At 68.7% G+C, this 114,516-nt stretch carries 98 protein-coding genes and 2 tRNA genes (2 of these 100 only partly in view); 40 read left to right on the forward strand and 60 right to left on the reverse strand.

Annotated features, from left to right (window positions below):
• Both V5F59_RS12055 and hspQ read left to right on the forward strand, forming a co-directional pair.
• On the forward strand, nucleotides 1-248 hold the 3' portion of the coding sequence (locus tag V5F59_RS12055; RefSeq protein WP_393977669.1) for an HpcH/HpaI aldolase/citrate lyase family protein. It extends 793 nt beyond the left edge of the window; 248 of the gene's 1,041 nt are visible here — the last part of the coding sequence; its start codon lies beyond the left edge, outside the window; its stop codon occupies nucleotides 246-248.
• Nucleotides 249-430: 182 nt separating this feature from the next.
• Complete coding sequence (hspQ, locus tag V5F59_RS12060) at nucleotides 431-754, forward strand: heat shock protein HspQ (RefSeq protein ID WP_393978580.1); 324 nt, start codon at nucleotides 431-433, stop codon at nucleotides 752-754.
• 117 nt (nucleotides 755-871) lie between these two features.
• On the opposite strand, the gene V5F59_RS12065 is transcribed toward hspQ, so the two are convergent.
• Nucleotides 872-1,687, reverse strand: coding sequence for an invasion associated locus B family protein (locus tag V5F59_RS12065; protein ID WP_393977671.1), 816 nt, complete (start codon nucleotides 1,685-1,687; stop codon nucleotides 872-874).
• A gap of 366 nt (nucleotides 1,688-2,053) precedes the next feature.
• Here V5F59_RS12065 and V5F59_RS12070 point away from each other — a divergent pair, with 366 nt between their 5' ends.
• A complete protein-coding gene (locus V5F59_RS12070; RefSeq protein WP_393977673.1) occupies nucleotides 2,054-3,886 on the forward strand; it encodes an extracellular solute-binding protein in 1,833 nt (610 codons plus the stop codon).
• 46 nt (nucleotides 3,887-3,932) lie between these two features.
• Here the strand turns inward: V5F59_RS12070 and V5F59_RS12075 are convergent, their stop codons facing one another.
• The gene (locus V5F59_RS12075; protein WP_393977675.1) at nucleotides 3,933-4,406 is read right to left on the reverse strand and encodes a hypothetical protein; all 474 of its coding nucleotides are present in this window, start codon (nucleotides 4,404-4,406) and stop codon (nucleotides 3,933-3,935) included.
• Between the two features lie 344 nt (nucleotides 4,407-4,750).
• Here V5F59_RS12075 and V5F59_RS12080 point away from each other — a divergent pair, with 344 nt between their 5' ends.
• The 6 genes from V5F59_RS12080 to rpmG all read left to right on the forward strand — a co-directional run bounded on the left by V5F59_RS12080 (nucleotide 4,751) and on the right by rpmG (nucleotide 11,217).
• Complete coding sequence (locus V5F59_RS12080) at nucleotides 4,751-5,656, forward strand: SH3 domain-containing protein (protein ID WP_393977677.1); 906 nt, start codon at nucleotides 4,751-4,753, stop codon at nucleotides 5,654-5,656.
• Between the two features lie 362 nt (nucleotides 5,657-6,018).
• Entirely contained in the window at nucleotides 6,019-8,385 is a 2,367-nt protein-coding gene (rnr, locus tag V5F59_RS12085) for a ribonuclease R (protein WP_393978582.1), read from the forward strand.
• 158 nt (nucleotides 8,386-8,543) lie between these two features.
• Entirely contained in the window at nucleotides 8,544-8,945 is a 402-nt protein-coding gene (locus V5F59_RS12090) for a DUF983 domain-containing protein (RefSeq protein ID WP_393978584.1), read from the forward strand.
• A 20-nt stretch (nucleotides 8,946-8,965) separates the two neighbouring features.
• Nucleotides 8,966-9,715, forward strand: a complete 750-nt coding sequence (locus tag V5F59_RS12095) for an NUDIX hydrolase (RefSeq protein WP_393977679.1) — start codon at nucleotides 8,966-8,968, stop codon at nucleotides 9,713-9,715.
• Nucleotides 9,716-9,724: 9 nt separating this feature from the next.
• A complete protein-coding gene (locus V5F59_RS12100; protein ID WP_393977681.1) occupies nucleotides 9,725-10,900 on the forward strand; it encodes an MFS transporter in 1,176 nt (391 codons plus the stop codon).
• A 149-nt stretch (nucleotides 10,901-11,049) separates the two neighbouring features.
• Nucleotides 11,050-11,217 (forward strand): 50S ribosomal protein L33, encoded by a 168-nt coding sequence (gene rpmG / locus V5F59_RS12105; RefSeq protein ID WP_203192095.1) that lies wholly within the window; start codon nucleotides 11,050-11,052, stop codon nucleotides 11,215-11,217.
• A gap of 281 nt (nucleotides 11,218-11,498) precedes the next feature.
• On the opposite strand, the gene V5F59_RS12110 is transcribed toward rpmG, so the two are convergent.
• Both V5F59_RS12110 and V5F59_RS12115 read right to left on the reverse strand, forming a co-directional pair.
• A complete protein-coding gene (locus V5F59_RS12110; protein WP_393977683.1) occupies nucleotides 11,499-11,726 on the reverse strand; it encodes a hypothetical protein in 228 nt (75 codons plus the stop codon).
• Between the two features lie 428 nt (nucleotides 11,727-12,154).
• Nucleotides 12,155-12,523, reverse strand: coding sequence for a response regulator (locus V5F59_RS12115; protein WP_393977685.1), 369 nt, complete (start codon nucleotides 12,521-12,523; stop codon nucleotides 12,155-12,157).
• Nucleotides 12,524-12,765: 242 nt separating this feature from the next.
• Between V5F59_RS12115 and V5F59_RS12120 the strand changes: the two genes are divergently transcribed.
• The 4 genes from V5F59_RS12120 (at nucleotide 12,766) to purB (ending at nucleotide 16,992) form a co-directional block, all read left to right on the forward strand.
• Nucleotides 12,766-13,092: a DUF3572 domain-containing protein gene (locus V5F59_RS12120; RefSeq protein WP_393977687.1), complete on the forward strand. Its 327-nt coding sequence runs from the start codon at nucleotides 12,766-12,768 to the stop codon at nucleotides 13,090-13,092.
• Nucleotides 13,093-13,116: 24 nt separating this feature from the next.
• Entirely contained in the window at nucleotides 13,117-14,412 is a 1,296-nt protein-coding gene (locus V5F59_RS12125) for a DNA polymerase IV (protein ID WP_393977689.1), read from the forward strand.
• Between the two features lie 228 nt (nucleotides 14,413-14,640).
• Nucleotides 14,641-15,588 carry a phosphatidylglycerol lysyltransferase domain-containing protein gene (locus tag V5F59_RS12130; protein ID WP_393977691.1) on the forward strand — a complete coding sequence of 316 codons (948 nt, stop codon included), beginning with the start codon at nucleotides 14,641-14,643 and terminating at the stop codon, nucleotides 15,586-15,588.
• Between the two features lie 96 nt (nucleotides 15,589-15,684).
• Nucleotides 15,685-16,992: an adenylosuccinate lyase gene (gene purB, locus V5F59_RS12135; RefSeq protein WP_393977692.1), complete on the forward strand. Its 1,308-nt coding sequence runs from the start codon at nucleotides 15,685-15,687 to the stop codon at nucleotides 16,990-16,992.
• Nucleotides 16,993-17,182: 190 nt separating this feature from the next.
• Here the strand turns inward: purB and V5F59_RS12140 are convergent, their stop codons facing one another.
• From V5F59_RS12140 to purC, 7 genes are all read right to left on the reverse strand, one after another.
• Nucleotides 17,183-17,509, reverse strand: coding sequence for a hypothetical protein (locus V5F59_RS12140; RefSeq protein WP_393977693.1), 327 nt, complete (start codon nucleotides 17,507-17,509; stop codon nucleotides 17,183-17,185).
• A 19-nt stretch (nucleotides 17,510-17,528) separates the two neighbouring features.
• The gene (gene grxD / locus V5F59_RS12145; protein ID WP_393977695.1) at nucleotides 17,529-17,867 is read right to left on the reverse strand and encodes a Grx4 family monothiol glutaredoxin; all 339 of its coding nucleotides are present in this window, start codon (nucleotides 17,865-17,867) and stop codon (nucleotides 17,529-17,531) included.
• 296 nt (nucleotides 17,868-18,163) lie between these two features.
• Nucleotides 18,164-18,403, reverse strand: coding sequence for a BolA family protein (locus tag V5F59_RS12150; RefSeq protein WP_393977697.1), 240 nt, complete (start codon nucleotides 18,401-18,403; stop codon nucleotides 18,164-18,166).
• A 40-nt stretch (nucleotides 18,404-18,443) separates the two neighbouring features.
• On the reverse strand, nucleotides 18,444-20,651 hold the full coding sequence (gene purL, locus V5F59_RS12155; protein WP_393978586.1) for a phosphoribosylformylglycinamidine synthase subunit PurL: 2,208 nt from the start codon (nucleotides 20,649-20,651) through the stop codon (nucleotides 18,444-18,446).
• A 37-nt stretch (nucleotides 20,652-20,688) separates the two neighbouring features.
• Nucleotides 20,689-21,387, reverse strand: coding sequence for a phosphoribosylformylglycinamidine synthase subunit PurQ (gene purQ, locus V5F59_RS12160; RefSeq protein ID WP_393977699.1), 699 nt, complete (start codon nucleotides 21,385-21,387; stop codon nucleotides 20,689-20,691).
• Between the two features lie 87 nt (nucleotides 21,388-21,474).
• Nucleotides 21,475-21,717 carry a phosphoribosylformylglycinamidine synthase subunit PurS gene (gene purS / locus V5F59_RS12165; protein WP_024278813.1) on the reverse strand — a complete coding sequence of 81 codons (243 nt, stop codon included), beginning with the start codon at nucleotides 21,715-21,717 and terminating at the stop codon, nucleotides 21,475-21,477.
• A 187-nt stretch (nucleotides 21,718-21,904) separates the two neighbouring features.
• Nucleotides 21,905-22,699, reverse strand: coding sequence for a phosphoribosylaminoimidazolesuccinocarboxamide synthase (purC, locus tag V5F59_RS12170; RefSeq protein ID WP_393977701.1), 795 nt, complete (start codon nucleotides 22,697-22,699; stop codon nucleotides 21,905-21,907).
• 323 nt (nucleotides 22,700-23,022) lie between these two features.
• Here purC and V5F59_RS12175 point away from each other — a divergent pair, with 323 nt between their 5' ends.
• On the forward strand, nucleotides 23,023-23,343 hold the full coding sequence (locus tag V5F59_RS12175; RefSeq protein WP_393977703.1) for a DUF1476 domain-containing protein: 321 nt from the start codon (nucleotides 23,023-23,025) through the stop codon (nucleotides 23,341-23,343).
• A 103-nt stretch (nucleotides 23,344-23,446) separates the two neighbouring features.
• Here V5F59_RS12175 and rpsD read toward each other — a convergent pair whose 3' ends face one another.
• A complete protein-coding gene (gene rpsD / locus V5F59_RS12180) occupies nucleotides 23,447-24,064 on the reverse strand; it encodes a 30S ribosomal protein S4 (RefSeq protein ID WP_393977705.1) in 618 nt (205 codons plus the stop codon).
• Between the two features lie 230 nt (nucleotides 24,065-24,294).
• On the reverse strand, nucleotides 24,295-24,867 hold the full coding sequence (locus tag V5F59_RS12185) for a manganese efflux pump MntP (RefSeq protein WP_393977707.1): 573 nt from the start codon (nucleotides 24,865-24,867) through the stop codon (nucleotides 24,295-24,297).
• A gap of 324 nt (nucleotides 24,868-25,191) precedes the next feature.
• Here V5F59_RS12185 and V5F59_RS12190 point away from each other — a divergent pair, with 324 nt between their 5' ends.
• From V5F59_RS12190 to V5F59_RS12200, 3 genes are all read left to right on the forward strand, one after another.
• On the forward strand, nucleotides 25,192-25,902 hold the full coding sequence (locus V5F59_RS12190) for a type 1 glutamine amidotransferase (RefSeq protein ID WP_393977709.1): 711 nt from the start codon (nucleotides 25,192-25,194) through the stop codon (nucleotides 25,900-25,902).
• 307 nt (nucleotides 25,903-26,209) lie between these two features.
• A complete protein-coding gene (locus V5F59_RS12195; protein ID WP_393977711.1) occupies nucleotides 26,210-27,721 on the forward strand; it encodes an MFS transporter in 1,512 nt (503 codons plus the stop codon).
• 101 nt (nucleotides 27,722-27,822) lie between these two features.
• Nucleotides 27,823-28,368, forward strand: coding sequence for a hypothetical protein (locus V5F59_RS12200; protein WP_393977713.1), 546 nt, complete (start codon nucleotides 27,823-27,825; stop codon nucleotides 28,366-28,368).
• A gap of 125 nt (nucleotides 28,369-28,493) precedes the next feature.
• Here V5F59_RS12200 and V5F59_RS12205 read toward each other — a convergent pair whose 3' ends face one another.
• From V5F59_RS12205 to V5F59_RS12230, 6 genes are all read right to left on the reverse strand, one after another.
• Nucleotides 28,494-29,747 carry a lytic murein transglycosylase gene (locus V5F59_RS12205; RefSeq protein WP_393977715.1) on the reverse strand — a complete coding sequence of 418 codons (1,254 nt, stop codon included), beginning with the start codon at nucleotides 29,745-29,747 and terminating at the stop codon, nucleotides 28,494-28,496.
• Nucleotides 29,748-29,770: 23 nt separating this feature from the next.
• Nucleotides 29,771-30,661, reverse strand: coding sequence for a glutamate racemase (murI, locus tag V5F59_RS12210; protein WP_393977717.1), 891 nt, complete (start codon nucleotides 30,659-30,661; stop codon nucleotides 29,771-29,773).
• A 109-nt stretch (nucleotides 30,662-30,770) separates the two neighbouring features.
• On the reverse strand, nucleotides 30,771-31,442 hold the full coding sequence (locus V5F59_RS12215; protein ID WP_393977719.1) for a helix-hairpin-helix domain-containing protein: 672 nt from the start codon (nucleotides 31,440-31,442) through the stop codon (nucleotides 30,771-30,773).
• Nucleotides 31,443-31,542: 100 nt separating this feature from the next.
• Entirely contained in the window at nucleotides 31,543-33,738 is a 2,196-nt protein-coding gene (locus tag V5F59_RS12220) for an OmpA family protein (protein WP_393977721.1), read from the reverse strand.
• Nucleotides 33,739-34,082: 344 nt separating this feature from the next.
• Nucleotides 34,083-35,414 carry a porin gene (locus V5F59_RS12225; protein ID WP_393977723.1) on the reverse strand — a complete coding sequence of 444 codons (1,332 nt, stop codon included), beginning with the start codon at nucleotides 35,412-35,414 and terminating at the stop codon, nucleotides 34,083-34,085.
• Between the two features lie 385 nt (nucleotides 35,415-35,799).
• The gene (locus tag V5F59_RS12230) at nucleotides 35,800-37,263 is read right to left on the reverse strand and encodes a porin (RefSeq protein ID WP_393977725.1); all 1,464 of its coding nucleotides are present in this window, start codon (nucleotides 37,261-37,263) and stop codon (nucleotides 35,800-35,802) included.
• Between the two features lie 1,528 nt (nucleotides 37,264-38,791).
• Here V5F59_RS12230 and V5F59_RS12235 point away from each other — a divergent pair.
• From V5F59_RS12235 to V5F59_RS12245, 3 genes are all read left to right on the forward strand, one after another.
• A complete protein-coding gene (locus tag V5F59_RS12235; RefSeq protein WP_393977727.1) occupies nucleotides 38,792-39,733 on the forward strand; it encodes a cation diffusion facilitator family transporter in 942 nt (313 codons plus the stop codon).
• 184 nt (nucleotides 39,734-39,917) lie between these two features.
• A complete protein-coding gene (locus V5F59_RS12240) occupies nucleotides 39,918-40,658 on the forward strand; it encodes an alpha/beta hydrolase (protein ID WP_393977729.1) in 741 nt (246 codons plus the stop codon).
• 21 nt (nucleotides 40,659-40,679) lie between these two features.
• Nucleotides 40,680-41,291, forward strand: a complete 612-nt coding sequence (locus tag V5F59_RS12245) for a cysteine dioxygenase family protein (RefSeq protein WP_393977731.1) — start codon at nucleotides 40,680-40,682, stop codon at nucleotides 41,289-41,291.
• Between the two features lie 68 nt (nucleotides 41,292-41,359).
• Here V5F59_RS12245 and proA read toward each other — a convergent pair whose 3' ends face one another.
• The 8 genes from proA to V5F59_RS12285 all read right to left on the reverse strand — a co-directional run bounded on the left by proA (nucleotide 41,360) and on the right by V5F59_RS12285 (nucleotide 54,662).
• A complete protein-coding gene (gene proA / locus V5F59_RS12250) occupies nucleotides 41,360-47,236 on the reverse strand; it encodes an anti-phage protein ProA (protein WP_393977733.1) in 5,877 nt (1,958 codons plus the stop codon).
• Nucleotides 47,237-47,825: 589 nt separating this feature from the next.
• Nucleotides 47,826-47,917, reverse strand: a tRNA-Ser gene (locus V5F59_RS12255).
• Between the two features lie 167 nt (nucleotides 47,918-48,084).
• Nucleotides 48,085-50,064: a tetratricopeptide repeat protein gene (locus V5F59_RS12260; RefSeq protein ID WP_393977735.1), complete on the reverse strand. Its 1,980-nt coding sequence runs from the start codon at nucleotides 50,062-50,064 to the stop codon at nucleotides 48,085-48,087.
• Nucleotides 50,065-50,472: 408 nt separating this feature from the next.
• A complete protein-coding gene (locus V5F59_RS12265) occupies nucleotides 50,473-51,186 on the reverse strand; it encodes a glutathione S-transferase family protein (protein WP_393977737.1) in 714 nt (237 codons plus the stop codon).
• Between the two features lie 235 nt (nucleotides 51,187-51,421).
• A complete protein-coding gene (locus tag V5F59_RS12270; RefSeq protein WP_393977739.1) occupies nucleotides 51,422-51,901 on the reverse strand; it encodes a GNAT family N-acetyltransferase in 480 nt (159 codons plus the stop codon).
• Nucleotides 51,892-53,421 (reverse strand): glycosyltransferase family 39 protein, encoded by a 1,530-nt coding sequence (locus V5F59_RS12275; RefSeq protein ID WP_393977741.1) that lies wholly within the window; start codon nucleotides 53,419-53,421, stop codon nucleotides 51,892-51,894. The genes V5F59_RS12270 and V5F59_RS12275 overlap by 10 nt, the downstream gene beginning before the upstream one ends.
• A gap of 92 nt (nucleotides 53,422-53,513) precedes the next feature.
• Nucleotides 53,514-53,804 carry an acylphosphatase gene (locus tag V5F59_RS12280; protein WP_393977743.1) on the reverse strand — a complete coding sequence of 97 codons (291 nt, stop codon included), beginning with the start codon at nucleotides 53,802-53,804 and terminating at the stop codon, nucleotides 53,514-53,516.
• Between the two features lie 9 nt (nucleotides 53,805-53,813).
• Nucleotides 53,814-54,662 carry a cell envelope integrity EipB family protein gene (locus tag V5F59_RS12285; RefSeq protein ID WP_393977745.1) on the reverse strand — a complete coding sequence of 283 codons (849 nt, stop codon included), beginning with the start codon at nucleotides 54,660-54,662 and terminating at the stop codon, nucleotides 53,814-53,816.
• A gap of 128 nt (nucleotides 54,663-54,790) precedes the next feature.
• On the opposite strand from V5F59_RS12285, the gene V5F59_RS12290 reads away from it, so the two are divergent.
• From V5F59_RS12290 to V5F59_RS12305, 4 genes are all read left to right on the forward strand, one after another.
• A complete protein-coding gene (locus V5F59_RS12290; protein WP_393977747.1) occupies nucleotides 54,791-55,255 on the forward strand; it encodes a RidA family protein in 465 nt (154 codons plus the stop codon).
• A gap of 15 nt (nucleotides 55,256-55,270) precedes the next feature.
• Nucleotides 55,271-56,014: a glycerophosphodiester phosphodiesterase family protein gene (locus tag V5F59_RS12295; RefSeq protein ID WP_393977749.1), complete on the forward strand. Its 744-nt coding sequence runs from the start codon at nucleotides 55,271-55,273 to the stop codon at nucleotides 56,012-56,014.
• A gap of 90 nt (nucleotides 56,015-56,104) precedes the next feature.
• Nucleotides 56,105-57,277, forward strand: coding sequence for a GNAT family N-acetyltransferase (locus V5F59_RS12300; protein ID WP_393977751.1), 1,173 nt, complete (start codon nucleotides 56,105-56,107; stop codon nucleotides 57,275-57,277).
• 96 nt (nucleotides 57,278-57,373) lie between these two features.
• Nucleotides 57,374-58,144 (forward strand): proteasome-type protease, encoded by a 771-nt coding sequence (locus tag V5F59_RS12305; protein WP_393977753.1) that lies wholly within the window; start codon nucleotides 57,374-57,376, stop codon nucleotides 58,142-58,144.
• A gap of 83 nt (nucleotides 58,145-58,227) precedes the next feature.
• On the opposite strand, the gene V5F59_RS12310 is transcribed toward V5F59_RS12305, so the two are convergent.
• The 6 genes from V5F59_RS12310 to dusB form a co-directional block, all read right to left on the reverse strand.
• Complete coding sequence (locus tag V5F59_RS12310) at nucleotides 58,228-58,686, reverse strand: peptidylprolyl isomerase (RefSeq protein WP_393977755.1); 459 nt, start codon at nucleotides 58,684-58,686, stop codon at nucleotides 58,228-58,230.
• Between the two features lie 150 nt (nucleotides 58,687-58,836).
• Nucleotides 58,837-59,400, reverse strand: a complete 564-nt coding sequence (locus V5F59_RS12315; RefSeq protein ID WP_393977757.1) for a peptidylprolyl isomerase — start codon at nucleotides 59,398-59,400, stop codon at nucleotides 58,837-58,839.
• 100 nt (nucleotides 59,401-59,500) lie between these two features.
• Nucleotides 59,501-60,019, reverse strand: a complete 519-nt coding sequence (gene coaD / locus V5F59_RS12320; protein WP_393977759.1) for a pantetheine-phosphate adenylyltransferase — start codon at nucleotides 60,017-60,019, stop codon at nucleotides 59,501-59,503.
• A 107-nt stretch (nucleotides 60,020-60,126) separates the two neighbouring features.
• A complete protein-coding gene (ntrC, locus tag V5F59_RS12325; protein ID WP_393977761.1) occupies nucleotides 60,127-61,569 on the reverse strand; it encodes a nitrogen regulation protein NR(I) in 1,443 nt (480 codons plus the stop codon).
• Nucleotides 61,570-61,576: 7 nt separating this feature from the next.
• A complete protein-coding gene (locus tag V5F59_RS12330) occupies nucleotides 61,577-62,698 on the reverse strand; it encodes a two-component system sensor histidine kinase NtrB (protein WP_393977763.1) in 1,122 nt (373 codons plus the stop codon).
• A gap of 32 nt (nucleotides 62,699-62,730) precedes the next feature.
• Nucleotides 62,731-63,702, reverse strand: a complete 972-nt coding sequence (gene dusB / locus V5F59_RS12335) for a tRNA dihydrouridine synthase DusB (RefSeq protein ID WP_509211223.1) — start codon at nucleotides 63,700-63,702, stop codon at nucleotides 62,731-62,733.
• Nucleotides 63,703-63,933: 231 nt separating this feature from the next.
• Here dusB and V5F59_RS12340 point away from each other — a divergent pair, with 231 nt between their 5' ends.
• From V5F59_RS12340 to V5F59_RS12355, 4 genes are all read left to right on the forward strand, one after another.
• Complete coding sequence (locus tag V5F59_RS12340; protein WP_393977765.1) at nucleotides 63,934-65,139, forward strand: bifunctional 2-C-methyl-D-erythritol 4-phosphate cytidylyltransferase/2-C-methyl-D-erythritol 2,4-cyclodiphosphate synthase; 1,206 nt, start codon at nucleotides 63,934-63,936, stop codon at nucleotides 65,137-65,139.
• Nucleotides 65,136-65,627 carry a CinA family protein gene (locus V5F59_RS12345; protein ID WP_393977767.1) on the forward strand — a complete coding sequence of 164 codons (492 nt, stop codon included), beginning with the start codon at nucleotides 65,136-65,138 and terminating at the stop codon, nucleotides 65,625-65,627. The genes V5F59_RS12340 and V5F59_RS12345 overlap by 4 nt, the downstream gene beginning before the upstream one ends.
• Nucleotides 65,628-65,680: 53 nt before the next feature.
• The gene (ruvX, locus tag V5F59_RS12350; protein ID WP_393977769.1) at nucleotides 65,681-66,208 is read left to right on the forward strand and encodes a Holliday junction resolvase RuvX; all 528 of its coding nucleotides are present in this window, start codon (nucleotides 65,681-65,683) and stop codon (nucleotides 66,206-66,208) included.
• A gap of 308 nt (nucleotides 66,209-66,516) precedes the next feature.
• Nucleotides 66,517-67,455, forward strand: coding sequence for an AEC family transporter (locus V5F59_RS12355; RefSeq protein WP_393977771.1), 939 nt, complete (start codon nucleotides 66,517-66,519; stop codon nucleotides 67,453-67,455).
• Between the two features lie 188 nt (nucleotides 67,456-67,643).
• On the opposite strand, the gene V5F59_RS12360 is transcribed toward V5F59_RS12355, so the two are convergent.
• Nucleotides 67,644-68,081, reverse strand: a complete 438-nt coding sequence (locus V5F59_RS12360) for a hypothetical protein (RefSeq protein ID WP_393977773.1) — start codon at nucleotides 68,079-68,081, stop codon at nucleotides 67,644-67,646.
• Nucleotides 68,082-68,481: 400 nt separating this feature from the next.
• Between V5F59_RS12360 and V5F59_RS12365 the strand changes: the two genes are divergently transcribed.
• From V5F59_RS12365 to topA, 5 genes are all read left to right on the forward strand, one after another.
• Nucleotides 68,482-69,429, forward strand: a complete 948-nt coding sequence (locus V5F59_RS12365) for an aspartate carbamoyltransferase catalytic subunit (protein WP_393977775.1) — start codon at nucleotides 68,482-68,484, stop codon at nucleotides 69,427-69,429.
• Nucleotides 69,422-70,738 (forward strand): dihydroorotase, encoded by a 1,317-nt coding sequence (locus tag V5F59_RS12370; protein WP_393977777.1) that lies wholly within the window; start codon nucleotides 69,422-69,424, stop codon nucleotides 70,736-70,738. Before V5F59_RS12365 ends, V5F59_RS12370 begins: the two co-directional genes overlap by 8 nt.
• 37 nt (nucleotides 70,739-70,775) lie before the next feature.
• A complete protein-coding gene (plsY, locus tag V5F59_RS12375) occupies nucleotides 70,776-71,384 on the forward strand; it encodes a glycerol-3-phosphate 1-O-acyltransferase PlsY (RefSeq protein WP_393977779.1) in 609 nt (202 codons plus the stop codon).
• A 66-nt stretch (nucleotides 71,385-71,450) separates the two neighbouring features.
• Entirely contained in the window at nucleotides 71,451-72,542 is a 1,092-nt protein-coding gene (gene dprA / locus V5F59_RS12380) for a DNA-processing protein DprA (protein ID WP_393977781.1), read from the forward strand.
• 580 nt (nucleotides 72,543-73,122) lie between these two features.
• A complete protein-coding gene (gene topA / locus V5F59_RS12385) occupies nucleotides 73,123-75,807 on the forward strand; it encodes a type I DNA topoisomerase (protein WP_393977783.1) in 2,685 nt (894 codons plus the stop codon).
• Between the two features lie 18 nt (nucleotides 75,808-75,825).
• On the opposite strand, the gene V5F59_RS12390 is transcribed toward topA, so the two are convergent.
• Nucleotides 75,826-77,415: an MFS transporter gene (locus V5F59_RS12390; protein WP_509211224.1), complete on the reverse strand. Its 1,590-nt coding sequence runs from the start codon at nucleotides 77,413-77,415 to the stop codon at nucleotides 75,826-75,828.
• An 85-nt stretch (nucleotides 77,416-77,500) separates the two neighbouring features.
• Nucleotides 77,501-78,634, reverse strand: a complete 1,134-nt coding sequence (locus V5F59_RS12395; protein ID WP_393977787.1) for a zinc-binding metallopeptidase family protein — start codon at nucleotides 78,632-78,634, stop codon at nucleotides 77,501-77,503.
• Between the two features lie 168 nt (nucleotides 78,635-78,802).
• Between V5F59_RS12395 and V5F59_RS12400 the strand changes: the two genes are divergently transcribed.
• A complete protein-coding gene (locus V5F59_RS12400; RefSeq protein WP_393977789.1) occupies nucleotides 78,803-79,261 on the forward strand; it encodes a DUF488 domain-containing protein in 459 nt (152 codons plus the stop codon).
• On the opposite strand, the gene V5F59_RS12405 is transcribed toward V5F59_RS12400, so the two are convergent.
• The 3 genes from V5F59_RS12405 to V5F59_RS12415 form a co-directional block, all read right to left on the reverse strand.
• The gene (locus tag V5F59_RS12405; protein WP_393977791.1) at nucleotides 79,242-80,882 is read right to left on the reverse strand and encodes an NTP transferase domain-containing protein; all 1,641 of its coding nucleotides are present in this window, start codon (nucleotides 80,880-80,882) and stop codon (nucleotides 79,242-79,244) included. The genes V5F59_RS12400 and V5F59_RS12405 overlap by 20 nt on opposite strands.
• The gene (locus V5F59_RS12410; protein ID WP_393977793.1) at nucleotides 80,879-81,583 is read right to left on the reverse strand and encodes an XdhC family protein; all 705 of its coding nucleotides are present in this window, start codon (nucleotides 81,581-81,583) and stop codon (nucleotides 80,879-80,881) included. Before V5F59_RS12410 ends, V5F59_RS12405 begins: the two co-directional genes overlap by 4 nt.
• Before the next feature lie 99 nt (nucleotides 81,584-81,682).
• Nucleotides 81,683-82,006: an XdhC family protein gene (locus tag V5F59_RS12415; protein WP_393977795.1), complete on the reverse strand. Its 324-nt coding sequence runs from the start codon at nucleotides 82,004-82,006 to the stop codon at nucleotides 81,683-81,685.
• Between the two features lie 125 nt (nucleotides 82,007-82,131).
• Here V5F59_RS12415 and V5F59_RS12420 point away from each other — a divergent pair, with 125 nt between their 5' ends.
• Nucleotides 82,132-83,205 (forward strand): lysine-2,3-aminomutase-like protein, encoded by a 1,074-nt coding sequence (locus V5F59_RS12420; RefSeq protein WP_393977797.1) that lies wholly within the window; start codon nucleotides 82,132-82,134, stop codon nucleotides 83,203-83,205.
• A gap of 51 nt (nucleotides 83,206-83,256) precedes the next feature.
• Nucleotides 83,257-84,123, forward strand: coding sequence for a PPC domain-containing DNA-binding protein (locus tag V5F59_RS12425; protein ID WP_393977799.1), 867 nt, complete (start codon nucleotides 83,257-83,259; stop codon nucleotides 84,121-84,123).
• 19 nt (nucleotides 84,124-84,142) lie between these two features.
• Here V5F59_RS12425 and V5F59_RS12430 read toward each other — a convergent pair whose 3' ends face one another.
• The 10 genes from V5F59_RS12430 to V5F59_RS12475 form a co-directional block, all read right to left on the reverse strand.
• Nucleotides 84,143-85,549: a TRAP transporter large permease gene (locus tag V5F59_RS12430; protein WP_393977801.1), complete on the reverse strand. Its 1,407-nt coding sequence runs from the start codon at nucleotides 85,547-85,549 to the stop codon at nucleotides 84,143-84,145.
• A 3-nt stretch (nucleotides 85,550-85,552) separates the two neighbouring features.
• Nucleotides 85,553-86,134, reverse strand: coding sequence for a TRAP transporter small permease (locus V5F59_RS12435; RefSeq protein ID WP_393977803.1), 582 nt, complete (start codon nucleotides 86,132-86,134; stop codon nucleotides 85,553-85,555).
• A gap of 160 nt (nucleotides 86,135-86,294) precedes the next feature.
• Nucleotides 86,295-87,284 carry a sialic acid TRAP transporter substrate-binding protein SiaP gene (locus V5F59_RS12440; protein ID WP_393977805.1) on the reverse strand — a complete coding sequence of 330 codons (990 nt, stop codon included), beginning with the start codon at nucleotides 87,282-87,284 and terminating at the stop codon, nucleotides 86,295-86,297.
• A 213-nt stretch (nucleotides 87,285-87,497) separates the two neighbouring features.
• Nucleotides 87,498-88,562, reverse strand: a complete 1,065-nt coding sequence (locus V5F59_RS12445) for an aminotransferase class III-fold pyridoxal phosphate-dependent enzyme (RefSeq protein WP_393977807.1) — start codon at nucleotides 88,560-88,562, stop codon at nucleotides 87,498-87,500.
• A gap of 43 nt (nucleotides 88,563-88,605) precedes the next feature.
• The gene (locus V5F59_RS12450) at nucleotides 88,606-89,073 is read right to left on the reverse strand and encodes a hypothetical protein (RefSeq protein ID WP_393977809.1); all 468 of its coding nucleotides are present in this window, start codon (nucleotides 89,071-89,073) and stop codon (nucleotides 88,606-88,608) included.
• Between the two features lie 27 nt (nucleotides 89,074-89,100).
• Complete coding sequence (locus V5F59_RS12455) at nucleotides 89,101-89,481, reverse strand: 4a-hydroxytetrahydrobiopterin dehydratase (protein ID WP_393977811.1); 381 nt, start codon at nucleotides 89,479-89,481, stop codon at nucleotides 89,101-89,103.
• Nucleotides 89,482-89,640: 159 nt separating this feature from the next.
• On the reverse strand, nucleotides 89,641-90,513 hold the full coding sequence (folD, locus tag V5F59_RS12460) for a bifunctional methylenetetrahydrofolate dehydrogenase/methenyltetrahydrofolate cyclohydrolase FolD (RefSeq protein ID WP_393978590.1): 873 nt from the start codon (nucleotides 90,511-90,513) through the stop codon (nucleotides 89,641-89,643).
• Between the two features lie 346 nt (nucleotides 90,514-90,859).
• Nucleotides 90,860-93,028, reverse strand: coding sequence for a putative bifunctional diguanylate cyclase/phosphodiesterase (locus V5F59_RS12465; RefSeq protein ID WP_393977813.1), 2,169 nt, complete (start codon nucleotides 93,026-93,028; stop codon nucleotides 90,860-90,862).
• A gap of 187 nt (nucleotides 93,029-93,215) precedes the next feature.
• Complete coding sequence (mgtE, locus tag V5F59_RS12470) at nucleotides 93,216-94,631, reverse strand: magnesium transporter (protein ID WP_393977815.1); 1,416 nt, start codon at nucleotides 94,629-94,631, stop codon at nucleotides 93,216-93,218.
• A gap of 300 nt (nucleotides 94,632-94,931) precedes the next feature.
• Entirely contained in the window at nucleotides 94,932-95,666 is a 735-nt protein-coding gene (locus tag V5F59_RS12475; protein ID WP_393977817.1) for a pentapeptide repeat-containing protein, read from the reverse strand.
• Nucleotides 95,667-95,949: 283 nt separating this feature from the next.
• Here V5F59_RS12475 and V5F59_RS12480 point away from each other — a divergent pair, with 283 nt between their 5' ends.
• Nucleotides 95,950-96,744 carry a polysaccharide deacetylase family protein gene (locus V5F59_RS12480; RefSeq protein ID WP_393977819.1) on the forward strand — a complete coding sequence of 265 codons (795 nt, stop codon included), beginning with the start codon at nucleotides 95,950-95,952 and terminating at the stop codon, nucleotides 96,742-96,744.
• Nucleotides 96,745-96,835: 91 nt separating this feature from the next.
• Here V5F59_RS12480 and V5F59_RS12485 read toward each other — a convergent pair.
• Nucleotides 96,836-96,920: transfer RNA gene (locus V5F59_RS12485), tRNA-Leu, on the reverse strand.
• Nucleotides 96,921-97,097: 177 nt separating this feature from the next.
• On the opposite strand from V5F59_RS12485, the gene lipB reads away from it, so the two are divergent.
• Complete coding sequence (lipB, locus tag V5F59_RS12490) at nucleotides 97,098-97,823, forward strand: lipoyl(octanoyl) transferase LipB (RefSeq protein WP_393977821.1); 726 nt, start codon at nucleotides 97,098-97,100, stop codon at nucleotides 97,821-97,823.
• 104 nt (nucleotides 97,824-97,927) lie between these two features.
• Here the strand turns inward: lipB and gatB are convergent, their stop codons facing one another.
• Nucleotides 97,928-99,418 (reverse strand): Asp-tRNA(Asn)/Glu-tRNA(Gln) amidotransferase subunit GatB, encoded by a 1,491-nt coding sequence (gene gatB / locus V5F59_RS12495; protein ID WP_393977823.1) that lies wholly within the window; start codon nucleotides 99,416-99,418, stop codon nucleotides 97,928-97,930.
• Nucleotides 99,419-99,687: 269 nt separating this feature from the next.
• On the opposite strand from gatB, the gene V5F59_RS12500 reads away from it, so the two are divergent.
• Nucleotides 99,688-100,746: a glycosyltransferase family 2 protein gene (locus V5F59_RS12500; RefSeq protein ID WP_393977825.1), complete on the forward strand. Its 1,059-nt coding sequence runs from the start codon at nucleotides 99,688-99,690 to the stop codon at nucleotides 100,744-100,746.
• A 210-nt stretch (nucleotides 100,747-100,956) separates the two neighbouring features.
• Here V5F59_RS12500 and V5F59_RS12505 read toward each other — a convergent pair whose 3' ends face one another.
• The 8 genes from V5F59_RS12505 to ssb form a co-directional block, all read right to left on the reverse strand.
• Nucleotides 100,957-101,478: a hypothetical protein gene (locus V5F59_RS12505; RefSeq protein ID WP_509211094.1), complete on the reverse strand. Its 522-nt coding sequence runs from the start codon at nucleotides 101,476-101,478 to the stop codon at nucleotides 100,957-100,959.
• A 194-nt stretch (nucleotides 101,479-101,672) separates the two neighbouring features.
• Nucleotides 101,673-103,157, reverse strand: a complete 1,485-nt coding sequence (gatA, locus tag V5F59_RS12510) for an Asp-tRNA(Asn)/Glu-tRNA(Gln) amidotransferase subunit GatA (RefSeq protein WP_393977829.1) — start codon at nucleotides 103,155-103,157, stop codon at nucleotides 101,673-101,675.
• Entirely contained in the window at nucleotides 103,154-103,441 is a 288-nt protein-coding gene (gatC, locus tag V5F59_RS12515) for an Asp-tRNA(Asn)/Glu-tRNA(Gln) amidotransferase subunit GatC (RefSeq protein ID WP_393977831.1), read from the reverse strand. The genes gatA and gatC overlap by 4 nt, the downstream gene beginning before the upstream one ends.
• A 79-nt stretch (nucleotides 103,442-103,520) precedes the next feature.
• Nucleotides 103,521-105,344, reverse strand: coding sequence for a DNA helicase RecQ (recQ, locus tag V5F59_RS12520; protein ID WP_393977833.1), 1,824 nt, complete (start codon nucleotides 105,342-105,344; stop codon nucleotides 103,521-103,523).
• 92 nt (nucleotides 105,345-105,436) lie between these two features.
• Nucleotides 105,437-105,805, reverse strand: a complete 369-nt coding sequence (locus tag V5F59_RS12525) for a SpoIIAA family protein (RefSeq protein ID WP_393977835.1) — start codon at nucleotides 105,803-105,805, stop codon at nucleotides 105,437-105,439.
• A gap of 192 nt (nucleotides 105,806-105,997) precedes the next feature.
• Nucleotides 105,998-106,609 (reverse strand): LysE family translocator, encoded by a 612-nt coding sequence (locus V5F59_RS12530; RefSeq protein WP_393977837.1) that lies wholly within the window; start codon nucleotides 106,607-106,609, stop codon nucleotides 105,998-106,000.
• Nucleotides 106,610-106,712: 103 nt separating this feature from the next.
• Nucleotides 106,713-109,457 carry a DNA gyrase subunit A gene (gene gyrA / locus V5F59_RS12535; protein ID WP_393977839.1) on the reverse strand — a complete coding sequence of 915 codons (2,745 nt, stop codon included), beginning with the start codon at nucleotides 109,455-109,457 and terminating at the stop codon, nucleotides 106,713-106,715.
• A 272-nt stretch (nucleotides 109,458-109,729) separates the two neighbouring features.
• Entirely contained in the window at nucleotides 109,730-110,278 is a 549-nt protein-coding gene (gene ssb, locus V5F59_RS12540; protein WP_393977841.1) for a single-stranded DNA-binding protein, read from the reverse strand.
• A gap of 587 nt (nucleotides 110,279-110,865) precedes the next feature.
• Here ssb and uvrA point away from each other — a divergent pair.
• Entirely contained in the window at nucleotides 110,866-113,973 is a 3,108-nt protein-coding gene (uvrA, locus tag V5F59_RS12545; protein ID WP_393977843.1) for an excinuclease ABC subunit UvrA, read from the forward strand.
• A 317-nt stretch (nucleotides 113,974-114,290) separates the two neighbouring features.
• Here the strand turns inward: uvrA and V5F59_RS12550 are convergent, their stop codons facing one another.
• On the reverse strand, nucleotides 114,291-114,516 hold the 3' portion of the coding sequence (locus tag V5F59_RS12550; protein ID WP_393977845.1) for an FkbM family methyltransferase. 473 nt of this gene lie beyond the right edge of the window; 226 of the gene's 699 nt are visible here — the last part of the coding sequence; the start codon falls outside the window, past its right edge — the gene reads right to left on this strand; the stop codon is at nucleotides 114,291-114,293.

The raw sequence follows: 114,516 nt of genomic DNA on the forward strand, positions 1-114,516 counted from the left end.
GCTGCGTGGGCGCCTGGTCGCTGCACCCCACCCAGATCGAGATCGCCAAGCGCGTGTTCTCCCCCGATCCGGGCGAGGTGGCCTTCGCCCTCAAGATTCTGGAAGCCATGCCGGACGGCGCCGGCGCGGTGATGATCGACGGCAAGATGCAGGACGATGCCACCTGGAAGCAGGCCAAGGTCATCGTGGATCTTGCCCGGATTGTCGCAGCCAAGGACCCGGAAATGGGCAAAGCCTACGGATTGTGAGACAATTCGTTAACGATGCGCTCCGGCACCATGCCGGAGCGCCGGCGTGACAGACAGTACAGACGAGGCGGGACATGGGCACACAGGACAAGGCGCGCGTGAAACCCGCCACCGGCGCGCCGGCGCACGAGAGCGCAGGAACCGCGCTGCTTCCCGGCGAGATCGCGGCTTTCGACGCCAGCATGCGGCAGGCGAAGTTCCGCATCGGCGAGGTGGTGCGCCACAAGCACTTCCCCTTCCGCGGCGTGGTGTTCGACGTGGACCCGGTGTTCGACAACACCGAGGAATGGTGGCTCTCCATCCCGGAGGAGATCCGGCCCCACAAGGACCAGCCGTTCTATCACCTGCTGGCGGAGAATGCAGACAGCGAATACGTGGCCTATGTCTCCGAGCAGAACCTGGAGCGGGACACCTCCGACGAGCCGGTGCGCCACCCCAAGGTGAACGAGGCCCTCTCCGCCGACGGCTCCGGCGGCTGGCGGGTGCGGCCCGATCTGGTCAACTGACGGCGCGCGTTTCCCAACGTCCACGCCCCCGCTTGAGGACATAAAAAAGGGCCGGCTCAGCGCCGGCCCTTTTCATTTCCAGGAATGCGCCCCCCACGCCGGGAGGGCCGCCTGATGTCACTGGCCGTTCTGCTTGGCCTTCTCGAGCTCCTGGCCCTTCTTGAGCAGCGCCGCGGTGGCCTCCTGCTCCTTCTTCTGCTGGGCGGCCTTGGCCTCCTCCACGCGCTTGCGCTGCATTTCGGCCGCCACGGCCGCGTCCATGCCGGGGCCATCGAAGGTCTTGGCGAAGTCGGCGTTGCCGACCGGGATCTTCACCTCGCGCTGCGGGTTCCGCATCTCCAGGCTGACCGACTTGGAGGTCTTCAGCTTGTTGATGAAGTCCGCATTGACCACGGTCTGGGCCACGCAGATGGGGCCGAGGTTCGGGGCAACGGTGCAGACCGAGAACGGCAGGGCAACCGGCGAGGTGTCGAAATTGATGCGCATGCCCGGCTGCAGCAGGAAGCCCTGCGGCACGAAGATCTCAAGGCCCTTGTTGGGCTCGCCCTCGATGCCGCTCAGCTGCATCTGCGCAAACGGCTGGCCGTTGACGGTGATGATGGTGGCGGTGAAGCAGGCCTTCTTCTTCGGCTTGCCGGGATCCTTCTCGTCGGCGATCTCCTGGCACACCTTCTGCCAGGGCGAGGACGCGAAGGTGAGCTGCTCACCCTGGCCCTGCGGCAGGGCGCCGGGGGCGGCCTGGGCGGCGGGAGCCGCGGCCGGAGCGGCGGGCTTGGCAGCCGGAGCGGCGGCGGGCTTTGCAGGCGCAGGCTTCGCGGCGGGGGCAGTGGTGGCCGGCGGGGTCTGGGAGAGCGCCGGTCCGGCGAATGCCACAGCGAGCAGCGCGGCAGCGACACCGGCCGAGAGCTGCGCGATGGAACGGGTCTTGGTCATTGTGGCCTTTCCTGTGGTCTCAACCGCCGGGGCGCAGGCCGCGCCTCAAGGCACGTGGGGGAGCCCTCGCATCCCGCCTCGGGCATCGGCTCTCTCCGGCCCAATTAAGGCGAGAAGGTGACGAAGCCCACCGCTGCCGGTCGCACGGCATGGCCCGGTACATTCCCCATGAATACGGCCAACGCGAGGCCGCAGAACGCCCCCGGGGAATGGCGGTTGCAAGCCGCCTCTCTTTAGGGGGCATCGGGCAATTTCGTCCACATAAATCGTGAACCGCGCTGCGCTATCATGGTCTCTGGCGGCTCATGCCTTGCGGTCCCTTCCGACCCGCGAGGGGAGCACACCTTCATGGGGACACGGTTCGCGATGAGGAAGCACCGTCCGGGAGCATCTGCGCGGCGCAGGGCGGGGCCCCTCGCGGCCGTTGTGCTCGCCTTGCTTTTCCTGGCACCGGCGGCCGCGGAGGAGGGGGCGGTCACCTCCCCGGCCATCGCCATGCGGGGCGCCCCTGCCCTGCCGCCGGACTTTCCGGCCCTGCCCTATGCCAATCCGGAGGCGCCGCGCGGGGGGCGGCTGGACTTGTCGATGATCGGCACCTTCGACAGCCTCAACCCCTTCATCGTCAAGGGGTCCGCGCCGGTCTTCTTGCGCGGCTACGTGGTCGAAAGCCTGATGGCCCGGTCCCTTGACGAGCCTTTCACCCTCTACCCGCTCCTCGCCCGTGCGGTGACCACCGATGCCGCCCGGAGCTTCGTGACCTTCAGCCTCGACCCCCGCGCCCGCTTCGCCAATGGCGATCCGGTAACGAGCGCCGATGTGCTGTTCTCCTTCGCCCTGATGCGGGACATGGGCCGGCCGAATCACCGCCTTTATTATGCGAAGGTTGCAAAAGCCGAGGCGCCGGACACCCTCACCGTGCGCTTCACCTTCACCGAGCCGGACCGGGAGCTGCCCCTCATCATGGGGCTGATGCCGGTGTTCGATGCCAGCACCATCGACACCTCCCACTTCGAGGAGACGAACCTTTCCCCCCTCGTCGGCTCGGGCCCCTACCGCATCGGCGCGGTGGACGCCGGGTCCTCCATCACCCTGGAAAAGCGAGCGGATTACTGGGGTCGCGACCTGCCGGTGAACCGCGGCCTCTATAATTTCGATGCCGTTCGCTTCAGCTACTTCCGCGATGTCAACACGGAGTTCGAGGCCTTCAAGAAAGGCCTCGTCGACGCCCGCTTCGAGAACGACCCGGGCCGCTGGGAAACGGGGTATGATTTTCCCGCCGCCCGGACCGGCCAGGTGGTGCGGGAGACCATCCCCACAGGAACACCGAAGCCCTATTCCGCCTTCGTATTCAACACGCGCCGCTCGTTGTTTTCGGATATTCGCGTGCGACGGGCGATGATCGAGCTGTTCGACTTCGAGTGGCTGGACCGCAGCTTCTACCACGGCCTCTATCGACGTACCGCCAGCTTCTTCGAGGGCTCTGACCTCGCCGCCCCCGGCCACAAGGCGGATGCGCGGGAGCTGGCCATTCTCGCTCCCTATCCGGATGCGGTGGTGCCGGACGTGCTGGCGGGCACCTATCGGCCGCCTGCCTCGGACGGCTCCGGCCGGGACCGCGCCCGGCTGCGCGCGGCCATCGACCTCCTGGCGGAGGCCGGGTGGGAGCTACGGAAGGGGGTGATGGTGAAGGCGGAGACGGGCGCGCCTTTGGCCTTCGAGATCATGGTGGCGACGCGGGAGCAGGAGCGCCTCGCCGTCGCCTATGCCGGCCAGCTGAAGCGGGCGGGCATCAACGCCCTGGTGCGGTTCGTGGACGCGGTGCAGTTCGACGCCCGCCGCTCGGCCTATGAGTTCGACATGGTGCCGAACGTGTGGGCCCAGTCCCTTTCGCCGGGCAACGAGCAGGCCTTCTATTTCGGCGCGGCGGCGGCGGACACGCCCGGCACGCGCAACTACATGGGCGCGAAGGCCCCGGCCATCGATGCGGCCATCGCCGCACTGCTCGCCGCCGGGGAGCTCGACGATTATGTCGCCGCCGCCCGGGCGCTCGATCGCGTGCTCATCTCCGGCGCCTATGGCGTGCCTTTGTTCCACACGCCGGGCCAATGGCTCGCCCGCTGGACGCGGATCGCCCGGCCGGAGCGCGCCTCCCTCTACGGCACGCTGCCGGAAACCTGGTGGCGCGTGCCGGGACACTAGCGCGCCGGAGCCGCCCGCAGCTTGTCGAAGATGAGCCGACCCGGCTCTAGGCACGGCGGGCGCGGACCGCCGCGACCCCCAGGGCGATGAACAGCAGCAGCACCGCGCCCTGCGCCACCGCGAAAGGCGGCTCGCTCTGGGTTGGCGCGGCCGCCTTCAGGGCGGGAACCTTGGCGAAGGCCTGGGCGACGCCCACGAACATGAGAAAATAGAGGCTCGCCACCGCCATGCCGGCATAGATGCCGCGCCATCGCCCCATCTGGCCCGCGCCGTAGACGGCATAGGCCGCGACGGCAACGACGACGAGGGCGATCGCGCCAACCGTGTGCGACGGCAGGAGACCATTGAATGGAAAGAGGAACCCGCTCGCGCTGGTGAGAAACGCCGTGGCCAGGAATATGCCGGACAGCGTGCCGCGGGCCTCCCCCCGCAGCAGGGCCGGCAACAGCAGAAGGCCGGCGGCGATGGCGACGAGGCTGACCCAGGTGTGGGCGCCGGTGAGCGTTGTGGGATCGAACATGGCCGGGGCAGGCTCCGCGAGCGACAGCCGCCAGCCTACCTCAAGGGCAAGAGGTGTGCCTGCCGCGATTTTCGGCGGCCTACGCGTCCGGAACATCGGCCCCGCGCGGGCGGGCGGAAGCGACGCTTCGTCCCACTGGAGGGCAAGCGCGCCAACGGATACCTCTTCGGGCAAATAACGGCCGCAATCTTCTTTAAACCTTCGGCAAGATGCCGGACAATTTTGCTGGCAAATCATAGGGTGAAGAGGGGGCGGGGATCAGGGCACTCCCGCCGGCTTCATGGATCTGCAACCGTTTCGTCTGCATCTGTAAAGGGTGGACGAGTTGGCGGGGAGGTGAATTCATGGCTGGCCTCCAGCGCGCGCTCCGGCGTGGGAATGAATTTGCGGACGTATTCGAAGACGAATTCGATGACGACTTTGCCGATACCCTTCCGGCGCCCCGGCGGGCGCCCGAGCAGGACAATTCGCCCGGGACCGCGCCCGTGAGCGCGGTGCGGCCGCGCATCGGCACCGGTCCCCGCGGCCGCACCAAGATCCGGCGGCGCCCGACGGATCGCGCGACCTTCTGGCGGGTGCTGGCGGTGTCCGCCGCCGTGCTGGTGGTGGGCACCGGCGGGCTCCTGGCCATCCATGCGATGCGGCCCGGCACCAGCGCCGACATCCCCCCGCAGGCGGCGACCGACGACAGCGCGCCGGCCCAGCTGGCCGCGACCGCGCCGGCCGATGCGCCCCGCACGGTTACTGCTGCCGCCATCCCGCAGGCGGGCGACCTGCAGCACAGTGCCCGGGTGGCGAAGGTGGCCTCCATCCTCACCGCGCCGGCAGTGCCCGCGCCACCCGCCGAAGCGCCGCCTCAGAAGGCCCTCGCGCTCACCGCAGCTCCGGCGGTCCCGCCGGCCGCGACCGAGGCCGGCCCCACCGCCGCCGACCTCGCCCGCCCCGCCTTCATCGAGCCGGTGACGGAGGACGATGAGGCGGACATGCCGGACGCCGCGACGGCCCCCCTGCCCCAGCCCCGGCCCACCCAGCTTGCCTCTGCCGAAGACGCCACGCCCAGGGATGCCGACGCCCGCAGCGCCCGCATCACCATGGACGTGACCCTGCGCTCCGGCCCGCGCCGCTCGGCTTCCGCCATCGGCACGCTGAACGAGGGCACCAAGGTGGCGCTCTATTCCTGCAAGTCATGGTGCGAGGTCTCCTCGGGCGACAAGCGCGGCTTCGTCTACCGCAACGCCGTGGGGCGGTAGAACAGCGTCGGGCCGCCCGCCCGGAAGGCCGCACGCGGTGGCGCTCCGCCTGCGACGCGGACGCGGCGGATCCCTCTGCCTTCAAGATGTTGGAGCGCGTTTCGCCCCCGGCAGGGAAACGGAGGCTGTTGCCATCCGGTCGGATCGCGCTCTAGCACCGGGCGCCCGTTCCGGGTAGCGTCGCAGCAAACCGGAACAGCCCATTGCCCAAACGTCCTTCCAAGCCGTCCCGTCCGTCCGCAGGCGCCGCCAGTTCCGGCGCCAAGGGCCGCGCGCCCAAATCCCGCGCCGCCCGCAAGCAGGCCGCGGCCGAGCATGCGCGGGCGGAGGCCCTCGTCATCGCCCGCCACGCCACCGGCCAGATGCCCACCAAGGAGCAGGTGCTCGCCTTCATCGCCTCCCAGAATGGCGAGGTGGGCAAGCGCGAGATCGCCCGCGCCTTCGGCCTCGACGCGGCCCAGAAGGTGGAGCTGAAGACGCTGCTGCGCGACCTGTCCGAGGAAGGCACGATCAGCCGCGAGCGCAAGCGGCTGCATATTCCCGGCGCCTTGCCCGGCGTGGTGCTGGCGGACATCGTCTCCCGCGACGCCGACGGGGAGCTCGTCGCCGTCCCGGTGGAATGGGACAGCGAGGCCCAGGGCGAGGCGCCTCCCATCCTCGTGCAGGTGCCGCGCCGCGCCCGCGCCGCCGGCCCCGCGCCGGGCCTGTCGGACCGGGTGCTGCTGCGCATCGTGGAAGGCTCCATCGAGCACGCCGTCCCCCATGTGGGCCGCGTGATCAAGGTGCTGGAGAAAGCCCGCAAGCAGACCATGGGCATCTTCCGCGCCGCCCCGCACGGGGGCGGGCGCATCATCCCCATCGACAAGAAGCAGCTCGGCCGCGAGCTTCAGGTGCCCCCCGGCGCCGAGCACGAGGCGGAGGACGGCGACCTCGTTACCGTCGAGCTGATGCGCCAGCGCGTGTTCGGGCTGCCCACCGCGCGGGTGAAGGAGCGCCTCGGCTCGCTGAAGTCGGAGAAGGCGGTGAGCCTCATCGCCCTCCACGCCCACGGCATCCCCAACGTCTTCCCCGAAGGCGTGCTGAAGGAAGCCGAGGCGGCGAAGAAGATCACCGTGCGCGGCCGCGAGGACTGGCGCGACGTGCCCCTCGTCACCATCGACCCGCCCGACGCCAAGGACCATGACGACGCCGTCCACGCCAAGCCCGACGACGACGGCGACAATGCCGGCGGCTTCATCGTCACGGTGGCCATCGCCGACGTGTCCGCCTATGTGCGCCCCGGCTCGGCGCTCGACCGCGAGGCGCTCATCCGCGGCAACTCGGTCTATTTCCCGGACCGGGTGGTGCCCATGCTGCCGGAGCGCATCTCCAACGATTTGTGCTCCCTGCGCCCGCAGGAGGACCGCCCGGCGCTGGCGGTGCGCATGGTCATCGGCAAGGACGGGCGCAAGCGCAGCCACTCCTTCCACCGCATCCTCATGCGCTCTTCGGCCAAGCTCGCCTATGCCCAGGCGCAGAACGCCATAGAGGGACGCACGGACGACACCACCGACCCGCTGCTCCACGGCGTGCTGAAGCCGCTCTACGCCGCCTATGCCTGCGTGAGGGTCGCCCGCGACCACCGGCAGCCCCTCGACCTCGACCTGCCCGAGCGCAAGATCCTGCTGAAGGAAGACGGCACGGTGGACCGGGTGGTGGTGCCCGAGCGTCTCGACGCCCACCGGCTGATCGAGGAGTTCATGATCCTCGCCAACGTCGCCGCCGCCGAGACGCTGGAGGAGAGGCGCACGCCGCTCATCTACCGCGTCCATGACGGCCCGACCCTGGCCAAGCTCTCATCCCTGCGGGACTTCCTGAAGACCCTCGACATCGGCTTGCCGAAGACCGACCAGGTGCGCCCCTCCCACTTCAACCGCATCCTCGCCGACGTGAAGGACACGGACGCCGCCCCGCTGGTGAACCAGGTGATCCTGCGCAGCCAGTCCCAGGCGGAATATGCGGCGGAGAATTACGGCCACTTCGGCCTCAACCTGCGCCGCTACGCCCATTTCACCTCCCCCATCCGCCGCTATGCCGACCTCGTGGTGCATCGCGGGCTGGTGCGGGCCCTGGGGGTCGGCAAGGACGGCCTGCCGGACGAGGCCACCGTGGAGAGCCTCGGCGAGGTGGCGGCCGCCATCTCCGTCACCGAGCGGCGGGCCATGGCGGCGGAGCGGGAGACGGTGGACCGCCTCATCGCCCACCACCTCGCGGACCAGATCGGCGCGGTCTTCAACGGCCGCGTCACCGGGGCCACCAAGGCGGGACTCTTCGTCGCGCTCGACATCACCGGGGCGGACGGCTTCATTCCTGCCGCGACGCTGGGCCAGGACTACTACCGCTATGACGAGACGCGGCAGGCGCTGGTGGGCGAGCGGACGGGGGAAATGCACCGCATCGGCGACCGGGTGGAGGTACGCCTGGTGGAGGCGGCGCCCGTCGCCGGCGCGCTCAGGTTTGAGCTTCTCACCGAAGGCACCTATGTAAAGGGACCGCGTGGCCGTCCGGGGCCTCTCCGGCGCAGCGCCAAGGGCGCCGGGAACAAGGGCCTCGGAAACAAGGGCCCCGGCACATCATCCGGCGCCTTCAGGGGCCCGGGCGGGAGGAGCGCCGGCAAGGGCCCCGAGGGACGTCCGCAGGGCGGTTCCAAGGGGAAGGGCCGGCCCGGGCCGGGACGTTCGCGTCCCTGACCGGAGCGTCGATTGAGAGAACGAGCGTGACCACACCGACCACCATGACGGTGACACACCAGCTGGGCTCGCCCGCCCCCGCCGTTGCCGAGGGCGCGGACACGGGCGACGAGACCGCCACCACCCCGGCCCCGGCCCGCCCGGTGCCGGCCGCGCTGATGCGCGGCGCCCGCTGCCTGTGCCCCGCCTGCGGCGCCGGCGCGCTGTTCTCCAGCTACCTCAAGGTCTCCCCCTACTGCCCCACCTGCGGAGAGGAGCTCTACCACCACCGGGCCGACGATGCCCCGCCCTATGCGGTCATCTTCGTGGTCGGCCATATCGTGGTGCCGCTGATGGTGCTGGTGGAGGAGCTGTTCCGCCCGGACCTGTGGGTGCATGCGGCGCTCTGGCTGCCGCTGACGCTGATTCTCAGCGTGGTGCTGCTGCCGCCGCTGAAGGGCATGCTGATCAATCTCCAATGGGCCCTGCGCATGCACGGGTTCGATCCCGACAGCGAGGAGCGGGAGGCGCCGCCCGCCGACGTCCGGCCCGTCGTCCGGGCCGTCAGGCCGGTGCGCTGACCGCCATGAGCCACTGACACATGAGCCAATCTTCCGCTTCCGATTTCGCGACCCGCCTCACCAATGCGGAGCGCCGCCAGGACTGGCCGAACGTGCGCCCCGCCGACGCCGCGACGCTGGTCCTCATCGACCGCAAGGGCAAGAAGCCCCGCGTGCTGATGGGCCGGCGCCATCCCAAGCTCAAGTTCCTGCCCGGCGTCTTCGTCTTCCCCGGCGGCCGGCTGGAGAAGACCGACCGGAGCATGCCCGTCTACGGCGTGCTCGACGCCGACAGCGAGCGGCGCCTCATGGCCCGGGTGCAGCGCCCCACCCTCTCGCGCTGCCGCGGCCTCGCCGCCGCCGCCATCCGCGAGATGTACGAGGAAACCGGGCTGCTGGTGGGCACCAAGGAGCTCGGCGCGCCGCAGGCGCCCAGCGAGCACTGGAAGGTCTTCCAGGACCGGGGCGTGTTCCCGGATCTGGCGGCCCTCACCTACGTGGCCCGCGCCATCACCCCGCCGCGCCGCCCCAAGCGCTTCGACACCCGCTTCTTCGCCGCCGATGCCGGTGCCGTCTGCGACGAGGTGAAGGGCCTGGTGGGCGAGGATTCGGAGCTGATCGAGCTGGCCTGGCTCACCTTCGAGGAAACCCAGAAGCAGGACCTCCCCACCGTCACCCGCGTGGTTCTGGAGGAACTCGCGGGCCGCCTCGACGCCGGCTTCGGCACCCGCCTGCCGGTGCCCTTCTATTCCATGCACCACGGGCGCTTCGTCCGCACGCTTCTCGACTGACCGGACCTGATGCACGCACCCAACGGGCCTCTCGGCCACATGAGCCGCACGGCCTCCATCACCGCCGCCATTTCCGCCATCACCGTGGTGGGCGTCGGCATCAGCCTTTCCATCCCGCTGCTGGCCCTGGAACTGGAGGTGCGCGGCATCTCCGGCAAGTGGATCGGCATCAACACCGCCGTGGCGGGCATCGCCACCATCTTCACGGCGCCGTTCGTGCCGCTGCTGGTGCGCAAGCTGGGCCTGCGGGCGCTGCTGGTGGGTGCCATCATCCTCGCCGCGGCCAGCCTCGTGGGGTTCAAGGCGGCCCCCTCCTTCCCCATGTGGTTCCCGTTGCGCTTCGCCTTCGGCGCGGCCCTGTGCATCCTGTTCGCGGTCTCGGAATTCTGGATCAACGCCCTCGCCCCACCCAACCGGCGCGGGCTCATCATGGGCATCTATGCCACCGCCCTCTCGCTGGGGGCAGCGCTGGGCCCGGCCATCCTGAGCCTGCTCGGCGCCTCCGGCTGGGCGCCGTACCTGGCCGGCTCGGCCGTGCTGCTGCTGGGGGCCATCCCCATCCTGCTCGCCCGGGGAATCACTCCGCGCATCCATGACGACGACCACCACGGGGTGCTCACCTTCGTGCGCCGCTCGCCCTCGGCGGTGCTGGCGGCGCTGGTGTTCGGCGCCATCGAGACGGCGGTGATGACCTTCCTGCCCCTCTACGGCCTGCGCCTCGGCCTCACCGAGACCAGCGCCTCCCTGCTGCTGACCGCGGCAGTGCTGGGCAACGTGGCCTTCCAGATCCCGCTCGGGCTCATGAGCGACAAGATCGACCGGCGGGTGCTGCTGTTCGCCTGCTCCTGCGCCGGCGCGCTCGGCGCCTTCGCCTTGCCGTTCGTGCCGGTGTCCAGCCCCTGGTTCCTGGGCATGATCTTCCTCGCCACGGGCGTGGTGGGCTCGCTCTACACGGTGGGCCTCGCCCATCTGGGCGAGCGCTTCCACGGGGCGGACCTCGCGGCGGCGAACGCGGCGTTCGTGATGCTCTATTCGGTGGGCCTCATCGCCGGCCCGCCGCTGGCCGGCTTCGGCATGGACGTTTACAACCCTTACGGGTTCGCCTTCGTGATCTCCACCATTCTGACCTTCTACGCGGCCATCGTCGCGGTGCGGCTGGCCATGCGGGGCCGGCGGGAAACATGACCCCGCCCTTGACATTCCGGGCGCATTAAGAGAGTTTCCGCGCCCACGAGCCGCCGGTATCGGCTGCGCGTCCGTTCTTCTTTTCGCAACCTCACGGTTTTCGCAAACCAGACGGTCGCGCGCCGCACGCGGCACCCAGGGATCAAGACATGGCCAAGGCTGCAACCATCAAGATCAAGCTCCTGTCCTCGGCGGACACGGGCGTGTTCTACGTCACCAAGAAGAATTCCCGCACCAAGACCGACAAGCTGGTGCTGAAGAAGTACGACCCGGTGGCGCGCAAGCACGTCGAGTTCCGCGAGACCAAGATCAAGTGAGTCGCGCCGGCGCGTTCGCGCCGCGGGCTCACTGTCATGCATCGTGACTGACCAGGGCGCCGTATGGCGCCCTTTTCTTTTGGGCGGGATCTGGCCTAAGAGCCGTCCCTGTCCGTTCGCCTGGGTTTCCGGGCCAGGGGGCGAGCCCCGTTGCATCGGGGCCGGCCGTCACTCGCCGGGATGCAGGCGGTGCGTCTCGTGCTCGTTGAGTCGCATGGCGGCGTACCCCATCGCGACCACGACGATGGGAAGCACCACATAAGCGAAGATCCAAAGCCCGGTCATCGTAGGCTCCTGAGGGTTCTCCTCGCCATATAGTGTAGCAGGCCCGCCGCCGCGAGCCAAAGCAGGGCGCCGAAGGCGATCCACCCGCCCGCAGCCGCGCTTGCGCCGAGGCCATACAGGGCGGCGGCGCTCGGCCCCAGGACGCCGACGGTCAGGCAGGCCGTGGAGGCGCGATCCAGCGCATTGGCGGTGAGCTTGGTCTGCTCGTTATGGACGAGGCTCATGAGGCGTGGACGGACGATGCTGGGGATTGTTCCGCCGGGCAGACGGTTCGGGCAAGTGGCTTCGGGCAAATGGTTTCGCCGAGCAGGGGGCAGGATGGCCGGCGGGGAGGAAGCGGGGAGGCCTCCCGCAACGCTCACCCACCGGCCAAACCCCACGGACCCAGGAGATGCGGCGGACCTGAGCACTCCGTAGGGTTGTTCGGAAGCGGAAGACACCCATGCCTGCCCTTGGCAGCACCGATGGCGCGGCCGTTCCACGGTCGCGCCCCCTCCACTTCACATCTGCAAGGCTTGAAGAGTAGCACAACGGGACAAAAGGAAAAGCGGCTGATTCGGTGGCACCCCCGCCGGCCCCCGGCCCTGCGCTCCCCTCCCCCTCCAACTTCAAGAGCGGGAAGGCGGCATCCGATCCGCGCGCGGCGCGGGTTCTAGCCGCCCGCGAACTGCTTCACCGTCTGGAGGAACTTCGCCACCGAGATGGGCTTGGAAAGATAGGCCTCGCAACCGCCGGCGCGGATGCGCTCCTCGTCGCCCTTCATGGCGAAGGCGGTCACTGCCACCACGGGAATCACCCGCAGCTCCGGGTCGGCCTTCAGCTTGCGCGTCACGTCGAGGCCGGAGATCTCCGGCAGCTGGATGTCCATGATGATCAGGTCCGGCCGGTGGGCGCGGGCGAGCTCCACGGCCTCCACACCGGATCGTGTCTCCACCGTGCGGTAGCCGTGGGCTTCGAGCAAATCGTGGAAGAGCTTCATGTTCAGCTCATTGTCCTCCACGATCATCACCGTCTTGGCCATCGCGTCTCCCCCTGGGACCGGCACCATACCGCCGCCCCGCTTCGCAGCCCACCGATAACGTGCTGGAATGGACGCACAGCACGAGCGCGGTCCCATCGGATGAACCGGAAACTGTTTCACCAAATGGGTGAATCGCCCTCTCATTTTTGAATAGAGTCGGATTCCCCCCTCGCATCAAATCGCCCCCGGCGGCTTGATGCGAGGGGATCCGGCTCTAGACCCCATTCCTTGCGGAAGCGCAAATGCCTATCCAGGACAAACCGAGAGGCCTCAAGGCCCAGCGCGACGCGGCGCAGGAGGTGGCGGTCTCTGCCCTCGCCTTCATCGCCGCCGACGGCGAGCGCCTCGTGCGATTCCTCGCCGAGACCGGGCTCTCCCCCGCCACCCTGCGCGATGCGGCGGGGCGGCGCGATTTCGGCGCCGGCGTGCTCGCCTTCATCCTCTCCGACGAGCAGATGCTCGTCGCCTTCGCCGCCGAGAAGGGGCTCGACCCCCGCCATGTGGCCGGCGCCCACGAGATCCTCTCCCCGCCGGTGGACCCCGATGCCACGGTGCGCCGGCCCATGTGAGCGACAGCAGGCGGAGCCGTGAGCATGGCGGCCGAGCCCGCGCCCGGCTTCTGCCGGGACTGCCTGAGCGAGGCGCCCCACGGCGGGCGCTGCCCCGCCTGCGGCAGCCCGCGCGTGCTGCGGCATCCGGAGATCCACACCCTTTCCGTCGCCCATGTGGATTGCGACGCCTTCTTCGCCGCGGTGGAGAAGCGCGACGACCCCAGCCTTGCGGATGTGCCGGTGATCATCGGCGGCGGCAAGCGGGGGGTGGTGTCCACCGCCTGCTACATCGCCCGCATCAAGGGCGTGCGCTCGGCCATGCCCATGTTCAAGGCGCTGGCCCTGTGCCCCGAGGCGGTGGTGGTGAAGCCCAACATGGAGAAGTACCGCAAGGTGGGCCGCGAGGTGCGCGCCCGCATGCAGGCGCTGACCCCGCTGGTGGAGCCCCTCTCCATCGACGAGGCCTTCCTCGACCTGTCCGGCACCGAGGCGCTGCACGGCGCGAGCCCGGCGCAGACCCTTGCGCGCTTCGCCCGCGACGTAGAGCGGCAGGTGGGCATCACCGTCTCGGTGGGGCTCGCGGCCAACAAGTTCCTCGCCAAGATCGCCTCCGACCTCGACAAGCCCCGCGGTTTCTCCGTGCTGGGGCAGGCGGAGGCCGCGGACTTCCTGGCGCCGCGGCCCGTCACCTTCATCTGGGGCGTGGGCGCGGCCTTCGGGGCGAAGCTGGCGAAGGACGGCTTCCACCGCATCGCCGACCTGCAGAAGGCGCCCCCCGCCGACCTCGCCCGCCGCTATGGCGCCGAGGGCCTGCGCCTCTCCCGCCTCGCCTTCGGCCTCGACAGCCGCAAGGTGGAGCCCGAGCGCGAGGCCAAGAGCGTCTCCGCCGAAACCACCTTCGAGAAGGACATGGGCGCCCTGCGCCCGCTGGAGCAGACGCTCTATGCCCTCTCCGAGGAGGTGAGCGAGCGGCTGAAGCATGCCGGCATCGCCGGCCGCGCGGTGACGCTGAAGCTGAAGACCGCCGATTTCCGCCTGCGCACCCGCTCCCGCACGCTGGAGGCGCCCACCTGCCTCGCCGGCCGCATCAACGCCGCCGCCCGCGACCTGCTGGTGAAGGAGGCGGACGGCACCCCCTTCCGCCTCATCGGCGTCGGCGTCTCCGACCTCTGCCCCATCACCGAGGCGGACCCGGCTGACCTGGTGGACACCACCACCGCGCGGCTGAAGGCCGCCGAGGGCGCCATGGACGAGTTGCGCGCCAAGTTCGGCCGCGGGGCGGTCTCCCGCGGCATCCTGATGGATGCGACCACCGACCGGCGCAACAGGCGGCGCTGAGCCTTCCAACTCCCCTGGCCGGCCTTGTCCCTGCCACGGCCGGCATGGCCGGCCACCCGCCTGCGCGGGGACGGAACGCGGCATCGTCCGTCTTCGGGTGAGAGGAAATGCGGCACAGGGCGATTCAATCCGATCGGATCCGGCTCTAGAGTCCGGGAGCGGATTCGCCCGCCGGCGCAATTCGGTCCGATCGTCTCCGGCTCAAGCTAGGGCGCCTCAGAAGCCTCCATGCCCCTCATCACCGTCTTCTCCGATGCCCTCGCCTGGCTCGGACGCAGGAGCGCCCGCGCGGTGGCGCTGAGCATGGTGCTCGCCCTGGCCATCCCGCCCCTCGGACCGCTGGCCAAGCAGGCCATGGTGCCGCTCATCCTCGCGCTGCTCATCCTGTCGTTCGTGCGCACCGACATCCGCAGCGCCTTCGGCGGAGGCCGTGCCGCCGTCGCCGTCGCGGCAGTGGCGTGGATCATCCTTGCCTTGCCGGGGGTGCTCGGGCTCGTCACCGCGCAGCTGGGCGAGCCCGGCGCGCTGACGCTGGCGGTGCTGATGCAGGCCTGCGCCCCGCCGGTGATGAGCGCGCCCGCCTTCGCGCTGCTGCTGGGCCTCGACGCCCGCCTGGTGCTGGCGGTGATGGTGGGCGCCATGGCTGCGGTGCCATTTACGGCGCCCGCGCTCATCGCGCACTTTTCCCACGGCGCCCTCGCCCTCGATCCGCTCGCCCTCGGCCTGCGGCTGGCTGCGGTGGTGGGGGGCACGGCGCTCGCCGGAACGGTGCTGCGCCGGGCCGCCGGCCCCGCGCGGATCGCCCGCTGGAGCACCCACCTCGACGGGGTGAACGTGCTGCTGCTGGGAGGCATGGCCTTCGGCCTGCTCGACGGCGTCACCTTCGCCTTCATCGACCAGCCCCTGTTCATGGCCCGCCTCGTGGCGCTCGCCTGCGCCCTCTCGGTGGTGGGCATCGGCGCCACCATGCTGGTGTTCCGCACCATCGACCCGGGCGACGCGCTGACGCTGGGCTTCGCATCGGGCCACCGCAACATGTCGGTGATGATCGCCGCCACCGGGGCGGTCCTGCCGCCCGAGACGTGGCTTTATGTGGGCGCGGCCCAATTCCCCATCTACCTCCTGCCCATGCTCCTGAGGCCGGTCGCCCGGCGCCTGAGGCGAACACCGGCGTGAGCCGGGCGCAGGCGGCCGATGCGCGGGGCGGCTACCCGGCGGCGCGCCTTTCTGCTAATCCGCTCGCCTGCCCTGAGATTTCACGAGCGACCGCACATGATCCCGCGTTACAGCCGGCCGGAAATGGCCTCCATCTGGTCCCCCGAGGCCCGCTTCCGCATCTGGTTCGAGATCGAGGCCCACGCGGCTGACGCCATGGCCGAGCTCGGCATCGTGCCGAAGGAGGCCGCGTCCAAGATCTGGGAGCTGGGCGGCAAGGCCGAGTTCAACGTGGAGCGCATCGACGAGATCGAGCGCGAGGTGAAGCACGACGTCATCGCCTTCCTCACCCACCTCGCCGAGTTCGTGGGGCCGGAGGCGCGCTTCGTCCACCAGGGCATGACCTCGTCCGACGTGCTGGACACCTGCCTCGCCGTGCAGCTGAAGCGCTCCGCCGACCTGCTCATCGCCGATGTGGACAAGCTGCTCGCCGTGCTGGAGCGCCGGGCGTTCGAGTTCAAGCTGACGCCGACCGTCGGCCGCTCCCACGGCATCCATGCGGAGCCCACCACCTTCGGCGTGAAGCTCGCCATCGCCGCGGCCGAGTTCCAGCGCGCCCGCGCCCGCCTCGTCGCCGCGCGGGAGGAGATCGCCACCTGCGCCATCTCCGGCGCGGTGGGCACCTTCGCCCATATCGACCCGGCGGTTGAGGCGCACGTGGCCGAGAAGCTCGGCCTCAAGGTGGAGACGGTCTCCACCCAGGTGATCCCGCGCGACCGGCACGCCATGTTCTTCGCCGTGCTCGGCGTGGTGGCTTCCTCGGTGGAGCGGCTCGCCACCGAGGTGCGGCATCTCCAGCGCACCGAGGTGCTGGAGGCGGAGGAGTATTTCTCGCCCGAGCAGAAGGGCTCCTCGGCCATGCCGCACAAGCGCAACCCTGTGCTCACCGAGAACCTCACGGGCCTCGCCCGCATGGTGCGCGCCTATGTGACCCCGGCGCTGGAGAACGTGGCGCTCTGGCACGAGCGGGACATCTCCCACTCCTCCGTGGAACGCATGATCGGCCCCGATGCCACGGTGACGCTGGACTTCGCCCTCTCGCGCCTCACCGGCGTGATGGACAAGCTGGTGGTCCACACCGAGAACATGCAGAAGAACATGGACAAGCTGGGGGGTCTCATCCACTCCCAGCGCGTCCTCCTCGCCCTCACCCAGAAGGGCGCGAGCCGCGAGGACAGCTACCGCCTCGTGCAGCGCAACGCCATGAGGGTCTGGCGCGGCGAAGGCGACTTCCGCACCTTCCTGCTGAACGATGCGGACGTGCGCAAATACCTCTCGGAAGAGGACATCAACGAAAAGTTCGACCTCGGCTACCACTTCAAGAATGTGGACAACATCTTCAAGCGGGTGTTCGGCCGAGCGTGAGCTCCACTTTGCCCCGGCACTGCCGGGGCAAATCCCCTCGGGTCCCGGCCACGCCGGGCTCCCCTGCCACCCTGCCCCGGAACGATCGGGGCAAGGCGCCTCTGCCAGCGCCGAGTCGCCGACCGCGCGCGATATCGGTCGGCCAAGCCGAAACCGGTGGCTGGACTGAGCTTTCAGGAGAGGGGGGAATTCAGAAGACGGCGACGACGCCGATGAAGAAGGCGAGTGGCGGCAGCCACGTCATTGCGAGCGCCAGGCCCCGCAGCCCGCGCCGCCAGAGGAACAGGCCCAGGACGGGCCCGACCACGCAGATGCCGAGGGTGATGCTCCACTCCAGCACCGCATAAAACTCGCCCCGTGCCCCCTCCGGCCCACCGAAGACGAAGCCGGAAATGCCGATGAGCAGCGCGGCCAATCCCGCATTCACCAGCAGGCCGAGGGTGAGGAAAAGCTTGCCGGCCAAAGACGGTCCGGACGGCAACGCCTGAGGCTGGGCTTCAGGCGCGCCTTGGTTCATGTGCCGATCCGCTCTGCGCTCAGGCGATGGAGCGGTCGCGCAGGGCGATGCCCTTCTCTTCCATGAGCGGGATGAGCTCGCCGGACTGGAACATCTCACGCACGATGTCGCAGCCGCCGACGAACTCGCCCTTCACGTAGAGCTGGGGAATGGTCGGCCAGTTGGCGTATTCCTTGATGCCCTGGCGGACCATGTCGTTCTCGAGCACGTTGACGCCCTTGAAGGGGATGCCCACGTGATCGAGGATCTGCACCACCTGGCCGGAAAAGCCACACTGCGGGAACTGCGGCGTGCCCTTCATGAAGAGGACCACGTCGCCCGACTTAACGATTGCATCGATTTCTTCGCGAATGCCCATGGGTCAAATCCAAGCTGGCGGGCCGGAAAAAGGTGGCCCTCTCGGTGAAAGATCGGCCTTCGCAGCGCAAAGCGCAAGATCGAGCGGCAACAAGAGGATGCGAGGCCTGTAGCCGGGTCAGCTCTCATCGGGCCACCCGGGCCGCCCTGGCAGGAGCCGCAAACCCCGTCTGGCTCAATGGCTTATACGACCGTTGGCCAATCCGGCAGAAGCCGGAGGCGTCTCCGCCGGATCGGATCGCGCCCTAAGGCCGCGCCCTGTCGCCTCGGGCCCCCTGCTCGGGCCCCTTGCCGGCCTCAGGCCTTGTCTGGCGCCGAAGTCTGCAAAGCGAGGGCGTGCAGCACGCCGCCCATGTTGCCCTGCAGGGCCGCATAGACCATCTGGTGCTGCTGCACGCGGCTCTTGCCGCGAAACGCCTCGGAGACGATGCGCGCGGCATAGTGGTCGCCGTCGCCCGCCAGGTCCTCGATCACGACGGTGGCGTCGGGCAGCGCCGTCTTGATGAGCCGCTCGATATCCTGTGCATTCATGGGCATGGGGCAGTCCTCGGGGCCGATCCTCGAACGGCAGCGCCGGTCAGGAAGAGGCGCCCATGTAGATGGGCAGCCACGTCTCGTGCCTGTCGCGCAGCGATTCGACAACTATCGGGCGGTCGTCGGGGACGATCAAGCGATCGCCGCCGGTCTTGCCGATCTTCATCACCGGCACGCCGGCCATCTCCGCCTTGTGGATCACATCGGCGCTATGGCCCGAGGGGACGGTCACGATATACCGCGCCTGGTCCTCGCCGAACCACCACGCATACGGATCCATGCCGGCGGGCGGATCCTCCAGCGAAGCACCCACGCGGCCGGCCATGGCCATCTCCGCCAGCGCCACGAGCAGGCCGCCGTCCGAGATGTCGTGCACCGCTGTGGCCGAACCTTCGCGGATGAGGCCGCGCACGAAGTCGCCGTTGCGCTTCTCGGCGATGAGGTCCACCGGCGGGGGGGCGCCCTCCTCCCGCTCGCACACGGTGGCGAGGAAGGCCGAAGCGCCGAGCCAGCCCTCGGTCTTGCCGATGAGCAGGATGGGCTCGCCCGCGGCCTTGAAGCTCAACGTCATGGTGTCATCGAGATTTTCGATGAGGCCGACGCCGCCGATGGTCGGGGTGGGCAGGATGCCCTTGCCGTTGGTCTCGTTGTAGAGGCTGACGTTGCCCGACACGACCGGGAAGTCCAGCGCCTCGCAGGCCGCGCCGATGCCTTTCACGCAGGCGACGAACTGGCCCATGATCTCCGGCTTCTCGGGATTGCCGAAGTTCAGATTGTCGGTCACGGCGATGGGCAGCGCCCCCACGGCCGTGAGGTTGCGCCAGGCTTCCGCCACCGCCTGCTTGCCGCCCTCGAACGGGCCGGCCTCGCAATAGCGCGGCGTCACGTCGGTGGTCATGGCGAGGGCCTTCGGCCCGTCCTCCACGCGCACCACCGCGGCATCGCCGCCGGGGCGCTGCACGGTGTTGCCGAGGATCAGGTGGTCGTACTGCTCCCACACCCAGCGCTTGGAGCACAGATCCGGAGAGGCGATCAGCCGTTCCAGCGCATCCGACACGGAGGCTGCGGTGCGCACGTCGGACGGCTCGATCTTCGGGCGCGCCACCGGCTCCTCATAGGGCCGGCGGTATTCGGGGGCCTCGTCGCCCAGTTCCTTGATGGGCAGGTCCGCTTCCACCAGCCCCTTGTGCTTCACCACGAAGCGCAGGGTATCGGTGGTGTGGCCGACGATGGCGAAGTCGAGGCCCCATTTCTGGAAGATGGCCTCCGCCTCCGCCTCCTTGCCGTCGGCGATCACCATGAGCATGCGCTCCTGGCTTTCGGACAGCATCATCTCGTAGGCGGTCATGCCGGTCTCGCGGCAGGGCACCGCGTCGAGGTCGAGCTCCACGCCGAGGTCGCCCTTGGCGCCCATCTCCACGGCCGAGCAGGTGAGGCCGGCGGCGCCCATGTCCTGGATGGCCACCACGCAGCCCGCCTGCATGATCTCGAGGCAGGCCTCCAGCAGCAGCTTCTCGGCGAAGGGGTCGCCCACCTGCACGGTGGGGCGCTTCTCCTCGGCATCGGCGCCGAACTCGGCCGAGGCCATGGTGGCGCCGTGAATGCCGTCGCGGCCGGTCTTGGAGCCGAGATAGACGATGGCGCGGCCGACGCCGGTGGCCGCCGCATAGAAGATCTCGTCGGTCTTGGCGAGGCCCACCGCCATGGCGTTGACGAGGATGTTGCCGTTGTAGCGCTTGTGGAAGCCCACCGAGCCGCCCACCGTGGGCACGCCGAAGGAGTTGCCGTAGCCGCCGATGCCGGCCACCACGCCGGCCAGCAGGCGGCGGGTCTTGAGGTTGTGGCAGTCGCCGAAGCGCAGGGCGTTCAGCGCCGCGATGGGCCGCGCGCCCATGGTGAACACGTCGCGCAGAATGCCGCCCACGCCCGTCGCCGCGCCCTGGTAGGGCTCGATGAAGGAGGGGTGGTTGTGGCTCTCCATCTTGAAGACCACGGCCTGGCCGTCGCCGATGTCCACCACGCCCGCATTCTCGCCCGGCCCCTGGATCACGCGCTTGCCGGTGGTGGGCAGGGTGCGCAGCCAGACCTTGGACGACTTGTAGGAGCAGTGCTCGTTCCACATGGCGGAGACGATGCCGAGCTCCGTGATGGTCGGCTCGCGGCCGATCAGCTTCACGAAGTGATCATACTCCTCCGGCTTCAGGCCGTGCTCGGCCACGAGCTCCGGAGTGATGCGGGGCGTGTTGGGAATTGAGGTCACGGGCGTCGATCCGAATTGAGGCCGCGGCTCACGCCGCCTTGAGGGCTCCGGCGAGGCTCTCGAAGAGGCCGCGGCCGTCGGTGGGGCCGATCTCCGGCTCGATGTAGTTTTCCGGGTGGGGCATCATGCCGAGCACGTTGAACTTCTCGGAATAGATGCCGGCAATGCCGTTGATGGCCCCGTTCGGGCCGTCGGTCTCGTCGATCTGGCCGTCGCGGCGGGCATAGCGGAATGCCACGCGGCCGTCGTGCTCCAGGCGGGCGATGGTGGCCTCGTCCGCCGTGTAGTTGCCCTCGCCATGGGCGACGGGAATGCGGATGAGGTCGTTCTTGCGATAGGCCTTGGTGAAGGGCGTGTCCGCCCGCTCCACGCGCAGCAGCACCTCGCGGCAGACGAAGCGCAGGCGCGCGTTGCGCACCAGCACGCCCGGCAGCAGCCCCGCCTCGCACAGGATCTGGAAGCCGTTGCAGATGCCCAGCACCAGCCCGCCCTTCGCCGCATGGGCGCGCACGGCGGTCATGATGTTGGCGCGGGCGGCGATGGCGCCGCAGCGCAGGTAGTCGCCATAGGAGAAGCCGCCGGGCAGCACCACGAGGTCGGTGCCGGCGGGCAGCTCGTGCTCCGCGTGCCAGACCACCTGGGGCTTTGCGCCCGCCACGAGGCGCAGCGCACGCACGGCGTCCTGCTCACGGTTGGAGCCGGGGAAGAGGATGACGGCTGGTTTCATGATCTCTCAATGGCCGCGGGCGGGATCGAGCCGGCGTTCAGAAAGGCGATGCCGCGCGGCGGATGCTAGCACATCGCCCAAGGCGCATCACTCCGCGAACTCGACCTTGTAGGTCTCGATCACGGTGTTGGCGAGAAGCTTGTCGCAGGCCTCCTTCAGGGCGCCCTCGGCGGCGGCGCGGTCGTTGCCGGCCAGCTCCACGTCGAACACCTTGCCCTGCCGCACGCTCTGCACCCCCGCAACCCCGAGGGACCGCAGCGCGCCCTCGATGGCCTTGCCCTGCGGATCGAGCACCGCCGACTTCAGTGTGACGATCACACGGGCCTTCATGCGAACCTCGCCTTCATGACACAGCTTCTCTCTTCAGCGGCCGCGCGCCCCTGCCCTCACCCCACGCGGAGCGGAAAGCCAGGGGCCTGCTGCAACGCAAACGGGGGCCCGTTCCGGCCCCCGTCCCGAACATTTCGCGGGCCGTTCCGGCCCTCGCCTACACGTTTCGGCCACAAGGCTCAACGCCTCACTTGACCAGAACCGGCCCCTTCCCCTGGGTGGGGTCGTTGTCCATGAGGATGCCGAGCCGGCGCGCGACCTCGCTGTAGGCCTCCACCAGCCCGCCCATGTCGCGGCGGAAGCGGTCCTTGTCCATCTTGTCGTTGGACTTGATGTCCCACAGGCGGCACGAATCGGGGCTGATCTCGTCAGCGACCACGATCCGCATCATGTCGTTCTCCCACAGGCGGCCGCATTCCATCTTGAAGTCGATGAGGCGGATGCCCGCGCCGAGGAACAGGCCGGACAGGAAGTCGTTGACGCGGATCGCGAGCGCGATGATGTCGTCGATCTCCTGGGTGGTGGCCCAGCCGAACGCGGTGATGTGCTCTTCCGACACCATCGGGTCGTTGAGCGCATCGTTCTTGTAATAGAACTCGATGATGGAGCGCGGCAGCTGCGTGCCCTCCTCGATCCCGAGGCGGGTCGAGATGGAGCCGGCGGCGACGTTGCGCACCACGATTTCGAGCGGGATGATCTCCACTTCCCGGATGAGCTGCTCGCGCATGTTCAGCCGGCGGATGAAGTGAGTCGGCACACCGATGTCGTTCAACCGGGAGAAGATGTACTCCGAGATCCGGTTGTTCAGCACGCCCTTGCCGTCGATGACTTCGTGCTTCTTGGCGTTGAAAGCGGTGGCGTCGTCCTTGAAGTGCTGGATCAGCGTACCCGGTTCGGGACCTTCATAGAGGACCTTCGCCTTGCCTTCGTAGATTCGGCGGCGGCGGCTCATGGGAATATACCGTCGATTGAGGAAATCCATAGGTTTGCCAAGGCTCCGTTCGTGTGACGCTCCTCGGCGGGGCGGGGGATGGCTGTTTCCAGGTCATACCATGCCCGCCCGGACACTAGCCGATCAGGCGGCGCAATACAACGCAAGTGCGTCTCCTGCCTGCTTGTCGTATCCTCTTGCCGGCCACATGCCCGACCCCGGATAGCCAGACGCGACACGGAGCAGCGGCTCGCTGACGTTGATCTAGGGAGAGGCGAAGGATATTCAAGGCGCGCGTGCGGTCGTGTCCCAGCGGCCGCCCAACCGATCCGGGCCGGCATGCCGGCTGCCCATTCGCCAGGAAGAGGGGTGCCATGACCACGTTCGACAAGCGCGAGGAAGGGTTCGAAAAAGCTTTCGCGCTCGACGAGGAGAGCCGGTTCAAGGCGCTCGCCCGCCGCAACAAGAAGCTCGGCCTGTGGGCCGCGGAGAAGCTCGGCCTCTCCGGGGACGAGGCCCAGGCTTACGCGAAGTCCGTCATCGTCGCCGACCTCGAGGAAGCCGGTGACGAGGATGTGTTCCGCAAGCTGCGCGGCGATTTCGATGCCAAGGGCGTCGACGTCTCCGACCACCAGATCCGCCGCAACATGGACGAGTTCCTCGCCGCCGCCGCCGCCGAGATGAAGGCGGGCTGAGGCGCGTCTCGCGGATCGGCCGCCCGGCCGGTTCGCTCGTCGTCCCCCAAAGCAAAAAGGCCGCCCGGTGGGCGGCCTTTCGTTTGCCTGGGTCCCGCCGGGATCAGCGCGAATAGAACTCGACCACGAGGTTCGGTTCCATCTGGACCGGATAGGGCACCTCGTTGAGCTCCGGGATGCGCGCGAAGCGAGCGGAGAGCTTGTTGGCGTCGAGCTCGATGTAATCGGGCACGTCGCGCTCGGCGAGCTGCTGGGCCTCGAGCACCAGGAGCATCTGGCGGGAGGCTTCCTTCACCTCGATCACGTCGCCGACCTTCACCAGGTAGGACGGGATGTTCACGCGCTTGCCGTTCACCTTCACGTGGCCGTGGGAGACGAACTGGCGGGCGGCGAAGATGGTGGGCACGAACTTGGCGCGGTAGACCACCGCGTCGAGGCGGCGCTCCAGCAGGCCGATCAGGTTGGCGCCGGTGTCACCCTTCAGGCGGGAGGCCTCGACATACACCTTGTGGAACTGCTTCTCGCCGATGGAGCCGTAATAGCCCTTCAGCTTCTGCTTGGCGCGCAGCTGCACGCCGAAGTCGGACAGCTTGCCCTTGCGGCGCTGGCCGTGCTGGCCGGGACCGTACTCGCGACGGTTGACCGGGCTCTTGGGGCGGCCCCAGATGTTCTCGCCCATACGGCGATCGATCTTGTGCTTGGCCGCAATGCGCTTGCTCATGTAACGCGGATCCTTTTTGGTTTTGAACGGTTTCGGATCGCGCCCCTCCTCTGCGGACCAGTTCCGGAGGAACCTCCTCCGGACCCTTCCGCCGACAGGCTTCCCAGGCAGCGCGCCTTGGGAAAACCACGGGTGCGTGAAACGCCAAACGGGCCGTCTCCGGCCCGCAAGGTGGCGGGTTCTTAGTCGCGAAACGGTGCCAAGTCAAGAATGACCGGCCTTTTCCGGCCTCACGCGCTCAGGTGCTCGATCAGGATGCCGAGGCCGAGGGCGAACAAGGCGATGCCGGCGAACACCTCCGCCGCCCGCCCGAACCGCGCGCCGATGAGCCGGCCCACCAGCATGCCGCCGGACGACATGAGGAAGGTCGCCAGCCCGATGGCCGCGGCCACGGCCCAGATGTTCACGCTCAGGAATGCCAGCGACACCCCCACCGCCATGGCATCGATGCTGGTGCCGCAGGCGGTGGCGATGAGCACCGGCAGCGAGCGGCCGCGCGCAGCCCCGCCCGGGAGCTCCTCCTCATCCCGCGCGGAGAAGGCGCACAGCAGCATGTGCAGCCCCACGCCGCCCAGAAGGATAAAGGCGATCCAGTGGTCGATGGCCTCCACATAGCTGCTGGCGGCAAGGCCCGCGGTCCAGCCGATGACAGGCGTGGCCGCCTCCACCAGGCCGAACACCGCGCCGGTGCGCAGCGCCTCGGCGATCCGCGGCCGGCCCAGCGCGGCGCCGCGGCCGACGCTGACGGCGAATGCATCGACGGACATGCTCACTGCGAGCACGAAGATCGTGGCAGGGGACATCATTGTTTCCGGCGGACGAGGAGGCGTGAAACCTGGGGCACGCCGCCCGTCCGCTTGGAGACTGGTGTGCCACGGTCTCGCCTGGCCGATGGTCCGGCTGGCCGCGCCATGCGCATCCCGCGCAAGTCTGTTGGCACGACCCCGCCTCGCGGCGGTGGCTACTCCCCGATGGGTGGCGAATAGCGGCTGCCCCCGCCCGCGTCAAACCCGGCGGCAAACAATGGAATGCGATTAACTCGCGGGAAATGACCTTGCCGTGCGGCCCGATGGTGCGCGAGTATTCGCGCCGCATCCTCCCGCCCCTCCCCACCGTGGAGAAACCCCTTGCGTGTCCTCGTCTTCCAGCACGTCCCCGAGGAGCATCCCGGCAGCTTCCGCGACCTGATGCAGGCGGATGGCGTCACCTGGGACCCCATCGAGCTCGACGCAGGGGAAGCCATACCCGCGCTCGAGGGCTACGACGCCCTCATGGTGTTTGGCGGCCCCATGGACGTGTGGCAGGAGGAGGAGCACCCCTGGCTCGTCGCCGAGAAGGCCGCCATCCGCGCCTGGATCGGCGCGGGCAAGCCTTATCTCGGCATCTGCCTTGGCCACCAGCTGCTCGCGGATGCGCTGGGCGGCAGGGTGGGCCTCATGCCCGGGCCGGAGGTGGGCGTCACCGACGTGAGCCTCACCCAGGCGGGACGCGCCTCGCCTCTGTTCCAGGGCCTTCCCGACACCTTCCCCACGCTGCAATGGCATGGCGCCGCGGTGCAGGCCCCGCCGCCCGGCGGCGTGATCCTGGCGCAGAACGCCCATTGCCCGATCCAGGCCCTGCAGGTGGGGCCGCGCGCCTTCGGCATCCAGTACCATGTGGAGCTGACTGACGAGACCGTCCCCGAATGGGGCGTCATTCCCGAATACCGCTGCGCGCTGGAGGCCATCACCGGCGACGGCGGCCAGGCGGTCCTGGAGCAGGCGACGGCGGAGAGAATGCCGGTGTTCCGCGCGGCCGCGGGCGCGCTCTACCGCAATTTCCGAGCGACATGGGGCTGAGGGAAACGGAGCACGCTCCGCTCTCCGCGGAGGACCGCCCCGCGAGCCGATCGGAAAATGCGCCCTCCTTCTTCAAGGTCAGGGGGCTGTTCGGCGCGCAACTGGATTCAATTTGATCCGATCGCGCTCTAAGCTCCCCTCCGGCGGCGAAGCCTGTCCGGCCGCCTGCCGGGGCCACGCCACCGGGGACGACCACGCACCGAATGGGGATCTTCGTGTCAGGGCCGACCGCATCCGCAGACCAGGGCCTGCGCCGGGCGCCGGCGCCCCGCATCCCGCCGGCACCGCCTCACCCTGCGGCCTGCCCGTGAGTGCCGGGAGCCCCCTGCCCGTTCGGCCGCCGTCCGGCGCCCTGCGGCGCGGCCTCGCCGCGGTGATGCACGAGCCCGCTCCCTTGCCGGCCCTGATGCGCCAGCCCTGGCATCCCTGGCTGGTGGTGGGGCTGGTGAGCATCGGTGCCTTCATCGGGCAGCTCGATGCCACCATCGTGCAGCTCGCCTTGCCCACCTTGCGCACCACCTTCGCGGTGCGGCTCGAGACGGTGAGCTGGGTGTCCCTCGCCTATCTGGTGGCCTTCGCCTCGACCCTGCCCATCTTCGGCCGCCTGTGCCAGATGTTCGGGCGCAAGTCGCTCTATCTCATCGGCTATGCGGTGTTCGTGGCGGCCAGCGCGCTGTGCGCCCTGGCGCCGGACATGCCCTCCCTCATCGCCTTCCGCGTGCTCCAGGGCATGGGCGGGGCGCTGCTCGGGGCCAACAGCATCTCCATTCTGGTGAAAGCGGTGGACGAGGAGAGACGCGGGCGGGCGCTGGGCTTCTTCGCCGCGGCCCAGGCCATCGGCATGAGCGCGGGGCCGGCGGTGGGCGGCCTGCTGCTCGGCCTCTTCGGCTGGCGGGCGGTGTTCTGGCTGTCGGTGCCGTTCGGCCTGGTGGCGGTGGTGGCCGGCTGGCTCGCGCTGCCCCGGAGCCGCGACACCGAGGCGACCGCCACCTTCGACTGGCGCGGCGCGCTGCTGCTGGGGCCGGCGCTGGTCTGCCTCGTGCTGGCGCTCAACCAGATGGCGGCCTGGGGCCTTGCCTCCCCCGCCATCCTCGGCTGTGCCCTGCTGGCGGCGGGGCTGGCGTGGCTCCTGGTGCGGCAGGAAAAGTCCGCGGCCGTCCCGCTGGTGGATCTACGCCTGTTCACCAGCCGGGGCTTTTCCTTCGGCGCCGGCGCCATCGTGCTCGGCTACGCCATGCTCTACGGCATGTTCTTCCTGATGTCGTTCCGCCTGGAGCATGGCTATGGCGACAGCCCGTTTGAAGCGGGCCTGCGGCTCGCGCTCATCCCGGTCGCGCTCGGCCTCGCGGCGCCGTTCAGCGGCGGGCTCAGCGACCGGCTCGGCGCGCGCGTGCTCGGCACGGCCGGCATGGGCGCCTGCATCCTCGCGCTGATGATCCTCGCTTTCCGCGTCTCTTCGCCGGACGCGAGCCGGTTCGTCGGCTCCATCGCCTTCATTCTGTTCGGGGTGGGGCTGGGCGTGTTCATCGCCCCCAACAACCACGAGACTCTGAAGGCGGCCCCATCCGTGCTCGCGGGGCAGGCCGGCTCCCTGCTGAACCTGATGCGGGTCCTGGGCACCAGCCTCGGCGTCGCCAGCGCCACCACCACCCTGTCCTGGAGCCTCGCCGCCGCCGGCATCGCCGATCGCGCCACCCCCGTCACCGGAGAGGCGCTGCTCGATGCCGTGGTGACCGGGCTGGTCCTCCTCGCCGTGATGGCCACCCTCACCGGACTTTTATGCCTCCTGCGGCCGAAGACCGAGATGGCGGCACCTTGATACAATCAAAAAGGGAATAAATAGCGTCTACACATATATCTTTGATTGTATTTTCCATCATGCCACACTTCTCTCGGCCGGTACGGCCGAAGGAGGGCAAGATGAAGGCGATCCGCGTTCTTACTGTCACCGATGTCAGGCTCCAGATCCTGAAGTCCAATCCCCCGCGACTCGTGATCCTCGCGGACGGACAGGTCCCCACCACCGGGTGGTGCTGTGGGGAGTTGCTGGCGTGGCGTTACATCGTGCCGCCCGCAGACGGCATCCAGGACTTCGACTTCGTCGCTGTCCCGCCGGCCGGACGGGCGCTGCAGGTCGTCACGCCAATCCATGCGGAGCTGGACCAGGAGGTGGATTTCGCCTCCTTCTGGGGACCGGACAGGCCGCTGCGCGGCGTGCGCATCCATGCGCGGGAGGACAGTAAAATGGCGCTGCTGGATGCTGAAGCGCTGCCGTTCTCGGACCATCCGGTGCCGTGGCCCTGGGGCAAGGCCGGGGGCGCCAGCGCCTTCGGGCTTCCCGATCTCACCGGCATGCTCCTGCGCGCCTATCACACGGGCGACGTCCTCACCGACGACTACCGTCGCGACCGCGTGAATATCGAGCTCGGCCTCAATCAGAGGATCGCAAAGGTCTGGTTCGGCTGAGGCCCACGCCGGAGCGTCGTCGAGCGACGCGGATCCAGGCACGTGTGAAGGAACCGCGTCTCCACCATGAGATAGAGCGGTTCCCGTCTGCCCGCAGGAGCGAAACTCCCGCGGGCCGGCCCGCCCTACCGGCCCTGCCGCAGCGCGTTCAGCACGGCGATGGAGGCGTAGCCATCCGCAGGGCTGATGCCGGCCTTCTGCTGGAAGGCGCGCACCGCGCGCATGGTATCGGCGCCCACCCGCCCGTCGGTGCCGCCGGTATCGAAGCCGGCGGCGGTGAGGCGCTGCTGCACCTCCTGCAGCTCGGCCAGCGTCAGCGCCCGCTCGCCCCCCGGCCAGGGGGTCACGAAGGGCCCGTCCCCCATCACCCGGTCGCCCAGGTGCAGCACCGCCAGGGCATAGTTGGAGGAGGGGTTGTAGGAACGCACGGCATAGAAGTTGTGCATGAGCAGCAGGGCCGGCCCACCGGCCCCGCCCGGCAGCCACAGGCGCGCGGGCTCGCTGTAGCCGGTGAGCGACTGCCCGGCCACGGTGGTGACGCCCAGCTCGCCCCATTGGGCCAACGGGCGGCTCGACTTGTTGTCGGCGAGGTCGGTGTTGAAGCCCATGGGCAGCTTCGCCTCGAAGCCCCAGGGCTCGCCGGCGCGGTACTTGCCCCGCTTCACTATGTAATTGGCGGTGCCGGCCAGGGCATCGTCCGGCTTGCCGAAGGGCGAGATGCGCCCGTCGCCGTCGAAGTCCACGCCCATGTTGAGCCACACCTCGGGCATCCACTGGGTGTGACCCATGGCGCCGGCCCAGGATCCGGTCATCTCCTGCGGCGTGCCCCAGCCGCGCTCGACGATGACGAGGGCATTGAGCAGCTCCGCTTCCCAATACTTGCGCCGGCGAGCGTCGCCCCAGGCGAGGGCGGCGAGGGAATTGAAGATGGGCTTCATGTGCTTGGGGTTGTCGAGCACCTCGCCATAGGCGCTCTCCATGCCCCAGTAGCCGAGCATCACCCGGCGGTCGACGCCGAACGACTTCTCGATGCGCTCCAGCAGGCCCGCGTACTGCCGCGCCTTCTGCTTGCCGGTGGAGATCCGCCAGTCGGAGACCCGGCGGTTGAGATACTGCCACGTCTGCTCGGTGAACTCGGCCTGGTTGCGATCCTGCGCATAGACGCTCGTGTCCGGCTTCAGGCCCGCGAACACCTTGTTGTAGGTGGCATCCGAGACGCCGCGCGCACGGGCACGGGCGCGGAAGGTCTCCACCCATTTCGGGAAGGGCTGCGCCGCCTGCTGGGCCCACGCCGGCCCCGCCATGCCGAGCAGCCCGGCCCCGGCGAGGCCGAGGGCGAAAGTCCGGCGGTTTATGACGTTAGGGAAACTTGAGGTCATGACAAGCCCGTCATTGGCGAGCCTCAGCTCGCGGCCGCAAGCGCGGCCGTGGGAATGGCGCCGAGCACCTCCGGCGCGGCCACCTGCCGGCCGATGATGGCGGAAACACGCGTGGCCTCCATGGGGCGCAGGGTGGTGAGCACCCGCACCGGATTGCCGTCGGCAGGCGCGGTGGCCGGCCCGATCAGCTGTGTCACCCGCCGGGCGATGGCCGGCGCGGGATCGACCCACGCCACGGGCCAGGGGGCAAGGCGCCGCATGCGGTCGAGGATCAGCGGATAATGGGTGCAGGCCAGCACCACCGTGTCGGTGCGGCGGCCGCCGGCATCCACGAAGCAGGGAGCGATCTCGGCGGCGATGTCCGCATCGTCCACCTCGTCGCCGGCGATGGCGGCTTCGGCGAGGCCGGCCAGACGGTCGCTCGGCACCAGCGCCACGTCGCAGCCCTCGGCGAACTGGCGAACCAGCGCCGCGGTATAGTCCCGCCGCACCGTGCCGGGGGTGGCGAGCACGCTGACACGGCGGCTGCGGGAGGCCGCGCAGGCCGGCTTGATGGCGGGAACCGTGCCCACGAACGGCACGGGATGCTGCGCCCGGAGCATGGGCAGCGCGAGGGTGGAGATGGTGTTGCAGGCGATGACCACCAGATCCGGCGCCACCTGCCCGATCAGCCGGCCGACCACTTCGCCGACCCGCGAGACCAGCACCTCGTCGGAGAGGGCGCCATAGGGAAAGGCGGCGTCGTCGGCGGCATAGACGAAGCGGGCGTCGGGCCGGGCACGGGCGACTTCACGGAAGACGGACAGGCCGCCCACGCCAGAATCGAACACGAGCAGGGTAGGCGCCTGAAGGGGGCGCTGGGCAACGGGCAGCGACACGGCCGGACTCTCGATGGCAGCAGCAACGAACGCCATGGCTTATCCTCAACAGCGCAGGCGAGATTGTGACGCGCGCACTGTAAAGGAAGCATGAGCGCCGACGACGCACCGACGAAGGCCTCCCCCGCTCCCCGGAGCCGTGGCGTCAGCGCTTCCTGCGCCCGGCTCCTTCCGGCGGCGGCCCGCCTACGGCCAGCACCTGCGCCTGGCCGATCCAGTCCTCCCGCTCGATGCGGCCGGGAAAGGCGAGGTAGCTGCCCACCCATGCCGCCTGCTGCGGCGTCCAGTCGGCGATCTGGCTGAAATGGAAAATGCCGAGCGCATTGAGGCGGCGCTCGTTCTGCGGACCGATTCCCTTGAGCAGCTTGAGATCGTCCGCGACCCCGCCGTCCGGTGCCTCCAGCGTCGGCGGGCGCTCGCCCGGGTGGTCGGCGGGCTCCACCCTGGACGGCGGCGAAGGCGGAGGAGGCGGAGGAGGCAGGTCGTCTTCCTCCTCCGGCGGCAGCGGCGGTGCGGATGCGAGGAGACGCGTGAACAGGTCCGGCTCCGGCTCGGGCCGCACGCGGGTCGCGCCCATGCCGGTGCGGTCGTCCCCGGACGGGCGCGGGAGATCCGCCGGGGGCGGCTCCGGCGGCCGCGCCGGCATGGCGGCGGCAAGGGTGCGCTCTTCCAGGAGCCGACCGGCGGGCGGCTGCGGCGGAGTGGCCGGCGGAACGACCACCGGCGCCCGGCGCCGCGCGATGAACAGGCCAAGGCCGAGACCGGCCAGGAAGGCGAGGGCCAGCAACAGCAGGGCCTCGATATTGAAGGCGATCATATGCGCCTCCCGGTGCCGCCCGCGCCCATCGCCAGCCCCGTGAAGAGGCCGATGACGAGGGCGCCGAGCAGATAGGGCCACAGAGCGAGGCAAAGGTAGATCACGACGCGCGCTCCTTCACCTCGAATTCGATACGCCGGTTGAGCGCCTTGCCAGCTTCCGTATCGTTGGGGGCGACCGGCTGCCCCGCCCCGTAGCCGGCGGCGGTCAGCCGCTCCGACGCGACGCCCGCATTGGCAAGATAGGCCAGCACCGCGGCTGCCCGCGCCTCGGACAGGCGCTGGTTGAATTCGGCGTCGCCGATCCCGTCCGTATGGCCGGAGATGCGCACCGCCGCGCTCGGGCAGCGTTTCAGGGTGAAGACGAGACGGTCCAGAAGGCCGCGGCTGCGCCGGTCGATCTCCGAGCTGCCGGGGGCGAAGCGGATGGTCCCGCGCCCCAGAAGCTCGCCCACCAAGCGGCCGCAGGAGGCCGCATCCACCGCCGGCCCCGTGGCCAGCGCCTCGAGCGCCGTATCGACGGCGAAGGGCGGGCGCAGGGTGCGCCGCAGCTCCGCCTCGATATCGGCGACGGCGCCCGGCGCCAGCGTGCTGCCGGCGAGGCGCAGCTGCGTATCCACGAGGCTCAGCTCGCCGGACCCCAGGCGCGACAGCTGCAGCAGGCCCGCGAGCGCAGCCGCCACGAAGCCGTCCGGCGCGCCGCTGCCGATGGACGACACGTCGTTCACCTTCTCCCGCAGGAAGTCCCGTTCGAGCGCGCCGGCGAGCGCTGCGTGGGCCGCCGCATCCGGATAGAAGCCGGACACGGTGAGCTCGCCGCCCTCGCGCCGCACGGAGAAGACATAAGGCGAAATGGCGGGCGGCCGGACAGCCGTGGCCACCGCCGTCACGCCGGCCGGCGGCACCTTGGCCGCCTGCATGATGGAGAGATAGGCGGACGAATCGAGCGCCTCCCCCGCCAGTGTCACCTGGGTGCCCGCGATGTCCGCCGACCCGGTGCGCAGCCGCGCGAGCTGGGCCACGGCGAAGCCGGCCGCGCTCACCCAGAGCTCCGGCGCCGGACCGCCGGATGCGAGCTTCATCCCGTCGGTGACGGGAACGCCGGGGAATGCCGCGCGGGCCGCATCGAGCAGCAGGCGGCGGGCATCGTCCGAGGGGGCGAACCCCTGGAGGCCGACCGCATCCGCCGAGCGTTCCAGCCGCCATGTGAAAGGCACCGCGCGCGGCGGCTCCACCGCGAAGCGCGTGACCTGGAAGCCCTCCGGCGGAGTCTTGCGCGCCGCCGCCAGCCTGTCGAAGGCCGCGAAGCCCGGGGCGGCCCCTTCCACCGCGATGGAACTGTCGGAGAGGGTGACACGCCCGTCGGGCAGCTGGGCGAGCATCTGGCCGGCGAAACGCACCGCCCTCAGCCACAAATCGGTGCTCGGCGCCCCGTCGGCGAGGCGCGTGTCGTCAGTGATGCCGGTGCCGGGAATGGCCACGGCGAGGGTGGCCGCCACGTCTGCCCGCGCCGTGGCCGAGGGCACGAAGCCGCTGAGCCGCACCACCCCGCCCTCCCGCACGGCGGACCAATAGAAAGGCGAGGCGACCGGCGGGCGCACAGCGAAGCGAGCCAGCGTCATGCCGTCCGGAAGCGGGCCATGCATGATCTCGGACAAGGCATCGTAGCTTGCGAGATCGCGGGCCCGGCCCTCGATGGCGATGGCGCCGTCGGCGAGCGTGATGCGGCCGGACGGCAGCTTCTTCAGCTGCGCCAGCCCGAACAGGACGAGGGAGGCGAAATCGCCGGGCGGAGCGCCGCGGGCGCGCACGAGCCGCTCCTGCCCGGTGACCGTCTCGCCGCCCAGGCGGGCGGCGGCGACGATCCGTGCGAGGGCTTCCGCCGAAGGCACGTAGCCGTCGAGGACGATGTTGCGCGCATCCTTCACCGCGCTGAAGGTGAAAGGCCGGCGCTCCGGCAGCAAGGTGGTGCGGTCATGCACGACCCGAACGCCGAACGTATTCTCCAGAGATTCGCGCACTTTCACCCGCGCCGCCTCGGCGAGCGATTCGCCCTCCAGCGTCGCGTCGCGCCCCTCGAACCGGGCGGATGCCCAGGATTCGCCGGTGCGGGCGAGGACATCGGCCGCCACCGCATCGAGATCCGCCTCGATCGGATCCCGGGCCGTGAGCAGCATGACGCCGGCGAGCAGGCACCACAAGGCGAGGCCAGCTGCGAGCGGCCACCGCCAGCGGCGCGGCGCATCTCCCCCAAGGCCCGAGGCCCCACCCGGCTCTCGCGAGCCCGCAGAAGTCATCCCCTCAACTCTCCCGAAGGCCTCCCGGCCCCGCCGCGGCTGTCGCGCGCAGGGGCGGATCGGCCTCTGAACTCAAGGAGGAGAACGCGTTCCCCCGATCCGCCGGCAATGCGAGCGGATCGGCGCGTGCCCCGGACACCGCCGGACGAGCCCGGCGCGAACCGCGGGGAGTTGAGCACACTTCGACGACGGTTCGGAAGCCTCCGCCGCGAGAACATGCTGTCTGGCACGACCAGTTGAAGTCGGAAGGGTGGCAAAAGGACTGCGTCGGGCCAAGGAGGAGCCAAAGCCCGGCGGCCGCCGGCGGGCTTCACGCCCCCGCCGGCATCCGGTGAATGTCCCGATCAGAAATCGCGGGAGACGAACAGCAGCACCTGGCTGGCGTTCACCGAGGACAGGGCCGGCCCGAAGCTCGTGGGCAGGTAATTCTTCGCCTCGTTGAAGGTGTAGTCATACTGAAGCGCAACGGTAAAGTGCTTCACCGGCGCGAAGGCGAGATAGCCGCCCACGTTATAGTTCGTGCCGCCGGAGTTCCCGTAGACCAGCTGCGCGGTGGGATCGTTGAAGTCATACGCCGCATAGCCGCCGAACAGCGCGGTGCTCCACTTCTCGTTCCAATTGTGCAGAAGCGACGCAGTGAAGTTCCAGCCGGATACCTTGCTCAGGCCACCGAGGGCGCCCTGGAAGGCGTCGGGCGGGGTGTAGCTGCCCGAAGGATCCACCAGGCCGAGATAGGCGACGGCGCCGTCCACATAGGCCGTCTGAAGATAGAGGGTGTCGCCCTCGCCCAGCGCCGGCAGGTTGAACATGATGCCGGCCTGCAACGCATAGCCCCAGCTGTCCTGCACCGCATTGACCGGCGCCAGCACCGACACCGCATTCACCTGATGTAGCGCCCCGGAGAGCTGGGCCGTGCCCCACTCGCCTTCATACTTCACGTTGGCGACGATATCCGGCGACCGCACGCCGGCCTGGTAATCGTCCGTCGAGAAGAGGCCGGGATTGGCGGCGAAAATGCCTCCCTGGCGATCGGCCGCATCCTCGAACGACAAGGTCGCGCTGAGGCCCTTGGCGAACTCGTGGGTGTAGGCGATCAGGCTCAGGCGGGTGTCGTCACCGATGGTTGCCGGATCGGAGCCCAGCACGTTGGCATTGGCGTAGAAATCGAAGAAGGACTGCGCCTTGCCCGCCGTGAAGCCGCCGAACTGGACGTAAGCATTCCAGACCTCAACTTCGCTGGAGGACGGCTCCGCCGACGGCGGCCACTGGAAGCTCGGGCCGCTCGACCAGGGATCCGCCGAGCGCCAGCGCAGCCGGGTCTCGATATAGGAGCGCAGGGTGCCGTACTCGGTCTCCGTCCGCGCATCGAGAATCACGCCGGCGGTGGCAAGCGCATAGGTCTTGTCGTAGTTGGCGGGATAGTTGGTATAGGTGTTGTAATAACCTTCTCCCCACAGGTATCCGCCAATGCGCAGGCAGGTGTCTGTACCGGGGATATAGAAGAATCCGTCCCCTGCCGCAGGGCACGTCTTCATGTAGTTCGGCTGGGTCTTCACCGACAGGAGATCGGCCGCATGACCAACGGTACCGGTCGCGGCAAGGCCGCTGATCCCAGCCGCAAGGGCAACGAGTCGAGTTGCGTTCCGAGTCTTCGGGAACGCCTGGAAAAGCGTCATGCCATCCCCCAAAAGATACAATGTATCTCTACAGGATGGGACGGGAAACGCAAGGTGAAAAACAACACCCCGGCACCCCTCAATCCTGCTCTGCGAACCCGCCCGGGCGTGGGTGCAACACCCAGCACATCCAAGCGGTAGGCTCCGAACGCTCCCGAGATGCTGCGCGTGGTGCCGCGCGATACTTCGGACTTCGAACCGGAGCCCCCTTTCGAAGCCCGAGTACATTACCGCACAACTACCAGAATTGGAATTGCGGTGCCGAAGTATTGGATTGTTCTAAATATATAGAGACCTGCCCCATTGGGGACGGAGCAAGCCGCACAAAAGAAAAACCCCGGTGGTTGCCCACCGGGGTCTTTCCCAAATCGAGGCGAAGCTTCGATCAGAAGTTGCGCTGCACGCGGATGCCGCCCGACCAGATGTCGGTGGAGCCGCCGGCCAGCGAGAAGCGGGTGCCGCCAGTCTCGGTGATCGCAGCGTAGTTGCCGAGCGGCACGGAGCCGTCGACCTTGGAGTAGAGCACTTCCGCGCCGATATCGAGGTTCTTCACCGGCGACCAGATGGTGTTCACACCCACCTGCCACATGTTGAAGTTGAAAGCGGCGACGATGTTGTCGGGGGTCTCGTAGGAGACGTAACCGGCATACAGGGCCGAGCGCAGGCCCGGGGTCCAGTAGTGACGGAACTGACCCTGGAGCGACCAGCCGGAGGTGAGGGCGGGCTGACCGAAGAGGTCGGCCACGGCGTCAGCCACGGTGTAGAACGCGCCGTTGGCGAAGAGCGAGCCACCGACCTGGGTGATGTCGATGGAGCCCACGCCGACCGCACGGCCCTGCGCGGTGCCGGAGAGGCCGAGGTAAGCCGCAGCGCCCTGCTCGTAGCCGGCCTGGAAGAAGATGCTGTCACCCGCGGCGAGGAAGGGGAGCTTGAACTCCACCGCGCCACCGATGGCCCAGCCCCACTGATCGGTGGAGGCAGCGCCGGGGAAGAAGCCGTTATACAGCGTCTGCAGGCTCACGACCTGGTGCAGGGCGCCGGAGAGCTGAGCAGAGCCCCAAGCCTGGTCGAGGCGCAGGTTGGCGACGATATCCGGAGCCTGCTGGCCACCCTGGAAGTTGGTGTAGCCGAGGCCGGTCGCCGTGGTGCTCACGTTGAAGACCGGCTGAGCGGTCGCGCCGGTCAGCTGCACGCCGGTGGTGCGGTTGGCGGCGTCTTCGAGCGACAGGGTCGCGGAGAAGCCGTTACCGAACTGCGCGGTGTACGCCAGCATGGTGGTCCAGGTGTTGGAACCAGCGTACGGCGTGGTCAGCATGTAGTTCAGGCCGGTGTCGAAGAACGACTGGGTGTAGCCGAACGTGAAGCCGGAGAACTGGATGAAGGCGCGCTCGAAGTACACGCCGCTGTTCGGGCCCGAGCCCGCGCCAGCCTGGGAGTTCCACTCGGCGCCGAAGCGCACGTAGGAGCGCAGGGTGCCGTAGTCGGTCTGGGTGCGGGCGTCCATGTCGAACACGCCGCGGACGCGGGTCAGGTAGTCCGCATCGTCAGCATCGCTGAAGGGGTAGGCGAGGTTGCCAACGCCGGGGCCGTTGAAGGCCGTGCCAGCGGCGGAAGAGATCGCCGGATTGAAGGTGCCGACCGCATTCACATAAGTATCGAAGCGGGCATAGCCGCCGATCTTGATGCAGGTGTCGGTGCCCGGGATGTAGAAGTAGCCAGCGCCGTACGCCGAGCACACCTTCACGTATTCAACAGCCTTCGCCTTGACGGGAAGGTCGGCAGCCTGAGCCCCAGCCACTGCGACGAGACCCGCCGCGCTACCGAGGAGAAGGCTCTTCACCATCTTCATCGTGACCTCCAAGTTTTCTGTGCGAGGGAGCGAGTTCCGCTTCGGTGGTGCGGATGCACCCGAGAGGTTCTTGCCCCGATTCCCAAACACGTGTTCAGCCGCTTCTTCGAACATCGCCAAACACGCGATGGGCGACCGGGGACTGCCCCCCTTCGTCGCAAAGCCAACATACAAAAGGCCGAACTGTGATCAATCGGAACGGCAGCGTTGACGCCGCTTTCGGGCCCGTTTTCCAGGGAGTGTTGCAGGAATGGCACTCCTGGATTGAGGGACCTCGGTACCGACATCGCGGATGCCATTTTGCCCACTAACTCATTGCCTAGGAACAAGATTCAGAAGCGCATCGGCCGGAGCAGCGGGCGGTGGCCAAAATGGCTGGAGAGGCTGTGAAGCCTTGCCGTAGCAGGAACACTGGCGCGACGAGCGTCGTGCTGCCCGTCCCGCACGCACCCCGCTCGGAATGAGAGTAGCCACTCCGAATTGAGGCTGCAGATTGCAATTGCGCCCCCGGAATCGACCCGAACGGCCGGACGCTCTCGCCGACAAGGCTGCCAAGACGGCAAAACGAAGCGATTCCCGCAGGTTGGCGAGTCGTCCGTCGATGGCTGCGGCTTCACCCTTACGCAACGCCATCCAGGGTGGATGGCCGGGGCGCGCCTCGCAATGCTGTGTCTTATCGGCCACATGGAGGGATATGGGCCCCCTCCCCCTTTGCGGAAGCCACGGCTGAAATGTGGCGTATCGGAACGGGCCGAAGGCTCAAGGCCACCTCGGTCACGCTTGACCGCGCCCTGTCGGTGCCGTTCGACGGCCTTGGCAGGGCGAGGTCGGGGATTGCACCGCCCCCGGGCGGCCGATGCGTTCATGGACAGCGCCACCTCCACCATGCGCGCCGGCGCCAGCCGCACCCTCATCAGGGTGCAAGTGTGGTCGTCCGCTGCCACCTCCGGCAGGGATATTGGCTCCGTTCCCGACGCCCGGGCACCGCCAGCCCGGCAAAGATGCGGACGGCAGCGTGACGCGGAAAGGACCTGCGCGCCGAATTCGTACGGGCGCGGCGAAATGCGCGAGAGAAGCGCTTTCGTGCCGTGGCGGACATGGGGCACCAAACGGCCCCATTGCCCAGCTGGCACCGAGGTTCGTGCTGAAGGCACTGCCAATGCAGCCATGAACGCCCCTCACGGGGCTCGACCCGCCTACGCCGATGGAGCCGCTGGCCGATGGGTACAGGGACGGAGTCGGATCGAAACCGACTCATCCGCCCACGACGCCACCTCGGAGGCACCGAGGCCGATGGGGGCCTCGCGCTCGCGGGGTGAGCGAGTTGCGCCTGCGGATGGCGCCAGACAGGCCTGATGCCGGGCGGGACACGACTTCAGCGTGGCACGTGCGCATTGCCGATTTTGCGCGGCCGCGCCGTTCGCATCTGCCGGCGCTTGCGGCGGGGCGCCGGTCTTTTCGTTTCCCTCGCGCGTGGTCTAGTTTCAGGCCGGCCTGCGGTTGGCAGGTTGAGGCGGCGGTCCATGTGATGCGAGTTCCCACCAAGGCCGATCTGCAGAAGGAACGTGCGATCCTCATCGCCGTCCTCCTCGATTTCAGCGTCTTCGTGCCCTATGCGGTGACCGTCTCGCACATCGGCTCGCTCGCCATGCTGGCGGAGATCCTGCGCGGCGGCCTGCTGCTGCTGGTGGAGGGTGCCGCCCTCCTGGCGCTGCGCTCGGTCCACCGGGGTCGGACCTATTTCTATGATTTCGGCATCGGCAAGCTGGAGCGGATGTTCTCGGCGGCCATCGGCGCCCTGCTGCTGCTCGCGGCGGTGTTCGTCCTGGTGAAGGTGCTCCAACCTTCCGATGCGGAGCCGCTGCCGCCGGCTTGGGCGGCGATCGCCATGGGCCTCGTGGTCTACAACCTCTTCACCAACATCGCCCCCCTCCCACCCTTGTGGCGGGCAACGCGGGAGGGGACGTCCATCATCGTCCTCAGCCAGTTCCGCGCGCGCATCGCCAAGGCCCTGGCCTCGGTGACGGTCGTGGTGTGCGTCGCGCTGGACGTGCTGCTTCCCGACACCAAGGTGGCGCGGGTGGCCGACGATTTCGGCGGCCTCGTCGGCGCGGCCTTCATGCTGGTCGTCGGCGGACGGATGATCTCGGAGGCGCTGCCCGATCTCCTCGACCGCGCCCTCGCCGAGCCCGTGCAGATGAAGGTGAACACGGCGCTGGCCGCCTTCTTCGACCAGTACGAGCAGCTGATCGGCGTGCGCACGCGCAAATCCGGCAACGTGGCCCATGTGGAGATTACCGTCGCCTTCGCGCCGACGCGCACCATCGCCGACGTCAGCGCCGTGACCGAAGGCCTGCGCCATGCGCTCAAGGCCGCCATTCCCGATGCGGACGTGGTGGTGATCGCCGCGAGCTACGAGGAGGCGCCGTCCGGGGCGGCCAACTCCACGCAGGATCACGCCTTGCCCTGACCCCCGGCGACCGGGGAAGGACCGGCCTGGTTCCTGCATCCTGCCTTCCCATCAGGCGCGCCGCCGCGGCGGCGATCGAGGAAGGGCGGCTCCATGTCCCTGCAACGTCGCGAGAATCGACTGTCGACGCGGAACGCGCGCCCCTGTGGGGAAGCCGACACGTCCGCCTGGGGCAACAGGTGAGATGACCGCCCGCCTCGCCGACACGCCCCCACCCGGCGGCGCCATCACCGCAGGACCGAAGATCGCGGCCCTGTCGTGCGGCAAGCCGGTCTATCTCGTCGTCGTCCTGCACGAGGAGGGCGCCGACGGCCAGATGGTCATCGACCGCGCGCTCAACTGGGCCCCCGACCTGCCCAAGGCGGACTTCCTCGCCGCCGAGGCTCCCTTCCCTGCCCCCGGCGGCGGCCGACAATGGTTTCCCCCGGATTTCGGGCCACCCGAAGCAATGACGCCGGATGCCATCGCGCAGGGCCTTTTCACCGTGGGCCCCTGGCTCGACACCTTCCTCGACCAGATGCTGGCGGCCCGCCGCCTGCCGGACAGTCATCTCGCCCTGGTGGGCTTCTCCCAGGGCGCGATGCTGGCGCTCCATGCCGGTCTGCGGAGGACCGTGGCGCCCGCCGTCATCGTGGGCTTCGGCGCGTCGTTGCCGGTGGCGAATGGCCTTGGAGAGGAGATCCGCTCCCGGCCGCCCGTCTTCCTCATCCACGGCGAGGCGGACAAGGTGATGCCGTTCTCGGACATGGTGGAAACGCGCGAGCGGCTGAAGGCGCTGGGCGTGCCGGCCAAGAGCATGCGGCGGCCCGGCCTCGGCCATGGCTTCGACGACGACGGCATCCTCGCCACGGGCGACATCCTCGCCGCCCATCTGAGGAAGCCGGCGCAGGCGCAGAACGACGACGATCACGATCATGACCACTGACACCCGCCGGAGGCCCTTGCCGTGACCCAGCCCGTGCCGGAAGCGCTGAAGCGCTTCATCTGGGACATCCAGTCCATGGTGGAGCTGGCGGACAGCGACCGCGAGATCCTGATGATCGGGCAGGATCTCATGACGCGTCTTCTGGCGGCAGGGAACTGGCTGCCCGGCATCTTCGCCCAGGCGGAGGGGGCGCCGTGGCGCCAGTACCAGCTTTATGCCGATGGCATGGAACGCTTCTGCGTGGTGGCAACCGTGCTCGCGGCCGGCGCGCACATGCCTTTGTGCCAGGAACCGGTGTGGGAGATTTTCGGAGTGCTGCGCGGCGGGATCTCGCGCCAGCGCTTCGCCCTCGAGGGCGGCGCCCCACCCGCCCCCCGCGCTCCGGCGAGGCTGCTTGGGGCGGGCACGGTGGAGACGTTTTCGCCAAAGGGCGGGGATGGCCTTTCCATCATCAACGCATCGGGGAGCGAGCCGGCCATCGCCATCCATGTCTATGGCGGCGAGATCGGCGGCCTGGCGCGCAAAGCCGTGACGCCGGACGGGCGGGAAGAGGCCTTCACCACCGTCTACGCCAATCCGCCCACCGCGCCAGCCTACGACATCCTGACCATCCAGACCCAGATCGTGGACTAAAGCTACGGGCCTGTGCCGCAACAACGGCAGCGCGGCATTCCCCTGCCGGCTCCTTTCCGGGCTGATCGCTACTGCAATGCGCGGTCAATGGCCTCCTGGAGGCGCACGCGCGTCGCGGCACCCAGCCGGTCAAAGCCGATCCTGCGCGCCAGCGCCAGCAGAGAGTCCTTTTCAGCCAGCACCGCCGCATTGTTCGCCACCACGGAGGCGAGTTCGGCGAGCGGGATCTCGTCGATGCCGCGGCGGGTGGCGCCCCCTGAGGGCGCCCGATAGGTGAGGATCCTGCGGACCGTTCCCGCCTGCCAGAGGAAGTCTCCGCTGCTTTCCCGGGTGCGCTCCTGGGACGCCAGGTGCGGGGCGATCTGCGCCCGGATGCGCGCGCCGGTCCTCAGCCAGCCATGGGCGCGGGCGATGCGCTGGGCGAGGACGTCCTCGCGCACCGGGCCCTCGCACGCCAGCACGGCCTCGACCATCGCGGCAAGGCGGGGCGCATAGCTTTCCTCGAAGAATGCATCGGGCTGCGGGGTGAAAGAGGAGAGATCGGTCACCCGGTAGAAGAGGCCGTCGTGAGCCGCCCCCGTGGTGGGCGGAGGCGAAGCCATGTCCGCTGGCGCGAGCGCCGCCCCGGCATCGCGGAAGGGCACCCCGGCGAACACCGGCTCCACCTGTTCAGTCTCCTCCGGCGCATCGCATCCGGCACGGGAGGCGACGCCTGCCGACGGGGTCTCTTCCGTGTCCAGCTCGGGCGTGGGGAACGTATCGTCCGGAAACGGCGCGGGCGACACCTCTTCCGGCTGGCGGCTGCGCGCCAGCAGAGCGTTCAGCGCATCGTCGAGCCGCGACAGGGCGCCCTCCCGGTCCAGCCACCAGTCGGTGGACCAGACGCGCAGGATCTCCCAGCCGAGCGTGCGCAGCACCTCCTCGCGCACCTTGTCCCGGTCTCGTGCGGTGGCGGAGCTGTGATAGGCCGCGCCGTCGCATTCGATGCCGGCCAGGAAGCTGCCCGCCGTGTCGGGATGCCGGACGCCGAGGTCGACGCGAAAGCCGGAGACGCCCACCTGCGGCACCATCTGCCAGCCCCGGGCCATCAAGGCCTCGGCGACGGCCTCCTCGAAGGGGGATTCATAGCCTCCCTCGGAACCGCGGTCCTGACCGGCGAGGGCCACGGCGCCGCGGGCCGCATAGTCCAGGAAGGCCTTCAGGTGCTGCGCGCCGAGCGCCTTGGTGCGGCCGAGGTCGATATCCTCGGCCCCGGTGCCGGAGAACACCACCAGCTCCTGCCGCGCCCGCGTCACCGCCACGTTGAGCCGGCGCTCGCCGCCGTCGCGGTTGAGGGCGCCGAAATCCATGCGGCGCACACCGGCGGCATCCTTCGCGAAGGTGATGGAGAAGAAGATGACGTCGCGCTCGTCGCCCTGCACATTCTCCAGATTCTTGACGATGGTGGGCTCGAACCGGTCGTCGGAGAAGAACCACTCGATCTCCGGCGCGTCCTGCCGCGCGGCGTCGAAAAGATCCTGGATCAACTCCTGCTGCTGGATGTTGAAGGTGATGACGCCAAGGGTCTGGCGCGCCCTCTCCGGCAGCGCCAGCGAGCCGCGCATGCGCTTCACCGCCTCGTCCACCAGCGCCCGCGCCTCGGCGAGGTTGGTGCGGCTCTTGCCACGATCGTAGACGCCCTCCGGCACGCGGCAGAGCGTGACCGCCCGGTCCTCCACCCGCGGGGCGGGGAAGGTGATGAGGCGGTTGCCGTAATAATGCTGGTTCGAGAAGGCGATGAGGGATTCGTTGCGGCTGCGGTAGTGCCAGCGCAGATAGCGCAGCGGCAGGCCGGAGGCGCGCGCCTCGTCGAGGATGCTTTCCAGGTCCTTCTGGTGGTCCTCGATCTCCTCCTCGTCCTCGTTGCGGCCGAAGAAATTGGTGGGCGGCAGCTGCTTGGGATCGCCGACGATGACGGTCTGCCGGCCGCGGGCGATGGCGCCCACCGCGTCCCAGGTGGTGATCTGCGAAGCCTCGTCGAAGATCACCACGTCGAACTGCGCATGGCCCGCCGGCAGATACTGGGCGATGGACAAGGGCGACATGAGCATGCACGGCGCCAGCTTGCCGAAGGTGCCCGGCATGGCCCCGATCATCTCGCGGATCGACTTGCTGGGGCGCTGCAGCTCCATCTGGTGGCGCAGCAGGCCCAGCTCGGAACTGCGCGGCACGCTCTGCACCGGCGGCAGCCCGTGGGCGATGCGCAGCCGCACCCGGTCCGCCGCATGGGCGCGCACCAGGTCATCCAGCTGGCGGAACGCGTCGATGGCGTGCTCATGCCGGAACCGGCGGAAGTCGCGCAGCACCGGATCGCCGTCGATGGCCAGTGGCAGCCACCAGCGCGCATAGGCGAGGCTGAAGGCAGCGGCGGCCCCGTCGGGCGGAACGTGCCCTGCCTCCACCGCCTCCACCAGCGTGCCGAGCCCCCTCGCCACCGCTGTCTTGCGGACGCCGCGCCAGCTGGTCCAGTCGGCGAGCGCGGTGCGGGCCTCCCGGAGTTCCGCCATGGCGCGGGCAATGCCGGCCAGGGTGTCGTCGCCCACCAGCGCCCGCGTGCTGCACCCGGCCGCCCCGGAGAAGGCGATGGCGGAGGCGGTGAAGGCAGCGAGGGCCTCGCGAAGCGCCACGCCGGCACCGCGCACGCCGTAAGGGTCCTGCCCGCCGGTGACGATGGGCCCCATGGCGTCCGCGACCGCCTCGGCCTCCCCCTCCGCCAGCCCAAGGGCGAAGAAGGCCGCGCGCAGCTCCCGGGCATTGGCGATCAGCATGGCCATGGCGGCGGTGTCGCTGTCAGGGCCGGCGAAGCCCAGTGGCTTGCCGGCGAGCGGGCTTGCCGCGATCTCGGCGAGAAGCAGCTGCCACCGCCGCAGCAGGGGCAGCGCCTCCTGCGGGTCGGGCTTCGCACCCGTCCGGGCATAGGTGGCGAGCAGCTTGCGCACCCGCGCCTGCCTGGTGGCGCTGAGCGGCCAGAAGGCGGCCGAGGCGAGGCGCCACTCCTGCTCCAACTCCGCGACCGGGATTCCGCCCACCTCCGCCCGCACGAACTGGCCATGGAGGGCGGCCTCCACGGCCCGCACGGCGGAGACGGCGGCCCCGAGAGCCTCCACCTGCTGCGGCAGGCGATCAATCTCCGCGTCGAAGGCGATGGCGTGGTCGGCGCCGGCGCAGGTGTCCACCGCCGCGGCGAAGCGCGCGAAGCCGGCCACATCCGGCAGCCGCGCCTCGGGACGGGCGGCGAGGCCGAGGGAACCGAGAAGGCGCGCGAACGCGTCCGACAGCTCTTCCGCCGCGCGGCGCAGGTCGGCGGCCGCGGCGAGCAGGCCCTGCTGCCACACGTTGGACCACGCGTCCGCATCGACGAAGCGCAGCGCCGGTCGCTGCCCCACGGCGGCGAAGGTGCGGCCCACCTCGGCTGCGAAGTCCTCCATGGCGCGCAGGGTCGCCGCATCATGGGCGTCGGCGGCAGGCCAGGAGACGGCCGGAGCGGCCCTCCCCTCGCCCTTCAGGACGGTGCCCAGCGCCGCATAAGCGGAGAGGCCGTTGCCATGGAGCCGGTGCAGCGCTTCCACATAGGCGTTGAGCTCGTCGCGCTTCGCTCCGAGACGGGCGCTGGCTTCGGTCCAGGCGCTGTCGTCGGCCCGGGCGCCGTGCTCCCACGAGACTTTCAGCTGGGCGAGGAAGCTCTTGCGGTCGGCCTTGCTGGAATGCAGCTCCAGGCAATGGGCGCCGAGCCCATGCTCGCGCAGGCGGCGGTAGACCACGTCGAGGGCGGCGGACTTCTCCGCCACGAACAGCACGGTCTTTCCCACCGCCAGGCAGTGGGCGATCATGTTGGCGATGGTCTGGCTCTTGCCGGTGCCGGGCGGCCCGACGATGACCATGTCGTGCCCTTCCGCCGCCATCACGCTGGCGACGATCTGCGACGAATCCGCCGGCAACAGGCTGACGATGTCAGTGGGGGCATAGGCGCGGTCGAGGTCCCGCTCTTCCGGAGCGGGCCGGTCGGCGGCGGGGAAAGGCACGTCCGGCGTGTCGATGAGGTGGCGCACCACGCGGTTCTGCCGCAGCAGGTCGGTGCGCTCCACCAGGTCCTTCCACATGAGATACTTGGCGAAGGAGAAGGTGGAGAGGGCCGTCTCGTCCACCACCTCCATGCCCGGCACGTCGCGCACCGCCCGGCGCACCTCCGCCAAAAGGCGTGGCACGTCGATGCCGGTGTCGTCCTCCGGCAGCGGGCCGGCGAGCTGCGGCAAGGGCAGCTCGAACTCCTGCTCGAGGAATTTCAGCAGGGTGGCGTTGAAGCGCGGCTCGTCCTCGTGGAACCTCAGCGTGAAGCGGGCGGAAGCCGCGGTGCGCTCCAGCTTCACCGGCACGAGCAGCAGCGGCGCGCGATAGTCCTTCGCCTCGCCCGGCCGCCGCCAGCGCAGGAAGCCCACGGCGAGGAACAGCGTGTTGGTGCCGCCCTCGGCGAAATCGTTCTTCACCTCGCGGTAGAGGTCGACGAGGCGCGCCTCCAGCTGCTTCGGCGTCAGCAGGGAGGGCAGCTCGTCCCGCGCCAGCGCCTCGGCGGCATAGGCGCGGCGCACATCCTGCCCGCGCATGTCGCGATAGAGCTCGGCATCCCGCTCGGCCAGCGGGTTCTGGCCCGGCAGGGAGACGACGCGGATGCCGGCGCCACCCGCCAGCCGGTCCTCCAGATAGGCGAGGTCCGTGCACAGGAAAGGCACGGTCTTCTTCGAATCCTTGAAGTTCAGCAGCCGGTTGCGAAGGGTGAGGTCGAGCAGCTTCTTCTGCCAGCGCTCGATGCGGCCTTCCGGCGTGGTGGGCTTCGGCTCCATCGGCGCCGGCTCGACTGCATCCTCGCGCCCAAGGGGCGGCAGGGGCAGGTCTAGCCCATCGCCGGCCGGGGCTTCACCGACAGATGTCGCGGCCAGAGCCTCATGGGCGGCGAGGGGCGCAATGCCGGCCTCGCGCAGCCGGCGCACGTCGATGGCGGCGCGGAACGCGTGCTCCCGCCCCTCCTCCAGCCGCGGCAGCAGAGCGCCGTGGGCCTGTTCCACGCGCAGCACCGGCCGGCGGGTCACGGCGGTGGTCTCGAACACCATCAGCTCGCCGGCGGCAAGCGCCTTGCGCACCTCCATGACATCGCCGACCACCGCCTCCGGCAAGGTGCGCTTCCGGAGCCAGACGCCCGCGGCCGCGTGCCCCTCGAACAGCAGCAGCACCGGATGGAGTCCCGCCGCCTCGAAAGCCGCGGCGAACAGCAGCGTCGAATCGAGGCAGGTGGCAAGGCCCGTGGCTGCGATCGTGGAGGGGCGGCGCACCTTCTGGCCGCGGCTCTCGAAGCTCGCCGGCGGCTCGGCATAATGGATGTCCTGCGCGGACACGGCCCCGTACAATGCGGCGGCAAGCAAGCCAGCGCGCTTGGGATCTTCGCTCTGGTAGCCGTCCATGCCGGGAGGCAGGCCATGCTTGAGGAGCTTGTCGGACGCGGCGCGCAGCAGCTTGGCCACCGCCGGATCATTGGGCATGACGAAGGCGGCAAGCAGCTGCGGCATGTCCGCCACCCCGCCCCATTCGTCACGGGCCAGCAGGCGCACCGGAATGCGCGCCTCGGCAAGCCGCTCCTGCCCCTGGCTGAGAACGAAGGTGATCTCGCCGCGCTCCGCCTCGTCGAGGTCCTTCAGATACGCCGGGTCCAGCTCCACGCGCCGGTCGGTGATGGCGACCTCGTCCCCGGCGAGCAGCCGGTCGATGGTCCAGCTCTTCGGCCGCAGAAAGGGAGGCACCGCGGAAACGTCGAGCCGGCAGGCGGTGAGGGTGCGCTCGCCCGCATTGGTCAGCCGGAGCGACCGCAACACCGGGATGGCATTCTGGAACGACGCGTAGGTGAAGGAACCCGCCACATCCGCAATGATCGCCGGCTCGGGGACATCCCTGTCCCCGGCTCCACTTCCGAAACGCCCGTCCACTGCCCACCCCCTGCTTTGCCCCGTAACATTAGGGCAACAAAATCTGGCGTTGCAATCCGATGAACGGATAACGCCAGGCGTGTTGCAGGACAGGTTGCGAGGGCGAACGCCCTGCCCCCTTGCAGAATGCGATCGACCGTCTCTGTCGCCACGAACCTGACCTGGAGATGCGGCCCAGCGACTGCACCTGGCTCGCGAAACAAAGGACATCCTTGACCGTGTTGCCTTGCGGAGGACCGATCATGGACCCGGGGACCGGCGCATCCGCTGGTGCTTCCGCCTTCCGGCGCCGTCCTGCACCTTGTTTTCACCGAGCTCCGCCTGCCCGCACCGCCTCGCGCACCCGTTCGGGCGCGATCGTCTTCGTGACGAGGATGAAACCAACCGCATCGAGAGGCCGGCGGGAGCGCGGGAGCGCGATCAAACCAACCGGCTGGAGCGTGGAATCCATGGCCCGCCACGCCGCTTGCCGTCACGCGGCGAACGGCGGCTAGGCCGTGTCATGGAGAGCAATCAGTGGAAGTGGCGGAGACGGAGGGATTCGAACCCTCGAGACCCTTTTGGGGGTCTGCTCATTTAGCAAACGAGTGCCTTCAGCCTCTCGGCCACGTCTCCCGCTTTCCTCCCTATGCCGGACGTCCGCCGCCTTTGCAAGGCATCCCGTCCTTGAGCGCGCGAAATGTGACACCTTCTCCACGAAGGAAAGCCGCGCACGGGAACCCACTGTCATCGCGCGGGTCTCTCGTGCTTCGCTAAAACCGCTGGCCCGCAAGGGCCGCGACTTATCGGGCTGCGCGGGCCGCCATCTCGCCGACGGCGCCCGCGATGTGCCCGAACACCTCGTGCCAGTCCCCCGCCGTCTGCTGGCGGTAGAGGCGCAGGCGCGGATAAAGCGGGCAGGCGTCGCCGCTGCGGCCCCAACGCCAGTCCGGGGCGACGCGCAGCGCCAGAAAGGTCGGGATGTCCCGCGCCCCTGCCAGGTGCGCCATCGACGTGTCCGAGGTCACCACCAGATCGAGATGCTGGAGGAGCGCCGCCGTATCCAGATAGGTCCCGTCCGCGTCCCAGCCTTCGGGCAGCCGCAGGATCCGGTCGGCGAAGGAACAGCCGTCCAGCTGCTCGATCCCCGCCCCCTGCTGGAGGCTCACCAGCGTGACGCCGGGAATGGCGGCAAGTGGCGCATAGGCCTCAAGGGGGATCGAGCGGCCGATATCCACCGCGGGTGAAGGATTGCCCTGCCAATAGATGCCCACAAGCAGTCCATCGCCCCGCAGCGATCGCCAGCGCGCCACCCGTTCCGGCTCGGCGGTGAGGTAAGGCGGCCGCGGCCACTCCGCCGGATCGGCTGCGATCAGGCCCGGAAGACTCGCCAGCGGAATCCAGCGCAGATCCGGCCGCGAGGTGTCCACCTGCGCAAGATCGCCGATGACTGGAACCCGGGCATCGATGCGCGACAGCAGCGGCACGTTCTGGGCCGCAGTCAGGAAGCGAGCCCGAATCCCACGGTCGGCCACCAGCCGCAGCAGGCGGCCGAACATGATCAAATCGCCGATGCCCTGCTCGCCCAGAATGATGAGCTCCCCAGGCGTTGCCCCGCCGTCCCAACGCGTGAACGGCAGGGGGCGGTAGGGGGGCGGCAGGAAGGAGGAGCGGCTTTCATAGCCGGCCCACCCCTCGGCCCACCGGCCGTCCGCCAGATTCTCGGTCCCTCGCAGGTAGAGGGCCATGGGAAAGGTCCGATCCGCCTCCAGCGCCTTGTCGACCAGGGAGCGGACATCCTGCGGGCGGCCAAGATCGGCGAGCAGGCGTGCCTTGGTGGTCAGGGCGGAGGCGAGGGCCGGCTCGATCTCCAAAGCGCTGTTCGCCGCGGCCAGCGCGCCGGGCAGGTCCAGCAGCTCGCGGCGCACTTCCGCCAGCTCCTGCCACACGGGCGCGGCGGCCCGGCCGCGGGCCAGCACCTTCTCGCACAGGTCGCGGGCCGCTTCCCGGTTGCCGAGATGCCGCTCGAGGCGGGCGAGGGTCGCCTGAAAGACGGGGCGGTCCGGCGCGACGTTCAGCGCGGCGGCGATCGTCTGGCGTGCCCCCTCCAGATCGGCCTGTCCGAGCAGCCCCTGCCCTTTCAGAAACAAGGCATCGGCGAGATTGGGCTTGAGCTTCAGAGCCGAATCCGCCGCCGCCGCCGCCTCGGCGAAGCGCCCGAGCTCGAGAAGCGTGCTCGCCTTGGACAGGAAATGCCGCGGCTCCCAGGGCTGCAGCTCGGTCAGCTTCTCGCAGTCGGCGAGCGCCTCGTCGGGCCGCCCGAGAAGGGACAGGGCGACCGAGCGGTTGGCGCGCGCCTCGACCGCGCGCGGATCAAGGGCCAGGGTTCGGTCGTACCGCGCCGCCGCCTCGGCGTGACGCCCCAGGTTCGCCAGCATGTTGCCGGCAAGATAATGTGCCTCCACCAGCCCCGGATCGAGCACGGTGGCCGCCTCGAACGCCGCGAGCGCCCGCTCCCACTTGCCTTCCGCCTGGAGCGTCGCCCCCATCATCACGTGGGCATGCGGATTGGAGGGATGCCCCTCCCGCGCCTTGCGCGCGACGGCATGCGCCTCCTTCGCCTTGCCGCCCTGGAGCAGGCCGAGCACCAGCAGGCGCTGGACATCGAAGACACCCGGCCGCGCCTTCAGGAGGCGACGGTAGATGTCGACGGCCTCGTCCAGCCGTCCTTCGCGGTGCAATGCGGTGGCGCGTCCAAATTCGGCGCGCACGTCGGTGACCATGGGCGCTCCTCGCGCAGGGCACGGCCCCCGCCGAAGCGCAAGTGTCGCCGCGTGGGGAACCCGACCTTCCGGATCTCTCTGGAAACCGGAACCGCTCGGGCTGACCGGCCGAGACGGCAAGGAGGTCTCCAGACGTGGGAAATGATACTGCCGTGCCGGCCGGATCACCCAGGCGACCCACTCGGAACGGCCACGAACAAGGGACCCGCGCGCCCAACGCAGCCGCACGACGGCTTCATCGGGTGCCTCTCGGGCGCGGCAGCATCTAGTCCGAAATCGAGGTTCATGTCGAGGGAAGCGACGCGCAGGAGCAACCTGCGCAACCCGACGGCCCTTCAGCCGGTTCTCATGATCTTGAGGCTAGGCACTTTCGCCACGCGAACCGACATCCGACGGCTTGAACACGCCTCAGCTGCGCGCCCGCTGGCCGAACAGGATGGCGTGAGCGTCCTGGTCCTTGGAGATATCGTTCTTCGTCCGCTCCTCGGCATTCACCGCGAGGCCGCGCTGCACGCCGGGACGCGCCAGCATGCGGTCGATCCACGCCTTGAGGTGCGGGAACTCCTCGATGTGCTGGCCCTGCCGCTCCCACAGCTTCGACCAGCCGATGGCGGCCATGTCGGCGATGGAATAGTCGCCGGCGAGATACGCGCGGTCCTTCAGGCGGGCATTCATCACGCCGTAGAGCCTGTGCACCTCGTTGGTGTAGCGCTCGATGGCGTAGGGGATCTTCTCGGGCGCATAGATGCGGAAATGGTGCGCCTGCCCGGCCATGGGGCCAAGTCCGCCCATCTGCCAGAACAGCCACTGGTCCACCTCCACCCGGCCGCGCTCGTCGGCGGGATAGAAGAGGCCGGTCTTGCGGCCGAGGTATTGCAGGATAGCCCCCGATTCGAACACCGAGATGGGCGCGCCGCCTGGCCCCTCCGGGTCCACGATGGCGGGGATCTTGTTGTTGGGCGATATGGCGAGGAAGTCCGGCTTGAACTGGTCGCCCTTGCCGATGTTCACGAGCTTCACCTCGTAAGGCAGCCCGCACTCCTCCAGCATGATGGCGATCTTCCATCCGTTGGGGGTCGGCCAGTAGTAAAGCTCGATCGGCGAAGCCTGGACCTGCGCCATGATGCCCTCCCTGTGGCCGACGTGCGCGACCGGCGGCCAGAGCGCGATCCGATCATACGGAATCGCGGCGCGGTTCCTTATGGCCGATGAATCACCCTCTAACTTATTGAATAGAGGCGGATGAACCGTCCACGTTCAATCGCACGGGCGATTCAACATGGACGCTTCCGGCTCTAGAGGTAGACATGACCCGTGCACAGGGCAAGTCGCCTCTCCCGGCGCTGCGACCAACCGGTCACAACGTGATTTTCAACCCCTCGTGGGAGTTGGCAAATCCAAGCCGGCGGTAGAAGCGGTGGGCGTCGAGGCGCACCTTGTTGGAGGTGAGCGCAAGGCTCCTCGCCCCGGCCCGGCGCGCGTCCTCGATGGCAAAGCGCACCAGGGCCTCGCCGATTCCCCGCCCGCGCAGCCCCGCTTCCACCTGCACCGCCTCCAGCAGCGCGCGGCGGGCGCCCCTGCCCGGCAGGCTGGTGACCACCACCAGTTGGAAGGTGCCGATCACCCGCCCGTCCAGCTCCGCCGCGAACAGGCGCACGGCGGGCCGGTCCTTGAGGATCTCGGCAAACGCGGCGCGGTAATCGTCGAACGCGGCGGGGTCGGTGGTGTCGCCGTGCCCGCCCAGCGCGTCGGCCGCGAACAGGGCGACGAGGGCGGGCAGGTCATCGGCCTCCGCCTCGCGGATGACGAGGCCGGCGGGAAGCGCGCTTACCGGCACAGCGGGTCGTCCGGCGGCAGGATGGTCATCTGCCAGTCGCTCCAGCGATGGGGATTCATCATGGGCGACCACCATTTGACCGACATCTCGATGGTGTCGTTGCCGGCCGGCGGCAAAAGCAGCTGCGGCAGGCCGTTGAAGATGCCGGTGACCCGGGCGCAGCCCGTCGATGGGCGCGGCGGCGGGCGGTACTGCAATTCCCTCACGATCACCACCCGCGCGCCTGGAATGGCGGCCCTGAGCCGCCCGGCGGACATGCGATCATCGGCGACCAAGGTGGGCGCGGCCCCGAGCTTACCGGCCACCGCCGCCTGGATCTTGTAGAGCGGCTCCGCAGACGTGCAGCGCCCGCATAGGCGCGGGTCGGGCCACAGGGGCGCCGCCATGCGCGTCAGCATGACGCCGACGCTGATCGCCGCCAGCAGCGACAGATAGAGGGTGACGCGCGGCCGCCAGCCGCCGAGCCGCTCCAGCTCCGCGAACAGATAGACCGGCAGGAGCAGCAGGAAGACGTGGAAATAGCGGTCCCGCAGGGTGGTGGCACCCACCGCGATGGTGGCCACGAGGGTCGCGACGATGCCGAGGATGATGACCGTGCGCAGCACCCGGCGGGGCGCGGCGCGGCCACCGTCGTCCGGCTGCGCGCCCTCGCCCCGGTTGTAGGGCAGGAACACCACCGCCATCAGCACCACGAGGGGCAGCACGTAGCCGGCCAGCGCCCCCACCACGGTGACGATCACATCTTCCCATCTAGCACCGGTGGCGCCGATGGTCTGGGCGGTGGCCCCCGCCACATCCTGGTCGAGCCGCATGAGCGCCCAGGCATAGATGCCGAGGGGGACGGCGGCGACCGCCGCCGCCACCAGCATGCCCCGGTCCAGCAGGGCACGCCGGTAGGTGGGCTCCAGCAGGGAGGCGATCACCAGCACGCCGAGAAAGGCCACGAAGCCGAACTTGCCGAGGATGCCCAAGGCGATCAACGCCCCGAGGGCGGCATAGCGCCCGAGGGAGCGACGCTCCGCCAGCAGGGTGAGCATGAGGAACGTGCCGGCGATGGCCACGATCATCACGTTGGAATGGGTGAGGATGCGGTGGCTGTGATAGCCGATCACCCAGATCGCCGAGAGCGAATAGGCCGCCAGCGCCTGCAGGCGCGGATCGGCGATCACCTTCTGCGCGATGCGGTAGACCAGCATGGCGCAGGCGAACAGCAGCGTATAGCGCAGGATGGCGAAGGACAGGGGCCCGGTCCCGACGATCCTCTGGAGCGCCCACAGGAGCCAGTCGAAGAAGGGCGGGTTGCGCGGAACGTAGGAGAGCTCCAGGGACTGGACCATGTAGCTCTCGATCGCGTCGTCGGCATTCACCGCGACCTCGAAGAAGACGGCGATGAGCGCGTGGATCACCATCCAGGCGCCGATGACCGTCGCAACGCCTGCCGGGCGGGCCCAGAACGGGACCGCAGACGCCGCCACGGCTGAGCCGGCCGGCGCGTCCCGATGGAGATAGGTGTCAGTCACGGGAGAGGGGCACTCCGAAAATCCGCCGTGCCTCTATAGCGGCCGATGCCCGCCGGCGCCACCGCGCCCGGAGCGGCCGCCCAAGCCGGCCGTTACAGGGTTTCCAGAACCGCGAATCGGTCCCGGCCGCCCGCGGCCAGGGCGGTGTCGGAGACGTCGTGCACCAGCATGTCGTCCACCCGTGCGCCGAAGGGGCCGGCGCGGCAGGCTTCCAGCATGGCCTCCACCACCTCGGCCGGGCCGGCGAAGACCGCCTCGACGGCGCCGCTCCGCCGGTTGCGCACGAAGCCGAGCAGGCTGCGGGCCTCCGCCTCGCGGGCGCACCAGGCGCGATAGCCCACGCCCTGCACCCGCCCGCGCAGCATCACATGCACATAACGCACCGGCGCCCCCTACTTGCCGCAGCCTTCCGAAGGCTTCAGCGCCTCGAAGGTGGACATGGCGCCGAGCACGGCGAACTTGCCGTAGTCGATCTTCAGGTTGCCCACCACCCCGTTGTCATAGAGGGAGATGGCCATCACATAGGCCGGCGGACCGCCGAATCCGCCCTCGTCGTAATAGCTCACCGTGACCGGATAGAAGGTGTGGCCGGACAGGGACGGCTTCGCCGGGCCGGCGACGCGCGTCTCGTCCGTGCTCGGGGCGCCGATGACGGTCAGCGTGTCGTAGACCTTGGCCGGATCGCTCGCACCGTCATAGACCTTGGCCTGCAGCACCCGCTCGCCGGCCGCCGCCGCCTTCAGTACCTGGGAGACGTGCTCGGTGGGCAGGAGAATGTCGCCCTTCAGCTCCAGAGTGCGGTCCTTGGGCTGAACGACAGTGACCTTGAGGGCGTCGCGGCCCTGGCGCACCACGCTCGCCTCGATCTTCGAGGTGTCGTCCCCATCCTGGGAGGTGGAGGAGAAACGGTAGGACTTCCCCTCCGCATCCTCCCACGCCTTGGAGGTCATGGCCTGCCGCAGGGGGCTGCCGTCACCGGTGGAGGCGACGCTTTCCTGTCGCGTCACGGTGTCGTAGCCGGTGCAGGCGTCGCCGGTGATCTCGTATTCGATCCGCCCGCTCATGTCCTCGAGCTGGCCGGAAGGCTTGGAGGCATCGAGCGTCAGCCGGTAGCTCGCCCGGTGCGGCAGGAAGCTCGCCGCCGCGGCCGGGACCGCCGCGAGGCCGGAAAGGCCGAGCACGGCCAGCGCCGCGCCCGTGGCAACGCCCCTGCCGAATGGATGGCGCGCGGGAAGGCGCATCTTGGAAAATCCTCCTCAGCGCCCGCCTCGGCCAGCGCCGGGCAGGCATTCGGGCACCAGCTTGCGCCGACGCGATGGTTCGGCCAAGAGAGGGTCCAAATGCGCACACCGTGTGGCAGGAGCCCCTCATGACTTCGTCCGTCGACGCCAAGCTCGCCGAACTGGGAATCACCCTCCCCACTCCGACTCCGCCGCTGGCGAATTATGTGCCCGTGGCGCGCACCGGCAACCTGCTGTTCGTGTCCGGCCAGATCTCCATCGACGCCGCGGGGAAGATCATCACCGGCAAGCTCGGCGGCGGCGTGGACGTCGAGACCGGCCGGGCCGCCGCGAAGCTGTGCGCCATCAACATCCTGGCCCAGGTGAAGGCGGCCATCGGCGACCTCGACAAGGTGGTGCGGGTGGTGAAGCTCGTGGGCTTCGTGGCCTCCACGCCGGACTTCGTGGACCAGCCGAAGGTGGTGAACGGCTGCTCCGACTTCCTCGTCGAGGCGCTGGGCGACAAGGGCCGCCATGCCCGCTCGGCGGTGGGCATCTCAGCCCTGCCGTTCGACGCGGCGGTGGAAGTGGAAGCGATCGTCGAGGTCGCCTGAGGCGGAGGACGGACCATGGGCGACCTCGGCTGGCTCACCGCGCGACCGGTCGCCCATCGCGGCTTTCATGATGCTGCCCGCGGCATCATCGAGAATGCCCCCTCCGCCATGGATGCCGCCGTGGCGAGGGGCTATGCCATCGAGCTCGACATCCAGGCGAGCGCCGACGGCGAGGCCATGGTGTTCCACGACTTCACCCTCGACCGGCTGACGGAGGCCACGGGCCCCCTCGCCGCCCGCACGGCGGCGGAGATCGGGCGCATCCTGTTCCGGGGCACATCCGATCCCATTCTCACCCTCTCGCAGGTGATGGCGCGGGTGCGCGGCCAGGTGCCCCTCGTCATCGAGATCAAGAGCGCCTTCACCGGCGACACGCGCCTCGCGGCGCGGGCGGCCCAGTTGGTCTGCGCCTATGCGGGGCCGGCGGCGCTCATGTCGTTCGATCCGCAGATGCTGGTGGAGGTGCGCCGCCAGGCGCCCTCCCTCCCCCGTGGCATCGTCGCGGAGGGGCGTTACGAGGAAGCCGAATGGCCCCGCATCAGCCGACGGGAAGGCGTCGTGCTAGCGAACCTGCTGCACTGGCCGCGCACGCGCTTCCAGTTCGTGAACTACCGCGTCGCCGATCTTGATCGACCCGCCGTGCGGATCGCCCGCGCCGTCGGGCTACCCGTGCTCACCTGGACCGTGCGCACGGCCGAGGACCGGGCGCGCGCCGCCCGCGGCGCCGACCAGATGGTGTTCGAGGGCTTCGCGCCCTGACCCGTTCGAGATGAATTCCGCAGCGGAAGTCGGCACCTGTGGCATCCTGTCGCGGTGGGCAGGCCTGTGTGCAGCGCACACCTTAGCGGGATGCCCGACGCCCACATCCGCATCCTCCCCGCGCTCACAGAGATCAAGGCCGCCGATTGGGATGCCTGCGCCGCAGGCGGCGCGGCCCGCCCCGAGCCCTTCGTCTCCCACGCCTTCCTGAGCGCGCTGGAAGAAGCGGGCTGCGCCGCCCCCCGCACCGGCTGGCTGCCCCAGCATCTGGTGCTGGACGGGCCGGACGGCGCGCCGGCGGCGGTCCTGCCCGCCTATCTGAAGTCCCATTCGCGGGGGGAATATGTTTTCGACAATGGCTGGGCGGATGCCCTCACCCGTGCCGGAGGCGAATATTACCCCAAGGTCCAGGTGGCGGTGCCCTTCACGCCCGTCACCGGCCGGCGGCTGCTGCTGCGTGATCCGGCCGATCCCGTGGGGCGGCCCGCCCTCACGGCGGGGCTGAAGGAGCTGGTGCGGCTGCGCGGGGCCTCGTCCGCCCACGTCACCTTCTCCACCGAGGAGGAATGGGAGGCCCTCGCCGGCCTCGGTTTCCTGAAGCGCACCGACCGGCAGTTCCACTGGACCAATGCGGGATACGCCTCCTACGACGACTTTCTCGCGGAGCTCGCCTCCCGCAAGCGCAAGGCGCTGAAGAAGGAGCGGCGCGAGGCGCTCGGCGACGGCATCACCATCGAATGGCTCACCGGCCCCAGTCTGACGGAAGAGGCGTTCGACGCCTTCTTTGCCTTCTATCTCGACACCGGCGGCCGCAAATGGGGCGCGCCCTATCTCAACCGGCGCTTCTTCACGCTGATGGCCGAGCGCATGGCGGACCAGGTGCTGCTGGTGATGGCGCGGCGGGAGGAGCGCTACATCGCCGGGGCCCTCAACCTCGTGGGCGCGGACACGCTTTACGGGCGCTATTGGGGCGCCATCGAGCACCACCCCTTCCTCCACTTCGAGGTCTGCTACCATCAGGCCATCGACTATGCCATCGCCCACAAGCTCAAGGTGGTGGAGGCGGGCGCCCAGGGCGAGCACAAGCTGGCGCGGGGCTACCTGCCCAAGACAACCTATTCCGCCCACTACATCGTCCATCCGGCCCTGGAGCGGGCGGTGGCGCAATATCTGGAGCGGGAGCGGGCCTATATCGAGGAGGACGCCGCCGTGCTCACCGAGCTCGGCCCCTTCCGCCGCAGCTGCGAGGAGGAGCAGGACTGACGGCCGGCGCGCCCCCGCGCCATGCGACATCATCCGCCCGTTGCCGCACGTGGCCCCACGTCGCTATAGTCTCGCGCGAAAAATCTGGGGTTTGTGATGACGTATTGCTGCGGCGTGCTGGTGCGGGAAGGGCTGGTTCTGATTGCCGATACCCGCACGAATGCGGGCCTCGACAACATTTCCACCTTCCGCAAGCTCCACATCTTCGAGGAGCCCGGCCACCACGTGCTCGGCCTCGCCACCGCGGGCAACCTGTCGGTGTCCCAGTCGGTGGTGAGCCTGCTGCGCGAGGGCGTGGAGGACCACGAGATCGGCGAGCGCCGCCAGCTGCGCGACTGCCGCACCATGTTCCAGGCTGCCCAGCTGGTAGGCACCGCCATCCGGCAGGTTCACAAGGTGAACGGCGCCGTCATGGAACAGAGCAGCATCAATTTCGAGGTGTCGTTCCTGCTCGGCGGCCAGATCGCGGGCGACACCCTGCGCCTCTACATGATCTATTCCGCAGGCAATTTCATCGAGTGCACGCCGGACACGCCCTTCCTGCAGATCGGCGAGCACAAGTACGGCAAGCCGGTGCTCGACCGGGCCGTGACCTATGAGATGGAGATCGCCGAGGCGCTGAAGTCGAGCCTCATCTCCATGGATTCCACCATGCGCTCGAACCTGGGCGTGGGCCTGCCCATCGATGTGATGGTGGTGACGCCGGACTCCCTGCATTCCGAGCTGATCTACCGGATCGAGCCCGGCGAGCCCTATTTCCACGATCTGCGCGAGCGCTGGTCGGCGGCGCTGCGCTCCGCCCACGCCTCCATCCCCCGCCCCCCCTACCTGAAGGATGTGCGGCTGCGCGCCGTCACCGAGGTGTGACGGGCGGGGCCTTGGGCCGGAGATAGAGCCAGAACGAAAAAGGGCGCCCGCGGGCGCCCTTTCCTTTTTCCGGAGCCGTCCGCTCAGGCCGCCTTGGGGGCGAGCTTGGCGGAGACGATCTTGTCGGGGTCCTTCACCGGCTCGCCGCGCTTGATCAGGTCGATGTTCTCCATGCCGGAGACCACCTCGCCCCATACCGTGTACTGGCGGTCGAGGAAGCGGGCGTCGGTGAAGCAGATGAAGAACTGGCTGTCGCCGGAATCGGGGTTCTGCGCGCGGGCCATGGAGCAGGTGCCGCGCACGTGGGGCTGGGCATTGAACTCGGCCTTCAGCTTCTTGCCGGAGCCGCCCATGCCGGTGCCGGTCGGATCGCCGGTCTGGGCCATGAAGCCCTCGATGACGCGGTGGAACGGCACGCCGTCATAGAAGCCCTGGGACACCAGCTCCTTGATGCGGGCCACGTGGCCGGGGGCGAGATCGGGGCGGAAGGCGATGGTCACCGGCCCCTTGGTGGTCTCGAGAATCAGCACTTCGTCACTCATCGACCTCATCCTTTCTGGCGGCGCCGGGAAGACGGCCACCGCATCGGCCCGGCGAGGCCCGGGCATCTGGGGAAACGCGCGCCCGCCCCGCGGGCCTGCCCCACTTCGCCCGCGGCCCGGCGGGACCGCAGGCGAAGGCTGGGCTTCATGCTACTTGGCGTCGGCCGCCACCTGCATCTTCACGATGCGGTCCGGGCTCGGCACCACGCCGTTGGCGGCGGACGAGCCCTTCTTGATCTTGTCCACGAACTCCATGCCGGAGATCACCTCGCCCACCACGGTGTACTGGCCGTTCAGGCTCGGGGTCTCGTCCAGCATGATGAAGAACTGGGAATTGGCGCTGTTGGGGGAGGAGCTGCGCGCCATGCCCACCACGCCGCGCTTGAACGGCGTGCTGGAGAATTCCGCCGGCAGGTTGGGATATTTGGAGCCGCCGGTGCCGTTGCCATACTGGCCATCGCCGGTCTGGGCCATGAAGCCGTCGATGACGCGGTGGAACGGGACGTTGTTGTAGAAGCCCTCGCGGGTCAGCGTCTTGAGGCGCTCCGCGTGCTTGGGCGCAAGGTCCGGCCGCAGCAGGATGACGACGCGGCCATAGGGCGTATCGAGCAACAGGGTGTTCTGCGGATCGCTCTTCGGCTGCGCTGCCGCCGGCAGGGCGAAGGCCAGCGCGAGCAGCGCTGCGGCGAGAAAGCGGCCCATCAGGCGCGTCATGAAGGTCTCCCGGGATCGGCCCCGTTCGCGGGGCGGGTTGGCGTGCGGCCGGATGGCCGCCTTCAGGGACATGCGCGCCGACGACGACCGGCGCGGAAACTCAGAGTGGGAACCTCACCTTGAGCCGGGCCAGCACCGGCGCCGGCACGAAGGCGGAAACATCCCCGCCCATGGCAGCGATCTGCCGCACGAGCGTGGCGGTGATGGGGCGCACCCGCGGCGAGGCGGGCAGGAAGACGGTCTGGATTTGCGGCGCGAGCACACCGTTCATGCCCGCCATCTGCATCTCGTAGTCGAGGTCCGTGCCGTCCCTGAGGCCGCGGATGAGCAGGGTCGCCCCCAGACGCTGGGCGGTGGAGACGATGAGATCGCTGAAGGTCACGGCCTCCAGCGTCGCCTGCTCCTCGGCGGCGATGGGGCCGCACACCTCGCGCAGCATCTCCAGCCGGTCATCGGCGGAGAACAGCGGCGCCTTGCCGGGGTGGATGCCCACCGCCAGCACCAGCCGGTCGGCCAGCCGGCAGGCGGAACGCACCACCTCCAGATGGCCATTGGTGAGGGGATCGAAGGAGCCGCCGTAGATGGCGGTCCGGACGGTGTGGGGCTGCGGCGCGCTCATGGGCTGCAAGGGGTAGCTGCCCGCGCGCGCGGATGCAACGGGGAAGGCCGGCCCGCGCCGGCCCTCCCCGCGCGGCGCCCTCCCCTTCCGGGCAGGCGCCCTTCATCTCAGCGCGACGTGCGGATGACCTGGATGTCGAGGTCGCGGATCTTCTTGCGCAGGGTGTTGCGGTTGAGCCCGAGCAGCTCCGCCGCCTTGATCTGATTGCCCCGCGTGGCCGCCAGCGCGGCCGAAAGCAGGGGATATTCCACGTCCTTCAGGATGCGGTGGTACAGGCCGGGCGGTGGCAGGTCCTCGCCGAAACCGGAGAAATAGGTGTTGAGGTGCCGTTCCACCGAGGCCGCGAGCGTCGCGTCCACGGGGCCCTCCTCGGAGAGGGCGCTCGGCATGGGCTCGGAAAGCTCCGCCTCTATGATGGCCGGAGTGATGACCTCCTGCGGATAGAGGGCCGCGAGGCGCCGCACCAGGTTCTCCAGCTCGCGCACGTTGCCCGGCCAGCGGTAGCGCTTCAGCCGGTCGAGGGCGGCGGTGTCGATCTGCTTGGCCGGCAGGCCCTCCCGCTCGGCCTGGAGGAAGAAGTGACGCACTAGGTCCGGCACGTCTTCCGAACGCTCGCGCAGGGGCGGCAGGCGCAGCGGCACCACGTTCAGGCGGAAGAACAGATCCTCGCGGAACAGGCCCTGCTGGATCAGCGTGCGCAAGTCCTTGTTGGTGGCGGCGATGATGCGCACGTCGGTCTTGATGGGCGTGCGGCCGCCCACCGTCGTGTATTCGCCCTGCTGGAGCACGCGCAGCAGGCGGGTCTGCGCCTCCATAGGCATGTCGCCGATCTCGTCGAGGAAGAGGGTGCCACCCTCCGCCTGCTCGAAGCGGCCCGGGTTGCGGGTGGTGGCGCCGGTGAACGAGCCCTTCTCGTGGCCGAACAGCTCCGATTCGATGAGGTCGCGCGGGATGGCCGCCATGTTGATGGCGACGAACGGCCCGGTGCGGCGCTTGCCGTAGTCGTGCAGGGCGCGGGCCACCAGCTCCTTGCCGGTGCCGCTCTCGCCCGCGATCATCACGGTGAGGTCGGTCTGCATCAGCCGGGCGAGCAGGCGGTAGATCTCCTGCATCGCCGGCGAGCGGCCCACCAGCGGGATGTTGTCCTGCTCCTCCGGGGCATGGTGGCCGCCGTCGCCCTTCTTGGGCTCCGCCAGCGCGCGGCCGACGATGGAAATCAGCTCCTTCAGGTCGAAGGGCTTGGGCAGGTATTCGTAGGCCCCGCGCTCGGAGGCGCGGATGGCGGTCATGAACGTGTTCTGCGCGCTCATGACGATGACCGGCAGGTCCGGCCGCGCCTTCTTGATGCGCGGCAGGAGATCGAAGGCGTTCTCGTCGGGCATCACCACGTCGGTGATGACGAGGTCGCCGTCGCCCTGGCTCACCCAGCGCCAGAGCGTGGCGGCGTTGCCGCAGGAGCGCACCTCGTAGCCGGCGCGGGAGAGCGCCTGGTTGAGCACGGTGCGGATCGCGGCGTCGTCGTCGGCGACCAGGATGCTTCCGGTAGGCATCGACACCTCAATTTTCCTCTTGGGTCGGGCTCTTGCCGCGATACATGGGCAGGAGCACGCGGAAGGTTGTGCGGCGGGGCTGGCTGTCGCATTCGACGATGCCGCCGTGGTCGCCGATGATCTTCGCTACCAAAGCAAGACCGAGGCCACTCCCGGTCGGCTTGGTGGTCACGAATGGGTCGAACAGGTGGGGCACGAGGTCGTCCGGCACGCCCTTGCCATTGTCGCGCACGCAGAACTCCAGCGGCAGGCTCACCCGCGTCGAAGCCCCTGGAACCGTGAGGCGAACACCGGGCCTGAAGGCCGTCGTCAGCTGGATTTCCCCGTCCTGGTCCCCGTCGATCGCCTCGGCCGCGTTCTTCACGAGGTTGAGGAAGACCTGGATGAGCTGGTCGCGGTTGGCGAGCACCGGCGGCAGCGAGGGGTCATAGTCCTCGACGAAGCGGATGTGCCGCGCGAAGCCCGAGGAGGCGAGCGTGCGCACGTGCTCCAGCACCGCGTGGATGTTCACCGGCTCGCGCTCCACCGGGCGCTCGTCGGAGAACACCTCCATGCGGTCCACCAGCTTCACGATGCGGTCCGCCTCCTCGCAGATGAGGCGGGTGAGCGCCCGGTCCTCGTCGTCCGCGGACTGCTCCAGCAGCTGCGCCGCGCCGCGGATGCCCGAGAGCGGATTCTTGATCTCGTGCGCCAGCATGGAGGCCAGCGCGCTCACGGAACGGGCAGCGCCGCGGTGGGTGAGCTGGCGGTCCATCTTGTCGGCGATGGTGCGCTCCTGAAGCATCACCACCACCTGGTCCGGATGCTCGTTCACCGGCGCCACGTGGATGTCCACCACGCGCTCGCCGCCGTTGCGCGGCGTGCCGAGATCCACCCGGTATTCATTCACTGGCGCGCCACGCCGGCGCACCTGCTCGATGAGGCCGAGCAGGGGCGTGCCGAAGGGCACGAACTCGCTCAGCGGCCGGCGGCGCAGGAGCGGGGCGCTGACCTCGAAGAAGGCCTCCGCGGCCACATTGGCATCCGCCACATGGCCGTTGCTGTTGATGGTGAAGACAGGGTGCGGGACCGCGTCCAGGATCGCCCGCGTCATGCCCTGCTCCGGCTCACCCTTGCGCTTCTGGTCCATCTTGCGTGTGTCTTGCTTTCTGGCTTCGGCCTTCATGCCGCCGCCCTCCACATGAGTTCGTCGAAGGCGTCGGCGATGCCGGCCCTCACGGTCGCCGGGTCCTCCTTCACCAGCAGGCGCGAGCGCCAGCGGGCGATGAAGTCGTCGGGCGCCCCCTGGCGCCCCCCGGCGCTTTGGCCGGCCACAGCCGCCGCCAGCGCCCAACCCACATGCTTGCGGGCCTGCCGGACGCCGAGGGCGGTGCCATAAAAGCCCAGCCAGCCGTCATAGAGTTCGAGCAACACGTCGCGCTGCTCGCCGAGGGGCGGATTTTCCGCCACCCGATGGCCGGCGATGGCCTGCGCCACCCGGCCGGGAAACCACGGCCGCCCCTGGGCGCCGCGGCCGATCATCACCCCGTCCGCCCCGGAGGCGGCGAGGATGGCGGGGCCATCGGCGGTGGACACCACGTCGCCATTGGCCACCACCGGAAGGGACACCGCCTGCTTCACCGCCCGGATGGCCGCCCAGTCGGCCCGGCCGGTGTAGAACTGGCATCGCGTGCGGCCGTGGACGGTCACCATGGCGAGGCCGCAGGCCTGCGCCATGCGGGCGAGCTCCACCGCGGTGGACGCCCGCTCGTCCCAGCCGAGGCGGGTCTTCACCGTCACCGGCACGCCGACCGCGCCGCGCACCGCCTCCAGGATGGCGCGGGCGAGCGGCAGGTCCCTGAGGAGCGCGGCGCCGGCCGCCCCTGTGGTCACGCGCTTGGCCGGGCAGCCCATGTTGATATCGATGAGCCCAGCCCCTGCCGCCTCGGCGATGCGGGCCGCTTCCGCCATCAGGCGCGGATCGTTGCCGGCGATCTGCACCGCGTGCAGCGGAACGCCTTCCCCCTCCGCGCGCAGGAGCATCTCCGGATGGCCTTCGAGAAGCGCCTCGCTGGCCACCATTTCTGATATGACGAGCCCGGCGCCGTAGCGGACGGCCATCCGACGCACCGGCGCATCGGTGATTCCCGCCATGGGGGCGAGGATCACCGGATTGGGCAGAGCGTGGGCACCGATCTGCAACCGCGGAATGGAAAATGGGACGATCTCTTGCACAGAAATTAGGCCAGCTGTGTTCTGCCTACATCTTAGACATTTGTGCAGCCCACGCAAGGGCAGTGTGCGCGCATGTGCGGCGCAGCAAGAATGAGCCACCCGCAGGATACCTGCACCCCCTCGGCCTACCCGCCGCGCAGGGAGACGTCCGTGAGCACCGCTGAGCGCACCAGCTGTGTCGCCATCGTGGTTGCCGCCGGTCGCGGCACGCGCGCGGGCGGCGTCCTGCCGAAGCAATACCAGCCCATCGGGGGGGAGCCGGTGCTGCGCCGCACTTTGCGGCTGTTTGCCTCCCATCCGGACGTCACCGCCGTGCTTGCGGTCATCCATAGCGATGATTCAGGCCTCTTTGCGGACACAACCCGCGATCTGCCCAAGATACTGGCACCGGCCTTCGGTGGTGCAACGCGGCAAGCCTCCGTCCGGGCGGGGCTCGAAGCCCTGGCGGCGCTGCCCGGCGGCGCGCCGGACATCGTGCTGATCCACGACGCGGCCCGCCCCTATGCCTCCCCCGCCCTGCTCACCCGCGCCGCCGCTGCGGCGCGCGTGGCGGCAGCGGCCATACCGGTGCTGCCCGTGACCGACACGGTGAAGACCGTGGACGGCGCCGGGCGCGTCACCGGCACCCTGGACCGGGCGCTGCTGCGCACGGTGCAGACCCCCCAGGCCTTCCGCTTCGACGCGCTGCGCGCCGCCCATGCCGCAACCGCGGCGGCGGGGGTCGAGACCCTGACCGACGATGCGGCCGTGATGGAGTGGGCCGGCCACCACGTGACCACCTTCGAAGGCGAGACCACCAACGTGAAGCTGACCACCCCCGAGGACATGACCCGCGCCGCCGGCCCCGCCCTCGCCGACCTTCCCGACCTGCGCACCGGCACCGGCTTCGACGTGCACGCCTTCGGCCCCGGCGACCATGTGATGCTGGGCGGCGTCGCGGTGCCCCACGGCTTCGGCCTGGTCGGCCACTCGGATGCAGACGTGGGCCTGCACGCCCTCACCGACGCGGTGCTCGGCGCCCTGTGCGACGGCGACATCGGCTCCCACTTCCCCCCATCCGACCCACAATGGAAGGGCGCCACCTCCGACCGCTTCCTCGTCCATGCGGTGGAGAAGGTGCGGGCCCGCGGGGGGCGCATCGCCCATCTCGACCTCACCCTCATCTGCGAGGCGCCGAAGGTGGGCCCTCATCGCGAGGCCATCCGCGCCGAGATCGCGCGAATCACCGGCGTGCCGGCGTCCCGCATCTCGGTGAAGGCGACGACCACCGAGAAGCTGGGCTTCACCGGCCGCCGCGAGGGCGTCGCCGCGCTGGCGAGCGCCACCATCCGCCTGCCGTTCGAGGAAGAGGCATGATCGACGCGGACATCTACGCCCGCGCCGTCGCCGTGCTGGAGGCCTTCCGCGCCCGGGGCTGGACGCTGGCGACCGCCGAATCCTGCACTGGCGGGCTGGTGGCCGGCGCGCTGACCGCCGTGCCCGGCTCCTCGGACGTGGTGGACCGGGGTTTCGTCACCTATTCCAACGCCGCCAAGACGGCCATGGTGGGCGTGCCCGAGGCGACGCTGGTTGCCCATGGCGCCGTCAGCGAACCCACCGCCCGCGCCATGGCGCAGGGCGCCCGCGCCATGGCGGGAGTTGATGCGGCCGTGTCGATCACCGGCGTCGCCGGCCCCGGCGGGGGATCACCGGAGAAGCCGGTGGGGCTGGTGCATTTCGCCTGCGCCCGGCGCGACGGCACGGTGGAGCACCGGGAGAGGCGTTTCGGCGACCTCGGCCGGGCCGAGATCCGCCGCCGCTCCGTGCTGGAGGCCCTGGACCTGCTCGCCCGCGCCGCCGACTGAAGGGGAAGCCTCCGGCCATGGCCCGCCCTGCCCCGGCGTGATAGCCAAGGGCGATGACTGACGCCCCCACGCCCGCCGCCGCCCCCGCGCCCGTCGGCCCCCTCGCCGAGATTGCCGCGCTGCTGCCGGCGCGCGGGGCGCTTCTGGGCCTCGACCTCGGCACCAAGACCATCGGCGTCGCCGGCTGCGATCCGGACCGGCGCATCGCCACGGTGGTGGAAACCGTCCGGCGCACCAAGTTCACCGCCGATGCCATGCGCCTCGTCCAGCTGGCGAACGAGCGCAAGGCGGTGGGCTTCGTGCTCGGCCTGCCGCTCAACATGGACGGCACCGAGGGGCCCCGCGCCCAGGCCAGCCGCGCCTTCGCCCGCAACTTCGCCCGTCTCGCCGGCCGGCCCATCGCCTTCTGGGACGAGCGGCTTTCCACCGTCGCCGTGGAGCGGGCGCTGATCGCCGCCGACATGAGCCGCGCCCGCCGCGCCGAGGTGGTGGACCAGCACGCGGCGGCCTTCATCCTGGAAGGCGCGCTGGATTTCCTCGCCCGCGCGGCGAACGGAACGGAAACCGAAGCCCCGAAGTGATTCGGACCCGGTCCGTACCCGCGCCGTTCCGCACGGCACGCGGCGGACGTGCCAATTCGGCACAGGCGCCTCCGGCCGCTCTCCCTGAGGGTGATGACCGGCGCGTCCCCCCGCCTGCACCCTAAGCTTTTGAGTTGGCGCGCCTTCTGCACCCAGCCCGGGTTTCACTCCGCCGGAAAACCCTCTAAAGGGAGGGCTTCGGTGGAAGCCTCGCGCCGGAACCTCACCTGCCCCACGACCGGCAAAACACCGGCCACGAGGATAAATTGCCTGCCGCCGGCCGACAGGCGCCGTATGTGCGTGCTCCCATGTCCGTCGTCTTCTCAGCCCTCATTCCGGTGTTCCTCATCATCGCCCTCGGCGCGGTGCTGCGGCGGATCCTGCTCAAGGACCCGGCCCATTGGGCGGCGCTGGAGAAGCTCACCTATTTCGTCCTCTTCCCGGCCCTGCTCATCGTGTCGGCGGTGAAGGCGGACCTCTCGCAGGTGAACGTGGTGGGGGTCGCCGGATCGCTCATCGGCACGGTGATCCTGCTCTCGGGCCTCATCCTCCTCTTCCACCGCCCGCTCATCTCCGCCCTCGCGGCGGACGGCCCGGCGTTCACCTCCCTGTTCCAGGGGGCAGTGCGCTGGAACACCTACATCGTGCTCGCGGTGGCGGGCGGCCTGTTCCGGGCGGAAGGCATCACCATCGCCGCGCTGGCGCTGGTGGCCATGATTCCGGTGGTGAACATCATCGCCGTGCTGGTTCTGGCCAGCTTCTCCGGCCGCCATCCGCCGACCTTCGGCTATGTGCTCGAACAGCTGGCGCGCAACCCCTACATCTGGTCCTGCGCCCTCGGCGCGGCCCTCAATGCACTGCACGTGCCGGTCCCCAAGGTGCTGGTGGAGTTCGGCGACATCCTCGGCCGGGCCTCGCTGGCGCTGGGCCTGCTGGTGGTGGGCGGCGGCCTGGTGCTGGACCGGCTGACGCGACCCCGGCTCATTGTGTTCGCCAGCCTCGCGCTGAAGCTGCTGGTGAAGCCGGCCATCGCCATCGCCCTGGCCCTGCTGTTCGGTCTCACGGGCACGGAGCTGGTGGTGGTGGCGATCACCGCCGCAGTCCCCTCCGCCCCCAACGGATACGTGCTCGCCCGCCAGATGGGCGGCGATGCCCCGCTGCTCGCGGAGATCCTCACCATGCAGATCGTCGGCGCCGCCGTGACGCTGCCGCTTGTCGTCGTCGTGGCGACGGCCCTCGCCCACTGACGCCGGGGGCCCGTGAGCTTGGCTCATGGATCCCGGATCGAGCCTGCGCGGCCCTTGAGCGTGACCCACCGGGCATCGGTCGAGGGCTCAGGCTGACGGCATGGCTGCGGCCCGGAGCCGGCCCCCGGCCACAGCACGAAAAAGGGGGGCCGGTGGCCGCCCTCTCGCATTCAGTCCTCGGTCCCGCCTCAGCAGGGCGACCAGTAGCCGCCGCCATAGGGGCCGGTCTGCACCCAGCAGCTGCGCGGGCGTGGCGCCGGCTCGTAATAGACCACGGGCGGCGGGGGCGACGGCTCGTAATAGACCACGGGCGGGGGCGGCGGAGGCGCAGCCGCGGCACCGGCGACGGCCGCGGCACCCAGGATGCCCAGGGCGATACCCGCCCCCACGGCGGCGCCGCAATTCCCGCAGCCGTTGGGATACCAGCGCCCACCATACCAGCCGCCGTTGGGATACCAGCGGCCGCGATACCAATAGCCGACGTCCGTCGCCGTCGCGGCATGGGTCGGGGCGACGGCAAGCGCCCCGGAACCGATGGAGGCGGCGGAAGCCGGAGCCGCCACGCCAACGACCACCGTGGCCGCCAGCGTCAGCGCGACGAGCTTCGCGCGAAAGAGAGAAGTCATTCCAGCAACTCCCGATACGTCCAGGCCCTGGGCCTTCGAAAACCCCTTGGAGCACGATCCGACCAGATGGATCGGGCCTCCAACTCATTGAATGGAGACGGATTACCTTCCCCTGCCGAAGCGCATGGGCGATTCGGCAGGGATAGATCCGGCTCCGGAAAACCCGCCCCGGAGCCAGGAGAGGTCCGGTCGAGGGAAACCTTCGTCGAGACTGTTTGCCAAAGTGTGGCGCACTCCCGGCGGTTCCGGGGAGGATTGTCACGAATGATGAACGAGCCCTGAAGATCCGTGTGCGCCCCTTCCGGGCCATCCCGCCGGCAAGGGAGCTGTTCAAAGGGCGCGGGAAGCGCGCGGCTCGGCTTGCCCATGCGGCCCCATGCGTCTATGCCTGCGGCCTGCCATGCACGCTGCACCCGCCTTCACCCTCTCCGGCCGACACCTCATCGGCATCGAAGGCCTCTCCGCCAGCGAAATCTCGGGTTTGCTCGACCTTGCCGAGGAGTTCGTCGAACTCAACCGGCAGATCGAGAAGAAGCGCACCACCCTGCGCGGACGCACCCAGATCAACCTGTTCTTCGAGGCCTCCACCCGCACCCAGTCATCCTTCGAGATCGCCGGCAAGCGCCTCGGAGCGGACGTGATGAACATGTCGGTCGCCTCCTCGTCCGTGAAGAAGGGCGAGACGCTGATCGACACCGCCATCACCCTCAACGCCATGCACCCGGACATCCTGGTGGTGCGCCATCATGCCTCCGGCGCGGTGGCGCTTTTGGCGCGCAAGGTGGATTGCTGTGTCGTGAACGCCGGCGACGGCGCCCACGAGCACCCCACCCAGGCGCTGCTCGACGCGCTGACCATCCGCCGCAACAAGGGCACCATCCAGGGCCTCACGGTGGCCATCTGCGGGGATGTGCTGCATTCGCGCGTGGCGCGCTCCAACATCCTCCTGCTCAACACCCTGGGGGCCAAGGTGCGGGTGGTGGCCCCCTCCACCCTCCTGCCCTCGGGCATCGAGACCATGGGGGCGGAGGTGTTCCGCACCATGGAGGCGGGCCTCGACGGGGCGGACATCGTGATGATGCTGCGCCTGCAGCGCGAGCGCATGGCCGGTTCCTTCATCCCCTCGGTGAAGGAGTACTTCCACTATTTCGGCCTCGACGAGGCCAAGCTCCGCCGCGCCGCGCCCGACGCGCTGGTGATGCATCCCGGCCCCATGAACCGGGGGGTGGAGATCGATTCGGCCATCGCGGATGGCGCCCAGTCGCTGATCCGCGAACAGGTGGAAATGGGTGTCGCGGTGCGCATGGCGGTGCTCGACATCCTCGCCCGGAAGCTTCCCAATGCGTGACGGCCGCTTCAACCACAAGGAGCCGCGCCCGCTGCTCCTCGCCAATGCGCGGGTGATCGACCCCTCCCGCGGCTCCGACTTCCACGGCGACGTCTATCTCGCCGACGGCGTCATCAAGGACGCCGGCTTCGGCATCGCCGCCGCGGGCCTCCCCGAGGGCGCCGAGGTGGTGGATTGCCGGGGCGCCGTGGTCGCCCCCGGCCTCGTGGACATGGGCGCCTTCGTGGGCGAGCCCGGCGCCGAGCACCGCGAGACGCTGGCCTCCGCCAGCCATGCGGCAGCGGCCGGCGGGGTCACCACCATCATCTGCCAGCCCAATACCGACCCGGCGGTGGATGACCCGGCCATCGTGGACTTCATCCTGCGCCGGGCGCGGGATACCGCCGTGGTGCGCGTCCACCCCATGGCCGCCATCACCAAGGGCCTCAAGGGCGAGGAGATGACCGAGATCGGGCTCCTCCAGGCCGCCGGCGCCGTCGCCTTCACCGATGGCCACCGCTCGGTGATGAACGCCCAGGTGCTGCGCCGGGTCCTGACCTATGCCCGCGACTTCGACGCCCTCGTCGTGCACCACACCGAAGATGCCACCATGTCGCAGGGCGCCATGAACGAGGGCGCCTTCGCCTCCCGCCTCGGCCTGTCCGGGAATCCGAAGGCGGCCGAGACCATCATGCTGGAGCGCGACGTGCGCCTCGTCGGCAGCGCGCGCGGACGCTACCACGCCTCGGCGCTGACCTGTGCCGAATCCCTCGAAGTTCTAGAAAGAGCCAAGGAAAATGGCCTGCCGGTGACGGCCTCCGCCACCATCAACCACCTCTCCTTCAACGAACTCGACATCGGCGCCTACCGCACCTATTTCCGCCTCGCCCCGCCGCTGCGCGCCGAGGATGACCGGCAGGCGCTGATCCGCGCCATCTCCTCGGGCCTCATCGACGTGGTCGTCTCCGACCATCTGCCGCAGGACGTGGAAGGCAAGCGCCTGCCCTTCTCGGAAGCCGAGCCGGGGGCCATCGGCCTGGAAACGCTGCTGTCCGCCGCCCTGCGCCTCGTGCATTCGGACCAGGTGGACCTGGTGAATCTGCTCGCTGCCCTCTCCACCCGGCCGGCGCAGATCCTCGGGCTCGATGCAGGGACGCTGCGCCCGGGCGCGCCGGCGGACGTGATCGTGTTCGACAAGGACATGCCCTATGTGCTCGATCCGGCCTCGCTGAAGTCGCGCTGCCGGAACACCCCGTTCGACGAGGCGCGCCTCGATGGACGGGTGCTGCGCACCATCGTTGCCGGCCTCACCGTCTACGAATACGTTTGATCATCCCGCCCGCCGGGAGCCCTTCGTTGAGGTCGTCATGCCAGATGCCCAGTCGCCCGCGCTTGTCCTCGTCCTCGCGCTGGCCCTCGGCTACCTGCTCGGCTCGATCCCATTCGGGTTGCTGCTGACCCGCTCCGCCGGCACCAAGGACATCCGCTCCATCGGCTCCGGCAACATCGGCGCCACCAACGTGCTGCGGACGGGCCGGAAGGACCTGGCGGCGGCGACCCTCGTGCTCGACGCGCTGAAGGGCACGGCGGCGGTGCTGATCGCGCGGTACTTCCTCGGAGCGGACGCGGCGCTCGCCGCAGGGCTCGGCGCCTTCGTCGGCCATATCGCGCCGGTCTGGCTGCGGTTCCGGGGCGGCAAGGGGGTCGCGACCTTCCTGGGCGTGACCATCGGCCTGTTCTGGCCCGCGGCCATCGTCTTCGCCGTGGTGTGGCTCGGCGCAGCGTATCTGACGCGCTATTCGTCGCTCTCGGCGCTGATGGCCTCGGTGGCGACGGTGGTCGCTGCGAAGGCCCTCGCCGGCGATCGCATGGCGCTGCTGCTGGCCCTGCTGGCCGTGCTGCTGTGGATCAAGCACCACGCCAACATCCGGCGCCTCCTCGACGGGACCGAAGGCAAGATCGGCGCGAAGGGCTGAGCCGTGGCGCGGGGCAAGACACCGGATACGACACCGGTCTCCGCGCCCGGCCCGGGACCCGGAGAATTGCTAGGACCCGTCCAACGGCGGGACTGGCTGCGCCTCATCCGCACGGAAAACGTCGGGCCGCGCACCTTTCGCGCCCTCATCAACCAGTTCGGCGGCGCCTCGGCCGCCCTTGAAGCGCTCCCGACCCTCGCCCGGCGTGGCGGACGGCTCATGCCGCCGCGCACGCCGACCGTGGAGGAGGCGGATGCGGAAATGGCCCAGCTCACCCGGCTCGGGGCGCGGCTCGTTGCCATGGGCGAGGCGGACTATCCCCCGGCGCTGGCACATCTCGACGACGCCCCGCCCCTCATCTGCGTCCGAGGCCTGCCGGACGTATTGCGCCGGCCGATGGTGGGCATCGTCGGTGCCAGGAATGCCTCCGCCGCCGGGCGCACCTTCGCCGCGCGTCTTGCCCGCGATCTTGCGGCGGCCGGATGGGTGGTGGTGTCCGGGCTCGCACGGGGCATAGATGCAGCCGCGCACGAAGCGAGCCTCGCGGGCGGGACGGTGGGTGTCTTCGCCGGCGGGCTGGCCCGGCCTTATCCTCCGGAAAATCTTGGCCTGATCGAAAAGGTGGCGGAACAGGGCGCCGTGGTCTCCGAGATGCCGGTGTCCTGGGAGCCGCGGGCGCGCGACTTCCCCCGGCGCAACCGCCTGGTCTCCGGCATGTCCCTGGGGGTGGTGGTCGTGGAGGCCGCGGAGCGCTCAGGCTCCCTCATCACCGCGCGGCTGGCGGCGGAACAGGGACGCGAGGTGTTCGCGGTTCCGGGCTCTCCGCTCGATCCGCGCGCCGGCGGCGCCAACCGGCTGATCAAGCAGGGCGCGACGCTGGTCACCGAAGCGGACGACGTGATCAGCGTTCTCGCCCCCATCGCCGGCCGCGTCCGCCCGGACGCCATCGAGGCGGAGGGCCCTCCCATGGATCCCGCGGCACCGGGGGAGGATGCGCGCGCCCGCGTCCTCGAACTTCTCGGTCCCACCCCCACCTTCATCGACGAACTGGTGCGGCTTTCCGGCTGCAGCGCCGCAGAGGTGCAGATGGTGCTGCTGGAGCTGGATCTCGCCGGCCGGCTGGATCGCCCCGGCACGGGGCGGGTGGCGCTGCGTTGAGGTTGCTACGGCCCGGGTGCGTCCCTCCCCTCCCTCCCCGGAGAGACAGAAGACATTTCACCGGCGGCGGCCTTGGCCTCGAGCCGGGCCATTTCGAGAATGTATGCGAGGGTGAGAAGCCCACTCGCCCGCGCGATGCGGGAAAGTTCCGCGCTCATAGCAGCCACATAAGCAGCCGCGGCTGCGGGGTCTCCCCCCGGTCCAGAAGTCGTCGCATCGGTCATGGCGCGTCCATCGCGGCATCGGGTAGATAGACCTCTTATCGCTTGCATATCATATGAAAACATACTCAAGGTTGTATATCGCCTCCTCCGGACAGGGAAGCTTGGCTGGTTGCCTGATTAGCGGCCAGATTTGACAGGCGCCGCTCGGCTCCCCATGTTGCGCCCGCTTCTCCGGTGCCGCAGTCCGGCTCGTCGGCCCGCATGCGGGAATCCGAATGGGGTGCGCCGGCTGGAGGAACGCCGGAACCAGGGGAAGCAATCCGATCGCGGTGACCGCGGGCCGTCCCGACCCGTCGCGCCGCATTCGACCGGGCCGCGCAATGGGGCGGCGGCCCCCTGAAGAGACACGGTTCGTCATGCAGGTCGTCATCGTCGAATCGCCGGCCAAGGCGAAGACGATCAACAAATATCTCGGTCCGGGCTACGAGGTGATCGCCTCCTACGGCCACGTGCGCGACCTCCCCTCCAAGGACGGCTCCGTCGATCCCGACGCCGACTTCCGCATGCTCTGGGAAGTGGATCCCAAGGCGCAGAAGCGACTCAACGAGATCGCCAGCGCCGTGAAGGGAGCGGACGGCCTTATCCTTGCCACCGACCCGGATCGCGAGGGCGAGGCCATCTCCTGGCACGTGCTGGAGGTGCTGCGGCAGAAGAAGGCGCTGAAGGGCCAGAAGGTCGAGCGCGTCGTCTTCAACGCCATCACCAAGCAGGCCGTGCTCGACGCCATGAAGGCGCCCCGCGCGATCGATGTGGCGCTGGTGGATGCCTATCTCGCCCGCCGCGCGCTCGACTACCTCGTCGGCTTCACCCTTTCGCCCGTGCTCTGGCGCAAGCTGCCCGGCGCCCGCTCGGCGGGGCGCGTGCAGTCGGTGGCCCTGCGCCTCGTCTGCGACCGCGAGCGCGAGATCGAGACCTTCGTCGCACGGGAATACTGGTCCATCGCCGCTAGGCTTGCGACCCCCCGGGCCGAGGAATTCGAGGCGCGCCTGTCCGGCGCCGACGGCAAGAAGATCACCCGCCTCTCGGTCGGCACCGCCGAGGAGGCCAAAGCCTTCCGCGCCGCCCTGGAGAGCGCGGACTTCCGCGTCCGCTCGGTGGAGGCGAAGCCGGTGCGGCGCCACCCGCAACCACCCTTCACCACTTCCACCCTCCAGCAGGAAGCGAGCCGCAAGCTCGGCCTTGCCCCGGCGCGCACCATGCAGATCGCCCAGCGTCTCTACGAGGGCGTGGACGTGGGCGGCGAAACGGTGGGCCTCATCACCTACATGCGAACCGACGGCGTCGACATGGCGCCGGAGGCGGTTGCCGCCACCCGCAGCGCCATCGGCAAGCAGTTCGGCCCGAAGTATCTGCCCGGCGTGCCGCGCAAATACACCACCAAGGCGAAGAACGCCCAGGAGGCCCACGAGGCCATTCGCCCCACGGATCCGTCCCGGCACCCCCGCGAGGTTGCCCGCTATCTCGATGGCGAGCAGGCGAAGCTCTACGAGCTGATCTGGATCCGCACCGTGGCCAGCCAGATGGAATCGGCGGAGCTGGAGCGCACCACCGCCGACATCGAGGCGAAGGCTGCCGGCCGCACGCTGGATCTGACCGCCACCGGCACGGTGGTGAAGTTCGACGGCTTCCTCACCCTCTACCGCGAGGGCAAGGATGACGAGGACGACGACGAGGAGAGCCGCCGCCTTCCCGCCATGAGCGCCCATGAGACGCTCGACCGGCGCGCCATCCTCACCGACCAGCATTTCACCGAGCCGCCGCCGCGCTATTCGGAAGCCTCGCTGGTGAAGCGCATGGAGGAACTCGGCATCGGCCGGCCTTCCACCTATGCCGCCGTGCTCGCGGTGCTGCGCGACCGCGAATATGTGAAGCTCGACAAGAAGCGCCTCGTCCCCGAGGACAAGGGACGGCTGGTCACCGCCTTCCTCGAGAGCTTCTTCAAGCGCTACGTGGAATACGACTTCACCGCCGACCTCGAGGAGAAGCTCGACGAGGTGTCGGCGGCGGAGCTCGATTGGAAGGACGTGCTGCGCGCCTTCTGGCAGGATTTCTCCGCCGCCATCGAGGCCACCAAGGACCTGCGGGTCTCCCAGGTGCTCGATGCGCTGGACGAGATGCTCACCGCCCATATCTTCCCACCGCGGGAAGACGGCACCGACCCGCGCCTGTGCCCCACCTGCGGCAATGGCCGGTTGTCGCTGAAGATGGGCAAGTTCGGCGCCTTCATCGGCTGCTCCAATTATCCCGAGTGCCGCCACACCCGCCCGCTCACGGGCGGCGAGGGCGCCCCCGAGGGGGATGGCAAGCGCGTGCTCGGCCTCGATCCGGAGACGGGCGAGGAAGTCACCGTGCGCAGCGGGCGCTTCGGCACCTATCTCCAGCTCGGCGAGGGCAAGGACGGGGAGAAGCCCAAGCGCTCGTCCCTGCCCAAGGGCCTTGCTCCGGCGGACGTGGACCTTGAAACCGCGCTGAAGCTCCTGGCGCTGCCACGTGAGATCGGCCGACATCCGGACGACCAGGAGGCGATCCTGGCCGGCATCGGCCGCTATGGCCCCTATGTCCAGCACGGCCGCACCTATGCCAACCTGGAGGATGGCGACGACGTCCTCTCCATCGGTCTCAACCGGGCGGTGACCTTGATTGCCGAGAAGCAGTCGAAGGGCCGTGGCGGGCGGGGTGGGGCGGCCGCGGCAGGGCGCTCCGTCGGCGACCACCCGACGCTGGGCGGGCCGATCACCGTGCGGGCCGGCCGCTTCGGACCCTATGTCAACCATGGCAAGGTCAATGCGACACTGCCCAAGTCGGTGGATCCGGAGACGCTGACCCTCGAGGCGGCGGTTCAGTTCATCGACGCCAAGGCAGCCTCTTCTCCCGCCAAGCCCGCCCGCGGGGCCCGCAAGGCTCCGGCGAAGGCGGATGGCGATGCCCCGGCCAAGAAAGCCGCAGCCAAGAAAGCCCCGGCGAAAAAAACCGCAACCAAGGCTGCGAGCAAGACGGCGAAGAAGCCCGCCGCCAGCAAGAGCAAGAAGGCGGCGGAATGATCCGCGGGGGATGGCGCCTCAGATGAGCCCGCCGTCCCCCTCCCCCGCCGTGTGCACGGAGCCGCGCAGGGGCCGCTCCGGCAGCGACCACAGGGCGACGGCGGCCAGGACCGCGACCACCCCGACCGCCAGGAACACGAGCCGAAACGCCGCTTCGAGGCTGGTGGCGGAGGTCGAGCGGGCCAGCGTTTCCGAATCCATCCCGGCCTGCGCCCCCAGGGCGGAAAGCAGCACCGCTCCCAGCATCGCCACCACCAGGGCTCCGCCGAGCTGGCGGAAGAAGGTCATCACGCCCGTGGTCGTCCCCATGCGATGCAGCGGCACGGCATTCTGGATGGAGACCGTGCTCACGGGCAGGACGGTGCCGATGCCCGCGCCGACCAGAACGAAGGCGATGGCGAGCGCCGGCAGCGGCAGGTACGGACCGAAGGCCAGCAGCGCCAGCATCAGGGCAGATATCGTCACGCCGACCAGGGCCGGACGCTTGTAGTGCAGCAGCCGCGGCATGGCGCGCCCGGAGGTCACTGCCCCGCACACCACCCCGCCCATCAGCGGGATGAGCGCAAGCCCCGATTGCGTCGCCGAAAGTCCGCGAGCGGTTTCGAGGTAGAGGGGCACATAGATGGAGAGGCCCACCATCGCCCCGACCGCCATGAAGGCCGCGGCGATGCCCCGCCCCACCACCGGATCCGCCAGCAGGCCAAGCGGCAGGAACGGCTCCGCGGCGCGGCTCATGCGTCGGATGAAGAGGCCGGTCAGCGCCGCCGTGCCAAGCAGCAGCCCGAGGATGACCGGCGCCCCCCAGGCAAACCGCACACCGCCCCAACCGAGGGCCAGAAGCAGCAGGATGCTCGCCGCGGCCATCAGCGCGGCGCCGGGGATATCCATCCGGTGCCTCTGCTCGTGCCGCGGCAGCCGGCGCAAGGCACGGGAGGTGACGAGGAAGGCGACGAGGCCGAGCGGCAGGTTGATCCAGAAGATCAGCGTCCAGCTCAGGTGCTGTGCGAACAGGCCGCCGAGCACCGGCCCGGCGATGCTGGAGGCGGCGAACACGCCGGCGATCTGCGCCTGGTAGCGCCCGCGCTCGCGGGGCGGCACGAGATCGGCGATGATGGTCTGCGACAGGGAAATGAGCCCGCCTCCGCCGAGCCCCTGCACGCCGCGCGCCAGGATGAGCACGAGCAGGCTCGAAGCCAGCGCGCACGCAACCGATGCCGCAGAGAAGGCCGCCACCGAAGTCAGCAGCATCACCCTTCGGCCGTAGATGTCGCTGAGCTTGCCGTAGAGCGGCGTCGCCACCGTGCAGGCGAGGAGATAGGCGGTGATGACCCAGGACAGGTTGGTAAAATCGCCAAAGGCTTCGCCGATGGTCGGCAAGGCGGTGGCGACAATGGTCTGGTCGAGCGCGCCCAGCAGCATCGCCAGCATCAGCCCGAAGATGATGCGCCTGACTTCCCCATGGTCGGGAAGCCGAGGCGCAGGGCCGGGGGTGCAGGCGAGCGGGCCAAGACCATCGGTTGCCGGCTCGGATTGGAACGAAGTCTGACGCATCGGCCCGCTGGGTTGGGAATTCTGGTGCACCTTGTAGAGGAAGGCTGGCGCCGGCACCCCTCTCTTTCGCTTCAAAAAACCGTGCGACCAGGCATCGTAGCGTCATCTCGCCGGGCGAAGACCACCCGGCCTCCAGCCGTGCTCAAGCGGCCGGCGCCTCCATCGGGGCAGGCTCCAGCTCGGGCGGAGGCGGCGGAGACGGTCCGTCCTCCACGTCCAGCGGCACCCGGTCATGCACGAGGTCGTGGATGAAGCCGATCTTCGCAATCACCCCCGGGCCGAGGATGAAGGGATAGGCATCCGACATGCCGAGGCAGCGGTTGAGGCTGTTGAGCGAGAAGCAGATGGGCAGCCACGCGTCCACCATCTGCTGGATGGCGCAGGCGCGGTAGGGATTGAAATCCACCTCCGCCCCCAGTTCCCCGGTCTTGTCGAGGCGCGGGCGGACGCGCATGCCGAAGGAGGCGGCCATCTCCAGCGTGTCCACGATGTGGATGTAGTGCTTGAAGGTCTCCGCGAAATCCTCCCACGGGTGGGCGGTGGCATAGGCGGACACGTGGTGCACCTGCCAGTCGGGCAAGGGCCCCAATTCGTAATAGGCCTTCAGCGCGCCCCCATAATCGGCGGTCTCGTCGCCGAACATGGCGCGGAAAGCGGTGAGGCGCTTGCCGTCGCGCACCAGGCAATTCCAATAGTAATGCGCCACCTCGTGGCGGAAGTGGCCGAGCAGCGTGCGGTAGAGTTCGCCGAGGTCGTTCTTGCGCTGCTCCCGCTCCGCATCGTCAGCCTCGGCGAGCGCGATGGTGATGAGGCCCTCGTCGTGCCCGGTCATCACCTTGGGAGTGGAACCGCCCGGATCGTCCGCCAGGAAATCGAAGCACAGGCCCCCCTCGCGATCCTCATTGCTTTCCAGCGGCAGCTTGAGGCGCAGCAGGGAATAGATGAGGCGGTGCTTCGCCATCTCGACCTTGCGCCATTTGCTGAGGTTCACGGGGATGGCGAGATCGGGAACCGTGCGGTTGTGGCGGCAGGCGACGCAGAATTCGCCCTCCTGCTCGGCGGGCACGAGCCAGTTGCAAGCGTCATGGGCGGCGTTTGCGCAGAATTTGTAGAGCCCCTTGGAACGGCCGAGCGCGCGCCAGTGGTCGCCCTCCCGCTCCACGGCGGCAAGCTCATTGGTCTCGGGGATATAGCCGAGGTCGTGACCGCACTTCTCGCAGCGGCGATTCTCGAAATAGAGCAGCTGCTCGCAGGCGGCGCAGCGGAACAGTCGCATCTTCTTCCCCCTTCACCTTCCCTTAGGCCGGGAAACACTCCTGCGTCCCTCCCGGTTCCCCGTTGTGGGGACAGGCGTACCTTTCAATCACAGCATGCTGCTGGAAAAATGACCACCGGACGCGCCGACCGGGATGACGGGACGATGTCGTCCCGGCATGATCGAGCCATGAGCGACACCACCTCCCTCTTCACCATCGGTTACGAGCAGACCACACCATTCGCGTTCCAGTCTGCGCTGACCGATGCAAAGGTCGATCTCGTCATCGACGTGCGGGCGGTGGCCGCCTCCCGCCGCCCCGGCTTTTCCAAGACGGCGCTGGCGGCCGGCATTGCCGAGCATGGCATCGCCTATGTGCACCTGAGGGCGCTCGGCACCCCGAAGGAGGGGCGCCTTGCCGCCCGCAGCGGCGACCATGACGCGCTCATGCGCATCTATGATGCGCACCTCGCCACCGAGCCCGCCAAGGCCGCGCTGGAGGAACTTGCCGGCCTCGCCAAGGGCCGGCGCCTGTGCCTTCTGTGCTACGAGCGGCATGTGGAGGGTTGCCACCGCCTGCGCCTTGCCCAATGGCTGTGCGAGCGCCTCGACCTCGGCGTCACCCACCTCACGCCGGCTCCGTTCTGACCTTCCGCTCCTGCTCCACCGCCGTCCGCGCCTCGGCGAGGAGGTGGGGCGTGTCCACGTCCAGGAAGGCCTCCTCGCCCGACACCCGCACCTCAGCCACCACCTCGGTATTGGCGGCCAGGATGTGCCGGGCGCCCACATCGCCTTCCAGCGCGCAGAGATCGCCGAAATAGCGGCGCGACCAGAGCACCGGGTGCCCCCGCGCCTCCCCGGCGACGGGGACGGAGATGAGCCGCCCTTGTGCCGGCGCATAAGCATCAATCAGCCGGTCGAGCAGCTGCGGCGCCACCAGCGGCATGTCCCCCAGCACCACCAGCGCGCCCGCCGAGGTCTCGGGCACGGCGATGATGCCGGCCCTGAGGGACGACGCCATGCCGCTCGCATAATCCGGATTGTGGACCAGCCGCACCCCCAGCCCCGCCAATGCGGCATCGACCCTTTCGTGCTCATGCCCCGTGACGACGATCACCGGCGCGGCTTTGGAGGCGAGCGCCGCTTCCGCTACCCGGCGGATGACCGGCACCCCGCCCACTTCGGCGAGCAGCTTGTTGCCACCCTGCCCCATGCGGGAGCTCCGGCCGGCGGCGAGGATCACGGCCGCAAAGCTCGCGGCCTCCGCCGGCGGTGTCTCCGCGCGCGGATGGGGACGCGCGGCGATGTCGGTGAGGAGGCCTCCGGAGCCAAGCCGGGCGATGTCGCGGGCCGTGACTTCCAGCCCCGCGAGGAGGCGGGCGAGAATGAAGTCGAAACCGTTCTCCTTGGAGGAGCGGGCGCATCCCGGCGCCCCCAGCACCGGCACCGCGCCCAGCCGCCCGAGCATCAGCAGGTTGCCCGGATCCACCGGCATGCCCAGGCGCACCACCTCTCCGCCCGCAGCCACCAAAGCGGATGGAATCACGTCGTTGCGGTCGGCAATGGCCGAGGCCCCGAAGACGATGACGAGCTCCGCTCCGTCGTCCACGCTGGCGCGGATGGCCTCGGCGAGGGGAGCGGTGGCGTGCGGGGTCCTGCGGTCGGCGGCGATATGCGCGCCGGCGGGGGCGAGGCGGGTGCGCGTCACCTCCAGGGTCTTTGCCACCACCTTGTCGGCAAGGCCCGGCAGAAGGGTCGACACCACGGCCACGCGCCGCAGCCGAAACGGCGCGATGGTGAGAAGCCCCCCCGCGTCCCGTCCCGCCGCTTCCACCAAATCGGCGGAGACGGCGTAAGGGATGATCTTCACCGTCCCCACCATGTCTCCGGCGGCGACGGCGCTGAAATCGCGCAGGGTCGCGAGGGTGATGGCCTCGCCCACGGCATTGAAGGCGTCGAGCGCGCCTTCGGACACGCGCAGCACACCGGCGACGGCGGCATAAAGGTTCGAGCGGCCGGTGAAGGCCGTATCCACCCGCACATGAGGTCCGGCCACCGCCTCCGCGAGGCGGCGGGCGGCGGCATCCTCGCTCATGTCGCCGGGCTCGAAACGGGCGGCCACCACCTCATGGAAGCCCGCAGCGGCGAGCCGGGCGATCTCCACCGGACCGAGCCGCATGCCCTTCTTGATGACTCCGCCGTCGAGCTTCACGGAATGGGCGGCGACAGCGCCTTCCGCCTCGGCGAGGGGCAGGGAGCCGAACTTCAAGCCGCCGCTCCTTCCTGCCGCGCAGCGCCGAGGCGCAGGGCGCGGATCACCTGCCCCAGCACAGCCACCGCGATCTCCGCGGGACTCGCCGCCCCGAGGTCGAGGCCGATGGGGGCATGGATACGGGCGATATCCACCTGCGGCACGCCCGAGGCCGCCAGCCGCTCCACCCTTCTGGCGTGGGTGCGGCGCGAGCCGAGGGCACCCACATAGAAGCAGCCGGCCGCAAGGGCGGCAACGAGCGCCGGCTCGTCCACCTTCGGATCATGGGTCAAGGCGACGAGGGCGGTGAAGGGATCGAGCCCGTAGCCCGGCAGCGCCACCTCCGGCCATTCGGCGATCACCGGCACATCCGGAAATCGCTCGGCCGTGGCGAAGGCGGTCCGCGGGTCGATGATGGTCACGTCGAAGCCGGCGATGCGCGCCATGGGTGCCAGCGCCTGCGATATGTGCACGGCACCGATCACCAGCATGCGGGGCGAGGGCACGTCCACCGCCAGGAAGGCACGGTCCTTCCCCTCCCCCACCATGCGGCTGCGCCGCTCCGCCAGGGCTTCGCCGATAGGACCGGCGAGCGGATCGCCCGCCACCCTGTCCGCCGTCACCAGACGCTGCACGCCAGCGTCCATCTGCGTAACCAGCACGAAGGGCCGACGCGCGGCGCGCTCGGCATTAAGGGCGGCGAGCAGATCAAGGCGCATGGCGAACATCCTCCCTCAGGGAGATCCGATGTCGGGGACGGAAGATCGTATTCCCCGACGAATATAACGTGCAACGCGGCGCGTCAGGAGAAAAGCGCCTCAGTCCACACGCTCCACATAAACGGCGATACGCCCGCCGCAGGAGAGGCCCACCTTCCAGGCCGCCTCGTCGGCGACGCCGAACTCCAGCGTCCGCGGCGCTCCGGAGGCAATCACGTCCGCCGCCTCGCTCACCACCGCCCCCTCCACGCAGCCGCCGGAGACGGAGCCGAGAAAGTTGCCATCCGCGTCGATCACCAAGCGGCTGCCGACGGGACGGGGCGCCGAGCCCCAGGTTTCCAGCACGGTGGCCAGCGCCACGCCGCGCCCCTCCCGGCGCCAGCGCTCGGCCGCGGCCAGCACATCGCCTTCCGTTACGTCCATCCACGCCTCCCACACGCCGCTCCACGCAACTGGTGGCGTGCGGCTCGTTTCTATATAGGTGCGCATCCGTTGCCGCGGCGCCAGTGGGCGCGCGCCGAAATCCGCCGCATATGGTGAAACCGCCGATGCCCAACCTGCTGCCCCTGCCCGGTCCCGACGCCGGCACGCTGCGCACCGCCGACGACCTGGTCGCGGCGGGACTTGCGGCCGAAGGCGCACGCGCGGACCTGGCGGCGGTGGCGGCGCGCTATGCGGTCGCCCTCACGCCGACGCTCGCCCAAGCCATCGACCGGGCGGACCCGTCCGACCCCATCGCCCGCCAGTTCGTGCCCGATCCGGCGGAGCTGGAGGTGCGGCCGGAGGAATTGGCGGATCCCATCGGCGACGAGGCCCACAGCCCCGTGCCGGGCATCGTGCATCGCTATCCCGACCGGGCGCTGCTGAAGATCGTGGGGGTATGCGCGGTCTACTGCCGCTTCTGCTTCCGCCGCGAGATGGTGGGCCCGGGGGCCGCCTCCATGCTGTCGCAGGAGGCGCTGGACGCCGCCTTCGCCTATCTGGCGGCGCATCCGGAGATCTGGGAGGTGATCCTCACTGGCGGCGACCCCTTCATGCTCTCGCCACGCCGCATGGGCGAGGTGGTGGCGCGCCTCGCCGCCATCCCCCATGTGAAGATTGCGCGCTTCCACACCCGGGTGCCCATCGCCGCGCCGGAACGGGTCACGGCCCCCTTCGTGCGCGCGCTCAAGGCGTCCGGGCTCACCAGCTATGTGGCCGTGCATGTGAACCATGCGCGAGAACTGACCCCGGCTGCACGCGCCGCCCTCGCCCGCCTCGCCGATGCGGGCATTCCGCTGCTGTCGCAGTCCGTGCTGCTCAGGGGCGTGAACGACGATGCCGGCACCCTCGCCGACCTCTTCCGCACGCTCGTCGAATGCCGGGTGAAGCCCTATTACCTGCACCACCCCGATCTCGCCCCCGGCACCGCCCATTTCCGGCTCGACATCAGCAAGGGACAGGCGCTGATGCGCGCCCTGCGCGGCCGCCTCTCCGGCATCGCGCTGCCGACCTATGTGCTCGATATCCCCGGCGGAGCCGGCAAGGTGCCGCTCACCCCCGGCCATCTGGCGCCGGCGGATGGCCGCACTGCCGTCACCGACAATTGCGGCGGCGTGCATCTCTACCCGCCAGAGGGGTGAACGCGTTTCCATCCCGTGGTATCGCGAAGCCAATGACACGGGGAGGAAAGCATGGGTGAGCCGCGCCGGATCCAGCAGCCTGGACCCGAGGCACCGGACCGGATCGAAAGCGCCGTGGGCCGCCTCCAGGTGCTTGATTTCACGCTGGAACCCGGCCTCACCCTGAATTCGGCCATCACCGCCCCGCTGGTCGCGGCCGGCTTCAGGGCCGCGCAGGTGGAACTGTCCGGCGGGGCGCTCGGTCCGTTCACCTATGTCATGCCCGCTGCCGCCACGGACGACCAGCACGCCGCCTGGTACAGCGCAGCCTTCACTCCCGCCGGAGAGACACGCTTCGAGCGCGGCTGCGCCACCTTCGGGCGGAAGGACGGCGCGCCCTTCATCCACTGCCATTCCTTCTGGACAGAGGCGGACGGCCGGCGCAACGGCGGCCATATCATGCCCCATGAGACGGTCGTGGCCGCGCCCATCCAGGCCCGCGCCTACGGGGCCGCGGAGGTGGAGACCACCGCCGATTTCGACCCCGAGACCAACTTCACCATCTTCCACCCCCATGCGCTCCAGACCCCACAGGGGGCGGGACCGCGGATCGCCTTCGCCCGCGCCCGGCCGAACATCGATCTGTTCCAGGCCGTGGAGGAGATCTGCCGCCGCCACGGCTTCACCGCCGGGCGCCTGCGGGGCGGCGTCGGCAGCATCATCGGCGCTCGCTTCGCGGATGGAACGCGGGTGGACGACTATGCCACCGAGGTCTTCATCACCTCTGGCACCATCACGCCGGATGTCACGGGGAAGCTGATCGCCGACATCTCGCTCGCCTTGGTGGGGCTGACCGGGACAATGGCCCAGAGCCAGCTGACACGCGGCGACAACCCGGTGCTTATCACCTTCGAGCTGGCGGTGGAGGAGGCCGCCTGAAAGCGGCCTCCCCTCGCCTTTATTTCCCGAGCCCCATCGCCTGCGGCAGCCACAGGGTCAGGGCGGGAATGTAGGTGATGGCCAGCAGCGCGATGATGAGCGGCACCAGCCATGGCAGGATGGCGATGGTGGTGCGCTCCACCGAGAGCTTGGCCACCCGCGCCAGCACGAACAGCACCATGCCCAGCGGCGGGTGCAGCAGACCGATCATCAGGTTCAGCGTCATCACCAGCCCGAAGTGGATCGGGTCGATACCGAGCTTCAGCACGATGGGCAGAAGGATCGGCACCAGGATGGTGATCGCCGCGATGGTGTCGATGAAGCAACCCACGAACAGGATGAGCAGGTTCGCCAGCGCCAGGAACACCCACTTGTTCTGGGTGAAGCCGAGGATGGCGTCAGAGAGCATCTGCGCCGCCTGGCTCGCCGTGAGCAGCCAGGCGAAGATGGAGGCTGCCGTGACAATGAACAGCACGGAAGCGGTGGTCTCGATGGTGTCGAAAGTCGATTTGGCCAAGGTGCGGAAGGTCATGGACCGGTAGCGCACGAGGCCGAGGAACAGGGACCAGATCACCGCTGCCACCGCCGCCTCCGTCGGCGTGAACCAGCCGAGCGTCATGCCGCCGATGAGGATCACCGGCGTCATCAGCGCCATGACCGCCGAGAAGTCGAAATACCAGTCGAGCGCCACCAGCGCCGCCAGCGCGATGAGCACCGAGGCGTTGGTGGAGAGCCCCAGCTCGATCATCACGTAGACTGCCAGCGGGAAGGCCATCACCACCGCCACCTCGATGCCGGCGGAGGCGAGCTTGCGCCAGGAGAAGGCGGCATCCGCGCCCCAGCCGTTGCGGCGGGCGAAATAGGCCACCGTCGCCATCATCAGCAGCGTCATCACTGCCCCCGGCACCACGCCGCCGAGAAACAGCGCGCCGATGGAGACGTTCGCCAGCATGCCGTAGATCACGAACGGCAGGCTCGGCGGAATGATGGGCCCGAGGGTGGCCGAGGCGGCGGTCACGCCCACCGAGAATTCGGTGGAATAGCCATGGTCCTTCATGGCCTTGATCTCGATGGTGCCAAGCCCCGCCGCATCCGCGATGGCCGTGCCCGACATGCCCGAGAAGATCACCGAGCCGATGATGTTCACCTGCCCCAGCCCGCCACGCATCCAGCCCACCAGAGCCACGGCGAAGGCATAGATGCGCCCGGTGACGCCGGCGATGTTCATGAGGTTGCCGGCGAGAATGAAGAAGGGCACCGCGAGCAGCGGGAAGCTCTCCACCCCGGCGATCATGCGCTGGGCGATGACCACATCCGGCACCGAGCCGGAAACGACGATGTAGATGAGCGAGGAGCCGGCCATGGCGATCGCCACGGGCACCCCGCACACCATGAGCAGGAGGAACGCGCCGATGAGCAGCCACATGGCTCAATCCCCCTTGTGCTCGAAGGTGCCGTCAAAGGCCTCCGGCCGCTCCAGGACCGAATAGCCGCGTCGGAGATTGCCCACCGTCACCTGCACGGAGCGAATGAGCATCATCACGAAACCGAAGAGCACGGCGTAGTAGACGATGCCCTTTGGGGCATCGACCATCACCATCGGCTCGTCGCCCACGAGGGAGATGTAGCGCACCATCAGCCACACGCCGTAGGCGATGAAGGCGGTCCGCGCGAGGTCCACCAGGATCGCCATCACCCGCCCGGCCGGGGGCGACAGGAAGCGGTAGAGGAGGTCCACCTGGATGTGGCGGGAGAGCCGAACGCACATGGATGCGCCGATGAAGACCACCGCCACGAGGCAATAAGTGGCGAGCTCCTCCGTCCAGGCAAAGCTGTCGTTGAGGACATAGCGGGTGAAGAACTGGGTGAAGACCAGCCCCGCCATGCCCCAGAAGAGGAGAAGGGTGATCCAGTCCTCGAAGGCGTAGACGGAAAGGTCCACCTCCTCCTGCTGCTCGAACGTCTGGGCGAGCTCCTCGCCGCTGACGCGGGTATGCACTTCGTGCGCCATGGGAAAAGTCCGGTGACTTGGAGGATGCGGGCCGGAGGCGGGAGAGGCGCGACGGCCCCTCCCGGATGCTCCGGGTCTGTGCGCCACCCCGCGGAGGCCTCCCGGCAGACCGGGAGGAGCGAGGCGGCGACGATGGGGAGGGCGCGCCGGGCGCAGCCCCTCACATGCTCGACTTGATGGCCTGGATGCGATCCCAGTCGGCCTTACGGTAGCCGAAGCTCTCGAAGGTGATGTTCTTCATCACCGTGTCCTTGAACTCCGCCGTGTCGACTTCGACGATATTGAGGCCCTTCTGCTTGAACACATCAAGCAGCTCCTTCTCGCGCCTCGCCACCTCGCCTGTGGCCCGCGCGGCAGCCTCCTGTGCCACCTCGCTGAAGATCACGCGATCCTCGGGAGAGAGCTTGTTCCAGAGGCTCGCGGAGAGGATCGTGTTCAGGTGGTCCACGATATGGCCGGTGAGGATGATATTCTTCTGCACCTCGTAGAACTTCTTGGCCTCGATGGTGGTGAGCGGGTTCTCCTGTGCGTCCACCGTGCCGTTCTGGAGGGCGAGGTAGACCTCGGCGAAGGCGATGGGGGCGATGTTGGCGCTGCAGGCCTTCGGCATGGCGAGATAGGCGGGGGCGTCGGGCACGCGGATCTTCAGGCCCTTCATCTCCGCGCAGGTCTTGAACGGCCTGTTGGAGGTGGCCTGGCGCACGCCGTAATAGGTCACGGCGACGATGTGGTTGCCGGTCTTGCCCTCGTAGCCCTTGGCGAGGTCCTGGAACACGTCGCTCCTGGCATAGGCAAGCAGATGGCCAGCGTCGCGGAAGGTGTAGGGATAATAGGTCACGCCGATGGGCGGGTAGGCCTTTCCGGCGAAGCTGGAGCCGGAGATGATCATGTCCACGGTGCCGAGAGTCAGGCCCTGGTTGATGTCGCTCTCCTTGCCGAGCTGGGAGGAGGGGTAGACGTCGATCTGGTAGCGCCCGCCGGTGCGCTTGGCGATCTCGCCCGCCGCCCATACGGAGGCCGTATGGAACGGCTCGGACGGCTCGTAGACGTGCGCCCACTTGAGCTTGGTCTGGGCATTGGCGGGGCCGGCGAGGGCGAACGCCGAAGCGAGCGCCAGCGCGGCCAGAAGGCCGCGGCGAAGAATGACCATCCTGTTTCCTCCCTGTCGCGGCGGTTTTCCGCCTGCGTTTATGTGCGGCCGCCCGGTGGGGCGCCGCTTTGGATCGGTCTAAAAATGGCTTCGAGTCGCACCGCTCCCGTTGCGGCTGCCGTATGGTACTCTGGGCGCGCTTCGGGGCAAGAGGCCGATTGAAACGTTTCGCATGAAGGATGCAAAGGCCGGCCGAGGCCGTGCCGAGGGGTCTCAGGCGCCAACGGGTACCGGTTCCAATTCCGCGACGGCCTGCTCCAGCATCCGGGCGGCGGCATCGATCCCGCCCTCGTCCACCGCCAGCGGCGGCAGGAAGGCGAGGACGTTGCCGAGGGGGCGCACGAGCAGCCCGGTGGTGGCGAGGCGCTGGGCGAGGTCCGCGGCTTCCCGCCTGCACACCAGCCCCTGCATCAGGCCCGTGCCCACATGAGCCTCGAACAGGTCGGCCCGCCGGTAGCGCAGGGTCGCAAGGCGATCCTCCAGTTGCCAGCCCAGGGCCTGCACTCGCCCCTCGAACCCGGGGGCGAAGGCCTGCGCCAGAGCCTCTGCCGCACCGGCACGGGTGGCCTCGTCCACCTCCGGCCGGCGCGCGGGAAGTGCGCGGGCGAGCTTGGCCGTGAGCACCAGGGCCGCCACGCCGAGGCCCGCTTCGGGGCGCAGCAGCATCAGGTCCGGCGTCACCCCGGTCCATTCATGGGAGAAAGCCATGCCGGTGCGGCCGAGGCCACCATCGGTTTCATCGAAGGCGAGGACGAGGCCGTATTCATCTGCCGCCTCCCTCAGGTCGGCGAGAAAGGAGCCGGGCAGCATCTCCAGCCCCGCAGAAAGCCGCACGGGCGAAACGAGGATGCCGGCCGTCCTCGGCCCGATCTCGCCGCCGATGGCGACCATGTCGTCGGGCACCCGCGACACCTCCGCATCGCCGGCGAACTCCGGCGGCAGCGGAACGTCCCCAGCCCCCGCGCAGACGATGAGATGACGCCGCTTTGGCCGCCCGGCGATGCGGTGGTGCGCGCGCAGAGTTTCCAGCATCACCTGTCTGGCGACGCCGGCCGAGGGCAGCGGAACTGCGGCATCGCCGAAGGAATGCGCGATGAGAAGGTCGGCGAACCTCGACGGATCAACCGGCAGGCCTTCCTCGTCCACCGCCAGAACCGGGCAGGCTCCGGAGAAGTCCAGCGGGACGGAAACCGCCGCAGCCTCCGCCTGAGCCGGGCCTTCAGGGGCGGGCTGCTCCTGTTCATGCGTCAGCGACGCGCTGTCACGATCATCCGGCACGCGAAAGCTCCTGCCGCGCAACACATCAAAGAATGCGGGCAGTCTACCACTTTTTAGCGATGATCCGGCGCACATGGTCGTCGTCATGGGCAAACGCGATCTCCAGGGCTGGATCGCGTCCCCATTGCATTGTTGCGGCACGGCTCCAGTATTCGACCACCCGCACGGCGATGCTGTTCATGGTGTGGCCGGCCCGGCAGCTTTCCATGCCCGTCTGACACTCGATGTCTGTCGTGTGGCAGGGCGGGTCGCCGTAGAGCCTGTCATCGTTGGCGCGAATGCGCTCCGCCACCGGCACAGGCCGCCTGTTGTCGTCTTCGGCACGGGAGCAGCAGACGAAGAAGGCGCGCCGGCATTCCTGGCAGACCACCTCCACCAGCGCCGCCTCGTCGGCATAGATGTCCGACTTGAGGTCCGGCGTGAACGGGGCGTAGCGCGGCACCCCGTGCTCATCGTACCAGAGGATGGGATCGGCGATGCGGGACACGATGTCGTCGTAGCTGCCCTTCACCTCTTCCCCCTGCCCTGCGGCCTCGCCTCAATCATACTTCAGGTAGGCGAACCTCAGGTCATGCTGCGGCGTGCCTTCCAGCGGGCCATCTTCCACCGCGCCGGGCTGCCACTGCACCACCTCTTCGATCTTCTTCGCCAGAGCGAAGTCGCGCACGGTGATGCCCTTGGCGTCATGGGACTGGAGGCGCACCTCAACCCAGGCGTAGGAGGCCGTGAGGTCCGGATGGTGCCAGGCGGCCTCGGCAAGGTGACCCACGGCATTGATCACCATGAGCGTGCCCTTCCAGCTGTTGGTCTTGTAGTTGCGACGAATCCAGCCGTCCTCATAGCGCCAGTGCGGCAGCTCCGCCTTCAGCCGGGCTTCGATCTCCTCAGGGGTGAAGGTCTTCTTGCGGTCGATGGTCATGGCTTTCCCCTCCGGCGGTGCAGTTCGCCGCCATGTCCTGACATGAACGCACAATTCGGCCCGGTGATCCCGAAGCGGTTTTCCGGAGATCCGCCGATCCCGGGGACCCTTGCTTGTGCCGGGATCAGCTGATCCCGGGAACCGTTGCTCCTGCCAGGATCAGCTGATCCCGGCCTGCCGCTTGGCCGCCGTCAGCGTGTTCTGCAGCAGGCAGGCGATGGTCATGGGGCCGACGCCGCCCGGGACGGGGGTGATGAGGCCGGCGATGCCCTGGGCTTCCTGATAGGCCACGTCCCCCACGAGCCGGGTCTTGCCGTCGTCCTTGGGAATGCGGTTGATGCCCACGTCGATCACCGTGGCACCGGGCTTGATCCAGTCGCCGCGGATCATCTCCGGGCGGCCCACGGCGGCCACCAGGATATCCGCGGTGCGGCACTCGCCCGGCAGGTCACGGGTGCGCGAATGGGCGATGGTGACCGTGCAGTCCTCCTTCAGCAGGAGCTGGGCGGCCGGCTTGCCGACGATATTCGAGCGGCCCACCACCACCGCCTTGAGGCCCGACAGGTTCCCGAGGTGGTGCTTCAGCAGCAGGATGCAGCCGAGCGGCGTGCAGGGCACCAGCGCATCGAGCCCCACCGCGAGGCGGCCGGCATTCACCACGTGGAAGCCGTCCACGTCCTTCGCCGGGTCGATGGCGGAGAGCACCTTCATGGAATCGATCTGTGCCGGCAGGGGCAGCTGGACCAGAATGCCGTTCACTGCCGGATCGGCGTTGAGCTTGCCGATGAGGGCGAGGAGGTCGGCCTCCGCCGTATCGACGGGCAGCTTGTGCTCGAAGGAGGCCATGCCGGCCTCCAGCGTCTGCGCCGCCTTGTTGCGCACATAGACCTGGCTTGCCGGGTCTTCCCCCACGAGGACGACGGCAAGGCCCGGCTTCAAGCCGTGGCTGGCGCCGAGGCCGGCGACCTCCTCCGCGATGCGCGCGCGCAGGCCGGCGGCGAAGGCCTTTCCGTCAATGGGCTTGGTCTCGATCACGAAGCATCCCCAAGAGGCTCGGCGCCGAACCTGCCGAAGAGGCAGACGGCTCCATGCGGTTCGTCGAAGCGCGCTCCCGGACGCGGGACCGCGCTCCAGCCATGGCTCGCCGTTTCTCGCATCGCGGCCCCTGAACGCAAGGCCTGGAGCGCAATCCGATCAAATTGAATCAATTTGATCGGATTGCGCTCCAGCCCTGAAGAAAGAGAACACGTTATCCGCTCAGCTTGTGATGCAATCCGATCGGCACGTGCCCTCAGGGGCCACCTGCGGCGCCACGTCGAGCAACCACGCCTTATAGAGATAAATATTTTCTCATAAAGAAAATTCTGCACCGAGCCGGTCAGGCGTGTCCCGCGGGAAGTGAGGCGGCGCTCCTCCCTGGAGGCGCGAGGGCGGAAGCCCCCTGCCCGCCCTCCTCCGCCTCGCGCTCCAGCATGGCGATGGCTGCGGCGAGCGGCAGCGGCGGGGCGAACAGGTAGCCCTGGGCCTCCGGCATGCCGATGCTGCGCAGGAACCGCAGCTGGTCAGGCGTTTCCACCCCCTCCGCCGTCACCGCGAGACCGAGGGAGCGGCCGACCCGCACCTTGTATTCAACGATGGCCTCCGCATCCGGGTCCTCGCCCAGCTTGAAGATGAAGGCCTTGTCGATCTTGATCTTGGTGATGGGGAAGCGCCGCACGTGTACCACCGACGCATAGCCGGTGCCGAAATCGTCGAGGGCGAGGCCGACGCCCGCCTCTCGCAGCTCGTCGAACACCTGCTGGATCTCGGGCGAGGAATGCAGGACGGCGCTCTCGGTGATTTCCACCTCGAGCAAGGCCGGATCGAACCCGGTCTCGCGAAGCGTATCGAGGATCCGCCGGGCGATGCCGATGGTGCGCAGGGTCATCGGCGACACATTCACCGCCAGCCGCCGGTTGCCCAGGGGCCGCGCCTCGATGCAGGCGCGACGCAGGATGTGCAGGTCCAGGGCAGTGATCAGCGGGCTCTCCTCCGCCGCGCCCACGAAGTCCGACGGCATGAGCCGGCCGCGGGTGGGATGGTCCCACCGCACCAGCACCTCGAAGCCGACGATGCGCTCGCTCGCCAGGCTCACCTGGGGCTGGAAGGTCAGGACGAGCTCGTTCCGCTCGATGGCGGTGGCAAGCTCGGAGACGATCTGCCGACGCTGCGCCTGCTCGTGCTCGAACCGCATCTCGAACAGGCGGAAGGTGCCGCGCCCCTCCGCCTTGGCGCGGTAGAGCGCGATGTCGGCAAGGCGCATCAGCTCCGCCCCCGTCGTGGCATCTTGCGGCGCCCGCGCCGCCCCGATGGAGGCGCTGACGCGCACCGGCTCCGTTTCCAGAGAAACCGGAATGTCCAGCAGCTGGAAGATGCGGGCCACCAGCCCATCCAGCTCTTCCACCGTGTCGAGCCTGGCGAACACCACGAACTCGTCACCGCCGAAGCGGCCGATGGCGCCCGGCATGTCCACCGCCTCGCGCAGCTTGGCGGCGACGGCGCACAGGAGGATGTCTCCGGCGCCGTGCCCGGCGCCGTCGTTGATCTCCTTGAAGCCGTCCAGGTCGATGAAGAGCAGCGCGAGGCCCTCGCCCTCCCGCCGCGCCGCAAGGGCGGCGTCCAGCTCGTCCAGGAAATAGCCCCGGTTGGCGAGGCCGGTGAGGAAATCCTGATGCGCCAACTCCCGCACCCGGGCCTCGCTGCGCATCAGGGCATTGGCCATGGACTGCGCCCGAACCATCAGCGCGAGGAACACGCCCGCGAGAAGCAGAGCAAAGCCCGTGACGACGGGCAGAAGGTCCTGCAGAAGGCTGTGGCCGGGCGTCGAGCCCTGCCACTCCAGCTTTGCCTGCGAGCCATCGGACAGGTTGGGCACGAAGACCGCGCGGCCGCCGGGGTGGCTGGTGCTGGTGGGAACGAGCCTCACCTCGTCGAGGCTCGCCGGCTCGGCCACCTCCTTGAGGAAATCGGGATCCACCACATCCACGGTCACCGCCACGAGCGGCTGCGCTGCATCCAGCTTCGGGGAACGCTCGGAGAAAGGCCGCGCGACCATGAGGCCGGTGCCCGGCCCGCCCGATACGAAACCAGACTGCAGGCCGGCCTTCCCGTCCGCCAGCGCGCGATCGATGGCCGGCCGGATCCAGGAGAGGTCCCGCACCTCGCCGAGCTTGCCGCGCTCCGAGGCGTAGAGAACCTTGCCATTCGCGTCGACGATGTAGACGAACTCGAACCCGAAGCCGTCGTTGAGCCGCCGGCCGTACCGCTCGTGCACCTGCTCGATGGCACCGCGGGCGAGCGCGTTCAGCGTTACCTCTTCCTGGTCACTGGTGGCGAGGGCGCGCTCCATCACGGCCGCATGACTGCGCAGCGAGGCAAGAAGCGCCTGCCGCTCCCGCTCGATGACCTGACGATCGCTCTTCAGGCTGGCCAGGACGATGATCGCTCCGAGCGACGCTATCAGCAGGGCAAGGACGACCAGCCCAACCAGAAGCCTGCGATCCGCCACGATGCCCGGATGACGCGTGATAACACAACCCTCCCACTGGCTGGAAAAACCACCCCGAGCCAACGCACGCGGCGTGTCCGCACGTGACCGGTGCGACAGGGGGGCCTGCACTGGGATTTTTCCGCCAGATTTCAGCCGCTAGCAAGAAAAGATGTGCCGGAAGGAAAGGTCTTTTCGGCAGGCCGGGCTACCTTGAGCCGAACCATAATGTGGCAAGACCCAGAAAGGCGAAGAAGCCGACCGTGTCGGTAACCATGGTGACAAAAACACCGGATGCCACCGCCGGATCCAGCTTCAGCCGCGAGATGGCGAGCGGAATGAGGATTCCGAACAGGCCCGCGGCCATCATATTCATGACCAGCGCCGCGGAGATCACCGCACCAAGCTGGAGGTTGGAGAACCAAAGGGCGGCGATGATGCCGAGGAGCGAGGCCAGCAGCACGCCGTTCAACAGCCCCACCAGCACCTCGCGCGAGACGATGCGCCGGGTGTTATGGCTCGACAGGTCGCGGGTGGCCAGCGCCCGCACGGCCACCGTCATGGTCTGCGTGCCCGCATTGCCCCCCATGGAGGCCACGATGGGCATGAGCACGGCCAGCGCCACCATCTTCTCGATGGTCGCCTCGAACAGGCCGATGATGGAGGCCGAGACGAAGGCCGTGCCGAGATTGACCACGAGCCAGGGCAGCCGGCTGCGGGAGGTGTAGGCGACCGTGTCCGAGAGTTCCTCGTCGCTGCCGACGCCCGCGAGCGCGCGCAGGTCCTCGTCCGCTTCTTCCTGAATGACGTCCACCACGTCGTCGATGGTCATCACGCCCACCAGGCGCCCGGCATCGTCCACCACCGGCGCAGAGACCAGATTGTAGCGCTCGAACATGCGCGCCACGTCCTCCTGGTCGTCGGAGGCCTTCACCACCTTGAGCTGCTCGGTCTTCACCTGGGTCACGAGCACCGGCCGGCGGGTGCGCAGCAGCCGGTCGAGGGACACCGAGCCGATGAGGCGATAGGCCGGATCCACCACGAAGATCTCGTAGAACGTCTCCGGCAGGTCGGGGGTCTCGCGCATGTAGTCGACGGCGCGGCCGACGGTCCAGAAGGGCGGCACGGCGATGAACTCAGTCTGCATGCGCCGGCCGGCGCTTTCCTCGGGATAGTCGAGGGAGCGCTGCAGGGCGACGCGCTCCGGGGCGGGCATGTGCTCCAGCACCGCCGCCATCTCATGCTCGTCGAGGTCCTCGAGAATGTAGACCGCGTCGTCCGAATCGAGGTCCGCCATCCCCCGCGCGACAGTGAGGGGCGACAGGCCGCGCAGGATGCTCACGCGTACCGTCTCGTCGAGCTCGGTGAGCGCGGTGAAGTCGAAGGCGGCACCCAGCATCTCGATGAGCCGGCGGCGCTCGTCGCCGTCCAGATCCTCGATGAGGTCGCCCATGTCCGCTTCGTGGAGGTCGGACGTGAGAGCCTTCAGCCGCTCCACATCACGATCGGCGATGGCGGCCTCGACCGCCGCGCGGAAGGCTTCGGCAAGGGTGCCGTCGTCGTCGCGCACCGCCGGCGGTTCGCTCTCGCCGTGCAGGACGGCGGGATCGGCATCCTCGCGCATGGCTCCTCCCAGGGTTGGGGCGGGGGGTCAGGGGGAGGAGCCGGGCATTCGCCGATCGGGCGGAAGGAACCGGGACCTGTCGTAATCTCTCTTCAAGCCGAGAGACGGCTTCGCAGATCAGAATGACTTTCAATCCGATCTGCTTCGGCTCTAGAGGCCCCGCGGCGATTTGTGAAGCCTCATGCGTCACTTCCGGCCGACCGGTGGAGGACCGGCATCGACGTGCCGCCACCCCGCGCCCCCGGGCATCGCTCCGGGACCGCTTCCGGCGGGCAAGGATACCTCTGGAAGAGGGGTGTCCTATTGCGCGGGGGGCGTCGTGGCGAGATCGAGGTTTCGCGCGCGGTCGAAGCCCAGCGCCTCCGGCAATCCCCTGAGCTTGGCGAGCTTCGCCGAATTGAGGTCCGCCCCGGCGAAGTTCGCCCCGGACACCCGGGCGCCCGTGAGATCCGCGCCGCCGAGCTCCGCCCCCGTCAGATTGGCGCGGGAGAGGTCCGCGCCCGTCAGATCAGCGAAATCGAGGACCACGCGGCCGAGATTTGCATCCGTGAGATCCGCGCCGGACAGACGCGCCGAGGTCAGGTTGCCACGCATCAGGCCCATGGACTGGTTGCGCATGTCGGCCGAAAGATTTGCTCCTGCGAGCTTCGCGCCGACGAGGCTCGCCCGCGTCAGGTCCGCGGTGATGCGCGCGCGGGACAGATTGGCGCGGTCGAGGTGGGCGCCGATCATCTGCGTGCCGAACAGGCTCGCGCCCTGAAGGCTGGCGTCCGAAAGGTCCGCATCGATCATCCATGCCTGATCCAGCACCGCGCCGTCGAGCTTCGCCCCGGCGAGCCTCGTCTTGTTGAGGCGGGCCGTCCGCAGGCTCGCCCGGCCGAAGTCGAGGCCGGACAGGTCGAGCCCGTTGAGGCGCCGGCCGGACAGATCCGCCGGCTGCTCCATGCTTGCGGCGGCGAGAAGCGCTTCCACCTCGGCGCGCGACATCTCCGCCTCGGTCATCTCCGGGCTTTGCATGTCGGCGTGGGTGAGCATGCCCTGCGCTCGCGCCACCCCTCCTGGCGGGAGGAGACAGGCGACGACGAGACCGCTCAGGACGAAACGGACGAGAAAAGACAATTTCCCCGACACGGCGTCCTCCTCATCTTACCGGCGTCTGCGCGCCGTGCCGGAAGGAATGGCCTGCAACGGTGCCACGCTGCCGCAAACCGGCAGCACCTCCCTTCCTGCCGGCATGTTATGCCTTTGCCGCAATCACGGCCAACATGAACGCCGGTCGCGCCGGCGCGCGGAGGCGACCGGCTACGGGAATATGGACATGACGTCTCGGATACGGCGCCTCTTTCTCCTGGCCGGCATCGGCCTTCTGGCCGCGGCAGGCGCGCACACGGCGCAGGGTGCGGAGGCCTGTCCCGGCCAGCCCGGAGCCCTCGGCACCGCGCGCGTGCTGGAGATCGACCCGAAGGGCGTGCGTGTCGGCATGAAATCCTTCCCGCAGACCCTGCCTTTGGCACCGAAGGAGGTGGTGCTCACCTTCGACGACGGGCCGTGGCCCAAGACCACCGCCGCTATTCTCGACGCGCTGAAGGCCGAATGCGTGCGCGCCACCTTCTTCCTCATCGGCGAGAACGCGAAGAGTCGCCCGGAGCTGGTGAAGCGGGAGATCGCAGAGGGGCACACCGTCGCGCACCACACCATGACGCATCCGGCGGCGACGCTGGCCAAGCTCCCCTTTCCCGATGCCGTGAAGGAGATCGAGCGCGGCATGATCGCCGATGATGCCGCGGCCTACGGCAAGGCCGAAGCGGCGCCACGCGTGCCCTTCTTCCGCTTCCCGGGCTTCGCCTCGACACCGCAGTTGCTCGATGCGCTGGAAGCGAAGGGGGTCGCCGTGTTCGGCGCCGATTTCTGGGCCAGCGACTGGAACGTGATGACACCCGAGGCCGAGCTGGACCTGGTGCTGAAGCGCCTCGACGCGACGGGCGGGGGCATCGTGCTCTTTCACGATACGAAGCCCTACACCGCGGCGATGATTCCCGATTTCCTGAAGGCGCTGAAGGCGCGGGGCTACAGTGTGGTTCACATGGTGCCGAAGGGCAGCGGCCGATCCTGAGGGCGGGACGAAGGACCGAAAACGGAAAAGGCGGCCCGAAGGCCGCCTTTTTCTTAATCCGCCACCCGGTTTCCCGGGCTCAGCAATCCACTGGTGCGGACGAGAGGACTCGAACCTCCACGGGTCTCCCCACTAGCACCTCAAGCTAGCGCGTCTACCAATTCCGCCACGACCGCAGTCAGGGATGGCTCCGTCCGGGGTTCCGTTTGCAGGACCGCTCCGGCCGGGGGCCATCGTCTAACAGATCGAATGTGCGGCTACAAGTGCCCTGCGCAACACGCGCGTGACGCTGTGGATGACGGTCCGCCGGAGGGGGCTGGACCCGCACCGCCAAAGGATTAAAGCAGGGATCCATGACAGATCGCCTCGCAGCCACCGCCACGCGCGACAGCCTCGACGCCACCTTCCTCCCCCTCGCCGCCGACTCGCCCCCGGTGGAATGGACGGTGAGCGATCACCTCGTGCCTTACCCCGAGGCCCTCGCCGCCATGGAGGCGCGGGCCGCCGCGATCGCCGAGGGCACGGCCGGGGAATGCGTTTGGCTGCTGGAGCACCCGCCCCTCTACACCGCCGGCACGAGCGCGCGGCCGGAAGACCTCGTTGACGCACGTTTCCCCGTCTACGAGACCGGTCGCGGCGGGCAGTTCACCTATCACGGCCCGGGCCAGCGGGTGGCCTATGTGATGCTGGATCTCCGGCGCCGCTCCCCGGACGTGCGCCGCTATGTGAGCGCGCTGGAAGCCTGGATCATCGGCACGCTTTCCGCCTTCAACGTCACCGGTGAGCGGCGGGAGGACCGGGTGGGCGTCTGGGTGCGTCGCAAGGGCGGCGGCGAGGACAAGATCGCCGCCATCGGCATCCGCGTGCGCCGCTGGGTGACCTTCCACGGCATCTCGCTGAACGTGGAGCCGAATCTCGCGGACTTTGGCGGCATCGTCCCCTGCGGGGTGCGCGAGCACGGCGTCACCAGTCTCGCCGACCTCGGCCTGCCGGTGTCCATGGCCGAGGTGGATGCGGTGATGCGGGTTGCGTTCGAGGAGGTGTTCGGGCCGACGGTGGCGGGGACGACGCTCTCCTGACGGCCGCGTCGTCGGCAGACTTCGCGCTGGACTCAGGATGCATTCCCCTCGCGCGGCATGCATCCTGAGCACGAGGGCTCCGGCCGCTGCCGGCCCCCTCCGCCTCAGATCCCGAGCTTCGCCTTCAGGATCTCGTTGAGCGCCTGCGGGTTCGCCTTGCCGCCGGAGGCCTTCATGGCCTGGCCCACGAACCAGCCGAGCATGGTGGGCTTGGCCTGCACCTGGGCCACCTTGTCGGGATTGGCGGCGATGATCTCGTCCACCACCTTCTCGATGGCGCCGGTGTCCGTCACCTGCTTCATGCCGCGGGCTTCCACCACGACACGCGGGTCGCCGCCCTCGGTGAAGACGATCTCGAACAGGTCCTTGGCGATCTTGGAGGAGATGGTGCCTTCCGCGATCAGGTCGAGGATGGAACCGATCTGGTGCGGCGTCACCGGCGAGGAGGTGACGTCCTTGCCCTCCTTGTTCAGCCGGCCGAACAGCTCGTTGATGACGAAGTTTGCCGCCGCCTTGCCGTCACGCTTCGTGCCGCCGCCTTCCACGACCTGCTCGAAATAGTCCGCCGTCTCGCGCTCGGCCACGAGAACGCCCGCGTCATAGGGGGAAAGGCCATAGTCGGCGATGAAGCGGGCCTTCTTCTCGTCCGGCAGCTCGGGCAGGTGGGTCTTCAGGTCGCCCACCCACGCCTCGTGCAGGACCAGGGGCAAAAGGTCCGGATCGGGGAAGTAGCGGTAGTCGTGCGCCTCTTCCTTGGAGCGCATGGAGCGCGTCTCGCCCTTGCCCGGATCGAACAGGCGCGTCTCCTGGTCGATCTTGCCGCCATCCTCCAGGATCTCGATCTGGCGGCGGGCCTCCACCTCGATGGCCTGGCCGATGAAGCGGATGGAGTTGACGTTCTTGATCTCGCAGCGGGTGCCGAGGGGCTCGCCCGGCCGGCGCACGGAGACGTTCACGTCGGCGCGCAGATTGCCCTTCTCCATGTCGCCGTCGCAGGTGCCGAGATAGCGCAGGATGGTGCGCAGCTTGGTCACATAGGCCTTCGCCTCTTCCGAGGAGCGCAGGTCGGGGCGGGAGACGATCTCCATCAGCGCCACGCCGGAGCGGTTGAGGTCCACGAAGGAGAGGGTGGGCGACAGATCGTGGATGGACTTGCCCGCGTCCTGCTCCAGGTGCAGGCGTTCGATTCCCACCGTGATGCTCTCGCCATCCGGCAGGTCGACGATCACCTCGCCCTCCCCCACCACGGGCTGCTTGTACTGGCTGATCTGGTAGCCCTGCGGCAGGTCCGGATAGAAGTAGTTCTTGCGGTCGAACACCGAGGTCAGGTTGATCTCCGCCTTCAGCCCGAGGCCCGTGCGCACCGCCTGCGCAACGCATTCCCTGTTGATGACGGGCAGCATGCCGGGCATGGCCGCATCCACCAGGGAAACATGGTCGTTGGGCTGGCCGCCGAAGGTCGTGGCGGCACCGGAAAAGAGCTTGGCGTTGGAAGCGACCTGGGCGTGCACTTCCATGCCGATCACCACTTCCCAGTCGCCGGTGGCGCCGGAAATGAGCTTCTTGGCCTCCGCGGGCCGCATGTGAAGGGTCATGGTCGTCCTATGGTCATGAGCGGCCGGGCCGCAGTCTCAATGGCTTTTGCGGCGATCCCGCAATGTCACAGTCACGTAACTCCGAGCGGCGCCTTCTGGCAACCGGCAGGGCGCCGCAGCGGCCGTTATCACGCAGTCTAACACCCGCGATTCACCAAGTGATCGACGCCCGAATTCCGCCATGAAAATACCGCGTACAAGCTACTAACATACCGCACTTCCGCTCTGGCGGTTTCTAACGTGGCGGGGAGTGAATTGGAGCACGGGCGATGAAGCTGGCGGCGGTGTCGATCGTTCGCGATGAGGCTGACATACTTGAAGCGTGGGTTCGGCATAACCTGCATTTTTTGGATCGAATTTATATCGTCGACGACGGAAGCACCGACAACACCGCCGGTATTCTTCATGCTTTGAGCCAGGAAGGCCTGCCGATTTCCCTGACATCGGAAAAGTCACTGGCTGCCTATCATCAGGGACGACGCACGACGTCCCTCATCGAATACGCCTTGGGTGAGCAGGAATGGGACTTCCTGTTCCTGCTGGACGGCGATGAGTTCCTGGTGGCCAGTGATCGCCGCGCCCTCGAGGCGGATCTTGCACAACTCGGGGCCTATCGGATCGGCGGGCTCAGTCCGCGCCACTATCTCATGTCCGAGACGGACAATCCCAACCAGTCCTGCCCGCTCACGCGGCTGACGCGCGTCGCGGTGCACGATCCTTATGTGTTCAAGGTGGTGATTCCGGGCAAGCTCGCCTCCGAGCGCGGCTTCGCCGTCGAGGATGGCAACCACCGCGCCACCAAATGGGGCGTTCCCCTGCCATCGACGCTCCTGCCCCGGATCGAACTCGCGCACTTTCCGGCCCGCTCGGAAGCCCAGCTCGTCAGCAAGGGGCTCGCGAGCTACCTGCGCTGGACCGCCCGCACCGATTTCGGCGGCAGCGCGCCCGACCGCATCCTCGAAGGCGTCAGCATCCTGAAGGAGGAGGACGACCTCAAGGTGCGGGCCCTGGGGCGTCTCGCGGAAGCGCTCGGCGCGGAGCGCGGCGCACAGGCGGAACGGCACCAGCCCTTCGTGGAGCTGAGAGGCGAGGTGCGCTATCCGGAGCTGGCGCGCACGTTCCCGTACCGTCGGGTGCTTTCCGCCACGGATGATCTGGTCCACGCCTTCAAGGCGGTGCTCCTTGAGAATGCAGAACTCCGGCAGAAGGGCGAGACCATCGAATCCTGGTTCCGCGCCACCACCCGCAAGTACCGGAAATCCCTCATGCGCCGCTTCACGGCCTTCCGGACGCCCCGCATCTCGGAGGAGATTCCGCGCGGCTATTGATGGCAGCCCGGCGTCCGCGCATGCCGAAAGGCCCGCCCCGACGTCGCCGAGAGACGCCCTCATCTGCCGCCGCGCGCAAACCGCCCGTGTGGTCCACCTGAGCGCCAATACCCGCTCGCGCACCAATGGCATGAAGGCCGTCAGGGCCCGATCCGGTCGGATCGAGCCGACCTGACCGGAGCGGGCTCCACGCATCGAGGCAGGCGGACGTCAGAGCTTGATGGGCCGCTTGAGCTGCGCCGAGCAGGCCTTCTCCAGGCCAGCCTTGTAGCCGAGCGCCTGCGGGCTGCGCTGGCGGAAGCTCGCATCCGAGGTCGCCATGCACCAGTTGAAGGCCTCCGGCTCGCTGTAGGCGGCCCCCTCGAACATGTTGACGCCGACGTTGCACCCCTTCGCGATGGCCTTGTTGCGCCAGGTCACGAGCGCTTGCGCATACGATTTGCAGACCGGCGCGCGGCTGGCATCCTGCTTCGGCGCATTGGCCGGCGGCGGGGGCTTGTAGCCGCCGCCCTGCCCGCCATAGCTGGTGGCGCAGCCGTCGAACTTGGCGCCCCAGGTATCAAGCGCGTCCTTGGTCTGCGCCGGCGACTTGGTGGTGCACCACTGGTAATGGCCGTCCCAGTTGGAATGGCTGGCCCAGCCCGGGCAGCGCATCTGCCTCGCACGCTGGTCGAGCCCGACCATCTCGTTGGCGTAGGCTGTACACCGGTCCTGTGCCTGTGCCGCAGGCATGGCACAGATCATCGCACCCGCCATCGAGACGATGGCAAGGCTCGCCGCCCTCAAGGAAAACATGCAAATCCCCCCAGACATGCCCATTCCGGGAGAGGCGCCATTCCCCCAGGCGCCGCTCCCCCAGGACAGGAGGGATCATTTGCAAAATGCGAAACCAAGGCAAGGCCCAGGTTTCGCTTGCGTCACGTTTCTCAGCCCTTCCACCACAGGTCCTGGACCGGGAAGCGGCCCGCCGCCTCCTCGATGACCTCCGCGAGGGAGAACAGCGTCTCCTCTTCGAACGGACGACCGATGAGCTGGAGGCCCAGCGGCAGCCCATCCGCCGAGAGGCCCGCGGGCACCGAGATGCCCGGCAGGCCGGCCATGTTGACGGTCACGGTGAAGACGTCGTTGAGATACATCTCCACCGGGTCCGCCTTCAGCTTCTCGCCGATGCCGAAGGCCGGAGAGGGGGTCGCCGGGGTCAGCACTGCGTCCACGCCCTCGGCGAAGACGGTGTCGAAGTCGCGCTTGATGAGGCTGCGCACCTTCTGGGCGCGCAGATAATAAGCGTCGTAATAGCCGGCCGAGAGCACATAGGTGCCGATCATGATGCGGCGGCGGACCTCCGGGCCGAAGCCGGCGGCGCGGGTGTTCTCGTACATCTCCACCACGTCGCGGCCCGGCACGCGGGCGCCGTAGCGCACGCCGTCGTACCGCGCGAGGTTGGAGGAGGCCTCCGCCGGCGCCACGATGTAATAGGCCGGCAGCGCATACCGGGTATGGGGCAGCGAGATGTCCACCACCTCGGCGCCCGCATCTTCCAGCCACTTGGCGCCTTCGCGCCAGAGGGCGTCGATCTCGTCGGCCATGCCGTCCATGCGGTATTCGCGCGGAATGCCGATCTTCTTGCCCTTGATGGAGGCGCCCACCGCCTCCTCATAGTCGGGCACCGGACGGTTGACGCTGGTGGAATCCTTGGGATCGTAGCCCGCCATGGAGCGCAGCAGCAGGGCCGCGTCATTCACCGTGCGGGCGAACGGCCCCGCCTGGTCGAGGGAGGAGGCGAAGGCCACGATGCCCCAACGCGAGCACCGCCCATAGGTGGGCTTGATGCCGACCGTGCCGGTGAAGGCCGCCGGCTGGCGGATGGAGCCGCCGGTATCGGTGCCCGTCGCGCCGGCGCACAGGAAGGCGGCGACCGCCGACGCCGAGCCGCCGGAAGAACCGCCGGGCACGAGATAGGTGTCGTCCCCGTCCCGCCGCCAGGGCGAGAGAACCGGGCCGAAAGCCGAGGTCTCGTTGGACGAGCCCATGGCGAACTCGTCGTTGTTCAGCTTGCCGAGCAGCACCGCCCCGTCGCGCCACAAATTGGAGGTGACGGTGGATTCGTACTGCGGCACGAAGTCGTCCAGGATCTTCGAGCAGGCAGTGGTGCGCACCCCTTCGGTGCAGAACATGTCCTTGATGCCGAGAGGAATTCCTTCCAGCAGACCGGTGTCGCCGGCAGCAATGCGCCGGTCGCTCTCCTTCGCCATGTCGAGGGCGATATCAGGCGTCTCCAGCACAAAAGCGTTGAGGGCGCGGGCGTCCTCCATGGCCTTCAGATAGGCCTCGGTCAGCTCGACGGAGGTGAACTCGCCCTGCGCCAGCCCCTCGCGCGCCTGGGTGAGCGTGAGCTTGGTGAGCTTGGTCATTCCACCACCTTCGGCACGGTAAAGAAGCCGCCCTCGTGTTCGGGGGCATTGGCGAGCACCTTCTCGGGACAATGGCCGTCGTTCACCACGTCCTCGCGCATGGGCAGCTCCACCGGCACCACGCTGGTCAGCGGCTCGACGCCGGTGACGTCGAGGTCAGCCAGTTGCTCGACGAATTCGAGGATGGCGTTGAGCTCGTTCTGAAGATGGCCGAGCTCCTCCTCACGCACCGAGATGCGCGCGAGATGGGCCACCCGGCGGACAGTCGCCTGATCGACGGACATGATTGGCTCCCAAAAGCTGACCGCCGCTATAGCAAGGGGTATGCCGCGGTGGAAGGGTTTGCGGGGCGATGAGGCGCGATCAACCTTCCCGCACCACATCCAGGAACTGCGCGCCATAGCGCATCAGCTTGGCCTCGCCGATGCCGGAGATCATGCCCAGGGCCCGCATGGAATCGGGTTTCAGCTCCGCGATGGTCATCAGCGTCGTGTCGTGGAAGATGACATAGGGGGGCACCCCCTGGGCGCGGGCGAGCTCCAGGCGCAAGGCTTTGAGCTTCTGGAACAAAATCTCGTCCCCCGGGTCCTGAAGGGCCGGCCTGGGGCCCCGCGCGCCGCCGCTGGAGCGGGCCGGGCGGACGCGGCGCTCGGCCTTCAGCTCCACCTTCTCCACCCCCCGCAGGACGGCCCGGCACTTCTCCGTCAGGCCCAGGCTGGAGTGGCCCTCCACATCGACGAAGAGGTGCCCCATTGCCACCAGCTGCCGGACGATGGCCCGCCATTCGTCCCGCGAGAATTCCTTGCCGATGCCGAAGGTGGAGAGCTTCTCGTGGCCGAACTTCGACACCTTCTCGTTGGATTCGCCCAGAAGCACATCAATGACGTGCCCTGCCCCGAACCGCTCCCCGGTCCGGTAGACGCAGGACAGCAGCTTCTGCGCGGCCTGCGTGCCATCGAAGGTTTTGGGAGGTTCGAGGCAGGTGTCGCAATTGCCGCATGGCTCGGCCAGATCCTCCTCGAAATATTTGAGCAGCACCTGCCGCCGGCACTGGGCGGTCTCGGCGAGGCCGAGCAGGGCATCGAGCTTGCCGCGCTCCACCCTTTTCCTTGCCTCGGGCGCCTCGGATGCATCGACGAACTGGATCAGCTTCGCCACGTCCTCCACGCCGTAGAGCAGCAGCGTCTCGGAAGCCAGGCCGTCGCGGCCGGCGCGGCCGGTCTCCTGGTAATAGGCCTCGATGCTCTTCGGCAGGTCGAGATGGGCGACGAACCGCACGTCCGGCTTGTCGATGCCCATGCCGAAGGCGATGGTCGCCACCATCACGATCCCCTCCTCCTTCAGGAAGCGGTCCTGGTGGCGGGCGCGCGTGTCGGCGTCGAGGCCGGCGTGGTAGGGCAGCGCGGTGCGCCCCTCGGTGGCCAGCATCTCGGCAGTGGCCTCCACCTTCGCCCGGCTCATGCAATAGATGATGCCCGCCTCGCCCTCGTGCGCATCGAGGAAGGCGCGCAGCTGGGCGCGCGGATTGTTCTTCGGCACGATGCGATAACGGATGTTCGGCCGGTCGAAGGAGGAGAGGAACACCCGCCCCTCTTCCAGCGCCAGGCGTTCCACGATCTCGCGCCGGGTCGGCCCGTCGGCGGTGGCGGTCAGCGCCATCCGCGGCACGCCGGGGTAGCGCTCGTTGAGGAGGGTGAGCTGGCGATACTCCGGACGGAAGTCGTGCCCCCACTGGGAAACGCAGTGGGCCTCGTCGATGGCGAAGAGAGAAAGGCGCGCCCCGTCCAGCAGGGTAAGGAAGCTGTCGGTGAGCAGGCGCTCGGGCGCCACATAGAGCAGGTCGAGGTCGCCCATGGCGAGGGCCCGCTCCACCTGCCGCGCCTCGCCGGGGGCGAGCGAGGAATTCAGCATGGCCGCCTTCACGCCCAACTGGCGCAGGGCCTGCACCTGATCGTGCATCAGCGCGATGAGCGGCGAGACGACGATGCCCGTGCCCGGCCGCACCAGCGCCGGCACCTGATAGCACAGCGACTTGCCGCCGCCCGTGGGCATCAGCACCAGGGCATCGCCGCCCGCGACCACGTGCTCCACGATCTCCTGCTGCCGGCCGCGGAACGCCTCGTAGCCGAAGACGTGGCGCAGGACTTCAAGGGCCGGGGAATCAGGGGCGGACTGGGAGGCGGGCATGGCGCCTTATAGTCCCGCCCGGCTGCGGGGCAATGCGGGATGGGGCCGCGCCAGCCGCACGTCGCGGCGGCAGGACGCCCGGTAGCGCCGGCTCAGCTATCCTGGCCGAGCCAGACCCGCGCCTCGGCGGCATCGGCGATCGCGAACACCCTGATGGTCACCGGTATCATGAAGCCGAACATCTGCACCATCTGCCCGATCCACGGCACGTCGGTGACGACGGCCACCCGCTTCCAGCGGCTCAGATGCTGCATGCCGACCCGGAAATCCTCCCACATGGCCGCCGGCGACATGCCAGAGAAATCGGAAGCGATCTCGTAATAGACCTTGACGCCCTCATGCGTCTTCAGCGCCTCTTCGACCGCCGGCACGAGCACCCGGTCATAGTCTTCCTTGGTCAGGAAGCCGCTGCCCCTGAAGGCGACCGCATCGGCGGGAAATCCACCCAGCAGCTCGATCATGGTTCCGCTCCCTTCGCCCCTCCCGGCAGGGCACGAAGCGCCCGGCGGGGGCGGGACATGGTTGGCGGGCCTGCCCTCTGCGGAGCGCGTCTTCCCGCCAGAGATCACCATAGGTCAGGAAACCGGCGAGACGGCGGCAAGCCAGGGCCGGCGCGGAAGCCGGCCGCTCCGGCGCCGGGGGCGGAGGATCGGCTACCGGCGGCCCGCCGCCAGGAGAATTGCGGCGCCGCCCAACAGGATGCCAGCGGACACTCGATCCGCGATGCGGGTGAAGCGGTTGGCCAGCGCGGCGCGCGCCTTGTCCGCCACCACCGCCCACAGCACGTCGCCCACCAAGGCGATAGCGGCGAAAATGGCTGCCAGCAGCGCGATCTGCGGTCCGGGATGGGCCGTGTCGGTGACGAACTGCGGCAGGAAAGCCGCGTGGAACAGCAGCGTCTTAGGATTGGCGAACGCCACCGCCAGCCCTCGCCCGAAGGCCGCGTGGGCGGACGGCGCCGGCGCATCGAGCCCCTTGCCGGCGCTGCGCCATTGGAGAATGGCGAGCCAGAGCAGATAGGCCGCCCCCGCATAGCGCACGAGATCGAAATTGCGTGAAAACGCCTCGACCACATAGGTGAGGCCCGCCGCGACGAGAACGAGCTGGGCGATGAGCCCCACATTCACACCCATGGCGGTGAGGATGCCGGCGCGCCGTCCATGCTTGAGGCTGGTGCCGACGATGAGAGCTACATTGGGCCCCGGCGTCGCCCCCAGGGCAACCGAGGCGAGCACGAACAGCACAAGGCTTTCCGCCGAGATCATCCAAGGCTCCCCAAACGGAGTGGGCGGCAACCGCCCTACCCGCTCACCGGCGGCGCCTCGCGAGGCGGCCGCCCATTTCCCAAAGCCAAGAGCCGTCGCCGGCTCAGGCCTCCGGCGTCTCCGCGCCGTCCTCGCCCTCGCCGGCATCGGCGCCGGCGTCGTCACTGATGTGCTCCACGGAGACGACGCGCTCGCCCTCCGCCGTGTCGAACACAATGACGCCCTGGCTGGCGCGGCCCACGATGCGGATGCCATCCACCGGGCAGCGGATGAGCTGCCCGCCGTCCGTCACCAGCATGATCTGGTCGGCGTCCTCCACCGGGAAGGAGGCGACCAGAGGGCCATTGCGCTCATTCACCGCCATGGCGACAATGCCTTTGCCGCCGCGTCCGGTGACGCGATATTCATAGGACGAGGTGCGCTTGCCGTAGCCGTTCTGCGAGACGGTGAGGATGAACTGCTCCAGGGCGCTCATCTGGGCATAGCGCTCCTGGCTGAGCTGGCCGGATCCGCTTGCCCCCTCCTCCTGCTCCACCTCGGCCGTTTCGCCCGCCTCCCCGCGCAGCGCGCGGCGCATCTTGATATAGGCGAGGCGTTCCTCGGCATTGGCCTCCACATGGCGGATGATGGCCATGGAAATGATGCTGTCGCCCTCTTCCAGGCGAATGCCACGCACGCCCACGCTGTCGCGCCCCTTGAAGACGCGCACGTCGGTGACCGGGAAGCGGATGCAGGCGCCGGCCGCCGTCGTGAGCAGCACGTCGTCCTCCTCCGTGCACAGACCCACATCGGCAATGGACTCGCCGTCGGCGAGCTTCATGGCGATCTTGCCGTTGCGGTTCACCTGCTGGAAGTCGGTCAAGGCGTTGCGCCGCACCGTGCCGCCCGTGGTGGCGAACATGATTTGCAGGCGATCGTTCGCCCCATCGTCCTCCGGCAGCAGGACCACGGAAGTGATGCGCTCGTCGCTCTCCAGCGGCAGGATGTTGATGAGCGCCTTGCCGCGGGCTTGCGGCGCCGCCAGCGGCAGGCGCCACACCTTCAATTTGTAGACCTGCCCCTTGGAGGAGAAGAACAGGACCGGCGCGTGGGTGGAGGCCACGAACAGGCGGGTGACGAAATCCTCGTCGCGCGTCTGCATGGCCGAACGGCCCTTGCCGCCGCGCCGCTGCGCCCGGTAGGTGGAGAGCGGCACGCGCTTGATGTAGCCGGCATGGGAGACGGTGACCACCATCTCCTCGCGCTGGATGAGGTCCTCGTCCTCCAGGTCGCCGAAGCCCTCGACGATCTCGGTGCGGCGCGGTGTGCCGAACTCGGCCTTGATGGCCAGCAGCTCGTCGCGAATGATAGCCCGCATGCGCGCGCGGCTGGCGAGGATTTCCAGATAGTCGGCGATCTCTGCGGCAAGCTTGTCCAGCTCGTCGGCAACCTCGTCCCGGCCCAGGGCGGTCAGGCGCTGCAGGCGCAGGTCCAGGATGGCGCGAGCCTGCACCTCGGAGAGGCGGTAGGTGCCGTCGTCCTGCAGCTTGTGGCGCGGATCGGCGATGAGGGCGATGAGCGGCGCCATGTCTTTCGCCGGCCAGTCGCGGCCCATCAGCGCCTCGCGGGCGCTCGCCGGGTCCGGCGCGGTGCGGATGAGGCGGATCACCTCGTCGATGTTGGCGACCGCAATGGCGAGGCCCACCAACACATGGGCGCGGTCACGCGCCTTGCGCAGCAGGAATTTGGTTCGCCGACTTACAACCTCCTCGCGGAAAGCGATGAAGGCGGTGAGGATGTCGTGCAGCGCCAGCAGCCCCGGCTTGCCGCCGGAAAGCGCCACCATGTTGACGCCGAACGAGGTCTGCAACAGGGTCAGCCGGTAAAGGTTGTTCAGCACCACGTCGGCTTGCGCGTCGCGCTTGATCTCGATCACCACGCGCATGCCGTCGCGATCGCTCTCGTCGCGGATCTCGGCGATGCCCTCGACCCGCTTGTCCCGCACCAGCTCGGCGATCTTCTCGATCATCGTCGCCTTGTTCACCTGATAGGGAATCTCGGTGACAATGAGCGCCTCGCGCTCCTTGCGGATGGTCTCGATAGACACCTTCGCCCGCATCAGCACGGAGCCGCGGCCGGTGAGATAGGCCTGGCGGATGCCGGTGCGACCGAGGATCAGCGCGCCGGTGGGAAAGTCCGGGCCGGGCAGCAGGTCGAGCAGCGCCTCGGGCCCCAGCGTCGGGTCGTCCAGCAGCGCGACGGTGGTGTCGATGATCTCGCCGAGATTATGGGGCGGGATGTTGGTGGCCATGCCCACCGCGATGCCGCCGGCCCCGTTCACCAGAAGGTTCGGGAACTTGGCCGGAAGAACCACGGGCTCCCGCTCGGAGCTGTCGTAATTCTCCTGGAAGTCGACGGTTTCCTTGTCGAGGTCGTCGAGCAGCGCGCCCGTCACCTTCTCGAGGCGGACTTCCGTGTATCGCATGGCGGCCGGGGCGTCGCCGTCCACCGAGCCGAAATTGCCCTGGCCGTCCACCAGCGGCAGCCGCATGGCAAAGGTCTGGGCCATGCGGACCAGCGCGTCGTAGACCGACTGGTCGCCATGCGGATGGTATTTACCGATCACATCGCCAACCACACGGGCCGACTTGCGGTACTGCTTGTTCCACTCGTACCCGTTCTCGTGCATGGAGAACAGGATGCGCCGATGCACGGGCTTGAGGCCGTCGCGCACGTCGGGCAGCGCCCGCGCGACGATGACGCTCATCGCATAGTCGAGGTAGGAGCGGGACAGCTCCTCCGTGATGGAAACGGGCCTGATGTCGGACGGCTGCTCGCCGCCGGGCTTCGGCGTCTCGTGATCGGCCAAAAGTCAGTACTCGCCTGATGAAACGGAATAATTCCTTCTAGCCGATTCACCCGTGCGACGCCAGCGAAACACATGCGCCGCATCGAAATTTTATCTATCTATTTCAAGCACTTACACCAGCCCACGAAAGGCGCATGCGGATATTCTGGCCGTTTTGCGACAAAGCCACCCCACAGGCGCGGGAACAGCCCACGCCTGTGGGCCGCCCCAGCCCATGGAAAACCACCGCCGAGCACCGGAACGCCGGCGCCCCGCCATACGCCGATGGCGCGTCAGAACGGGATTTCGTCGTCGAGATCGCTGCTCACCGGGCGCCCCCCGCCGGAGCCGGAACCGCCGCCCGAAGACGGGCCGGAGCGTCGGCCGCCGCCGGAACCGCCGCCATAGCCACCGCCCCCGCCCATGGGGCTGGAGGAACCGAAGTCCGCCCCGCCGCCATACTCATCTCCGCCGCCCGCACCGGCACCCTCGCCCCGCCCGTCGAGCAGCGTCAGCTCCCCACGGTAAGGACGCAGCACCACCTCGGTGGTGTACACGTCGCGCCCGTCCTTTTCGTACTTGCGCGTCTCAAGCTGGCCCTCGATGTAGACTTTGGATCCCTTCTTCAGGAAACGCTCGGCAACACCGATGAGGTTCTCGTTGTAGATCGAGATCTGGTGCCACTCGGTGCGGTCCTTGCGCTCCCCGGTCGCCTTGTCGCGCCAGCTTTCAGAAGTCGCGATGCGCAAGTTGCATACGCGCCCGCCGCTCTGGAACGCCCTGACCTCCGGATCACGGCCGAGATTGCCGATCAGGATCACCTTGTTGACGCTGCCGGCCATCCCGCTCTCCCGCTGCCTGCCGTCCGATCATCGGATCGCACCCTACCGCCCTCGCCGCGGCATTTAAGCCCCCGTCCGGACTTTATCCCCATGTGAACCACGAAAGCGCGGGGCGCCCCACCACCAAGGGCTGCAACTCCGCAGCCACCATCGACGCCGCGATTGTTCACGTTGTGTTCTTATCCATCTTCATTCGGGGAGGCAAGAGGAAAAGATTGAGTCCCTCGGCTGTCTTTTTGCTTGGCGATGGCGCAAGGTTCCGGATATGTTCTCTACCGCATTGCACACGGCTCCCTACATTCGGGTCATGAGAGGGAGCGGATGCGAAGCGCTGCCACCAGATCTTGCCGTCGAGGGCACCGCAAGCGTTGGTTCTCAATCGAGCGAAACGGGGCGTGTTGCCAGTCACGCTTCGCCTTTGCGAGGTCTCGCGCATGGAAGGCCTGCTGCGCCCGGCAGCCATCCATCAGGGTGACTTCGCCGTATTTGTATCCATGTTCGCAACCGTCGCCGGCACGCTCCCCATGCCGGGGGCGGCTTCCCTTCTGCCCTGATTGACGGGCGCCGGACGGCGCCAGCGGAATTCCATGTCTGATCGCGCCTTTCCTCCGCGGCCGGCCGCCGCGCCCGAGACTGCTCCCCGCCGCGACGCGCGCACCCTTTCCGTGCGCGGAGCGCGCGAGCACAATTTGAAAAATGTGGATCTGGAGATCCCGCGCGACAGCCTGGTGGTCTTCACGGGATTGTCCGGCTCGGGCAAGAGCTCTCTCGCCTTCGACACCATCTATGCGGAAGGCCAGCGGCGCTATGTGGAAAGCCTTTCGGCCTACGCCCGGCAATTTCTGGAGATGATGCAGAAGCCGGACGTGGACCAGATCGACGGCCTCTCGCCGGCTATCTCCATCGAGCAGAAGACCACCTCGAAGAACCCGCGCTCCACCGTGGGCACCGTCACCGAGATCTACGACTACATGCGCCTGTTGTGGGCGCGGACGGGCATTCCCTATTCGCCTGCCACGGGCCTGCCCATCGAGAGCCAGACCGTCTCGCAGATGGTGGACCGCACGCTGGCCCTGCCGGAGGGCACGCGTCTCTACATCCTCGCGCCCGTGGTGCGCGGACGCAAAGGCGAGTACCGCAAGGAACTCGCCGATTGGATGAAGAAGGGCTTCCAGCGGGTGAAGGTGGACGGCACCTTCCACGAGATCGCCGAGGCGCCCACCCTCGACAAGAAGTTCAAGCACGACATCGACGTGGTGGTGGACCGCATCGTCGTGCGTGCCGACCTTGCTACCCGCCTCGCCGACAGCTTCGAGACTGCCCTGGGGCTCGCCGACGGCATCGCGGTGGCCGAATTCGCCGATGAGAAGGACGAAACGGGCGCCCCCCGCCGCATCCTGTTCTCGGAGAAGTTCGCCTGCCCGGTCTCCGGCTTCACGATCCCCGAGATCGAGCCGCGGCTGTTTTCCTTCAACAATCCGTTCGGCGCCTGCCCGGCCTGCGACGGCCTCGGCGTGGAACAGACCATCGACCCTGACCTGGTGGTGCCGGACAAGGCGCGCTCCCTCAAGCAGGGCGCCATCGCCCCCTGGGCCAAGTCCACCTCCCCTTACTACGGGCAGACGCTGGACGCGCTGGCGAAGCACTATCATTTCAAGCTGAACGTGCCGTTCGCCGACCTGCCGGAACAGGCCAGGGAAGTGCTGCTCTTCGGCTCGGGCGAGGAGAAGATCACCTTCGCCTATGACGACGGCATGCGCGCCTACGAAACGTCGAAGACCTTCGAGGGCGTGGTGCGCAATCTCGACCGCCGCTGGCGTGAGACCGACAGCGACTGGGCGCGCGAGGAGATCTCCAAGTATTTCTCCACCGTTCCGTGCAAAGCCTGCGGGGGATACCGGCTGAAGCCGGAAGCCCTCGCCGTGAAGGTGGCGGGCCAGCACATCGGCGCGGTGGGCGAGCTTTCCGTCAAGCGCGCCGCGGACTGGTTCGAGGCGCTGCCCACGCAGCTTTCCGACAAGCAGAACGAGATTGCCGGGCGGATCCTGAAGGAGATCCGCGAGCGGCTGAAGTTCCTGCTCGACGTGGGGCTGGAATATCTCACGCTGGCGCGCGCCTCGGGCACCCTCTCCGGCGGCGAGAGCCAGCGCATCCGCCTCGCCTCGCAGATCGGCTCGGGCCTCACGGGAGTGCTCTATGTGCTCGACGAGCCCTCCATCGGCCTGCACCAGCGCGACAATGCGCGCCTGCTGGAGACACTCAAGCACCTGCGCGACCTGGGCAATACCGTCATCGTGGTGGAGCACGACGAGGACGCCATCCTCGCCGCCGACTATGTGGTCGACGTGGGCCCGGGCGCCGGCATCCACGGCGGGCGCATCGTGGCGCAGGGCACGCCGGCGGAGATCCTGGCCAACCCCAGGTCGCTCACAGGCAAATACCTTACCGGCGCGCTTTCCGTGGGTGTGCCGGCACGGCGCAAGCCCAACCCCAAGCGGATGCTCAAGCTCTCGGGCGCGCGCGGCAACAACCTCAAGAATGTCACGGCCGAGATCCCGCTCGGCCTCTTCACCTGCATCACCGGCGTGTCCGGCGGCGGCAAGTCCACGCTGCTCCTCGACACGCTCTACAAGGCGGTGGCGCGCCGGCTGAACGGGGCCTCGGAGGCCCCGGCCCCCTTCGACAAGCTGGAGGGGCTGGAGCACCTCGACAAGGTGATCGACATCGACCAGTCGCCCATCGGCCGCACCCCGCGCTCGAACCCGGCGACCTATACGGGGGCCTTCACTCCCATCCGCGAGTGGTTCGCCGGCCTGCCGGAGGCGAAGGCGCGCGGCTATGGCGCGGGGCGCTTCTCCTTCAATGTGAAGGGGGGGCGCTGCGAGGCCTGCCAGGGTGACGGTGTCATCAAGATCGAGATGCACTTCCTACCGGATGTGTACGTCACCTGCGACGTGTGCAAGGGCAAGCGCTACAATCGTGAGACCCTGGAGGTCACCTTCAAGAACAAGTCCATCGCCGACGTGCTGGACATGACGGTGGAGGAAGGCGCCCAGTTCTTCAAGGCGGTGCCCTCCGTGCGCGAAAAGCTGGAGACGCTTCACCGCGTCGGCCTCGACTACATCAAGGTGGGCCAGCAGGCGACGACCCTCTCCGGTGGCGAGGCGCAGCGGGTCAAGCTGTCCAAGGAGCTGTCCAAGCGCGCCACTGGCCGGACCCTCTATATCCTCGACGAGCCGACCACCGGCCTGCACTTCCACGATGTGAAGAAGCTGCTCGAGGTGCTCCACGAACTGGTGGAGCAGGGCAATTCGGTGGTGGTCATCGAGCACAATCTCGAGGTCATCAAGACCGCTGACTGGATACTCGATCTCGGTCCAGAGGGCGGCGACGGCGGCGGCGAGATCGTGGTGACTGGCACACCGGAAGAGGTGGCAAGGCACCCGCGATCCCACACCGGCCATTTCCTCGCCGAGGTGCTGGCACGCCGTCCCCTGGCGGACGGCTCCCCGGCGCAACCGGGTGGGGCGAGGCCGCCCCCCAAGACGAAGGCAGGTCCGGCGAAGACCGGCAGAGGCGCAGCTTCCTCGGGGCCGGCAGCCGAGGCACCACCTCCGCCCGCGGAAGCAACGGATGAGGACGCTGAACAGGTGCGACCCGCGCGGGGACGGCGACGGCGCCAAGCTGCGGGGTAATAAGCCGCGGGCTAACAGGCCGGCGACGGCCGAGGTTCAGGGCGGGAAGGAAGGCCAGAAATCCGGCGCAGCTGTCTGGCAGGAGACCGGCCGCGCTGGTGGTCGGCGAGGCAGGCGCAAGGTCGGCAAGGCCGAAGCGAACAAACTCGCGATTTACGGGGACAGGAGACGACATTCGGGGCGGTACACGCCTCCGCAGAACGGATGCGCACGAAAACGGGGCTCCGGAAACATCCCGCGCCACGCGAAGCAGAACCGCCACGCGCGGCGCCGGGCCACTGCAAAGCTGAACGCCGGGCGACCGACGTTCAGGAGGATCATCGTCGCAGACGGCGGATGGTGCGGCCCAATCCATACGTCCAAACCAGCCGGAGCCTTCCTTCGAGCGTGATCGGAAAGCGCGCGTCGCGCGGCACAAACCAGCCATTGTGGCCGCTGCGCCGCACCAGTTGGTAGCCGTTGCGGCGTAGCAGGCGACAGGTTTCCCCGAAGCGCTCCCGGTCATCCACCAGGACGAGGCGAGGCTTGTACTTGGAAAAGCTT

The organism is Xanthobacter nonsaccharivorans (assembly GCF_043194755.2).
In the GTDB taxonomy this organism is placed as follows: Bacteria; Pseudomonadota; Alphaproteobacteria; order Rhizobiales; family Xanthobacteraceae; genus Xanthobacter; species Xanthobacter autotrophicus_G.

Coding starts and splice junctions, on each gene's coding strand:
- V5F59_RS12500 (WP_393977825.1), top strand. CDS start 99,688: ATGAAGCTGGCGGCGGTGTCGATCGTTCGCGATGAGGCTGACATACTT.
- rpsD (WP_393977705.1), bottom strand. CDS start 24,064: ATGAGCAAGCGCATTGCGGCCAAGCACAAGATCGATCGCCGTATGGGC.
- V5F59_RS12260 (WP_393977735.1), bottom strand. CDS start 50,064: ATGGTCACCGACGTGCGCGCCGAATTTGGACGCGCCACCGCATTGCAC.
- V5F59_RS12115 (WP_393977685.1), bottom strand. CDS start 12,523: ATGGCCAAGACGGTGATGATCGTGGAGGACAATGAGCTGAACATGAAG.
- V5F59_RS12480 (WP_393977819.1), top strand. CDS start 95,950: ATGACGTCTCGGATACGGCGCCTCTTTCTCCTGGCCGGCATCGGCCTT.
- V5F59_RS12300 (WP_393977751.1), top strand. CDS start 56,105: ATGCCCGACGCCCACATCCGCATCCTCCCCGCGCTCACAGAGATCAAG.
- dusB (WP_509211223.1), bottom strand. CDS start 63,702: ATGGCGGGAATCACCGATGCGCCGGTGCGTCGGATGGCCGTCCGCTAC.
- ssb (WP_393977841.1), bottom strand. CDS start 110,278: ATGGCCGGCAGCGTCAACAAGGTGATCCTGATCGGCAATCTCGGCCGT.
- V5F59_RS12305 (WP_393977753.1), top strand. CDS start 57,374: ATGACGTATTGCTGCGGCGTGCTGGTGCGGGAAGGGCTGGTTCTGATT.
- V5F59_RS12205 (WP_393977715.1), bottom strand. CDS start 29,747: ATGACCTCAAGTTTCCCTAACGTCATAAACCGCCGGACTTTCGCCCTC.
- lipB (WP_393977821.1), top strand. CDS start 97,098: ATGACAGATCGCCTCGCAGCCACCGCCACGCGCGACAGCCTCGACGCC.
- V5F59_RS12315 (WP_393977757.1), bottom strand. CDS start 59,400: ATGACGCGCCTGATGGGCCGCTTTCTCGCCGCAGCGCTGCTCGCGCTG.
- V5F59_RS12425 (WP_393977799.1), top strand. CDS start 83,257: ATGGGTGAGCCGCGCCGGATCCAGCAGCCTGGACCCGAGGCACCGGAC.
- plsY (WP_393977779.1), top strand. CDS start 70,776: ATGCCAGATGCCCAGTCGCCCGCGCTTGTCCTCGTCCTCGCGCTGGCC.
- gatC (WP_393977831.1), bottom strand. CDS start 103,441: ATGTCCGTCGATCAGGCGACTGTCCGCCGGGTGGCCCATCTCGCGCGC.
- rpmG (WP_203192095.1), top strand. CDS start 11,050: ATGGCCAAGGCTGCAACCATCAAGATCAAGCTCCTGTCCTCGGCGGAC.
- V5F59_RS12355 (WP_393977771.1), top strand. CDS start 66,517: ATGTCCGTCGTCTTCTCAGCCCTCATTCCGGTGTTCCTCATCATCGCC.
- rnr (WP_393978582.1), top strand. CDS start 6,019: ATGCCCACCAAGGAGCAGGTGCTCGCCTTCATCGCCTCCCAGAATGGC.
- topA (WP_393977783.1), top strand. CDS start 73,123: ATGCAGGTCGTCATCGTCGAATCGCCGGCCAAGGCGAAGACGATCAAC.
- V5F59_RS12235 (WP_393977727.1), top strand. CDS start 38,792: ATGCGAGTTCCCACCAAGGCCGATCTGCAGAAGGAACGTGCGATCCTC.
- V5F59_RS12370 (WP_393977777.1), top strand. CDS start 69,422: ATGCGTGACGGCCGCTTCAACCACAAGGAGCCGCGCCCGCTGCTCCTC.
- V5F59_RS12065 (WP_393977671.1), bottom strand. CDS start 1,687: ATGACCAAGACCCGTTCCATCGCGCAGCTCTCGGCCGGTGTCGCTGCC.
- V5F59_RS12345 (WP_393977767.1), top strand. CDS start 65,136: ATGATCGACGCGGACATCTACGCCCGCGCCGTCGCCGTGCTGGAGGCC.
- purQ (WP_393977699.1), bottom strand. CDS start 21,387: ATGAAACCAGCCGTCATCCTCTTCCCCGGCTCCAACCGTGAGCAGGAC.
- V5F59_RS12215 (WP_393977719.1), bottom strand. CDS start 31,442: ATGATCGCCTTCAATATCGAGGCCCTGCTGTTGCTGGCCCTCGCCTTC.
- V5F59_RS12440 (WP_393977805.1), bottom strand. CDS start 87,284: ATGGTCATTCTTCGCCGCGGCCTTCTGGCCGCGCTGGCGCTCGCTTCG.
- mgtE (WP_393977815.1), bottom strand. CDS start 94,631: ATGCGCGAGGATGCCGATCCCGCCGTCCTGCACGGCGAGAGCGAACCG.
- V5F59_RS12075 (WP_393977675.1), bottom strand. CDS start 4,406: ATGTTCGATCCCACAACGCTCACCGGCGCCCACACCTGGGTCAGCCTC.
- V5F59_RS12530 (WP_393977837.1), bottom strand. CDS start 106,609: ATGATCTCGGCGGAAAGCCTTGTGCTGTTCGTGCTCGCCTCGGTTGCC.
- V5F59_RS12285 (WP_393977745.1), bottom strand. CDS start 54,662: ATGCGCCTTCCCGCGCGCCATCCATTCGGCAGGGGCGTTGCCACGGGC.
- V5F59_RS12230 (WP_393977725.1), bottom strand. CDS start 37,263: ATGAAGATGGTGAAGAGCCTTCTCCTCGGTAGCGCGGCGGGTCTCGTC.
- grxD (WP_393977695.1), bottom strand. CDS start 17,867: ATGGGCATTCGCGAAGAAATCGATGCAATCGTTAAGTCGGGCGACGTG.
- purC (WP_393977701.1), bottom strand. CDS start 22,699: ATGGATTTCCTCAATCGACGGTATATTCCCATGAGCCGCCGCCGCCGA.
- V5F59_RS12415 (WP_393977795.1), bottom strand. CDS start 82,006: ATGGACGTAACGGAAGGCGATGTGCTGGCCGCGGCCGAGCGCTGGCGC.
- V5F59_RS12525 (WP_393977835.1), bottom strand. CDS start 105,805: ATGATCGAGCTGCTGGGTGGATTTCCCGCCGATGCGGTCGCCTTCAGG.
- V5F59_RS12150 (WP_393977697.1), bottom strand. CDS start 18,403: ATGCCCATGAATGCACAGGATATCGAGCGGCTCATCAAGACGGCGCTG.
- V5F59_RS12290 (WP_393977747.1), top strand. CDS start 54,791: ATGACTTCGTCCGTCGACGCCAAGCTCGCCGAACTGGGAATCACCCTC.
- V5F59_RS12265 (WP_393977737.1), bottom strand. CDS start 51,186: ATGGCGCAGGTCCAGGCTTCGCCGATCGAGCTTTACTACTGGCCGACC.
- hspQ (WP_393978580.1), top strand. CDS start 431: ATGCGGCAGGCGAAGTTCCGCATCGGCGAGGTGGTGCGCCACAAGCAC.
- V5F59_RS12225 (WP_393977723.1), bottom strand. CDS start 35,414: ATGACGCTTTTCCAGGCGTTCCCGAAGACTCGGAACGCAACTCGACTC.
- coaD (WP_393977759.1), bottom strand. CDS start 60,019: ATGAGCGCGCCGCAGCCCCACACCGTCCGGACCGCCATCTACGGCGGC.
- V5F59_RS12475 (WP_393977817.1), bottom strand. CDS start 95,666: ATGCTCACCCACGCCGACATGCAAAGCCCGGAGATGACCGAGGCGGAG.
- V5F59_RS12080 (WP_393977677.1), top strand. CDS start 4,751: ATGGCTGGCCTCCAGCGCGCGCTCCGGCGTGGGAATGAATTTGCGGAC.
- V5F59_RS12220 (WP_393977721.1), bottom strand. CDS start 33,738: ATGACTTCTGCGGGCTCGCGAGAGCCGGGTGGGGCCTCGGGCCTTGGG.
- V5F59_RS12395 (WP_393977787.1), bottom strand. CDS start 78,634: ATGCGACTGTTCCGCTGCGCCGCCTGCGAGCAGCTGCTCTATTTCGAG.
- V5F59_RS12435 (WP_393977803.1), bottom strand. CDS start 86,134: ATGGCGCACGAAGTGCATACCCGCGTCAGCGGCGAGGAGCTCGCCCAG.
- V5F59_RS12100 (WP_393977681.1), top strand. CDS start 9,725: ATGCACGCACCCAACGGGCCTCTCGGCCACATGAGCCGCACGGCCTCC.
- V5F59_RS12140 (WP_393977693.1), bottom strand. CDS start 17,509: ATGAACCAAGGCGCGCCTGAAGCCCAGCCTCAGGCGTTGCCGTCCGGA.
- V5F59_RS12095 (WP_393977679.1), top strand. CDS start 8,966: ATGAGCCAATCTTCCGCTTCCGATTTCGCGACCCGCCTCACCAATGCG.
- gatA (WP_393977829.1), bottom strand. CDS start 103,157: ATGACCAAGCTCACCAAGCTCACGCTCACCCAGGCGCGCGAGGGGCTG.
- V5F59_RS12125 (WP_393977689.1), top strand. CDS start 13,117: ATGGCGGCCGAGCCCGCGCCCGGCTTCTGCCGGGACTGCCTGAGCGAG.
- V5F59_RS12175 (WP_393977703.1), top strand. CDS start 23,023: ATGACCACGTTCGACAAGCGCGAGGAAGGGTTCGAAAAAGCTTTCGCG.
- V5F59_RS12110 (WP_393977683.1), bottom strand. CDS start 11,726: ATGAGCCTCGTCCATAACGAGCAGACCAAGCTCACCGCCAATGCGCTG.
- V5F59_RS12400 (WP_393977789.1), top strand. CDS start 78,803: ATGAGCGACACCACCTCCCTCTTCACCATCGGTTACGAGCAGACCACA.
- V5F59_RS12360 (WP_393977773.1), bottom strand. CDS start 68,081: ATGACTTCTCTCTTTCGCGCGAAGCTCGTCGCGCTGACGCTGGCGGCC.
- V5F59_RS12130 (WP_393977691.1), top strand. CDS start 14,641: ATGCCCCTCATCACCGTCTTCTCCGATGCCCTCGCCTGGCTCGGACGC.
- V5F59_RS12365 (WP_393977775.1), top strand. CDS start 68,482: ATGCACGCTGCACCCGCCTTCACCCTCTCCGGCCGACACCTCATCGGC.
- V5F59_RS12505 (WP_509211094.1), bottom strand. CDS start 101,478: ATGCCTGCGGCACAGGCACAGGACCGGTGTACAGCCTACGCCAACGAG.
- ruvX (WP_393977769.1), top strand. CDS start 65,681: ATGACTGACGCCCCCACGCCCGCCGCCGCCCCCGCGCCCGTCGGCCCC.
- uvrA (WP_393977843.1), top strand. CDS start 110,866: ATGTCTGATCGCGCCTTTCCTCCGCGGCCGGCCGCCGCGCCCGAGACT.
- V5F59_RS12185 (WP_393977707.1), bottom strand. CDS start 24,867: ATGTCCCCTGCCACGATCTTCGTGCTCGCAGTGAGCATGTCCGTCGAT.
- ntrC (WP_393977761.1), bottom strand. CDS start 61,569: ATGCCTACCGGAAGCATCCTGGTCGCCGACGACGACGCCGCGATCCGC.
- V5F59_RS12090 (WP_393978584.1), top strand. CDS start 8,544: ATGCGCGGCGCCCGCTGCCTGTGCCCCGCCTGCGGCGCCGGCGCGCTG.
- purB (WP_393977692.1), top strand. CDS start 15,685: ATGATCCCGCGTTACAGCCGGCCGGAAATGGCCTCCATCTGGTCCCCC.
- gatB (WP_393977823.1), bottom strand. CDS start 99,418: ATGACCCTTCACATGCGGCCCGCGGAGGCCAAGAAGCTCATTTCCGGC.
- V5F59_RS12310 (WP_393977755.1), bottom strand. CDS start 58,686: ATGAGTGACGAAGTGCTGATTCTCGAGACCACCAAGGGGCCGGTGACC.
- V5F59_RS12295 (WP_393977749.1), top strand. CDS start 55,271: ATGGGCGACCTCGGCTGGCTCACCGCGCGACCGGTCGCCCATCGCGGC.
- V5F59_RS12420 (WP_393977797.1), top strand. CDS start 82,132: ATGCCCAACCTGCTGCCCCTGCCCGGTCCCGACGCCGGCACGCTGCGC.
- recQ (WP_393977833.1), bottom strand. CDS start 105,344: ATGCCCGCCTCCCAGTCCGCCCCTGATTCCCCGGCCCTTGAAGTCCTG.
- V5F59_RS12430 (WP_393977801.1), bottom strand. CDS start 85,549: ATGTGGCTGCTCATCGGCGCGTTCCTCCTGCTCATGGTGTGCGGGGTG.
- purS (WP_024278813.1), bottom strand. CDS start 21,717: ATGAAGGCCCGTGTGATCGTCACACTGAAGTCGGCGGTGCTCGATCCG.
- V5F59_RS12455 (WP_393977811.1), bottom strand. CDS start 89,481: ATGACCATCGACCGCAAGAAGACCTTCACCCCTGAGGAGATCGAAGCC.
- V5F59_RS12240 (WP_393977729.1), top strand. CDS start 39,918: ATGACCGCCCGCCTCGCCGACACGCCCCCACCCGGCGGCGCCATCACC.
- V5F59_RS12120 (WP_393977687.1), top strand. CDS start 12,766: ATGCCTATCCAGGACAAACCGAGAGGCCTCAAGGCCCAGCGCGACGCG.
- V5F59_RS12330 (WP_393977763.1), bottom strand. CDS start 62,698: ATGGACCAGAAGCGCAAGGGTGAGCCGGAGCAGGGCATGACGCGGGCG.
- murI (WP_393977717.1), bottom strand. CDS start 30,661: ATGGCGTTCGTTGCTGCTGCCATCGAGAGTCCGGCCGTGTCGCTGCCC.
- V5F59_RS12200 (WP_393977713.1), top strand. CDS start 27,823: ATGAAGGCGATCCGCGTTCTTACTGTCACCGATGTCAGGCTCCAGATC.
- V5F59_RS12410 (WP_393977793.1), bottom strand. CDS start 81,583: ATGCGCCTTGATCTGCTCGCCGCCCTTAATGCCGAGCGCGCCGCGCGT.
- V5F59_RS12070 (WP_393977673.1), top strand. CDS start 2,054: ATGAGGAAGCACCGTCCGGGAGCATCTGCGCGGCGCAGGGCGGGGCCC.